Raw genomic sequence first — 108,312 nt, 5'->3', positions numbered from 1 at the left:
AATTGACTTAAAAGCGCGCCCGCGAAATCCTCCCGGCACAAAAGCGCCTCAAGGCGCCTGCCGGGAGAGACACGCCGATGCCTGCCACGCAAACCACCAAGCTCGGCGCCTGTCCGCACGACTGCCCCGACACCTGCTCGATGATCTACACGATCGAGGAGGGCCGGCTGATCCACGTTAAGGGCAATCCGGACCATCCGATGACCCGCGGCGCGCTGTGCGGCAAGATCAACGACTTCGAGCGGCATCACTACAATCCCGACCGGGTGCTCTACCCGATGCGCCGCTCCGGCCCGAAGGGCTCGGGCCAGTTCACCCGCATCAGCTGGACCGAGGCTCTGGACGAGATCCACGCCCGCTTCAGCGAGGTCCGCGATACCCACGGCCGCGAGGCGATCCTCCCTTACAACTACCTCGGCAACGAGGGCGTGGTGCAGGGCCTCACCGTCGGCGACGCGTTCTTCAACAAGCTCGGCGCGAGCGTCGCGGAGAAGACCTTCTGCGGCTCCGGCTCGTGCACGGCCTGGCTGCTCACCGTCGGGCCGACCAACGGCCTCGATCCGATGAGCTTCACCCAGTCGAAGTACATCATCATTTGGGGCTGCAACTCGATTTCCACCAACATCCACCACTGGCACGTGGTGAAGGAAGCGCAGCGCGCCGGTGCCAAGGTGGTGGTGATCGACCCCTACCGCTCGCGCACGGCAAAGGAAGCCGACTGGCACATCATGCCGAAGCCCGGCACAGACGGCGCGCTGGCGATGTCGCTGATCCACTGCATCATCAACGGCAACCTGATCGATTCCGAATATGTCGAGCAATACACGGTCGGGTTCGACCAGCTGAAGGAGCGGGCAGAGCCCTTTACGCCCGAATACGCGGAAAAAATCTGCGGTGTGCCGGCGGCGGACATCCGCATGCTGGCGCACGAATACGCGACGACTCGCAACGCTGCGATCCGGCCGGGCGTGGCCGTCGAACGCAGTGCCGGCGGTGCGCAGGCCTTGCGCGCGATCTTCTCGCTGCCGGCTCTCACCGGGGCCTGGAAGGACCCCGGCGGCGGCGTCTACCAGATGCCGCTCTGGGAATTCCCGGTGCACTGGGACCGCGTCTGCCGGCCGGACTGGATCCCGCAGGGCACCCGCGCCGTGAACGTGCTGAAGCTCGGCGCGGTGCTGAACGGCGAGGCCGGACTCAGCCCCGGTATCCACGCGTTGATGGTCTACAACGCCAACCCGGTCTCGAACTCGACCGAGACCGCCGCCATCAAGAAGGGCCTCGCCCGCGAAGACCTGTTCACGGTCGTGAGCGAGCATTTCGTCACCGACACGGCCCGCTATGCCGACATCCTGCTGCCGGCCACGATGGCGGCCGAGCACGACGACATGATGTTCTCGTGGGGGCACTTCTTTTTCACGCTGAACCAGAAGGCGATCGAGCCGCCCGGCGAAACCGTCTCCAACGCCGAGCTGTTTCGGCGTCTCGCCAAGCGCTTCGGCTTCGACGACCCGCAATTCTCCATGAGCGAGACCGAGCTGATGGAGTGGTATCTCGACTGGGACAGCCCCAAGATGGCCGGCGCCAGCATGGAGCACTTCCGCGAGCAGGGCTGGTACCGCCTGAACATCGGCGATGCCGAAACTCGCACGCCGCATGCCGAGGGTAACTTCCCGACGCCGTCCGGCAAGTGCGAGTTTTTCTCGCAAGGAGCGCTCGATAACGGCAACTTCGTCGCCCCGCCCTTCCGGCAGATGTACGAGGCCGAACAGGGCGGCGAGGCCCTCGACCCCCTGCCCGGCTATGTGCCGGCCAACGAGCGGCCCGAGACGAACGGGGCGCTCGCCGCACGCTTCCCGCTCAACATCGTCTCGCCGAAGAGCCACGGCTTCCTCAACTCGCAATACGCGAACGAGGCCCACAAGATCGCCCGCCAGGGCGAGCAGGCAATCCTGATCAATCCATCCGACGCTTCGGGCCGGCAGATCACCGAGGGCGCGCTGGTGCGCGTCTTCAACGAACGCGGCACCTTCCATGGGCAGGCCCAGGTGACCGAGGACGTACCGCCGGGCCTCGTCGTGGCCTCGCTGGGGTACTGGCACTCGCTGAACCGGGACGGCGCGGTGAACGTGGTCTCGTCCTCGAAGTACGGTGGCATGGGCCACTCGCCGACCTTCAGCGACAACCTCGTGGAGGTCGGACTCGCGGTTTAGCGAATTGACGCCTCCCGCTCGGGATGGGACATCGCTGGGGCCATGCAGAAGCCCGCGATGAACCTCCCCCTCCCGAGCGAGAGCGACCTCGTCGCCATCAAGGCCGACGCGCAGACGTGGTTCGCCACGCTGCGCGACCGGATCGTGACGGCGCTGGAGACTTTGGAGGATCAAGCCGCGGGGCCGTTCCATCCCGATGCGCCGTCGGAGCCGGGAGTCTTCGAAAAAACGCCGTGGCAGCGGACCGACCATAGCGGCGCGCCGGGTGGTGGTGGCGTCATGTCCATGCTGAAGGGCCGCGTCTTCGAGAAGGCCGGCGTCCACATCTCCACGGTGCACGGTGAATTCGCGCCGGAGTTCCGGGCGCAGATGCCGGGCGCCTCGGAGGACCCGCGCTTCTTCGCCACCGGCATCTCGCTGATCGCCCATCCGTGGAACCCGAACGTGCCGACGGTCCACATGAACACGCGCTTCGTGGTGACCACGAAGGCGTGGTTCGGCGGCGGGGCAGACCTGACCCCGGTTCTGGAGCGCCGCCGCAATCAGGAAGACCCGGACACGAAGCTTTTCCACGCCTCCCTCAGGCAAGCCTGCGACGCTCACGCGCCGGCGGCTGACTACGAAAAATACAAGGCATGGTGCGAGGAGTATTTTTATCTCCCGCACCGGAAGGAGCCGCGTGGTATCGGTGGAATCTTCTACGATTATCACTGGACCGGCGATCCCAAGGCCGACCTCGCCTTCACACGCGACGTCGGTCAGGCCTTCCTCAAGGCCTATCCCGAGATCGTCTTCTCGAATCTCGCCAAGGACTGGACCGAGGAAGACCGGATCGAGCAGCAGGTCCGGCGCGGGCGCTACGTCGAGTTCAACCTGCTGCACGATCGCGGCACCATCTTCGGGCTGAAGACCGGCGGCAACGTCGCCTCGATCCTGTCCTCGCTGCCGCCGACCGTGCGCTGGCCGTGACGGCCGATCTCCCGAAGGCCTACGCGCCCCAGCAGGAGGCGGCGCTCAAGGCGATTTCCCAATGGATGAAGGGCGGCGGCGATCAGGTGTTTCGCCTGTTCGGCTATGCCGGCACCGGCAAGACCACGCTGGCGCGGCGCATCGCCGACGACGTCGACGGTACCGTGCTGTTCGGCGCCTTCACCGGCAAGGCGGCGTCCGTGATGCGCCAGAAAGGCTGCCACGATGCCGCGACGATTCACAGCCTGATCTACCGCACCAAGGAGGGCGACGAGGGCGGCCCGACCTTTACGCTGAACCGCTCGGGTCCGGCGGCCAAGGCCGACCTCATTGTCATCGACGAATGCTCGATGGTCGATTCCGACCTCGGCAACGATCTGCTGGCCTTCGACAAGCCGGTGCTGGTGCTCGGCGATCCGGCCCAGCTACCGCCGGTACGCGGCGGCGGCTTCTTCACCGAGGCCGAGCCCGACGTGATGCTCACCGAGGTCCACCGGCAGGCGGCGGACGACCCGATCGTGCGCATGGCGATGACGGTTCGCGAAGGCGGCCGGCTGGAACTGGGCACCTTCGGCGACAGCCGCGTCGTCTCGCGGCGGACGCTCGATCCGACCGAGGTGCTCGACTGCGATCAGGTGCTGGTCGGCATGAACAAGACCCGCCGGCTCTACAACAACCGCCTGCGTGAACTCGCCGGCCACAAGGACCCGATGCCGTCCATCGGCGAGAAACTGGTCTGTCTGAGGAACGACCGCACCAAGGGCCTGCTCAACGGCTCTACCTGGACGGTGCAGGCCCTGCGCGCCCCGCCGCGCCCAGACACCATCCGCCTCGATGTCGTCTCCGAAGACGACCCGGCCGCCCGGAAGCGCGCCGTCGACATCAAGGTGCTGCGCCAGATCATCGAGGGCAGCGAGGAGGAAATCCCGTTCTCCATGCGCCGCGAGACCGACGAGTTTACCTACGGCTACGCCCTCACCGTCCACAAGGCGCAGGGCTCGCAATGGGACAAGGTGGTCCTGTTCGACGAATCCTTCGCGTTTCGCGAGCACCGGGCGCGCTGGCTCTATACCGGCCTGACGCGGGCGGCGCGGGCCATCACGGTGGTGGTGTGACGGAGACGGCGGGCGAGTGACGGAAGGCAAGCTTATGAAGATGTACGGCAATTGGCGCTCGGCGGCGTCGTTCCGGGTGCGGGCCGCGCTGAACCTCAAGGGCATCGCCTACGACGAGGTGTTTCTCGATCTCGATGCCGGCGATCACCGGAAGCCCGAATTCCTGGCGATCAACCCGCAGGGCGCGGTGCCGGCGCTCTTTGTCGACGACGGTCCGCCGCTGACGCAGTCGCTGGCGATCCTCGACTATCTGGAGGAGACGCATCCGGAGTCGCCGCTGCTGCCGGCCGATCCGCGGAAGCGTGCCCGCGCCCGCTCCCTGGCGCAGCTCATCGCCTGCGACACGCATCCGCTCTACACGCCGCGGGTGCGCAAGCAACTGATGACGGCCTACGGCCTCTCGAAGGAGCAGGGCCTGGAGTTCCTGCAGTTCGCCTTCGCCTCAGGGCTGGACACGCTGGAGAAACGGCTTTCGACCGAGGCCGGCACCGGCCGGTTCATGCAAGGCGATGCCGTCAGCCACGCCGATCTCTGCCTCGCCAGCCTCTGGGCCGGCACCGGCATCTTCGGGGTCGACACGGCACCCTACCCGACCGTGAAGCGGGTCGCGGAGGAATGTCTGGCGCTCGATGCTGTCGCCCGGGCGCATCCGCTCCGGCAGCCCGGCGCGCCGGCACGCTGACCTCGCGACTGCGACCCCCTCGCGCACGGGCGAGATAGGCCGATCGCGCGGGCGTGATGTATAGACGTTCCAACGTAGGCCTTCGTCGCCATGGGGCATGGCGGCGGCAGGGCCGACGGCTCAAGCACGGGGTGCGGAATGGTTCCGGGTGAAGCGGTCACGGACCGGCACAAGATCGTCGTGGTCGGCGGCGGAGCGGCCGGCCTCGAACTCGTGACCAAGCTCGGGCACAAGCTCGGCAAGGGCAAGGCGCACGTCACCCTGGTCGACCGGGCGCGGACCCACATCTGGAAGCCGCTGCTGCACGAGGTCGCCGCCGGCAGCCTCGACGTCGGCCACCATGCGGTCGACTATCTCCATCACGCCCACGCGCATCATTTCCGCTACCGCATCGGCGAGATGACCGGCCTCGACCGCGAGCGCCGGGTGATCCACCTCGCCGCCAGCCATGACAGCGAGGGCCGCGAGATCACGCCGGTGCGCGAGATCCCCTACGACACGCTGGTGATGGCGGTGGGCTCGACCACCAACGATTTCGGCACGCCGGGGGTGAAGGAACACGCCATCGCCCTCGACACCCAGGACCAGGCGGTGCGGTTCCACCAGCGTCTCGTCAACGGCATGTTGCGGGCCCACACCCAGGTCGGCCCGGTCCGCGCCGGCCAGCTCCATGTCACCGTGATCGGTGCCGGCGCCACCGGCACCGAGCTTGCGGCCGAGCTCCATCGTACCACCCGTGAGGTCGCCAAGACCGGCCTCGACAAGATCGACCCGTCGAAAGACCTCAAGATCACCCTGGTGGAGGCGGCGGACCGCATCCTGCCGGCCGTGCCCGCGCGGCTGTCGGGCGAGGTGATGACGCTGCTCTCGAAGATCGGCGTCGAGGTCCGCGTGAAATCGCGGGTCACGGAAGTGAACGCCGAGGGTGTGCAGCTCGCCGACGGGGGCTTCATCCCCTCCGAGCTCGTCGTCTGGGCGGCCGGCGTGAAGGCGCCGCCCTTCCTGCAGGGTGTCGGCGGCCTTGAGACCACGCGCAGCAATCAGCTTGTCGTCACCCCGATGCTGCAGACCACGCGCGATCCGAGCATCTACGCCATGGGCGACTGCGCCTACCTCGTCGAGCAGGGCTCGGACACGCCGATCCCGCCCCGCGCCCAGGCTGCGCACCAGCAGGCCGCGTATCTCTACAAGCAGATCGTCGCCCGGCTCGCCGGCAAGACCGCGACGCCGTTTAAGTATCGCGACTTCGGCTCGCTGGTCTCGCTCGGCCACTACACCACGGTCGGCAACCTGATGGGCTTCATCCAGGGGAAGAACATGTTCATCGCCGGGCTGTTCGCCCGCGTGATGTACCGCTCGCTCTACAAGATGCACGAGATGGCGGTGAACGGCATGATCAAGACCGGCCTGGATGCCCTCGCCCGCGCGCTCACCCGCCGGGGCGTGGCGCGGGTGAAGCTGCACTGAGGCGCGGTGTCCGGGCCGGGCAACGAAGCGGCGTGGGGTCGCTTCGGCACGGGCTTTGCCGCGACCGCCGTCCTGCTCGGCCTCGCCGCGATCGGCTTCGTCGCCGCGCTCGACCCCTACGGGCTGCGCGCGGTACCCGGCCGTCCGCCGGGGCCGCTGATGGATTCGAACCAGCGCTTCCTCTATCCGCAGGTCGCGCGCTCCGGGGGCTACGACGCCGCCGTGATCGGCACCTCGACGGCCCGGCTCCTCGACCCGCGCGATCTCGATCGAGCCTTCGGTGCCCGCTTCGCCAACCTCGCGATGAACGCCGCGACGCCCTACGAGCAGAGCGAACTCGCCGGGCTGTTCCTGCGCCACGTCGAGGCCAAGGCGATGATCTTCGCCCTCGACGTGACCTGGTGCGAGGCCGATGCGGACCGACGGCGCCTGACCTTCCGGCCCTTCCCGTCCTGGCTCTACGAGGAGGCGGCGAACGGTGCGGTCCTGCGGCAGGTGAATTGGCGCAGCCTCACCATCGCGGGCGGCGTGCTGCTGCACCGCCTCGGCCTCGCGCCGGAACGGATCCGCGGCGACGGCTTCGCGGTGTTCACCCCGCCCGAGTGGAGCTACGACGCGCCGAGAGCAGCAGCGCATATCCATTCCGGTGCGACGGCGCTCGACGACACGGATGCCTCCGAGACCGAGGCGTCGGCGTCGGACGGCCCGATGCCCGCGCTCGCCTGGCTCGACGGATTACTGGAAAAAACGCCTGCGAGCGCTCTCAAGCTCGTCGCCTTCATGCCGGTGAACCTCGCGGCTCAGGCGCGGCCTGACACGGCCCAGGGCGCGCGCGAAAGCGCCTGCAAGGGGTTGGTGGCGCGGATCGGAGCGGAGCGCGGCGCCACCGTGATCGATTTCCGGATCCCCTCGCCTGTCACGCGTGACGACACGAACTACTGGGACGCCCTGCACTACCGCTTGCCGATCGCGAAAAGAATCGTCGAGGGGCTGAAGGCGGCCGAGAGCGACGGTCGGGACGATGCGGCGGGCTTCTACAAAGTCCTGACGCCTCATTGACGGGGCGCCATCATGTGTTCGTCGCACTCTCGTCCAACTCGCTTGGTCTACGCCGCCTGCCCGGCCAGACCGGGACGCTAGAGAGCCTGATAGATGTTGGTCCGCGTTTCCTTCGCCCTGCTCGCAACGGCCACGGCCGCCCTAGCGGCGCCGGCCGCCACGCCCGCCCCGGACCGCGAAGCCCTGCGGCAGTACTGCACCGGCGATTACCTGAGCTATTGCAGCGATTACGCCGCCGATACACCCGAGGTGAAGGCCTGCTTCAAACAGAACAAGGCCAAGCTTTCCCCCGATTGCCGGGCCGCCATCGCCAGCTACACGAAGGCGCAGAAGCGGGGCTGAGGCCTCACGCGGCGCGTTCGGCCTCGGCCCGCGCCCATTCGGCCTTCGTCTCACCGATGAAATCCGCCAGCCGGCCGGCCGAGATCGCAGCGCGCATCCCGGCCATGAGCTCCTGATAGTAGGCGAGATTGTTCCAAGTCAGGAGCATCATGCCCAGGATCTCATCCGAGCGGACGAGGTGGTGGAGATAGGCGCGGGAGTAGTCACGGGTCGCCGCGCAGGCCGATTGCTCGTCGAGCGGCCGCGTGTCCTCGGCGTGGCGGGCGTTGCGGAGGTTGATCCGCCCGTGGCGGGTATAGGCGAGTCCGTGGCGGCCGGCACGGGTCGGCATCACGCAATCGAACATGTCGATGCCGCGCGAGACCGCCTGCATCAGGTCGTCCGGTGTGCCGACGCCCATCAGGTAACGGGGTTTGGCCGCCGGCAGGTGCGGCTCCACCGTCTCGATCATCGCGAGCATCACTGCCTGCGGCTCGCCCACCGCGAGGCCGCCGATGGCGTAGCCCTTGAGGTCGAGATCGGCGAGCGCCCTGGCGCTCTCGATGCGCAAGTCCGGGATGTCGCCGCCCTGCACGATCCCGAACAGGGCCTTGCCCGGCTGCTCTCCGAACGTGACGCGGCAGCGCTCGGCCCAGCGCAGCGATAGCCGCATTGCCTTCTCGATCGCCTCGCGCTCGGCCGGCAGGCGCACGCATTCGTCGAGCTGCATCTGGATGTCGGAGCCGAGCAGGCCCTGGATCTCGATGGAGCGCTCCGGGCTCATGTGATGCGCGGTGCCGTCGATATGCGAGCGGAAGGTCACGCCCTTCTCGTCGAGCTTTCTGAGCGCCGACAGCGACATCACCTGAAAGCCGCCGGAATCGGTGAGGATCGGCCCGTCCCAGCGCATGAACCGATGCAGCCCGCCGAGCCGCTCCATCCGCTCCGCGCCCGGCCGCAGCATCAGGTGATAGGTGTTGCCGAGCACCACGTTGGCCCCGAGGTCGCGCACCTGCTCTGGATACATCGCCTTGACTGTCGCCGCCGTGCCGACCGGCATGAAGGCGGGCGTGCGGATTTTTCCACGCGGCATCGAGATGGCACCGGTTCGGGCGGCGCCGTCGGTGGCGTGGACGGAGAAGCTGAAATCGGTCGGCTGGGGCATGCGTTCGAGCGTCTACCAATGGGTCGCAAGCGGTGCCGGATACCCCTCCCCCCTCTGCGGGGGAGGGTGGCCCGCGAAGCGGGTCGGGAGAGGGGAGCGCCCTCTCCTGAAGCGTCGCTCCCCTCTCCCGACCCTCGCTGACGCGAGGGCCACCCTCTCCCGCAGAGGGGAGAGGGCTTTTCGCGTGGTGTGATCGGTAAGGGAGCCCTATCAGACCGAGGCCGGAAACAGCAGGCTCGAATCGCCGTACGAGTAGAAGCGGTACCCCTCGCCGATCGCATGGGCATAGGCCGCCCGCATCGTGTCGAGCCCCGAAAACGCCGAGACCAGCATGAACAGGGTCGAGCGCGGCAGGTGGAAATTCGTCATCAGCGCGTCGACCGCGCGGAAGCGGTAGCCTGGCGTGATGAAGATCTCGGTGGGCCCGGCGAAGGGGCGGATGGTGCCGTCCGCATCCGCCGCGCTCTCTAGGAGCCGCAGCGCGGTGGTGCCCACGGCGACGATGCGGCCACCCTCCGCACGCGTGCGGTTCAGCGCCTCGGCCGTCCCGGCATCGAGTATGCCGATCTCGGCATGCATCCGGTGCGCGTCGGTGTCCTCGGCCTTGACCGGGAGAAACGTGCCGGCGCCGACATGCAGCGTGACGGCGTGCCGCCGGATGCCCGCTGCGTCGAGTTCGGTCAGCATCGCTTGCGAAAAATGCAGGCCGGCGGTGGGGGCCGCCACCGCGCCGGGCTCGCGGGCGTAGATCGTCTGGTAGTCGGTGGCGTCGCGGTCGTCCGTAGGGCGCTTTCCCGCGATGTAGGGGGGCAGCGGCAGGGCGCCTTGCGCCATGATGGCCTCGTCGAGCGCCGGGCCGGAGAGGTCGAAGCGGAGCGTGATCTCGCCGCCCTCCCCCTTGCTCTCGATGGTGGCGTCGAGCCGGCCGAGTTCGCAGGTACCGCTGGCGCCCGCGTCGTCGCCGAACCGCAAGAGATCGCCTGGGGCGAGGCGCTTGCCCGGCCGGGCGAAGGCGCGCCAGCGGTCGGGGGCCTCGCGCAGGTGCAGCATCGCCTCGACGCGTTGACCCGGTGCGCCCGGCCGGTGCCGGATTCCGGTGAGGCGGGCCGGGATCACGCGGGTGTCGTTGAAGACGAGGGCGTCGCCCGCCCGCAGCAGGCCGGCGAGGTCGCGCACGCCGCGATCCGAGAACGGTTCGCCCGGCCGCACCACGAGCAGCCGCCCGGCATCGCGCGGGCTGGCCGGTCGCAGGGCTATCGAGGCCTCCGGCAGGTCGAAATCGAACAGGTCCACACGCATCGCGCGCCAACAGCACGGAACGCCGGGATGAATCAAATGTCGGCCGCGGCGGCGCGCGGAACCGCGGCCTTGCGGCCCCGTTCGCTATCCGGTCCCGGTCGATCTTGCCCGGACCGCGGACAAGGATCGCGGCATGAGCGATGTTACCGGCCTCAACCGTGTCACCCTCGACGGCCAGCTCGTCGTCTACTGGGAGCGCGAGGCCGCCCGGTTCGACGATCTGGCGAAGCGCGCGTCGTTCAAGTGGATGGCCCGCAGCTACGCCCGCAGGGCCGAGCGTGCCCGCTCGCTCGCCGATACGAGCCGCACGCGGGAGGCCGCACGGGGGCGCGGCGTGGGTTCAGCCTGAGGTGGCACGATGACGCCTCCGAAGAAGCGACGCGGCGGAGTCCGTAAGGATGCGGCGAGCGAGAGCCGGCTGATCGGCACGTGGCGGATCTATGAATCCGACCTTTGGAACACGGATTATCTCGACATGGTCGACCCGGCCACGATGACGATTCCGGCGAACGGCCTCGGCGAATCCTGCTTCGGCGTCGTGACCTACGCTACCGATATCCGCTTCGCCGGCCCCGACGACATCGCCTTCACCTTTGCAGGCTCGGACGAGGGCGACGAGGTCGGCGTGCTGGAAATCGAATTGTCGTTTCACCCCGGCGACGACGCGGTGCTCAAGGCACGGAGGATGTGAGCGGGTTCTCGACGCGGGATGCGTCCTCTGCATCCCCTCGACCGAGATCCTCGCCCCTCACTAACTGTGCAGGATCAGGGTGATTAGCACGGCGGCCGTGCAGACGAACATCGTCACGCCGAGCGCCAGGCTCGCGAGGGTCGTCGACGAGATGTAGGTCCCCGCGACCGAACCGAGGACACGCAACGCGCCCTGACGGTCGTGTCCGGACGGATGTCCACAGGACGGGCAGGCGACGGCCTTGTCGGAGATGCGATGGTCGCAAGCGGTGCATTGGATCAGAGCCATGACGCTTTCCTCTCCTCGAACCGTAGTGCCGGACGACCGTCGGGGCGTCCCGACCGAGGATATCGGCACGCGCGAGCGCGGCGGCAAGCGGGAGGCCCATAGCCCCGGCTAAAACCTGTGCCGTGGCCTTCGGGCGAGGTCGCGGCTATGGCCGCGCTTCTTGCCGTCCCATCCGCGAGCGTCCGGTCGCCCCATGAATCGCACCGAGAAAGCCGCCTTGCTCAGCGCCGCCATCGGCGCCCTCGTGATGGCGCTGAAATTCGGTGCGTTCTCGCTGACCGGAAGCATCGCGCTCTATTCCGACGCGCTGGAGAGCATCATCAACGTCGTCGCCGCGATCTGCGCCTTCGTGGCGTTGCGCGTGGCATCCCGCCCGGCGGACGACGATCATCCCTACGGCCACCACAAGGCCGAGTATTTCTCGGCGGTGATCGAGGGCGTGCTCATCATCGTGGCCGCCCTGCTGATCCTGCGCGAGGCCTACCAGGGCATCGTCACGCCCAAGCCCCTCGACACGCCGGTGATCGGCCTCGCCGTCAACGGGCTGGCGACGGCGATCAACGCGGCCTGGGGTTGGGTGCTGCTGCGCCGCGGCCGCGCCTGGCGCTCGCCGGCCCTCGTCGCAGACGCCCGTCACGTGATCGCCGACGTGGTGACGTCATGCGGCGTGGTCGTCGGCCTCGCTCTGGTGCTCGTCACCGGCGTTCTGGTGATCGATCCGCTCGTGGCGGGCCTCGTCGCCCTGCAGATCCTGTGGTCGGGTTGGACGATGATGCGCGATTCGCTCAACGGCCTCATGGATCAGGCCGCCTCGCCCGAACTGGTCCTGAAGCTGCGCCGCCTGATCTCGCATCACAGCGAGGGTGCGCTGGAGGCCCATGACGTGCGCACGCGCCACGCCGGCAGCGCCACCTTCATCGATTTCCACCTCGTGGTGCCGGGCGAGATGACGGTGGCCGATTCCCACGCCATCTGCGATCGGCTGGAAGAGACCATCGAGGGCGAGATCCAGGGCGCCGTGGTGACGATCCACGTCGAACCGGGCGACCATGCCAAGCAGCGCGGCGTGCCGGTGATCTGACCAGAACGGCGCAGCCATGCGGCGTCAGCGCCGAATTCGCCCCATCGCCGCTTCGCATCCCGCTACGCCTGGGCTAGAAGCCCGGCCGCGAGAGCCCTCAGCCACGGAGCCGACAGGACCGCGATGACCGATCCGCTGCCGAACGTCCATGTGCGCGCCGAGGTCCTGACCCAGGCCCTCCCCCACATGCAGCGCTACGATCAGGAGATCGTAGTCATCAAGTATGGCGGGCATGCCATGGGGGATCCCGCAGCCGCCGAGGATTTCGCCGAGGACATCGTGCTGCTGGAGCAGTCCGGCCTCAAGCCGATCGTCGTGCACGGCGGCGGCCCGCAGATCGGCCGGATGCTGAACCGGCTCGGCATCCAGTCCGAGTTCAAGGGCGGGCTCCGCGTCACCGACGAGGCCACCGTCGAGGTGGTCGAGATGGTTCTCGCCGGCTCGATCAACAAGCAGATCGTCGGCTGGATTTCGGCCGAGGGCGGCCGGGCCATCGGCCTGTGCGGCAAGGACGGCAACATGGTCCGCGCCAAGCGGGCCACGCGCACCATGCGCGATCCCGAGACCGACACGGAGACCGAGATCGATCTCGGCCTCGTCGGCGAGCCCGACCATGTCGAGCGCGGCGTGCTCGACGCGGTCCTGAAGGCCGAGCTGATCCCGGTCCTCGCTCCCGTCGCCTACGGTCCCGACGGCAAGACCTACAACGTCAACGCGGACACCTTCGCGGGCGCCATCGCCGGGGCGCTGCGGGCCAAGCGCCTGCTGCTGCTCACCGACGTTCCGGGCGTGCTCGACAAGGACAAGAACCTGATCCCCGAGCTCTCGGTGGAGGATTGCCGCCGGCTCATCGCCGACGGCACCATCACCGCAGGCATGATCCCCAAGGTCGAGACCTGCATCTACGCCCTGGAGCAGGGCGTCGAGGCGGTGGTCATCCTCGACGGAAAGGTGCCGCATGCGGCGCTGCTGGAGCTGTTCACGGATTACGGCGCCGGCACGCTGATCCGGCGGGGCTAAGCCGCCGCGTTTCCCTTGGCGCCTCCGCGCGCCTATCCTACGGGGCGGCCATCCGGCCGCCCTTCCCTCGGCAGCGCATGACGAGTTTCTTGGCCGTCCAGGGCAAAACCAGCTTCGGCACCAGCGACAGCCGCGGCTTCGGCCGGGTCGACACCTGGGTGTTCGACCTCGACAACACGCTCTATCCGAGCGACGCGATGGTCTGGCCGCAGGTGGACGAGCGGATCACGCTCTACGTCATGCAGCTCTACGGGCTCGACGGGATCTCGGCTCGCGCCCTGCAGAAGCATTTCTACCACCGCTACGGCACGACGCTGAAGGCGCTGATGGTCGAGGACGGGATCGACCCGCACCACTTCCTCGACTTCGCCCACGACATCGACCACTCGACGATCCGTCTCGACGTGGCATTGGGTGCGGCCATCGAGCGCCTGCCCGGGCGAAAGCTCATCCTCACCAACGGTTCGCGGCGGCACGCCGAGAACGTGGCGGCCAAGCTCGGCATCCTCGATCATTTCGAGGACGTCTTCGACATCGCGGCCGCCGGCTTCGTGCCGAAGCCCGAGCGCTCGACCTACGAGCGCTTCCTCGGCCTGCACACCGTCGACCCGATGCGCTCCGCCCTGTTCGAGGACATCGCCCGCAACCTCGTGGTGCCGCACGATCTCGGCATGGCGACGGTGCTCGTGGTGCCGCCCGTGCCTGATCCGTTCCGCGAGCGCTTCGAGCAGGAGGCGGTGCAGGAGCCGCATATCGACCACATCACCAGCGACCTCGCCGGCTTCCTCGAGGCTTGCGTCCTGCCGGAGGCCCTGGGCCAGTGACCGACCGCTCCCAAGATCGTTTTCAAGACCGCGCCCCGACCCTCGCGGAGATCGAGGCCATCGCGTTCGACGCCTTCGCGCAGCTGCCGCACGCCTTCCGGCGGCTCTGCGCGGGCGTGCGCATCCATGTCGACGACTTTCCCGACGACGCGACCCTCGACGAGATGGAGTGCGAGTCCGAATACGACCTGCTCGGCCTGTTTCGCGGTACAGGCCTCGCGCAGGCTGGCGAAACCACGACTGGCCAGATGCCCAACGCCGTCTGGCTCTACCGTCGGCCGCTCCTCGACTACTGGGCCGAGCACGACGAAAGCATCGGTCACCTCGTCACCCACGTCCTCGTCCACGAGATCGGCCACCATTTCGGGCTGTCGGACGAGGACATGGCGCGGATCGAGGCGCAGGCGGAGGCGTGATCAGCGCACGACTTCGATCCGAACGCCGATCTGAATCTTTGCCGAAGCGCGATCGGCAGTAATCGCAACAGCGTTGGTGCTTGCTGCGAGTGCCAGACAAGCCCTGTCGCCGAGCGAAAGACCTGCCGTTCCCGTTGCTGCACGCAGCGCGCCGCAAGTTCCGGCCTGCAAGCCGTCGAACGGTTCGACGACGATGCAGAGCTCACGCAGATCGGCGATGGCGTCCTCGGCCATCTGTCCGCGATCAACCATCTTGGCGACCACTTCGGCGTAGTTGACGGCGCTTATGCAAGCTCGATCGAGAACCGCCTCCACGCTGGCGGCACCGGGTTCTTCGAAAAGGATGCAGAGGAGAGCGGAGGCGTCGAGGACGAAGTCAGCCTTACTCACGTTCCGCCTCGGCACGACGCTCGAAGATCAGCTCCTCCGAAACGAGACCGGATTTGGGTGCAAAAGCACGTAGTTTGGCTTGGATACGCCGAAGGGTGGAGCGGGCCGGCCTGATGCGCAGCTCATCGCCATGCAGCTCCATGAACACGGCATCGCCCTCGGTAAGGCCCATTCTCTTCCGAACGGTGGCTGGGACGATGATGCGGCCGCCTTTGACCATCTTGCCCTTGAGCGCTGCCATGCCGGCCACCGTGTGAGACCACCGCGAGCGGAGATCTGTACCACTTTGCTGGAAAGCCAGAAAGACAGTCTCATGAGGCTCTTGAGGTAGCCGCGCCGGGCCGGCGCTCACACCTGCGTCTTCACTAACAGGCTCGCCTTCGGCCGGCTCGACCGGAACTGCCCGCGCTCGATCGCCACGAAGGCCAGCACCGCGATGGCGATCGACGTCAGCCACCAGATCGCGGTGAGGCCGACGCCGATGCAGCCGATGGTAAACACGGTGGCGAAGGCGGCGATGGACCCGGGGACCAGGAGCGAGCTGTCGCGGCCGGCCCGGCGGATCGAGGCGTAGAGGGCGAAGGCGGCGGCGAAGGCGCCGACGATGCCGAGCTCGTACCAGAATTCGAACAGCATCGTGGTCGGTGCGTTGGCAGGCAGCAGGCCGACGAAGCGGCCGCGCAGAGCCGTCTCGAGGCCATGCCCGGTGATGAAGCGCACCGGCTCGGTTGTCACCAGCTTCTGCCAGACCTTGAGCGAGAGCGCGCTCGGCGCGGTCGCCCCGAACAGGGCGGCGCCGAGCGGACGGATCAGGAAGGGCAGCAGGGGAGCGGCGGCGAGCAGCAGCGCGGCGGTCAGGGCCGTCACCCGCACACCGAGGGCCTGCCGGACGTTGGTCAGGGCGAAGGCGAGCGCGCCGACGCCCAGCGCCAGCAGCGGCGTCAGTCCGGGTGCCAGCAGCAGCGCCCCGGCGACGAGCAGCACGGTGGCGAGCGCTCCGGTGTCGCGCCGGCGCGAGCGCAGCCAGGCCACGGCCGGCCAGGCGAGCAGCGCGAGCAGCACCGAGCCGCGTTCCAGCGCGCCGTCGCCGTCGCCGTTGTCGCTCATCATGGCGTCGCCGAACAGGCCGATCAGGATGGCGACGATGGCCGCCGCGCCGACGCCGAGCGGCAGAAGGTAGAGGTTGGCCGAGCGCATCCGGTCCGGCAGGGCGAGGTAGCCGGCGAGCGTCAGCACGATCGTGGCGACGAGGTTGGCCAGGCGTTCGGTCGCCGGCCCGGGGAACGGCGTCCAGGCGAGCGAGAGCGCCGACCAGAAGATCACCAGCGTGCCGGCGAGGAAGGCCGGTGCGCGGAGCAGCCGGAAGATGCCGCCGCCGGGCGGCCGCTGCTTGCCGTCGATGGCGCTGGCGATGATGAGGAGCGCCACCGTGATCGGCGCGAGCACCACGGTGGCGCGGCGCGAGACCTGGGCGGCCACCGGCACGATCACGAACAGTGTGAAGAACCCGATGCGGCGCAGGAGCGCTGCGGCGTCGAGAGCGGGGTCGGCGGTGGTGGTGGGCGCGCGCGCCATGTTCGAACCGGGACCGGCGCGGCGCGCAGGTACAGGCGCCGTCATGCTTCTCCTAGTTCAGCCGTCGCGGCAGCGCTGTAGGGCTCCTGCAACACCTGTGCCTCGATGGACACGCGCCGACGGACCGTCACACTGCGCGCGTCACGGGCACCGGACGTCTTCTCCGCCGGCTCAAGCTGCGCCCGAAATCGGTGATCACCCGCCAGCCGCCCCAGGCTGCGAGGAAGCCGACGAGGCCGGCGATCAGCCCATCCGTCGTCGTCGGCACGGCCGGCTGATAATCGCGATACGCGGCCCGCGCCACGGCGACGTCGGGATTGCGGGCGACGGCCACGGTCTTGCCCAGCGGCGAGGCGGCGGCGTCGATCGCCTGCTTCTGCGCGTCGAGGGCCTGGAAGCGCTCAACGTCGCCCCGCACGGCCTCGCCGCGGCGGGCGACCAGGGCGTCGGCGTTCCTGCGCAGGTTTTCGATGGCGCTTTCGCGGGTGTTGCCGGTGGCCAGCGCGTCCGAGTCGAGCGTCGCGATCTGGCGCCGCAATTCCTCGATCGCGCCGCCGAGGCGCTGGGCGTATTGCTGCGCGAATTCCGGCGCCTGCGCCGCGATGATCGCGCCGATGATGCCGAGCGCGAGGCCGAACGTGCGGATCACACGAAACACGGGTCGTCTCCTGAAGGGTTCGATAAAAAGAGCACGAGCGCGCCGCCTGTTCCAGCCGCCATCGTCAGCCGTCGGCGCGGATCGCACGCGCGACGTCGTCCTGCGTGACATCGGCCAGCGGCTTTACGATCTTGAGCGCGACGCTGCGCTGGCCCGGCGCCATCACCAGGATCACCGTCTCGAAACCCGGACAGGCCGGATCGGCGCAGACGATTTCGTTGACCTTTAGCACGACGCCCTCGCCGTAGCCGCCGGCCTCGCGCGCCCAGGCCGCGACGCGCTCACGCCCGGCCTGTCGTTCGGCGTCTCCCGGACGCGGCCGGCCGAATCCGAACAGCGCCATCCCGGCCTCAGCGCGGCAGCGTCAGGATGCCGGCCTGCCCGTCGGCGCAGCCGAAGGCGAGGCGGCCGCCGCTGGCGTCCCAGGCGAGCGCCGTGATCGCGCTGTCCTTCACGGCCGGGCGTACCAGCAGTTCGGCGGCGTCGACGAAGCGCACGAGCAGGATGCCGCCATCCTCGTAGCCGATCGCCAGCACGAGGGCCTTGGGATGGAAGGCGACGCGGGCGACGCGGGCCGGGCGCACGCCGCATTCGCGCGGCGCCTTGCCGGTCGGTCCCTCCTTCGTGTCGAAGGGCCAGACGATGGCCGCCTCGGCGCCGCTCGTCGCCAGCCAGTCGCCGTCATGCGACCAGGCGGTAGAGCGGATCTTGGCCGGATAGCCGGACATCCGCATGTGGCCGCGGTCGGGCTGGAGGCGCCAGCCGTGCAGGGCGTTTTCCTGCATCGTGGTGATGACGAAGCGCCCGTCCGGCGACCAGGTCACGTCGAGATGCGAGCCCTTCCATTCGACGAGTTCCGCCGGCGTCTCGAGATTCGGGTACCAGAGGCTGACGCCGTTGTAGTGAGCCACCGCCAGCCGGTAGCCCTTCGGGGCGAAAGCGAGCCCCCGGGCGCTCGTCGGCGCGGCAAACGTCCGTTCACGGCCCTTGGCGTCGCGCGATACGACGTTCTTCCCGACCGAGTAGGCGATGCCTCCGTCGGGGTGCAACGCCAGCGCGTCGATCCAGGCACCGCCCTTGGCCGCCGCAACCTCGGCGACCGAACCATCGGCGGAGACGGACATCACGCGGCCGTCGTCGCCGCCGGTGACGAGCCTGCGTGCGTCGCCGGTGGCCACGAGGATGCCGGCCTCGCCATGTGGCGTCACGGTCCGCTGCTCGCCCTCTCGTGCCAGCACGACGCCGCCCTCGGCCATCGCCAGGGCCAGCGTATCCTTGAGCCAGTGCGCGAGGGCGACGTGCGAGCCGGCGGCGAGCGGCACGACGTGGTCGGTGAGGGAGGGAACGCTGGAACTCATCCGCGCGGGCCTTTTCGAGACGGCGAGAGGGTCAGGGAGAGGGTCTGGCGGCGATGGCTTCGGGCGGCTTGCCGGTCCTGAGCGCGTGGAGCCCGGCCCACAGGGCCAACACTCCGGTGATGCCGGCCGGGACCGCGAGGGCTTCGATGCCGAGTCGCATATGCGCGAGGGTGCCGGCAACCGCCCCGACGAGCAGCGACAGCCAGACGAGGCCGTCGCCGACCCAGCCGAAGCGGGGACCGCGCCCGGCCAGCGCCAGCGCGACCTTCTGGCCGAAGGCGAACAGTGCCCCGGTGACGAAGGTGGTGCCGGCGCGAAAACCCTGGACCTGCGCCAGAACGGCGTTCTGTGCGCCCATGGCGAGCGACAGGAACAGGGAGGCGGTGCCGAGCTGCAGATTCTCGCGCGCCGTGACGAATGCGGTGGCGACCGCGACTGCCTCGAAGGCGAGGATGGCCGGCGTCGCCCAGCGCTCCGGCGCCAAGGCGGCGATGGCGCCGCCCGTCACTGACCCGACCAGGAAGGCGAGGATCAGCAGGAGGGGCAGCAGCGCCGTGTGTCCCTCGCCATGGCCGACCGCGACGGCGAGCTGGGTCGTGTTGCCGCTCATGAGCGAGGTGTAGAGGCCGCCGAGCCGGATGAATCCGATCGCGTCGACGAACCCGGCGAGTGCCGTCAGCATCAGGCCGAAGCCGAGGAGAACGGGCCGGCTCACGGCGTGTCACGCAGTGGAATGCAGTTCTTAACGTCCGGCCCCGAAAGGTTAACGATTCGGTTACCAGTTCGGCGCAAATCGAGGGAATCACGGTGAACGACGGCGCAAGCGGAGCCGTTGGTCCGGCGATCTGAAAGCTTTGCCGTTGCAGGCTTTCGGGTGAGTTGGAGTACCCTCATGCTGCCTTTCGCCTGTTTCCCCGCCGCCCCCGCCTTCCGTCTCGACGGGCTGGCGGATCGCGTCGTCCTCGTCGTCGAGGATGAATTCATGGTCTGCGAACTCACCGCCGAAGCCCTGCACGACGAGGGCTACCGCGTGCTCACCGCCGCCGACGCGATGGAGGCGGAGGAGATCCTCGCGCACGAGCGGGTCGACCTGCTCTTCACCGATATCGATCTGGCCCGCAACACGAACGGCCTCGTGCTCGCCCACCGCGCGCGCTGCCAGCACCCCGACTTGCCCGTGGTCTATACGTCGGGTGGCTGCGGCGGCCTGTCGCCGAGCGAAGCGGTGTGCGACTCGGTCTTCGTGCCGAAGCCTTATCTCCCGAGCGACATCGTCGCGCTCACCAACGACATCCTGCGCCGGTTCCCCAGCCCCCACCACGCGTGAGCGCGCCGCGCTCGCGCCGAAACCCAGGACACTTTCCGATGCGCTCAGCGCTTTCGACCGCCCTCGCGATCCTGCTGGCAAGCGGCGTTGCCGCCTCCGCCGCCTGCGACGTGAAGGGGCTGAAGCTCGAAGACGAGATCGCGGACAAGAAGGAACTGCAGAAATCGGCCAACGAGCAGACCGTGCGCGACCTGCGCACGCTGCGGGACGCCGCGATCGTGCTCGACGCCTTCAAGTTCGAACCGGAATGCGAGCGCCTCGTGGTCATCCTGAAGCAACTCACCGCGCACCCGGTGAAGACGATCGAGCGCGGCGGCGACACCGACGAGGAAAAGGCCGAAGAGATCGAAGAGGCCCGCGAGCCGAAGGCGCCCGCGAAGGCGAAGTAGCAACGCTCATCTCGATGTAAACCGCTTTCCCGGACGCATGAAACGCAGCGGACTGCGATCCGGGATCGGGTCGGAAAGTCTTCGCGAAGCGTCCGTGTATCTTTTCCCGGCAGCAGAAAGCGGCGCCGCTACGCGGCGACTGCTTGCGCTGGATCCTGGATCACATTCCGCTGATGGTCCAGGCGTCCGGGAAAGGGCGGAGGACCTGGCTCAAACCTTCAAGGTTCAGTCGCCGGACCTTAGGGCAGGCGTCTCCGCCCCCTGATCCCCGCTCCGCTTCGCCGAACGCGAAATCCTGGCGACGATGCGGGCGCGCAGTGTCTCCGACAGCTCCACCTCGATCAGCCGCCACGACCAGTTGCGCAGCCGCATCCTGATCTTGAACTGGTCGGGGCCCGGCCGGTCGGGTGGTACGGCGATCACCACCGTGCGGAAGCCTCGCAGCTCCGAGGCCGTGTAGAACGCGCCGAGCCGGCCGAGTTTCTCGACGCGCAGGCCTTGCGAGGCGAGAAGAGCCGGCGGGTTCGGCAGGTCGAGGCCCTGCGGCCAGCCGTCGTCGAGGAGGTCGACGGTGGTCTGCGGCGTGACGAGCGCTTCGGCGAGCGGCAGCGCCAGTGCCGTGGCCGCATCGACGATGCGCTGGCGGTCGCGCGCCTCGAACTCGCTGCTGCCGGACTTCACCGCTGCGGCGAGCTGCCGGGTCAGCGAGACCCGCAGCGTGCGGAAATTGACGTGGTTCTCGACATAGGCCGTGTCGCCCGCCTGGACCGCGCGGGCGAGCTCGTAGAGGGCCCAGAGCGGGGTCAGCGTGTACGCGAACCAGCCGAGCGCCAACACGATCGGGATCAACCAACAGCGCATGTGTCGGCCCGTGTCAGGTGGCAGGCGGGCGGGTCGGGCATGGGCTCACGCCGGCCCCCGCCATGCCGCATGGCCGGCGAAGGCCGCGACCACGCTCTCGTAGACCGGCCGCTTGAAGGGAACGATCAACTCGGGCGTCGCGGCGAGTGCCTCCCAGCGCCAGCGATCGAATTCCGGCTTCTGCGTGCCGCCGGCCGGCCGCTCGATGTTGATCTCCTCGTCGGCTCCGGTGAAGCCGAAGGCGAACCATTTCTGGGTCTGGCCGCGGTAGCGACCCTTCCACGCGCGCTTCAGGAGATCGGGCGGAAGATCGTAGGTGAGCCAGCCCTCGGTCCGGCCGAGCAGCGTCACCGAGCCGGCCGACACGTTCGTCTCCTCGTGCAGCTCGCGCAGGGCCGCATCGAGGGGCGCCTCGCCGGCGTCGATCCCGCCCTGCGGCATCTGCCAAGAATGGGCCGGCGCGATCGCCCCGCCGCCGCCCCGCCGCCGGCCGAGGAAGACGAGCCCGTCGCGGTTGAACAAGGCGATCCCGACGCAGGGACGATACGCAGGCTCGTGCCGGTCGCGGGTATCGGGTGAGGACAGGGTCATGACGTCACGACCATAGGACGTGCACTTGCCCGGCCGCAATCTTGAGGACCGGCGAATGTTCCGATGTGCGGACGATGCCCCGCGCTTGCGGCGTCCGCCCGGCGACACCCTCGCCCGCGAGCGGCTTCCTCGAACCGGTCAATGGTCGGCGACCGAGACCTTGGCCGCGCGCGGCTGTCCGCGCAGGGCCGCGCTCACCGGGACGAGGCGGATGCCGCGCGCTTCGAGGTCGCGGGCCCAGCGGGCGATGCGATCGATGGAGAGCTGCTGCGCGCTGGCCGAGGCCAGGGCGAAGCCGTTCTTCTTTGCCTGCGCCTCGAGCCGCGCCAGCTCCCGGTCGATCGCCTCGGGACGCGCCATGGCGTCGAGCACGATCTCGGCGCGGGCGGCGGGGACCTTGAGCTTGAGGGCGCTCGCCGCCGCCTTCGAGCCCTGCGAGGCGCCGTCGTCGACGAAGCCGAGGCCGCGGCCGCCGATCTCCTTCAGGATCGGCTCCAGGGAGGCCTGATCGCTGAGCAATTTGCCGCCCATGAAGTTCACGAGGCCGACGAAGCCGGGGAACCGGCTCATCGCCCAGGCGAGGCGATCGAAGTTCTCGGCCGGCCGTGAGGAGGTCAGCAGCGTCTGCGGGCCGGGGTCGCTGTCGGGATAGTCGAAGGGCTCCATCGGGGCCTGGAGCAGGATCTCGTGACCGGCGTCGCGGGCTCGGGCGGCGGTCTTTTCCAGGTCCGCGGCATAGGGCGACAGGGCGAGGCTGATCGCGGGCGGCAGGCGCGCGATGGCGGCGGCCGTCGCAGCCTGGCCCGTGCCGATGCCCGAGACGAGGATGGCGATGCGGGCGCTGCCGGAGCCGTCGTCGGGGCGGGCATAGGCGTCCAGGGCGCGCAGACGCCCCTCCCCGAGTCGCGGCATGACGCCGTGCCGGCCGCGCTCGGTCAGGCGCGGATCGGGAGCCGCGGCAAGTCGGGTGGAATCCGGCGCCGGCACGCGGATGATCACCGCTTCCTCGGGCGCAGCCGTGCCGGCGGGGCGGGTGACCGTGACACCGGAGGCCCTTTCGACGTCGCCTGCCGAACTCTGCAGTGAGGGCGGCGCGGCCGGTGCATCCGGCTGCGCCTCCGCCGCCGCGGCAGGGGCGCCGGCCCGCGCCTGCGGTGCGGATTCGCGGACGGCGATCATCGCGACGGCGCGCGGCTCGCCGCCATGCGGGTCGCCGGTCAGGGTGAGGAGTCCGATGCCGAGCACGGCGACGCCGCCCAGTCCCGGCGCGACGTAGCGCACGTAGGGACGCAGCACCGCGAGGCGGCTCGGCTTCGGCGCGTCGATGCCGAGCGGACGGGTCAGGATATCGTCGGAGGGCTCGCTCACCGGGGTCCCAATGCCAAGGGCAGCGACGGGACGCCTCGGACGCGAGACGGCCCGCAGCATCGGTCTTAACCGACATTGCGGGCCGTCATGGTTAACGCTTCGCTAATCCGCGGCCCGAAAGCCGCAGGAATCGGCTTAGTTCGGGGTCGAGGGCTTCGTCACGTTGGCGGCGCCCTTCTGGATGCCGTGCAGGAAGTCGACGGCGGCGATGAGCTGCTTGTCCTTGGCCGGATCCGGCGGGATGTAGGCCGACGAACCGCCGCGCTCCTCGACGTCCTTCTGCTTGAGGTGGCCCTTCAGGCCGGCCTCGCCCTTGGTCTCGTCCTTGCCCTTCAGGTCGTCCGGCACCTCCTGCAGGATCTCCTGATCCGGCTCGATGCCCTTCGCCTGAATCGAGCGGCCCGACGGCGTGTAGTAGCGCGCCGTGGTCAGGCGGAGCGCGCCCTGGCCACCGAGCGGGATGATCGACTGCACCGAGCCCTTGCCGAAGGAGCGCGTGCCCATGATGGTCGCGCGCTTGTGATCCTGCAGGGCGCCGGCGACGATCTCGGAGGCCGAGGCCGCGCCGCCGTTGACCAGCACCACGATCGGCTTGCCCTTGGCGAGGTCGCCGACCTTGGCCGAGAAGCGCTGGGTCTCGTCCGGGTTGCGGCCGCGGGTCGAGACGATCTCGCCGCGGTCGAGGAAGGCGTCCGACACCATCACCGCCTGGTCGAGCAGGCCGCCCGGGTTGTTGCGCAGGTCGAGCACGTAGCCCTTGAGCTTGTCGTTGCCGATATCGGTCTGGAGCTTGTCGATCGCAGTCTTGAGGCCGTCGAAGGTCTGCTCGTTGAACTGGGTCAGGCGGACGTAGCCGACATCGTTCGACTCGACCTTCGAGCGCACGGGCCGGATCTTGATGATGTCGCGGTTCAGCGTGACGTCGAGCGGCTCCTTGGCCTCCTTGCGGGAGATCTTGAGCTTCACCGGCGAGTTCACGGGGCCGCGCATCTTGTCGACGGCCTGGTTCAGGGTGAGGCCCTGGACCTGATCCTCGTCGATCTGCGTGATGATGTCGTTGGCGAGCAGGCCGGCCTTCGAGGCGGGCGTGTCGTCGATCGGCGAGACCACCTTGATCAGGCCGTCCTCCATCGTGACCTCGATGCCGAGACCGCCGAACTCACCGCGCGTGGTGGTCTGCATGTCGCGGAACGCCTTCGCGTCCATGTAGCTCGAATGCGGATCGAGGGAGGTCAGCATGCCGTTGACCGCCGTCTCGATCAGCTTCGATTCCTCGGGCTTCTCGACGTAGTCGGTCCGCACCTTCTCGAAGACGTCGCCGAACAGGCTGAGCTGCCGGTAGGTCTCGGCCGAAGCCGCCACCGCGCTCGTTCCGGAGAGCAGATGGGTCTGCGTCGACACCGCGGACACGCCGGCGCCGAGAAACGCGCCGACCAGGACGAGGGACACCTTGCGCATTATCCGCGAACCTTCTCGCTGGGGCTTCTGGCCCACCAAGGCTCCGGATCGATGGAGCCGCCGTCTTTTCTGAACTCGACGTATAAGACTGGGTCGCCCCGATCATCGTCCTTCGATGACGCAGTTTGCGACGTATTTACGACCGGAGTGCCTGCGCCGCCCTCGCCCATGGAAGCGACCGGCTCTCCTGCGAGCACGAACTGACCCACCTCGACGTCGATCCGATCCATGCCTGCCAGCAAGAGATAGTAGCCGTCGCCCGCGTTGATGATCAAGAGTCGCCCGTAGGAGCGGAACGGGCCTGCATACGACACCCAGCCGTCCGCGGGCGAGGAGACGTTCGCTTTCGGCCGCGTCATATACGACACCCCACGCATGGTGCCGCCATTGCCGTCGGGCTGGTTGAAGCCGCGCATCAGGTTTCCGCTGACGGGCCTCGGCAGCTCGCCGCGCGTATCCGCGAATTTCACCTTCGGCGCGAGCCGGGCGGGATCGCGAAAACCCGCCGCCGCGAAGCGCTCCTGCGTCGCCTTGGCCTCCCGCTCCTCGGCGGCCTTGGCTTCCGCGGCGGCGCGCCGGGCGGAGGCGACCTCGCCTTCCATGCGGTCGACGAGTTCCTTGAGGGTCTTGGCCTGGCTGCCGAGTTCGGCGGTGCGCTGGCGCTCGGTAGCGAGGTTGCCCTCGATCTCGGCCATGCGCTTGCGGCGGGCGTCCACCAGCGCGTCGAGACGCTGCTTCTCCTTGGCCCAGCCCGCGATGTCGGTCTTCAAGCTTTCGCGATCGGCCGCGATCAATCCGCGCACACGCACCAATTCGGTGAGGTCTGCGGCGAGCGTCTCGGCCTCGCCGCGCAGTTCCGGCACCACCGCGCCGAGCATCATCGAGGTCCGGATCACGGCGAGCACGTCCTCCGGCCGCACCAGCACCGCCGGCGGCGGGCGCCGGCCCATGCGCTGGAGGGCGGCCAGGATCTCGGCGATGACGCCCCGGCGCGCGTCGAGCGATCGGCGGATCGCACCTTCGCTGTCGCCGAGCGTCTTGAGGCGCTCCTCGAGCCGGGTCAGCCGGTCCTCGGTCGCCTGGGCCTGTCGGGCGGCGTCGAGGAGCGCGAGGTTCAGCTTCGCCCGGTCGTTGCCGATCGCCGCGACCTCGGTTTCGAGGCTCGCGCGGTTCGCCGTGCTGGCGGTGAGCGCGTCCTGGATCTGCTTGAGGCTCTCGGCGCGCCGGTTCTTCTCCTCGGTCGCGCGTTGGATCGCCTCGGCGTCCTTCGGCTCTTCGGCATGCGACGGCACGGCCAACCCGAGGAAGGCGGCCATCCACAAGCCCGCGGTCCTGCGCGCCCGTCGCTGCATCGTCGTCGTCAGCCGTCTTCGGATTTCGGTGTCCCTCACAGAACTCCCGCTGCGCTGTCGTGGCCAGAGGGAAAACGACCTGCTCATCGGGAGTTCGGCCAGGTGCATTCAGGCTTCGCCGCGATGATACGGGTGGCCCGCCAGGATGGTCAGGGTCCGGTAGACCTGCTCCCAAACGAGCACACGCACCAGACCATGCGGCAGTGTCGCGGCTCCGAAGGCGAGAATAAGGTCGGCCCGTGCCCGCACGCTCGCGTCGAGACCATCCGCACCGCCGATCGCGATGACGAGGGCCGGCCGTGCGGCATCCCGCCACAGGCCGATCCGCTCGGCGATCTTCTCGCTGGCGAGGTCCGAGCGCCCGCGTTCGTCGTAGGCGAGCAGCGCAGCATTGGCCGGGAGCTGCGCGAGGATCGCCTGCGCCTCTTCGGCCTGACGGTCGGGGGCACGGCGGGCGCGGCTCTCGGCGACTTCGAAGAGGTCGCAGGCGGTGAAGCCGAGGCTACGGCCGAGGGCGATGGCACGCTCCTGGTAGCGGGCGGCGAGATCGCGTTCTGGACCGTTCTTCATGCGTCCGACGGCAACGATCAGGAGGCGCATGCGATGGGTCTGGTCCAAGACTCGTCGGGCGTTTTCGCTTCCAGCCCGACGATGCCAATTCCCGTTCGGTGTCGGCGCGTCAAGGATGGAATGCGGCCGGCCCCGGTGCCGATGTCACCGCATCGCGCCCGGCCGGTTGCCCGCCGCCCAGTCGAGCGCCTGCTCCAGCCGGTCGTTCCCCCAGAACAGCTCGCCATCCTCGGTCAGGAAGCTCGGCGCGCCGTAGATGCCGCGGGAGCGGGCCTCCTCGCCGGCCAGCTTGAGACGGCCCTTGCTCGCCTCGGAGGAGGCCGCCCTGAGGATTGCCGTGCCATCGAGGCCGAGCTTGTCGAGGATCGCGACGACCGCATGCGGCTCGGCGATGGAGCCGCCCTTGGCGAATTCGGTCTCGAACACCGCTTTCGTAAACGGCACCAGCCAGTCCTGGTCGGCCCCATGGATCGCGGCGCGGGTGGCGCTGAGCGAATTCTGCGGGAACGGGTTCGGGCGCGTGACCGGCGGCAGCCGGTAGCGCGCGGCCTCGCGGTCGAGGTCGCGCCACATGTTGCGGCCTTTGACGGGAAAGATGTTGAACGGCGAGTTGGTCCAGCCCTGAGCCGCAAAGATCGGTCCGAGCAGGAACGGGCGCCAGCGGATTTCGACCTCAGCGGCCTCGGCAAGGCCCTCGATCCGCATGGCGGCGAGATAGGAATAGGTGGAGGCGAACTCGTACCAGAATTCGAGGGTCGGCCGTCGCGCCATTCGTCGAATCTCCGGGGAGCTGAGTATCTACGTAGTGTCCTGCGCGAGCATGGCCGCGGCAAGGCCGATTTGCGTCGTGGACGGAGCAACGAACAGACCATCGAGCACGGCCAGCAACGCCGCACGGCAGGCATGGTTGCGCCGCTCGCGGCTCCGCTGTTAAGCCGCCTGCTTCCGGTTGCCCGATGCGATGACGACGCCCATGACCGACGCTTCCCCCGCCTCCTCTCCCGTGAAGAAGGTCGTGCTCGCCTATTCCGGCGGCCTCGACACCTCGATCATCCTGAAGTGGCTCCAGACCACCTATGGCTGCGAGGTCGTGACCTTCACCGCCGATCTCGGCCAGGGCGAGGAGCTGGAGCCGGCGCGCAAGAAGGCCGAACTCCTCGGCATCAAGCCGGAAAACATCTTCATCGAGGACCTGCGCGAGGAATTCGTGCGGGACTACGTGTTTCCGATGTTCCGCGCCAACGCGGTCTACGAGGGCGTCTACCTGCTCGGCACCTCGATCGCGCGGCCGCTCATCGCGAAGAAGCAGATCGAGATCGCCGAGCGCGTCGGGGCCGACGCCGTCTGTCACGGCGCCACCGGCAAGGGCAACGACCAGGTTCGGTTCGAGCTCGGCTACTACGCGCTCAAGCCCGACGTCACTGTCATCGCCCCCTGGCGCGAATGGGACCTGAAGAGCCGCGAACAGCTGATCGCCTTCGCCGAGCAGCACCAGATCCCGATCGCCAAGGACAAGCGCGGCGAGAGCCCGTTCTCGGTCGACGCCAACCTCCTGCACGCCTCCTCCGAGGGCAAGGTGCTGGAGGACCCGGCCGACGAGGTGCCGGAATACGTCTTTTCCCGCACGATCTCGCCGGAAGAGGCACCCGACACCCCCACCATCGTCACCATCGGTTTCGAGAAGGGCGACGCGGTCTCGATCGACGGCGAGGCGCTGTCGCCGGCAAGCCTGCTGGCCAAGCTCAACCAGCTCGGCCACGACAACGGCATCGGCCGGCTCGATCTGGTGGAGAACCGTTTCGTCGGCATGAAGAGCCGCGGCATGTACGAGACGCCGGGCGGCACCATTCTACTGCCGGCTCACCGCGCCATCGAGTCGATCACGCTGGACCGGGGTGCGGCGCACCTCAAGGACCAGATCATGCCGCAATACGCCGAGCTGATCTACAACGGCTTCTGGTTCTCGCCGGAGCGCGAGATGCTGCAGGCGCTGATCGACAAGAGCCAGGAGAAGGTCGCCGGCGAGGTCCGGCTCAAGCTCTACAAGGGCGGCGTCCACGTCATCGGCCGCACCAGCCCGCACTCGCTCTACGACCAGGACCTCGTCACCTTCGAAGAGGGCGCCGTCGCCTACGACCACCGCGACGCGGCGGGCTTCATCAAGCTGAACGCCCTGCGGCTGCGCACGCTGGCCCAGCGGAAGAAGCGCGACGGCGAGTGAGGGTTGCGGGGCTTGCGGTCGATTGACCGGACGCTTCGCGACTTTCTGTGCTGGGTCCCGGGTCGCATTCCGCTTCGCTTCATGCGCCCGGGAAAGGTGGTGAGTATACTTCGGAGCAATGCGCTCCGAATCGCACTGCTATATCCTGGCAAGCCAGCGTAACGGGACGCTTTATACAGGCTCCACGACCGACCTTGCGCGGCGTGTCTGGGAGCACAAGAACGGTATCGTGCCGGGCTTCACGCGCGAATATGGCGTGGCGTGGCTCGTCTGGTACGAAGGTTATTCTCACATCGCACTCGCCCGGCAGCGCGAGTACAGCATCAAGCGTTGGCGGCGGGCTTGGAAACTCGAACTGATCGAGACGTTCAATCCCGATTGGCGGGATCTCTACAATAACCTCAACGGCTGACGCAAAACCTCCGCCCCCTTTCCCGGACGCCTGCAGCGCAGCGGAAGGCGATCCGGGACCCAGCGTATCGACAGTCGCGAAGCGACACCAAATTTCTCCTATCCGACGGCCGTCCAACGCCCCTCGGACTCCTCGAAAAACCCCGGCCCCAGATCCGCATATCGCAGGAAGATCTGCAGGGCCGGCTGCATCTCGTGGTGCTGCGGAGGGATCTCGAGATCCGCCCCGTAGGGCTGCGCCACATCGATCCCCGGCACGTCGCGGGCCGTGTCCCACAGGACCGCGAGCCGCTGCGCCAGCACGATGTGCTCGGCCGTGATGTCGAAGGTGACGTGCTCGGGCGTCTCGCCGGTGGCCTCGTCGCGGAAGACGTCGCCGACATCGCTGGAATCGAGCTTGGCCAGAGTGTTGTGGTACTGGTAGCGGCCTGGCTTGAGCACGGCGTTCTGCAGGAACACGGCGAGCGCATCGCCCAATGCGCGATGCTCCTCGTCGGCGCCGTCGTCGTCGCCGGTGACGTTGAAGATGTCGCCGTCGCGGTCGGTGCTGCCGTAGGGCGCGTCGGGGTGGACGATCGGTGCGCCGGATCCGGCGCCGTTCCAGGCGACGACCATCCGGCGGATCAGGGCGATCCGCTCCAGGGTGAGCTCAAAGGGTGTGTCGTCGGCCATCCGGTTCCGCTCGGGTTTTTGGGTGTTCCGGAGCCACTACAGGATGACGGCGGCCGCCGCTATCGCGGGCCGAGGCAGCCGATGTAGTCGTCCATGGCGCCGTAGGCGGCCTGGATGCGGGAGGCCTTGGCACGGGTCTCGGGCGACGGCTTGCGCGGGTTGCGCGCGATCGGGTTCGGCAGGGTTGCGGCCAGCAGGATCGCCTCGGAGGGCTTCAGGTCGCGGGCGCTCTTGTTGAACCAGTGCCGGGCCGCGGCCTCGGCGCCGAAGACGCCCTCGCCCCATTCGGCGACGTTGAGATAGATCTCCATGGTCCGGCGTTTGCCCCAGAGCAGGTCGGCCAGCATGGCGATCGGGATCTCGATGGCCTTGCGGATGTAGGAGCGGCCGCGCCAGAGGAAGACGTTCTTGACCGTCTGCATGGTGATGGTGGAGGCGCCGCGGCTCGGGCCGCCCTCGTCGTCCACGACGTCGGTCAGCGCCGTCCAGTCGATGCCGTGGTGCATGCAGAACTTCTGGTCCTCGGCGGTGAAGACGGCGCGCACCAGTGCCGGCGCGATCCGGTCGAACGGCACAGCCTCCCGTGATACCGGCTGGCCCGTCAACCATCGCCCCAGCATCGGGGTTGAGACGGGCATCACCACGCGATAGACGAGCGTCAGCACAAGCGTGAGGGCGACGAGGGCGAGGGCGAGGCGCATGGCCAGCGAGGCGATGCGCCGGGCTCCCGCCATTCGCCGCGCAGGCTGGATCCGCCGCAGGCTGCGCTCCTGCGGATCCGGCCGGCGGGTCTCCTCGCGTTCCACCCTAAGCACGCCGCACGCGCCCACCCCCAAGTCAGGCCCTTTCGATGACCTCAACGCAGGGTTCCGACGCCCCGGTCAAGGCGAACGCGTCGGCCGAGCCGTTTTCCCACAGGCTCGCCACCGTGGCCGACGACGTCGAGCGCTTCCTGGTAGCGCTCCTCGACGAGACTTTGCGCGCCGGCGAGATCGCCCGGCCGCCGCGCCTGATGGAGGCGATGCGCCATGCCGTGCTCGGCGGCGGCAAGCGCCTGCGCCCGTTCCTGGCCATCGAGACCGCGCGCATGCTCGGCGGGTCCGAGGAGGGCGCGATGGCGGCCGGCGCCGGCGTCGAGCTGGTGCACTGCTACTCGCTGGTCCACGACGATCTGCCGGCCATGGACGACGACGACCTGCGCCGCGGCAAGCCCACCGTCCACAAGGCCTATGACGAGGCCACCGCGATCCTCGTCGGCGATGCCCTGCAGACGCTGGCCTTCGAGATCACCGCCGACGCGCAGTGGCAGCCCGATCCCGCGATCCGCGCCGACCTCGTGCTCGGCCTCGCCAAATCCTCGGGGCTCGGCGGCATGGTCGGCGGACAGCTCCTCGACCTCTCGGCCGAGGGCCGTTTCGGCAAGGTCGTCCTCGACATCGACGATACGCTGCGCATGCAGGCGATGAAGACCGGTGCGATCCTCGCCTTCTCGGTCGAGGCCGGCGCCATCGTTGGCCACGCCGACCGCGGGCAGCGCGCCGCGCTCCTGCGCTACGGCCAGGCGTTGGGCCAGGCCTTCCAGGTCGCCGACGACATCCTCGACCGCGAGGCGTCTCCGGAAGCGATGGGCAAGGCCACCGGCAAGGACAAGGACGCCGGCAAGGCGACCCTGGTCGATCGCCTGGGCCTCGACGGCGCCCGCGCCGAATGCGACCGCCTCGTCGGCATCTGCGAGGAGGCGGTGGCCCCCTGGGGCGAGCGCGCGGCCATCCTGCGCGAGGCGGCGCGGTTCACGGTGGCGCGCAAGGCATAGTCCGCCGCCGGCTCTCGCCGAACTGCCTCCGAATGCGGGACCGGTCTGGTTCCCAGTCGTTCGCCCGTGACCGGTGCGCCGAAGGCCAATTAAACCTTTACGCTTTGCACCTCACTGTCTGATATCCCTCGATCCGCGCGGGCGTTCGGTTCGGCGGGGTGGGGACGAGTGTCGTTCGTGTGATGTGCCTCGACAGCCCTGATCCGATCGCATTGTTGCTGGAGCGCGTTCGCCGCAGCTTCTGCGTCCGTGCGGCGATGATCCGCCTGACGGACGAAGAGGGCCGTCCGGCCGAATTCCATTCCGGCGCGCCGATCCCCTGGTCCGCCAATCCCGCCGCCTGCCGCCTCCAGGTGATGGCCGCTTCCGGCACGGTCGTCGTGCCGGACATCGATCTGGAGGCCGACTCGGTTCAAGCTGCATCCGGCCGGCCGCGCATCCGCTTCTATGCTGGCATCCCTCTGATGTCGGAGACGGGCCGGCCGTTCGGCGTGCTCAGTCTGGTCCATTCGCAGCCGCGCTGGCTCTCGGCGGTGCATGTTCGGGCCTTCGAGGATCTGGCGGCCGAACTCGCGCCGGTGGCCGCGCGCCGATGCGACGACATCACCATCGAGCGTCTCCGGGATCGCCTCGAGAAGCAGGCCCTCACCATCCGCGCGCAGGCCGAGGAGATGGCCCAGGGCCGCGGCACCTTCGAGCGGGCGGCGGCCGGGGCGCGCGTCGGCATCTGGGAATGCGCGTTGCACGACGACGGCCTGACTTGGACCGATCAGGTCTTCGACCTGTTCGAGATCCCGCGGGGTGCGCGCCTCGCGCGCCACACGACGCTGGATTGCTACACGCAGGCGTCGCGCGAGGTGCTCGAGCGGACCCGCAGCGCGGCCATCGCCGGCCGTCGCGGCTTCCGGCTCGATACCGAGATCGTCACGCTGAAGGGGCGCCGCCGCTGGATCCGGCTCACCGCCGCGACCGATTGCCGGGACGGGGTCCCCGTGCGCCTGTTCGGCATGAAGCAGGACATCACCGAGCAGACGCTGCTGCTCGAACGGACCCGCTATCTCGCCGAGTTCGACGTGATGACGGGGCTCGCCAACCGCGCCAGCTTCGAGGCTCGGCTGGCGGATCTCGGCGCGGATCGCCGCGACCGCGCACCCGTCGCCGCGCTGTTGCTGGTCGATCTCGATGGCTTCAAGCGGATCAACGACGGCTTCGGCCACGCCCTGGGCGATGCCTGCCTGCAGGAGGCCGCCCGCCGGCTCGGCACGGTCTGCACGGGGGCGGATCTCGTCGCGCGGATCGGCGGCGACGAGTTCGCCGTGCTGCTTGGCCGCGGTGCCGGGGACAGCGCGACGGAGGTGCTCGCCGACGCGATCGTCGCCGCCCTGAGCCAGCCCATGCAATGCGGTGCGCACGCCTTCCGCATCGGCGCCTCCGTCGGCATCGCCCCCGTCGTCGGGCCGTGCACGCCCTCCGACCTGTTCACGCAGGCCGACACCGCCCTCTACGCCGCCAAGGCCGCCGGGCGCGGCACCTTCCGGATATTCGATGCCGGCATGACGAACGGCGAGCGAGGAGGCATGCCGCAACCGCCCATGCCCGACGGCGAGCGCCGCGCGCTCCGGCAGGCGCACTGAGCCGAACCGGCGTCTCCGGACTTGCCAGCACCGGGACCGGCTCATTACAGCCCCCTGACAATCGCCCGGCCGACCAAGCCCGGGCATCTCGATCGTGCCGCTGCCTTACGGGAGCGGTGGCATGATCGAGTTCCTCGTTCGCGCGTGATGTCGTCGGAAAACCGGATCGACTGTTCCGCATCATGCTTCAAAGGCCAGGGCGACCATGACGACCTACAAGCTCCTTCTCCTCCCCGGCGACGGCATCGGCCCCGAGGTGATGGCCGAGGTCGAAAAAGTGGTCGGCTGGCTGGGTCGAGCCGGCCTCGCGACGTTCGAGACCGAGACCGACCTCGTCGGCGGCTCGGCCATCGACGCGCACGGCACGCCGCTCTCCGACGCGACGCTCGCCAAGGCCGATGCGGCCGATGCCATCCTGCTCGGCGCCGTCGGCGGCCCGAAATGGGCCGGCGTCGCCTACGAGATCCGCCCCGAGGCCGGCCTGCTGCGCCTGCGCAAGGATCTCGGCCTGTTCGCAAATCTGCGCCCGGCGATCTGCTACCCGGCGCTGGCCGAGGCCTCCGCGCTCAAGCCCGAGCTCGTCGAGGGCCTCGACATCATGATCGTGCGCGAGCTCACCGGCGGCGTCTATTTCGGTGAGCCGAAGGAGATCACGACGCTGGAGGACGGCTCCAAGCGCGCCGTCGACACCCAGGTCTACACCACCGCCGAGATCGAGCGGATCGCCCACGTCGCCTTCGATCTCGCCCGCAAGCGCTCCGGCCGCGTCGCCTCGGCCGAGAAGAACAACGTCATGAAGACCGGCGTCCTCTGGAAGGAGGTGGTCACGCGGGTCCACCAGGAGCACCATTCCGACATCGCGTTGGAGCACGTGCTCGCCGACAACTGCGCCATGCAGCTCGTCCGGCGTCCGAAGCAGTTCGACGTGCTCGTCATGGACAACCTGTTCGGCGACGTGCTTTCGGACATCGCGGCGATGCTCACCGGCTCCCTCGGGATGCTGCCTTCGGCGTCGCTGGGAGCGGTCGATGCCAAGGGCACCCGCAAGGCGCTCTACGAGCCCGTCCACGGCTCGGCTCCCGATATCGCCGGCAAGGGCTTCGCCAACCCGATCGCGATGATCGGCTCGCTGGCCATGTGCCTGCGCTACTCCTTCGGCCTCGGCGACGCCGCCGACCAAGTCGAGGCCGCGATCACCCGCGTGCTCGCCTCCGGCGCCCGCACCCGCGACATCGCCAAGGAGGGTGCCGCGGTGATCAGCACGTCCGAGATGGGCGATGCGATCCTGCGCGAGCTCGGCTCCGCCTGAGCGCAGTGGGTGAGCTCGAATCGGTCGGGCACCACCCCAAACGAAAACGGACCCCGAAAAGGGGCCCGTCTCGAAATCCGAAAAGTCGCTTGGTTCTAGTAGGGCGACCGGCCCGTGCGCGAGACGTAGGACGTCGGGTCGATCGCGTCGATCGCCGAGAAGTCGACGTTGCGGATCGCGCCGCCGCGGGCGCCGATGAACGGGCCGTTGGTGATGGCGTCGGGCATGTTGCTGCCGCCGTACATGTCGTTGCGGCCGTAGACCGGCGAATTCAGGTTGCTGGCCTGGATCAGGTAGGGGTTGGTCGCCGGGTTCGCGACGGAACCGTTATAGGCCTCGGTGACGTTGCCGGCGTCGAGCCAGCTGCGCGGCTTGATGCGGATCGGCAGCGGACGGCTGACGCGGACGTAACCCGGAGCGCCGTAAGGGCCCTGCGCCTCTGCAGCCGAGCCGAACCCGATCGCGGTGACGGAGAGGGCGCCCAGGAGGGCGAGCTTGATAAAGCGCATGGCGGGACCCTGATTTGCGTGGGCAGAAGCTAAGGTGGGCACGTTAACAATTAGCCCGTTGTGGAGTAGACGCCTGAGCTGAGCCGTTGTTCCGCCCTTATAGCCGCGCTTGCGTATTTCGCCGCAGTTCCGCCTCATTTTTTCTGGGCCGGCGCGAATTCCTCTCCCCTGTTGCAGTTTTGCGACCGGCGATGGACCCGGTCTCGTCGCTGCCGCGGGTGTTTCCGGCGACGCCCCCCTCAGGACCGCATCCGGCGCTTCGGCGCAGCTCGGCCTCCCCGAACGCGACCTCGATCGTCGGGGTCGCGGCGATGGCGAGCCGCACCGCGCCGATGGCGCAGGCTACCGCGCGAGGCTCGGGAGCCTGCCCGAGCACGCCGCAGAGCCATCCGTCGATCCGCATCGCCTTGGCGCCGATGCCGGCAAACCCCGTGCAGAGGCGGGAGCCCTGCCCGCTCAGCGTCGCCTCCACCGTCTCGAACGGACCGAACTTGGTTTCGACCGTGCCGCGTACGCCGGTGCGGAGCACCGACAGCCCCTGCATCTCCGCCGCACGACGGGCGAGCGTCACGAACAGGCTCGTCGCCGGTTCGGGGCTCTGCCCCGTCTCGGTCATTGTCAGCCGCAGAAACGGCGCCTCGATCGCATCGAAGCTGCCCTGCGTCAGGGCATCTTCGCGCAGGCCCGTGGCCGCGTTCCAGCGCGGAGGCTCGGCGCGGGCCGGCGGATCGCCGGAATCCATGGCCAGCAGCGGCCCGGCCGTACTCGCCGGGATCGCTGCGCGAACGGCAGGCGCCTGCACGAGGCGTTGCGGTTCTGTCCAGGCGCGCGGCGATGGCGCCGACCCGGTTCTGTCGCGGGCGAAAAGGCTGAGGCCGGCGATCACCGCCGCGGCAAGGGCAAGGCGGGCGGCGAGACGGGCGCGGCCGAACGGCCTCGGCGCACCGAGCGGCAGGACGCCGTCGTCCGGTTGGTCGAAATCCAGATCGTCGAAGGTCGGTTCGCGCCGCATCCTAACCGCCTCGTGCCGGGTCCGCTGCAGCCCGCGAGGCCGCGCCGTTCCCGTTGCTGTGGCGTGCGGACTCGCAGGATCGGGTTTCCGTCGATGCGGTCCGGACCGGGTTATCCCCCGCGGCCTGGACTCACGGTGAATCGAACCTTCACTGCGACCGGTCCGGCGCGCTTCTGCCGAGCGGTGACGGCGTCCGCTCTATCCCCTTGGTCGCGTGTGATATTTTGCTCCTGCCGGAGTCCCTTTTTCTACGGCATGCGCTAGGTTCATGATCGGTTCGAGCCGGATTCGGGGCTCCGGTCCGCCGCGGAACCGGGCGCCCCCTGCCCCGCTCACCGGAAGAGTCCCGAAGCGGACGGCCCAGGGAGACGCGTATCATGAGCGAGACGATCGAGATCCGGGCCGCCGACGGGACCAGCGCCCGCATCGCGCTGCAGGGTGCCGAGCCGGTGTCGTGGCAGGTCGCCGGCCGGGAATACCTCTGGAACGGCGACCCCGAGCACTGGAACCGGCACGCGCCCTGGCTCTTCCCGGTGGTCGGCGCCTCGGCCGGCGGCGTGGTTCGGGTCGACGGCCAGACCTATCCGATGGGCCAGCACGGCTTCGCCCGCGACCTGCCCTTCAGCGTGGTGACGCAGTCCGAGGATGCGGTGACGTTGCGGCTCGAGGACGGCGACGCCACCCGGACGCATTACCCCTTCGCCTTCCGCCTCGACATCGACGTGCGGGTCGATACGTGCCGCCTGCTCTTCGTCTGCAAGGTCGAGAACACCGGCGAGACCCCCCTGCCCTATGGGCTCGGCTTCCACCCCGCCTTTCCCTGGCCCTTCGCGGACGGCGAGCGCCGGGCCGGCGGCGGCTACCACGTCGTCTTCGACGCGACGGAATCGCCGGACGTGCCGGAGATCGCCGAGGGCGGCCTGATCGCCGCCGAAACGCGCGCCGTGCCGCTCATCGACACGACGCTGCCGCTCGATCCCGAGATGTTCAAGGAAGCGCTGGTCTTCCTCGATGCCAAGAGCCGCTCGATGCGTTTCGTCGGCCCCGGCGACAAGGCGATCGCTATGGCGGTCGAGGACTTTCCGCATTTCGCGATCTGGACGAAGCCGACCGCGCCGTTCCTGTCGCTGGAATGCTGGACTGGTCATGCCGACCGGGCCGGTTTCGAGGGCGAGCTGGCGGAGCGGGATTCGCAACGCATTCTGGCGCCGGGCGCGCAGGCGTTGCACGGGGTCGGGTTGAGCCTGCAGGGGTGACCAGGTGGGCTTCGGACCAGCCCTGAGATCCAAGCCGCGCCACCCTCTCCCCGCATGCGGGGAGAGGGCATTCGCGCCACCGAAGTGGATCAGTCGACCGGCGTCACCGCGATACGCAGCGTCTGGGCGGCGGCGTTGCTGACAATGACCACCAACGGCTTCGTCCCGACCGCAAATCGCACGCTCTTGCGCAGGCTCACGCATCCCCTGCGGCCGCTATGAGCGCCGGGCTTGAGGGGCGCGCCGCCCTCCTCCGCCACGTCGATCCAGCCCTCGCCCGAGAGCGTCACCTGGACCTGACCCGGCGCAGGGGGCGCGGCGACGAGAACATATCCTGAAAAGCTGCCGGGCTTCGGCGCACGGCTCGGTACCTGGGGCAGGTCGGCCTCGGCCGAGGGCTTCAGGGTGAGAGTAGCCGCGGGCCGCTCCACGGGGAGGTTCGCGCCGGAGACCAGCACCGGCAGGTCGGGCGCTGAAAACCAAGCTTGCTCGCGCGCCAGCGGCCAATCGAAGCTCGCGCAGACATCCGCCTCGGGCTTGGCCGCGTCCTGCGCCTGGGCGGTGCTGCCGGCGAGCGCCAGAACGGCGAGAAGAACCGAGGCGGAGATGCGCATGGTGCTCAGTCCACCGCGATCATGACGTCGGAGCTCTTGATCACCGCGTAGGCCTCGCCGCCGACGGCGAGACCCAGGCTGTCCACGGCCTCGTTGGTGATCGCCGAGGTGACGACCTGGCCGGAGGCGACCTCGATCTTCACGTGGGCGGTGGTGGCGCCCTTCTCGACGGAGACGATCTTGCCCTTGAGTACGTTGCGCGCACTGATCTTCATGACGGGTCCTCGGCGACTCGGCCCTGAAACTGGGCCGTTGCGACGCTCTTCTGGGCCGTCGCGAGGACCTGATCAACCCGCCATGGGCATCGTTGCCAGAGTACCGTCAGCGGGCAGGACAACCAGTCAAGACGACACGTTCCTGCGTCGCGGAGCTACCAAGCGCCGCCGATCATCGCCACGACGAAGGCATGGGCAGCCGGCCAATCGGTCGTGTAGACCCTCCCGGCCACGAAGAGCAGCGCCAGGGTCCAGAACACGGCCAAGGCAGCCCGGTTGGCGCGTCGATCGAGGACGGACGTGATGGCGGGACGGTCCGTCGCGAGCGGCTCGCCGAACGGGTCGTAGCCCTGGTGCCCGGTCTTTGCATCATCGCTCATCCTAGCAGATATCGCCCGTGTCCTTGAGCCGGGCAATGGATGGATCTTTCGAAGGCCCGCCGCTCAAAAGACCTTCGTTCTCTCCGATTGGCCGTAGTTGGAAGTTTCTTCTCGATGGCGTGCGAAGGATCGGTGTGAACTCTCGACATCCCCGGAACCCGGCCCTCCGGCCCGCTCGAGGCGCGCGCGCCCTGTGGCCCGGGCTCGCCCTGTGCCTTGCCATCACCGCCCTGGCCGCGGGCGTGCAGGCCGTCGAGGAGGAAGCCTTCGGCCATCCCTATGTCGAGGCGCTGGTGGTCGCGATCCTCGGGGGCATGGCCCTGCGTACGGCATGGCAGCCGAGCGAGCGGTTCGCTGCCGGCATCGCCTTCGGCGCCAAGCAGCTGCTGGAAGTCGCCGTGACCCTGCTCGGCGCGTCCGTCAGCCTCGGTGCGCTCGTCGCCTCCGGTCCTGCCCTGCTCACGGGCATCGTCGGCACCGTGCTGCTCTCGATCCTGGCGAGCCTCCTGCTCGGACGCCTGCTCGGCCTGCCCGCACGCATGTCGATCCTGATCGCCTGCGGCAACGCGATCTGCGGCAATTCTGCGATCGCGGCCGTCGCCCCGGTGATCGGCGCCGACGGCCGCGACGTCGCCGCCTCGATCGCCTTCACCGCCGTGGTCGGCGTGCTCGTCGTGCTGGGCCTGCCGCTGTTCGTGCCCCTGGCCGGCCTGTCGGAGCACCAATACGGCGTGCTGGCGGGGCTCTGCGTCTACGCGGTGCCGCAAGTGCTCGCCGCGACCGTGCCGATCGGCCTCGCCGCGACGCAGATCGGCACGCTGGTGAAGCTCGTACGGGTGCTGATGCTCGGGCCCGTGGTGGTGGCGCTCTCGTTCGTCGCGCCGCGGCTGTCGCCGGAGGGTGGGGCGACGGATCAGCGCTCGGCGCGTCCCGGCCTCGGCAAGCTCGTCCCCTGGTTCATCCTCGGCTTCCTGGCGCTCGCGAGCCTGCGCTCCCTCGGGCTCGTCCCCGATGCAGCCCTTCCGCCGCTGGCGCGGATCGCGACAATGCTCACCATCGTCTCGATGGCGGCGCTCGGTCTCGGCGTCGACGTGCGCGGGCTGGCCCAGGTCGGCGGCCGGGTGACGCTCGTCGTGACGGGATCCCTCGCGGTCCTGATCGCGGTAAGCCTTGTGCTGATCCGCGTGCTGCACCTGAGCTAGCCCTCGTCGCTCTCCTCCACGTCCTCGGACACCTGCCGGCGGCAGCCCCATTCCCCCAACGTGGCGTTGAGATCGTCGAGGACGAAATGCCGGGCGCTGTCCCGGTCGTAGCCCTCGGCGAGAAGGTCGTCGTAATCCGTGAAGACGTGACGGGCATAGGCGACGAGGGCGAGCCATGCGGCCGTCTCGGGCGCGGCCCCGCGCAGGCCCGAACTCGACAGGGCGCGATCCAGGGTGGCGTCGGCCTCGAAAGCCGGCAGGCGCGGCGCAATCCGCTCCAGGGCGTCGGCGACGGCCTCGCGCCGGTTGCCTGGCACGCTGGCCGTGTTCTGCGCGCGACTCATCGCAGCATTCGTCCTCTTCGGCGCCGTCGATACGGCCCGCCCAGCTTGCGACCGAAGGGCGCCAATGTCACTCTCGACGCGACCTGACGCCGATGCCGCCGACCCTGCGGCTGCCGCGCGTCGCCTCTCGGAAACGATGTCATGCGCCGCCGCCTCGGAGCATCCCCGCTGATCCTCGCCGCCGCCGTCTTCGCGCTGCCGGCACTGGCGCAGACGACGAGCCCCGTCGTGCCGCCGTCGCCGAGCCCCGGCCGCAACGTCGCGGCCACCGGCAGGGTCATGCCGCCGGCCAACCCCGGCGCGATAAAGCCCTCCGTCGCCGACGAGATGGCGAAGGCGCAGAAGGCGGCCGACACACGCAACAAGGCCTGGGATTCGAAGATGCGCAAGACCATGGGTTCGATCTGCTCGGGTTGCTGATCGTGCCTCGCGCGTGATCCGCTTCGAGGGCGTCTCGAAGCGCTTTGCCGACGCTGCGCGCCCCGCCGTCGATCATCTCGACCTGACCGTCCCCGAGGGCACCACCTGCGTGCTGCTCGGCCCCTCGGGCTGCGGCAAGTCGACGACGCTGCGCATGGTCAACCGGCTGATCGAGCCCGATACCGGACGGGTGCTCGTCGACGGCCGCGACGTAGCGGGCGTCGATCCGGTGAAGCTGCGCCGCGGCATCGGCTACGTGCTGCAGGGGATCGGCCTGTTTCCGCACCGGAGCGTGGCGCAGAACGTGGCGACGGTGCCCGGACTGCTCGGCTGGCCGCGCCAGCGGATCGCCGAGCGGGTCGACGCCATGCTCGACCTCGTCGGCCTCGATCCGGCTCAGTACCGCGACAGGCGGCCGGATGCGCTGTCCGGCGGACAGCGCCAGCGCGTCGGCGTCGCCCGTGCGCTGGCGGCCGATCCGCCGGTGCTGCTGATGGACGAGCCGTTCGGGGCCGTCGATCCGGTGGCGCGCGGCCGGCTTCAGAGCGAGATCGGCGCGATCCTGGCGCGCCTCGGCAAGACGGTGATGATCGTGACGCACGATCTCTCCGAAGGCCTGCTGATGGGCGACCGCATCGTCCTGATGCGCGACGGCGCCATCGTCCAGGCCGACACGCCGGAGCGCTTCCTGGCCAAGCCCGCCGACGCCTTCGTGGCGGACTTCATCGGTAACGATCGCATCCTGCGCCGTCTCGCCCTCGTCGCCGTGAGCGCAGTCGCGTTGCCGGGGACGATCGACGGCGCGGCCCGGGTAAGTCCCGATCTCTCGTTGAGGGATGCCCTCGGGCTGATGCTGGCCTCGGGGGCGACGCGGCTCGCGCTCGACGGCGACGGCTCGCTGCGGTTCGTCACCCTCGACGCGATCCGGGCGGCGGCGCGGGAAGGCGCAGACGCCCCTGGCGCTCCGGTATCCGACGAACCCTGAGCAGTCGCTCAGCCGGCGATGCTGGGATCCTTCTTGCACGCGGCGCGGATGATGCCGGATAAGCCGGCTTCGGCAACGAGTTCGGCCGCTTCCGAGGGCGAGAACCAGTGGCCCTCGCGCTGGTGCTTCTCCGGCCAGGCCTTGAGCTGCTTGCGGACTTCCAGCGGAAAGACCTTGACCTGACAGAGCACCGAATCGCGGCTCTTGAGGCGCTTGTCGTAGAGGTAGAAGCCGAGCGGCCGCTTACCGATATGGCCGACGAGCCCGGCCTCCTCGTAGGCTTCGCGGGCGGCGGCCTCGTAGGGCTTGCGGCCCTTCATCGGCCAACCCTTGGGAATGACCCAGCGCCGGCTCTCGCGCGACGTGATCAGGAAGATCAGGAAGCTGCCCTCCGGCGTGCGCCGGAACGGCAGCGCACCCACCTGGCGCCTCGGTTCGAGGACCGTCTCCATCGGGCTCGACGTCATGCGGAAACGCCGCCGGACCGGGGTAGCGGTTCGGTATCCGTCAGGGCGGGTGGGGTCATCGCGAGCGTCACGGCGGGTTCACTATCCGATGCCGGAGCACGCGCTCAAGGCGAAAGTTATCTGGCAAAGCATTTGCGACCCCGACGGACCCGACGGATCGGCCATGATGGCCACCAACGCGACGCGCCGGTGACGGTTCGCCCTTCGGTCTGCATATTCGCGACGGATCGATCGCGACCGCGCAACACGCGCCGTTCAGGGAGCGGTGCTGAGATTCTCGATCAGCGCGTTGAGGTCGGCGCGCATCGCCTGGATCTCCGGCTCCGACATGTGGAGCTGGCACATCACCGATTGGCGGACCGACACGGCTTCGGCACGGAGGTCGCGGCCGTTCGGCGTCAGGGCGATCTCGACCTCGCGCTCGTCGGTGCGGCGGCGGTTGCGGCCGACGAGGCCCGCCGTCTCCAGGCGCTTCAGAACCGGCGTCAGGGTGCCCGAATCGAGCCGCAGCCTCCGCCCGATCTCGGATACGGTGACGCCATCCGTCTCCCACAGGACGAGCAGGACGAGATATTGCGGATAGGTCAGACCCATCCGCTCCAGCATCGGGCGATAGGACTTCGTCATGCGGTGCGCGGCCGCATAGAGGGCGTAGCAGAGCTGGTTGTCGAGCAAGAGGGGGTCTCGAAGGGCCCCGGCCTGCTCGGTCGGCGCGTTCACCATACTCACCATGCCGTTGGACCCCCTACCGTCGGTCGACCGTGCAACCGAGGCGAGCGCCGAGCTTTCACGAACCGTGCCGCATCGCAGCCGTAGTACGATAGCGGAAGTGAGACCGGGAGATCCATGCACAAATCTCTCGGGAAAATTTTCATATTCACGAAGGGGTGATCTGTCGATGCGTCGCACTGTCCCGCTACTCCGGGAGAGCTGCGTCTCCGATCATTCGATGTGGCGGAAGCCATGCAGATCGGTAGCGCCGCCCGAAAGGATCGCCGTGGCGCATCGCTGCGATCCCGCCACCGTCCGACGACGTCATCGAATGTTCGATCCTGAGTCGTACCCGTCCCTGTCGTCGGACGAAGATCATCGTCCGGGCATTCTTATCCGCTTGCCGGCTTCAAGTGGCGACGATCTTGGCCGTGAGCTGCGGCTGGGGTGCCATGATCTTGTGGAGTTGAACCTTGGACGCTTCGCCGCCCGCCGGTGATCCTGCCGGCTGCCGCAGACTCGGCTTCGTTTCGTGGCCGTGGCATTCCTCGAGGACCGGCACGAGAGTTTCGGCGATCGCCGTTGCGACCCCGGTGGAGGCGGTACCCTCCGATTGCTGGCTGTGGATGCGCTGAAGCGTCTCTTCGATCTGCCTCTCGATCCGCTCGAACAGGGTCTGCGCCACCTCCGGATCGAGCGTGACGAGCACCGAAGCGATCGCACCGTAGGCTTCCTTCAGCATGAAGAAGCTCAAGCGCTCGACGGCACGCTCGTCGCTCTCAGTCAGATCAAGCACGCGTTTCACCTCACGACTGGATGAGGCAGTTTCATGCCATCTGCGATTGCGACGTCAAGCCCGGGATCGCAACAACGTCGAAATCAGAGGCCGTGCGACTTCGATGTCGTGTGGCTGCAAGTCCTCGATCGAAACTGTTTTCTTTCGATCCGCCAACTTTGATTGGTTGGGCAGCGCTTTTGTCCGCGCGTTCCTGGAGCTGTATTGCGATCAACGAATATTTTAACGAGAAGCTTGCGGATTAGCGCAAAGCTACGACGCAGCGCGTCCGCAATGGAGGCTGGACGCCCAGATGTTTGCGGAGCAAAATATTGAGCTCGCAAGCCGGCATTTTCGAAGGAGTTAAAGCAAGAAGGTCGCAAGCGCGGCCCCGTAAAGCAGGTCGCACGTTCCGGGTTAGTTCACCCGAAGCAACCGCTGAGTATTTTAATGATTGGTGGGCGCACTAGGGTTCGAACCTAGGACCCGCTGATTAAGAGTCAGCTGCTCTACCAACTGAGCTATGCGCCCGTCGCCTAGGCGGCGGCGCGGGGTCCACCAAGTCCCCCGCGAGTGAGGGGCTGATAGCAACGCCGCCGGGGGCTGTCCACCCCCGACGGCCTAGTTTTTGGGGCAATCGCCGGAAAGCGTTCGCCCCCCGTTTTCTCGGCCTCGTTTGCCGGCGCCCGCCTTCGCGGGCTCCGGCCTTCGCGCTGCGGAGCGCTCTTCGCGCCCCGGCGCCGTTGGAGCGGCTTCCCGTTATCGCTCGCGACGGTCCTTCACACCGTCGCGGCGTGCTGCGCATGCAGGCGCACGGATGTCGCCGAGAGCTTGTTCAGCGCCGAGAGATAGGCTTTCGCGGAGGCCACCAGCGTGTCTGGATCGGCCCCGCGGGCGGTCATGCTGCGCTCGGCGGCCTTGAGGCGCACCGAGACCTCCGCCTGGGCGTCGGTGCCCTCGGTGACTGCGTGGACCTGATAGAGCTCGAGCACGGCATCGTGCGGTACCATCGCCTTGATGCAGTTGAAGACCGCGTCGACGGGGCCGTTGCCGTCGGCCTCCTCGGTGAAGGTGCGGCCGTCCATCATGATCTTCATGGTGGCGCGCTGCGGCCCCCGCGTTCCGGCGATCACCGAGAGCGAGACGAGGCGGATGCGGTCGTGTGCGGTGGCGAGGTTTTCGTCGACCAACGCCTCGATGTCCTCGTCGTAGACGTGCTTCTTGCGGTCGGCGAGCGCCTTGAAGCGCTCGAACACGTCCTGCAGCTGGTTGTCGGAGAGCGACAAGCCCAACTCCGTGAGCTTGGAGCGGAAGGCGGCCCGGCCGGAATGCTTGCCCATCACCAGCGAGGTCTTGCTGAGGCCGACGGAGGCCGGCGTCATGATCTCGTAGGTCTCGGAATGCTTGAGCATGCCGTCCTGGTGGATGCCGCTCTCATGCGCGAAGGCGTTCCGGCCGACGATGGCCTTGTTGTACTGCACCGGAAAGTTCGTAGCGTGAGACACGAGCTTCGAGGCGCGGGTGAGCATCGTCGTGTCGATGCCGGTCTCGAACGGCATCACGTCGGAGCGCGTGCGGATCGCCATCACGACCTCTTCGAGGGCCGCGTTGCCCGCCCGCTCGCCGATGCCGTTGACGGTGCACTCGACCTGCCGTGCCCCGCCCTCGATTCCGGCCAGTGAGTTCGCGACCGCCAGACCGATGTCGTTGTGGCAATGCACCGAGAAGATCGCCTTGTCGGCATCCGGCACGCGCTCGCGCACCTGCCGGAACATGGCGCGATACTCCTCGGGCGTGGTGTAGCCGACGGTGTCGGGCAGGTTGATCGTGGTGGCGCCGGCACGGATCGCGGCTTCCACGCAGCGGCACAGGTAGTCGATGCCGGTGCGCGTCGCGTCCATCGCCGACCACTCGACGTCCTCGACGAGGTCGCGCGCCTGGGCGACCGTCTTGAGTATGATCTCGACCACCTCGTCCTCGGTCTTGCGCATCTGGTAGGCGAGATGGATCGGCGAGGTCGAGACGAAGGTGTGGATGCGGCCGCGCCGGGCGTGCTTCACGGCCTCGCCCGCGCGGGCGATGTCGGCGGGGATGGCGCGGGCGAGGCCGGCCACCGTCGCGCGCTTGGTGCGCCGGGCGATCTCGGTCACGGCCTCGAAATCGCCGTTCGAGGCGATCGGGAAGCCGGCCTCGATGATGTCGACGCCCATCGCGTCGAGCAGCTCCGCCACCGCGAGCTTCTCGTCGAGGGTCATGGTCGCGCCGGGGCATTGCTCGCCGTCGCGCAGCGTCGTGTCGAAGATGACGACGCGGTCCTTTTCGGAATGACTGGTCATGATCGTTGCTACCTTCTCAGGTGCTCAGTCCCCATCAGCGGGAGTGGCACCGAAACCCGGGATCGGTTGTCCGAAGCGCGTCCCCTGAAGGCCCAGGCGACCACGCCCGGACGGCCCTCAGGGGCGGGTAAGGAGAAGGCCGGCGAGAAGGTTTTTTGCGCGCGCGCTCGCCACCGCTCGAGCGGCAGGCAGCATCGTCAGCGCTGAGCCGGCGGAAGCCACGGCTCGATTCTCCTCGGACGGGGGCAAGCCGGCATGTCGCCGACCCCTGAATTCCGTATCTAGCTTTGGCGCCGGGGCCTGACAAGCGCGCGGTCGCAGCCGAGTGATGCGCGCCGGCCGCATCTTCCCGAAAACGCATGTCGCACGGAGCACCCGCGATTGACCCTGCGCCGGCTGCGGCTCAGCGTCCCGCCCTGTCGTTCCACGTCCTCGCAGTTCCGGAGACGTCGCCATGCCGATCCGCCATTCGGGTCTCGCCCTCGCCGCCTTCCTTGCCGCCGGCTCGCTTTGCGCCTGCAACAGCCTGTCCGGCGTGACCGGGCCGACCGCCGCCGCGGCGCTACCGCCTGCGCCGGCTGCGCCGGCCCTCGCCGAACTGCCCAAGGGCAGCGGCTGCGGCCCGACCATCGCCCACACCCAGGCCGTGGTCGACAGCGACGTCGCCACCGAGAACCTGAACGCAGCGGTGGGCAAGCGCTTCAGCGCCGACCTCGATGCCGCCGCAAGCGCCTGCGCGGCCGGGAAGAGTGCCGAGGGCATCCGGCTCCTCGCGGCGGCCAAGGCGCGCTACGGCTACCGCTGAGCCAAGGCGTCCTCGAGATAGGCCCGTACGAAGCCCGGCATCCGGGCCGGGTCGATGTCGGCCGCTCCACGCACGACGACCAGACGGCCGAGTTCCGGCTCCTGCTCCTGACGGCGATGCGCTTCGACGCGCGTCAAGAGCGCGTCGGCGCTCGCCGCGAACCGGACCGGCCGCAGGAAGGCGAGCTGCCCCTCCCCGCGCAGCAGCACCCAGGGTGCGGTCTCCGCGCCATCGGGCAAGGCGAGGCCGGTCTCCTCCAGAAGCTCGCGCGCGGCACTGCCGGCGAGATCGACGAGGCCGCCGGCGCGAACGTCGTCGCGGTCGGGCGTGCCGCAGGGGAAATAGACTTGACCGGCATTGGCCGTGTGCGCCGCCATCTCTCCGAGCAGGATCGCCCCATCGGCGGTGTGCGGCACGATGGCCGAGAAGGCGTTGAACACGCTCGCATCCGGCGATCCGAGATCGCGCGACGCAAGGAACCGCGAAAAGCGCGTCTCGAAGAACGTCACCGCGCAGGCGCCGTCGCGGATGGTGCAGCCTGGGCTCAGCAGCACGGTGCCGTCGAACATCGCCGGCTTCTCGGAGACCCGCCGCCGCCAGTTGCGGTCGATCGCCTCCGCGTTCTCGCGCGCCCAGGCCCAGTCGTGCGCGACGAGCCGGGCCGAGACGATGGCGAGACGGCTGAGCGTGAAGCCGTGCCGCGCGCCCTCAGACAAGCAGCGCGCCCTCGCTGACCACCACCGCCGCGCCGCCGATCTCGACGGAGCGCAGGGCGCCGGCCTCGACCACTGCCTGCAGGGCAATCTCGCTGGGGCGCCCCATGGCGTAGCCCTGGCGCAGCACAACGTCGTGCGTGCCGTCGCCGAGCTTTTCGAACTGCATCAGCACGCCCGCGAAGGCGGCGGCGGCCGAGCCCGTCGCCGGGTCCTCGACGATGCCGAGATTCGGCGCGAACAGCCGCGCCTGATAGCGCCGGCCGTTCGGGGCGGGATCCGGCGTGTAGAGGTAGAGCGCGCCGGTCTTGCCCGCGGCCACCGCGCGGTCGAAGGCGGCGGTGTCGAGCCGCGCCCGGTCGAGGGCGTCGCGGGTGGCGACCGGCACGAAGGTGAAGGGCACGCCCGCCCCGTGCCGGCTCGCCTTGTGCCGGGAGAAACCGACCTCCCCCGGCTGCAGGCCGAGCATCCCCTCCAGGATGCTCGCCTCGAGTCCGTCGCCGGCGAAGACCGGCAGGCCCGGCACCTTGAAGCGGGCGCGGCCCCGGCCCTTGCCGGTCTCGACCAGGCAGGGGACGATGCCGATCCCCTCCTCCAGTCCGAAGGCGGTGGCGTCGGCCTGGGTCTCACTCTTGTGGGCGGCCCGGTCCTTCAGCGCGAGGAGCACCGCCGTCCCGATGGTGGGGTGGCCGGCGAAGGGCAACTCGGCGAGCGGTGTGAAGATGCGCAGCCGCGCCCGGTGGCGCGCCTCCTGCGGCGGCAGCACGAACACCGTCTCGGACAGGTTGAACTCCCGCGCGATCGCCTGCATCGCCGCGTCGTCCAGCCCCTCCGCATCGAGCACCACCGCGAGCGGGTTCCCGGCGAAGGCGGTCTCGGTGAAGACGTCGAGGGTGACGAAGCGGCGGCGGGTCATGCTGTCTCCTGTACCAGGGACCATCTCATACGGCTTCGACCGGAAACACCACGCTCGGGCTCACGAACTCGTCCTGCGCCTCGACGGTGAGGAGTTCGGTCGAGCCGGCCTCGGCCGTCTGGCGCAGCAGCCCGTGGATCGAGGCGCCGGCCATGCCGAGCGCGGTCGCCGCCGAGCCGGTGCGCAAGTAGTGCACGAGAAACAGCGCCGCGACGGCATCGCCCGCGCCGCTCACGGCCTTGAGGTCGAGGCGCGGGGTGCGCAGGCGCCAGAAGGCACCGCCCTCCCCGGCCAGCATGTCGATCGCGTCCGGCGGCGTGGCGTCGGTGGCGAGGGAGGTCACCAGCACCACGCGCGGCCCGAGCGCCTGGACGGCCTGCGCCGCCGCCTTGGCCTCGCGCAACGTGGCCGTCGGCAGGCCCGAGAGCAGGTTCAGCTCGAACTGGTTCGGCGTGACGATGTCGGCGGCCGGCACCGCCCGCTCGCACATGAGCTCGCTGATGCCCGGCCGCACATAGATGCCGGAATGGGTGTCGCCGATGACGGGATCGCAGCAATACAGCGCGTCCGGGTTGGCGGCCCGCACCTGGGCGACCGCGTCGAGGATCGCCGTGCCGATATCGGGCGAGCCCATATAGCCCGAGAGCACCGCGTCGCATCGGCCGAGCACGCCGCGCTCCGCCACGCCCTGTACGACCTCCTCGATGGCCGGACCGTCGAAGACGCGGCCCCTCCAGGCGCCGTAGCCGGTGTGGTTGGAGAACTGCACCGTGTGGATCGGCCAGACATCCACGCCCATGCGCTGCATCGGAAACACCGCGGAGGCGTTGCCGACATGCCCGTAGGCGACGTGGGACTGGATCGACAGGACTTGCATGGGTCTCCCCTCCAGGGGGCGTCGAGGGTCTGCCTGATAGCCGAGTTTGCGGCCGGCCGCACCGGATCGCATGACGAGTGCGATGGCGACGCTTGCTGGCGACGCCCCGACCGGTCACAGGGAACCTGCCGCCGCAGCCCGAGACGCCGAAGACATGGATTTCGACGCCATCCGCCAATCCGTCCTCGGCTTCGTCGAGGTGCACAAGGCCTGGACGCCGCTGATCGCGGGCTTGCTCGCCTTCGGCGAGTCCGTCGCCTTCCTGTCGCTGCTGGTGCCGGCCACCGTGATCCTCGTCGCGATCGGCGCGCTGATCGGCGTGAGCGACATCTCCTTCTGGCCGGTGATGATCGCCGCCGCGGTCGGCGCGGCGCTGGGCGACTGGCTGTCCTACGAGTTCGGCCGCTACTACAAGGAGGGCGCCAAGTCCTTCTGGCCGATGAGCCGCTACCCCGAGCCGACCCGCCGCGCCGAGGACTTTCTGCGGCGCTGGGGCGCCGGTGCGGTGGCGATCGGGCGGTTCTTCGGGCCGGTGCGCGCGGTGATCCCGCTCATCGCCGGCATCTTCGGGGTGAACCGGATTCCGTTCCAGATCGCCAACGTGCTGTCGGCGGCCGTCTGGGCCTTCGTGCTGCTGGCACCTGGCGCCGGGCTGATCGCCTGGTTCCACGGTTAGGCGTCCGCCATGTCGAGCGAAGTGGGTCCGGTTCGCGCGAAGACATTGCGGAAACCGGATTGATGCGGCGGTTTCCCCCGGAGCGCATCGTCTGCCTGACGGAAGAGACCGTCGAGACGCTGTATCTGCTGGGCGAAGAGGACCGCATCGTCGGCGTCTCGGGCTATTGCGTGCGCCCGGCCCGCGTCCGCCGGGAGAAGCCGCGCGTCTCTGCCTTCACCAGCGCGGATCTCCCAAAAATTCTGGCGCTCGACCCGGATCTCGTCCTGGCCTTCTCGGACCTTCAGGCCGACATCGTCGCCGACCTCGCCCGGGCCGGCATCGCGGTCCACCTGTTCAACCAGCGCGACGTGGCCGGCTGCCTCGCGATGATCCGCACGCTCGGCGCCCTGGTCTGCGCCTCCGACAGGGCCGAGGCGTTGGCGCAGGGCTACGAGCGGGACCTCGCCGCCGCCGTCGAGGCGTGCCGCGGGCGGGTGCGGCCAAAGGTATACTTCGAGGAATGGGACGAGCCGATGATCTCCGGCATCGGCTGGGTCGCCGACCTGATCCGCGCCGCCGGGGGCGACGACGTGTTCCCGGAGCTCGGCCGGGCACAGGCTGCCAGGGACCGCATCGTCACCTCGGAGCAGGTCGTAGCCGCCGCCCCCGACGTGATCCTCGCCTCGTGGTGCGGGAAGAAGGTCAACGTCGCGCGCATCCGCGAACGGCCGGGCTGGGACGCGATCCCGGCCGTGGCGTCGGGGCGCATCCACGAGATCAAATCGCCGCTGATCCTGCAGCCGGGGCCGGCAGCGCTGACCGATGGGTTCGCGGCGATCCGGGCGGCGCTCGGCACCGTCTCGGTCGGACCGAGTTCACGCGCGGTCTGAGCCTCGCGCCGTAACCTGCGCGGCTGAATGGCGACAGGCCGGGTGCCGTGGTCGCACCCGACCGCGATGCCTGCGTGCCCGTTGGCAGGGCACCTCCTCGGTCCGCTCAAGCGTGCATCGGAGATGGGCCGAGGATGAGGTCGTGACCCGAGATCAGGGTCTGCAGGGAGACGTCGGCGCCGACCCCGTGCAAAGTCGCCAGCTCACGGCCCGGCCCGGCGGAGTTGCCGGCGGGATTGAAGGACAGCTTGGCGTCGGCGCCCGAGTTGGTGAGGCTCAGGTGGTTGCCGATGTAGTCGGGTGACCCCTGGATCAGGCTTGCGCTCAGGTGCGATTCGGACAGGATCCGGCTGAGATCCAGGACGTCCTCCTTCAGGCGGAAGCCGACGATCTGCTCGTCGCCGCCCTGCAGCAGGACCGTGTCCTGTATCCCGTCCTGCAGGACGGTCGGGGCGCTCCCTGCACCGGACCCGGCAGTGCCGGCGAGGGTGCCGTGCGCCGCCTCGGCCGACAGTGTCTCCCCACCCGACAGGCTCGCGACGGTCTGTGCCGAACCGGTCCCTCGGATCAGCCGGAGGGCCGAGCCCGACGCCCCGTCGTTATAGACCTGGAACGTCCGCCCGGCGTAGTTCCCGCTCAGTGCGAAGCTTTCGCTGACACTGCCGCTGGTGACGGTGAGGGTGTTGCCGTCGAGCGCGGCCTTGGCGCCGGGGGCATAGCGCAAGCCCCGGAGGTCGAGCGTGTCGCCATAGTCGAAGTTTGCGATGACGTTGCCGAAGGTTCCGCCGGGCGCGCCGAGGGCGGCGGCATCGAGCTGCAGGGTCTGTGCACCGTTCGCAAAGGTGATCGCACCGGTGCCCGCCGCCTGCGCCGAGGCCAGTGCGAGCCGGCCGGCATTGACGATGGTGCCTCCGCTATAGGTGTTGGCTCCTGTCAGCGTGAGGGTTGCCAAACCTGCCTTCACCAGAGAGCCGCCCGTTCCACCGCCTAGGCCGCCATCCAGAATGGAGCCCGAAACCGTCGTATTTCTGTTCAGGCTGCCGACCGTGAGCTGATTGGAACCGAGGTAGTAACTGCCGGCTCCTGCAATCGAGCCGGCGCTGATCCTATGATTGTCCTGCAGCCCGGCCGTGGACGAAAAATCGACGACTCCAACGGTCCCGTCCTCCGGCGACGCGTTGTTGGTGATCTTGGCAGATCCGGCGGTGCTTTGATCGTCGAACGTCAAGTAGGCTCTCGAGCCGACCGTGATGTCGGCCGTTCCCGCCGTGCTTCGACCATAGAAGGCCGCCGCTCCGGTTTCCATGGGGCCACCATCGATCTTAATCTTACTGTTTGCCGCGGTACTCTGATCGCGGAACTGCAAAAAGCCGAGAAAACTGACATCGATCGTTGCGCGGCCAGCAGAACTGCTGTCGTCAAAACCGACGACCCCACTGCTGACGATCCTCGAAAGTGCCGCGTTGCTGTGATTCCGGAATACGACAGATTCGTTGATGCCCAAAAAGGTTGCTCGTCCCGCGTTGGAATTGTCGTAAAAAACCGTATTTCCATAATTATTGATCGTAAAAGAATAGCCCGCAGTGCTGTTGTTGTGAAAACTTATATTTCCATATGTGCTGAAGATTTTTGCCTTGGCAGCTGTGCTTGCGTTGAAAAACCTGAGCTGATCTTCGCTCGAAAGATCATATTCTTTCGAGCCTGCAGAATGCGCGCCAACGAAATCGATCGTAGCCATCGCGTTTCCTCCCTTCAAAGATCAAGACCGCGTATTCTGCATACAAAACAGAATTACGCTTTCGAAATCGAGGTTATGCTCATAGGTTAAAATTATATATTTATATAGCCAAGTTTCGGCGCATCGAGCGCTGATTCGATATCAGTTAAATCAATTCTGCAGGGCAATCCATACCTATCTTCAAGCTATCGCACGAAAGCTTCGGCGGTAAAACGATTCGAGGAAATCATAGAATTAAAATTTAATTCTTGGACAAATATTTGAATCGTTACGTCGAACCGTAAAATGGCACGCATGTGGCGGTCATGATGTATTTATTGCGCAGCCGAAATATAATCTGTATTTTATAATGTAGATTTATAAATTATTACTGCAAAGTGTTTTGCGATCGAATTCGAGCAAGAATGAATTCTATCGCCCGTCAATTGGAAAGGCGGTGTTATGTTGCAAAAGATCATAAGGCAGTCCGAACGGTTTCGGATAGCTGGGCCACACGGAAAGCCAAGCCAGAGTTTCGACCGCCTGCGCCGTGGCGTTTCGGACATCACCCACGACGCAAGGCCAAGCCACCGCAAATCGGCGTCGCAAGGATATTAAAGACATTATAGGATATGTTTCACGTGAAACATCGCGTGAAATCGGGGGGGATGACAAGCCGGGCGCCAGCTGATTCAGTCGTACGGTCCCGAAGCTGCCGGCCCGCCAATGTCCGCTGCCCTCGCATATGCCATCCTGCCCCCCGACCGCCGCCAGTCGGCCACGGCGCTTCATGTTCAGCGTGGGGTGCGCCGGCTGTTTTCGGAGATGGGCTGCGTCTCGCTGCCCGAATTCTCGCTCGCGAACGGCCGGCGCGCCGACGTGATCGCGCTGTGCCCGGCCGGGCGCCTGACCATCGTCGAGATCAAGTCGAGCGTCGCCGATTTCCGCGCCGACCGGAAATGGCCCGACTACCGCGATTTCTGCGACCGCTTCTTCTTCGCGATTCCCGAAACGGTCCCTGAGAGCCTGATTCCGGAGGAATGCGGGCTCATCGTCGCAGACGCCTTCGGCGCCGCGATCCTGCGCGCACCGGCCGACCATCCGCTCAGCGGGGCGCGCCGCAAGGCGGTGACGCTACGCTTCGCCCACGCGGCGGCGGGGCTGCTGCATGCGCTGGCCGATCCGGGGCGGGTGAAGGATGGGGCGCTCTGAGGAGCATCTTTCGCCGACCGAGTGCGTATGTGCGCCTCCGTCATTCCCCGGCTCGCCGCAGGCGAGAACCCGGAACCCGCCCGTGATGCCCGAGGCTGGGTCAGGGCGAGGCGCCCGAGTTCCGCTGCGCGGCCCCGGGATGACGGGCTGAACTGCGAGACGAGCCCGCTCACCCCTGCCAGCTCTGCCCGTGATAGATGAACCGGTCGCCCTCGCTCGCCAGCGCGGCGAGGCCGTTCACGGCCGGGTCGTGCACCGTGATGACGCTGGTCGGGATGTCGCGCATCATCGCCGCGAAGGGCGGCTTGTGCTCGAAGGCCTTTCGGAAGCCGCCGTCGTTCAGCACCTTCAGGATGCGCGGGGCGATGCCGCCGCCGATATAGACGCCGCCCGTGGCCAGGAAGGTCAGTGCGAGGTCGCCGCAGACCCGGCCGAGATACTTTGAAAACAACCGGATGGCCGCGTCCGCGTGCGAATCGTCGCCCGAAAGGCCTGTCTCGGTCACCGTCGCCGGGTCGATGCAGGTGCCGTCGCCGCCCGCGCGGATGCGCCTCACGGCGGCATGCAGGCGCGCCAGCCCCGGACCCGACAGCAGCGCTTCCACGGTGACCCGGCCTTCGAGCCGCGCGATGCCCGGCCAGATTTCGAAGTCCTCGTCGTCGACGGGGCCGAAATCGGTGTGGCCGGCTTCCGTCGAGACGATGGCGAGACGGTCCTCGTAGGGCACGAGGGCGGCTGCGCCGAATCCGGTGCCGGGGCCGAGCACGACACGGGCGCCGCGGCCGGCATCGGTGGCTGCGCCGATCGGCGAGAGGTCGCCCGGCGCAATGCCGGCGGCGCCCGCCGCCACCGGCACGTAGTCGTTCACCACCACCACGCGCGACAGGTCGAAGTCGTCGCCGATGCGGGCAGCCTCGATTGTCCAGTCCGCGTTGGTGAGCTGGACGGAGGGCGCGTCGACCCGGCCGGCGATGGCGAGGACGGCCGAGCGCGGCTGCGGGTCTCCGCCCTTTCGGAGGGAAGCGCGGATCGCGGCGCTGATGTCGGGATGGCCCCTGGTCGGCTCGTGGGAGAGCGTGCGCGGCGTCGCGCCTCGCTCATCGAGCACCCAGAAGCGGGCGTTCGTGCCGCCGACATCGCCGAGGAGGACGGGGAATTCGAACATGGCGTGGGGCCGTCTTTGGATCGCTGCCGCCGGCCGGACCGGCATCGGGCAGCGTATCAGAGGGGGCGTATAACGTCAGGCTGCCGGCAGCGCATCGGGGTCGATCGGCGCGCCGTCGGCCCAGGCGGCGATGAGCGCGCGGACGTCGGCCGGCGCGGCGAGGCGGCGAGCGGCGATGGTGTCCTCGTCGCCGATGCGGACGCTGACGCCGCCGTCGGCGTTGACGGCCTCGAAGGCGAATTCGTCGGTCTTGTCGTCGCCGAAGAAGATCGCACGACGCCCGGCATAGGGCGGTTTTTCCATGAGCGCGCGGATGGCATGGCCCTTGGTGGCCGAGGCCGGCACGATCTCGCCCACCGCCTTGCCGAGCTGCAGCCGGTAGCCCGCGCCGAGTTCGCTCGCCAGCGCCTTCACCACGGCCTCGGCGGTCTCGGTGTCGCGTTCGTTGGCGAGGCGCCAATGAACGGCGACCGAGGCGCCCTTGTCCTCGATCAGCACCTTGTCGAGGGCGGCGGTCTCCGCCCTCAGCCGCGCGACGCCGGCGCGCAGGTCGGGGTGGTCCTCCGGGCGTCCGCCGCTGAGCTGTCCGTCGACCCGGAGCTCGACGCCGTGCAGCCCGGCGCAATCGAAGCGCGAGGGCGCCAGGAAGCCGTCGATGACGCTCACCGGCCGCCCGGTCACGATCGCCAGGGCGCCCCCGAGGCGGGCCTTCAGGCTCTCGAGATTGGGCACCAGAATCGGGTCGACCTGGACCGCGTCGGGGGTCGGCGCGAGCTCGGCCAGCGTGCCGTCGAAGTCGAGGAAGACTGCAAATCCGTCTGCGTCGCTCACCCTGCGTCCTTTCCTCGGCTGGTCGTCCGACTAGCTTGGGCGCAGGTTACGAAAGACAATCCCTGAGGGCCATCGCGATGTTCAGACCGAGCCCGACACCGCCGGCTCCCGGACAGGAGAGCGTCTGGGACTATCCCCGCCCGCCCCGCCTGGAGCGTGTCGGCCTGCGCCTGCGGGTCGTCCTCGGCCGGGAGACCATCGCCGACACGGTGGACGGCTGGCGCGTGCTCGAGACAAGCCACCCGCCGACCTATTATTTTCCGCGCGATGCCGTGGCCGAGGGCGTGCTCGGTCCGCAGCAGCGCGCCGGCATCTGCGAGTGGAAGGGCCGCGCGGTGCTGTTCGCCGTCACGGCCGGTGGCCACACCCTGCCTGGCGCGGCCTGGGCCTATCCCGATCCGACGCCGCCGTTTCGCGAGATCGCGGGCGCGGTGGCGTTCTATGCCGGGCCGATGGATGGCTGCTTCGTCGGCGATATCCGCGCTGAGCCGCAGCCCGGCGGCTTCTATGGCGGCTGGATCACGCCCGACGTCGCCGGCCCGTTCAAGGGCGGGCCGGGGACGATGGGCTGGTAGGCGTTACTTCACGCCGAGGAGTTCGACGTCGAAGATCAGCGTGGCGTTCGGAGGGATGGCGCCGCCGGCGCCGCGGGCGCCGTAGCCGAGGGCGGCGGGGATGGTCAGGGTGCGCTTGCCGCCGACCTTCATGCCGGCGACGCCCTCGTCCCAGCCCTTGATGACCTGGCCGCCGCCGAGGGGGAACGAGAAGGGCTGGTTACGGTCGCGCGACGAGTCGAACTTCTTGCCCTTCTTGCCGCTCTCGTCGAGCCAGCCCGTGTATTGCACGCTGACCTGCTGGCCGGGCTTGGCCTCCGCGCCGGTGCCGACGACTTCGTCGGTGTAGGCGAGGCCCGAGGGAAGCGTGATGGGGGCGGCTGAGGCGGATGCGGTCATGGCGATTGCGAAGGCTCCGGCGAAAAGGGTCGAGCGCATGGATCTGTGATGTCCTGGCTGCTGCTGAACGGCCGGGGGCCTAGCACGGACCCGAGCCCGGACCCAACCGCCGGTCAGAGATAGTGACGGAAGACGACGTCGGAGGAGGCTTCCTGCCGCGCCGGCGCTTCCTCGGGCTTGCCGGCCGCCCGGCACGGTCCGAGGGCGGCGGGAGCGATCAGGGCTAAGAGCGTGAGCAGCCAGCGGAATGAGACCTTCGACGTCATCGGCAATTCCTCGCTGGCCTCGTCTCGCAGGGACTGCTTTCGCCGCCGCTGCGGATCTCCGAGCATTGTCTGGACCGGTGCGACGATTCAGGCTGTGTCGCCGCGCACATCGGCTATCCGGACGAAGCGTGGCCCGCTCATCCCTTGCGGAGCAGGGCGACGGCCGAAGCCTCGCCGCCGACCTGCTCGACGCGCCGGGGCAGTTCGCGCCTCAGCGCGGTCTTGCGATAGGGCGTCAGCTTGCGCCATGCGCGGATCTCGGGGAGCGTCCGGCCGCAGCCCAGGCACCAGCCGGTCCGGCCGTCGAACTGGCAGAGGCTGATGCAGGGGTCGTCGTTCTTCATGGTAGCAGGGCCCTCCCGGTCCGATCCGCGATCCGTGTGAAGGAATCGATCCCGTGTTCTCCACCGACGCCTGGGCGCGCAACGCCCCGCTTTACGAGGCCGCCCGCACCCTGCCGTTCAACCGCGAACTCGCGGCCGGCACGCTGCCGCTGCCGGCCTTTCGCCACTACATGATTCAGGACGCGCATTACCTCGTGGCCTTCGCCCAAGCCCTGGCGCTCGCGGCGGCGAAGTCCGACGGACCCGACGACGTGGTGCAGTTCACCACCGCGGCGACAGCCGCCATAGAAGTCGAGCGCGGCCTGCATACGGACTTCTTCCGGCGCTTCGGCGTCTCGGCCGAGGAGGTCCGGGCGACGCCGCCGACGCCGGTGGCGCATCACTACATCTCGTTCCTGCTCGCCAGCGGCTTCCGCGAGCCGCTGGCGGTCCATCTCGCCGCCATGCTGCCCTGCTTCTGGATGTACCGCGAGATCGGCCTCGACATCCATGCCGGCGCTGCGGCCGACAACCCCTACCGGGCCTGGATCGACACCTATGCCGGGCCGGAGTTCTCCGAGGCGGTCGACGCCATGATCGCCGTCACCGACCGGGTCGCGGCCGAGGCCGGCGCCGCGGAACGCGCCGCGATGCATGCGGCCTTCACCCGCGCCGCCCAGCTCGAATGGATGTTCTGGGACTCGGCCTACCGCGAGGCCGGCTGGCCGGTGTGAGGATGTCTCAGTATCGCGACCGCAGGGTGTCGCCGAACACCGCCGGGCAGAGCCCGTCGAGTCGCGTCCCGATCACCACGTCGCCCTGGCGCGGCACGTTCACCGTCAGCGGGGCCGTGTCCTTGGTGCCGATGGAGGAGCCGGGGCCGAGCTGGTCTTCGAAGAAACCGTTGCCGATCTCGTAATAGCAGCGGTCGATGATCGCCGAGTAGCCGATCGAGTCGCGGTAGACCGCGCCCTGGTCGGGCGAGCCATAGCCGGGACGGCCGCAGACGAGGGCGAATTCGACGCTGCCGGGCTCGGTGAAGCGGATCGCCTGCGAGCGGTGCGGCGGCACCGTCACCCACGGGCCGCCGTCCCGGCGGACCAGCGCCGTCAGCGACGACTTGTTGACGATGCTGCGCACGCATTCGGCCCGGGCCGGCGCGGCCGCGAGGCCGGCGAGCAGGCCGGCTGCGATGAATCCGATCGTCGTCGCTCTCACGCTCGTCATCCCTGCAGCGCCATTGTCCCGGTTCCGACAGGGGGATAGCACGAACCCGGCACCGCAGAAATGATCCGAACGCCACGGTCGCGCGGCGATGCGGCCGGCGGCTCCGGCTTGATCGCCGGCGGGCAATCGCGCGACAGGGTCGTGCCGAGACCGCCCGACCACCATCGAGGAATACCGCGATGAGCGCGCCCGATCCCGCACCGACCGACGAGCTCCTGTTCGCCACCGACGCATCCGGCATCGCCCGGATCACGCTAAACCGGCCGCAGGCCCGCAACGCGCTGACCTTCGCCATGTACGAGGGCCTGATCACGCTGTGCCGGCGGATCGAGGAGGACCGTTCGGTCAAGGCGCTGATCATCACCGGGGCCGGCGACAAGGCCTTCGCAGCGGGTACCGACATCGCGCAGTTCCGCGGTTTCGAGACCGCCGAGGACGCGCTGGGCTACGAGCGCTTCATGGACCGCGTGCTCGGCACGCTGGAGCGCCTGCGCGTGCCGAGCATCGCGGCGATCGCCGGAGCTTGCACGGGCGGGGGCGCCGCCATCGCCGCCGCCTGCGACATGCGCATCGCCACCCGCGACGCGCGCTTCGGCTTCCCGATCGCGCGCACCCTCGGCAACTGCCTGTCGATGAGCAACCTCAAGCGGCTCTCGGGTCTGATCGGGCCGGCGCGCGTGAAGGACATCCTGTTCACCGCTCGCCTCGTCGGCGCCGAGGAGGCGCTCGCCATCGGCCTCGCCAGCGAGATCGTGGAGGATGCCGAAGCCCTCGCGGAGCGCGCGACGAGCCTCGCGAGCCTGCTCGCCGGCCACGCCCCCCTGACGCTACAGGCCACCAAGGAGGGCCTGCGCCGCCTCGCAGAGGACGCCGCCGCTACTGAGGGCGAGGCCCGGCCCGGCGACGACCTCATCCTGATGGCCTATATGAGCCGCGATTTTCGCGAGGGCATGGAGGCGTTCCTAGCCAAGCGGAAGCCGGACTGGGAGGGACGCTGAGCCGGAGGCGCTGTGCAGCGCCGCACGATCCCCGCGCACCAGGGTGGATCGCGACTCGTTCCGATCCATGCCGCGAAAAGCGGATGCCGACGGCCATGGAGACGCAGAAACCGTCTCGGGACTGCGTATCATACCGTTTCCGGTAGATCCGTTCGATGCCACGGCCCTTTCCCGGACGCCTGCAGCGAAGCGAAAGGTGATCCGAAACCTGTAGTATTTTCGAGCGAACTGGTTTCCGGTTCGCGTGAAGAAAATGTGACCGCACAAAGAGATAGAGCAGTTTTCGCGAGTCCAAGATCACGGAAACTGCTCTAGATCACGCTGCGTTTTGATCGAATCGATCAAAACGCAGCGTGATCGATTCAAAAGCTTAAAGCAGGCTTCGCGCGAAAAACCGTTGCCGCTTTTTCGCAGCCTGCTCTCGGGTTACGGCATAGGTGAGAGTCAGGCGACCTCGGCGGCTCCGGCCGCAGGCTCGCCGTAGGTGGCCGCGATGACGGGCTTCTTGGCCCGGATGTGCTCGCGCATCAGCTTGGCGAGCCTCTCGCCGTCGCGCGCCTGGAGGAGCGGGATCATGCCCTCGTGCTCCTCGACCGCGCGGGCCCATTGCTCGTCCGTCTGGTGCGCGAGATAGCGCGAGCGCTGGGTGCGGCCGGACAGGCCGGCATAGATGCCCTGCAACGTCGAGTTGCGGCTTGCATTCATGATCGCTTCGTGGATCTCGCGGTTGAGCCGGAAATAGACGGCCTCGTCCCGTTCCTTCCACGCCGCGACCATACCGGCGTGCTTCTGCTCGATCGCGGCGATCTCGTCGTCGGTGATCGTCCGGCAGGCGAGATCGCAGGCGGTCGCCTCCAGTCCGGCGATGACCTCGATCATCTCTTCGATCTCGGATTGCGAGATGCTGGCGACGCGGGCGCCGCGGTTCGGCAGCAGCTCGAGCAGGCCCTCGGTGGCGAGGATCTTGATCGCCTCGCGCAGGGGCGTCCGCGAGATGCCGAAGCGCTCGGTCAGCTCGCTCTCGTTGACGCGCGCCTTCGGCTCGAGCTCACCGACATGGATGAGCTCGCGCATACGGTCGGCCACCTCGTCGTGCAGGTAGCGCCGGTTGATCCCGATGCCGGGCTCGATCTTGTTCATAGACCCATGAAAGTTTGGCGGATTTCGCGAAATTCGCCTTCCTTGGACGATGCTAGGCTCGGCCGTGATGCGTGTCGAGGCAACTACCCGTGATTGCGCGCGGGAGCCACACGAAATGTCGCAGACCGGGTCGCCCCAGAGGTCCGGCCGGACGTATGTCAGCGTGACCGATCGATGCCGCTGCCCGCGGCACCGAGCGCGTTGACACCGCCACCGATGCCGGCGCCACCCCCGCCGCCGCCGAACGTGCTCAGCGACTGCTCGATCTTCTCGACGCAGACCTGCTGGCAAATCGGCTCCACCATCGCCTGCGGCTGGCACACGGCGATCGCCTTTCCGCGGACGCAGGCACACACGCATTCCGCCGAGGCGAGGCTCGGCAGCAGGAGGAGAACGAGGCCGGCCAGGATGGGTCGCATGGGTTTAGCCCGTTCGTCTGTCGTGCATTGTGATAGCCCTGTTTGGCCTGAGCGCATGATGCTGGTGGGCAACAGGCGTGATCGAGATCGTCCGTGGTGCTGAACAGGGTGCGCGTCGGACATCATACGGGTGCAACATCGGGCAGCATGATGTCCGGCATCGGAATCGGACGTCCGAGGATCGTCCTCGACTGGGAGGAGCGAGATTTCGCCGGATTCTCGATCCTGGCCGACTGGGAGCCGCGCGGTGTCAGGCATCCCCGTCTGCGACGGAGGCGGCCCAGGCCTGGACCTGATCCATCCAGGCATCCGGCGACAGCACGGCTATTCCAGGCAATACCAGCAGCGGCGTGACCCGCTCGGTGCGGTCGCGTTCGCCGAGCCGCACAGCGCCTTTCCGAGCGAAAAGGCGAAGGATTTCAACGAGTCGCGTCTCCTCCGGCGGATCGCTGCGGGCGGCGGTGCGGATCGATTCCGCGATGTCGTCGGTGGTACATTCGACAACGCCGTCCGTGGTGACGCGGTGGTCCCGCAGCCCCTCCTCGTAGGCGAGCCTCAGCGCCAGCAGGACCAGTGTCTCGTCCTTCCGCAGCCGTTCCGCCGGCGCGTCGTGGCGCGCTCCCTCAGCGGGTACGCGCAAGAACACCATCTGGTCTCGGTGGGAAACCTCGAAGCTATACCCAAGACAGGCGAAGTAGTCGCGGAAGAACGGCGCGTAATGGCGCGCAATCTCATACGATCGTCCGATGCCGGGTGTGTCGGCATAGACGACCTGGACCTTGATGAGCACCTGGAGGGCCCGGATCAATTCGTCCTCGCTGGGGGCTCTTGCGCCGGATGGCGGCTCGTCTCCGTCGACGATGGCGCGGAACGGCTCAAACATGCTGCCGCTCGACCGTGAAATCCGGGCAATCGAGCCAGCCGTTGGCGATCCGGCCATCCACCCGCGACAGCCGGTAGCGACCGGCCAGGGCGCCGTCGAACAGCACGTCGATCTCGCGCAGCCGCTGAAACACCACGAAGGCGTCGATATCCGAAACCCTGATCCCGGAGCCGCGGACGGTACGGCCGCTGGCGAACTGGCGCTCCAGAAAAACCGTTATGGATTCAGGAGTTACCGTCGTGCGGCGGCGGAATTCGTCCTTCGCCTCGACGAAGGCATCGATGGCCGGATCGTTGACCGAATCCGGCAACGGCTCCGTGACGATCGCCCGCCGTTTCATACGCGGTGCGTAGAGATGCGGCGGCCCGACGGGCATCCGCGCCGACAGGATCGGCGGCACCGGTGCTCTCGCGACATCCCCGACTGCCCCGACGGCGCGCAGGGCCGCGGCGGTACGTTCGATGCGGGCGGAATCGCGGTTGCCCTCGTAGCGCATCGCCGCGGCGATGCGACGCTCCATGCGTGCGACGATGTCGGAGACCACGTCGAGATGCCGGTCGAGGCCCTCGAAAATCGCAAGGATTTCCGTGAGTTCGCCGCGCACCGTCCGTTCGGCCGCCTCGAGCCCGGCGGCCCTGCCCTCGCGCAGCGCCCCCTCTGCCAGCGCCCGCACGGTCAGCGGGTCGCGCAGTGCCCGTCCCGCCTCGCGCACGATACCGGACCGGAAGCGGAAGGGATTGAAGCGGGTGTGCAGCGTCCGGTAGTCGCTGACGAGGTGGCGTTCGACAAACTCCTCGAAATACAGGCGAAACGCCGCCCGCAGGTCGTCCTCGGCCAGGATGCGCTCCTCGATCTTGCGCATGGAGCCGGCAAGGCTGCGCAGATGCCCGAGGAAATCGCGCGCCGCCTTGGCCGCATTGCTCAACGCTTCCGAACGCTCTCCCGGGTTGGCCGTAGCACTCTCCAGCGCCCCCAGCACGTCGAGCACCGCGCCGCCATAAGAGCGGGTCTCGCCGCGATCGAGCCGGGCGAGATCGTCGAGCAGCAATCGCGCCTGCGGATCGAGATCGACCACCGGCACGTAGCGCTCGCGCCGCTCCACCAGCCAGCCCGAATCGAGGAAACGCCTGTACACCGCCGAGCGCCGCTCCACCGGATCGACGGGGGTGGTCTCGTCGTCCGCGATCTCGGCCTGGGTCCAGCCGCTGCAGAAATCGCCGATCGCTGCCAGCAATTCGCTCTTGCGCAGCGGCTCCATGGTGTCGCCGAACAGCTTTTCGCGGACGTGCAGGAGCAGGGCCGCGTTGAAGGCCCGGCTCGGCGAGGCGAGCGGCTTGAACAGGTCGTCGGAGAGGTGGTTGAACAGCATCGCTTCGACCGGGATGCGCGAGGACAAGCCCGGCCGTGCCCGCAGGTCAAGGGAGCGTAGCCGAACCGACTGCCCTTTCCGTCCAGGAGTGTATCACCGCCGGCCGTTATCCCCGGATAGACGCCGTCGGGTACGCTGGAACGGGCCGAGCGCGCGTCGCGGTGGCGCCGTAGAGACAAGCTGGAACATGATCGCCGTCGATCGCTACCGAGGTCTTCACGTCGGATCGCGATCGGTCGGCGACGGTACGGACAAGCTTGAATGCTTCCGCGCCGTTTGAGGCCATGCCGCCTTGTTCGATCGGTAGGTCATTCAGGGTGCGTCGGGAGGTCGCCGCTCGGGATTGAACCCATCGCGGTGCTCCTCGTTGACTTTCCATGTGACCCTTCGCGGGTCGATAAATTGGAGTTCGTTTTGAAGAGAATCGCAGTCATGACCGCCGTCGCCCTGATCGGTGCTGGAACCCTCGCGACGACGGGTGCCGAAGCTCGTGGGCGTAGTGGCGCTATCGCTGCTGGCGTCGTGGGTGGCCTTGCAGTCGGTGCACTCGCGGCCGGTGCGGCAAATTCCGGTTACGGCAATGGTTATGGCCGGCCGGCCTATGGTTACGACGATGGCTACCGCGGCGGTTATCGCGGCGCCGGGTACGGCGGCTACGAGGGCCAGCGTTATCGTCGTCCGGCCTATGGCTACGATGCTTATGACAACGGCTACTGAGGTTCTTCGAATCTGCTGAAAGTGAAACGGTCGTGCCCATGGGTACGGCCGTTTTGGTATGCGTTTTCAACCCCGCGATGCGGCATCCCGTTCGGCGATGGCCTCCGACCAGACGACGGCGCGGGTCGCCATGCCGATATGCTGGCGCTCGTACATGCGGCCCTCGACCTTGATGGCGGCGCGCTTGGCGTTCTCTTCCTTATCGAACGCCTCGATCACGAGGCGGGCGCGGCGGACCTCCTCTTCGGTCGGTGCGAAAGACGTATTTGCCGGCTCGACCTGGTTGGGGTGGATCAGGGTCTTCCCGTCGAAGCCGAGATCGCGTGCCTGGCGACACTCCTCGCGGCAGCCTTCGGGGTCGCCGATGTCGTTCCAGACGCCGTCGAGGATCGTAAGCCCCTCTGAGCGGGCGGCGGCGAGGGTGAACATCATCCAGGGCAGCATCGGCACGCGGCCTTTCACGAGTTGCGCCCAGGTGTCCTTGGCGAGATCGTTGGTGCCGAGCACGAAGCAGGTCAGCCGTGTGCGCCGGTCGCGGCGCGCCTTGGCGATGTCCTTGATGTTGAGGATCGCCGCCGGCGTCTCGATCATCGCCCAGATCGCGATCGACTCGGGCGCGTCGAGCGCTTCGAGATGGTCGGCGATGCTCTCCAGCACGGCGGGCGAGGACACCTTCGGCATCAGGATGGCGTCGGGCTTCGCCTCGATCGCCTTGCGCAGGTCCTTTTCGCCCCATGGCGTCTGGGGGGCATTGACGCGGATGATGAGCTCCCGGTGCCCGTAGCCGCCGCCCTTTACCGCGGCGCAGACCTGCTCGCGGGCGAGATCCTTCTCCTCCATCGAGACCGCGTCTTCGAGGTCGAGGATCAGCGCGTCGGCCGGTAACGTCTTGGCCTTTTCCAGCGCCCGCAGGTTCGAGCCGGGCATGTAGAGGACGCTGCGGCGGAGGCGGATATCGGTCATCGCGGAGTCCTTCTCGCGGTGCGCGAAATCGGGCACGGCACCGCCCCTGGTGGTCCTTATGAATACGAAATGCGAAAAATGCGACCGGGTGCGGGACACCTCTTTCGGCGCTCAGGCTAGCCGCAAAGCCTTGGCATGGGCTAGGCCGCACTCCGATCCATCCCGTGCCGAAAGTCCGACGATGCCGCTGCTTCGCTTCGATCTCATCGAGGGCCGCTCCAAGGCCGAACTCAAGACGCTCCTCGACGCCGCGCACGAGGCGATGCTGGAGGCCTTCCAGGTGCCGCCGGGCGACCGCTACCAGATCGTCACGGAGCACAAGCCCTCGCGCATGATCGTGGAGGATACCGGCCTCGGCATCCCGCGCACCAAGGACGTGGTCGTGGTGCAGATGACAACCCGGCCGCGCGGGCGCGAGAAAAAGGAGTTGTTCTACCGCCTCCTCACCGAGAAGCTGCAGGCCGCCTGCGGCATCTCCCCGGCAGACGTCATGGTCTCGACCGTCGAGAACACCGACGAGGACTGGAGCTTCGGCCACGGCCGCGCGCAGTTCCTCACGGGCGAGCTGTGATCGCCCTCCCCTCCTCGACCAGCCAGTCCACGAAGGCGGTGTGCGAGGGGGTCTTGTCGGCGTCGTAGGGTGTCAGCGCGACGTAGCCCGGCCGGCTGACGCCGATCTCCGGGAACGGTGCGACCAGCCGGCCGGCTGCGAGAGCGGCGTCGAGCACCGGGAACGGCCCGATGCCGATGCCGAGTCCGTCCTCGACGGCCTGGAGCGTCACGAAGAAGTGGTCGAAGACGTGCCGGCGCCTGCCGGTCATGCGCGGCGCTCGGGCGGCGGCGAGCCATTCCGACCAGTCGTTGGGGCGGGTTTCGGTGGCGAGCAGGACGTGCCGTGACAGGTCCGCGGGTGAGGCCAGCGGCGTTCTCGCCAGCAGTGCCGGGCTCGCCACCAGCGTGTCGGTCTCGGTCAGGAACGGCACCGCACGAAACTGCGGCCAGGGTTCCGCCCCACGCCGGATCGCGAGATCGAAGCCGCCGCGCAACGCATCGTTCAGCGTCGTCGTGGTCGCGACCGTCACCTCGGTTTCCGGACGCGCCGCCCGGAAGCGGTCGAGCCGCGGGATCAGCCAGCGCATCGCGAAGGTCGAGGGAGCGCTGACGCGGATCACGCGCCGCGCATCCGTCCGGCCGCAGGCTTCGGCCGCCTGGGTAAGCCGGTCGAAGGTCAGGCTGACCTCTTCCGCGAAGGCCCGCGCCGACGGGGTCGCCGCCATGCGCCGCCCGACCCGCACGAACAGCCGCTGCCCGAGCCAGTCTTCCAGCGCCGCGATCTGCCGGCTGACCGCCCCATGCGTCAGACCGAGCTCGGTGCCGGCGGCGGCATAGCTGCCGGTGCGTGCGGCGACTTCGAACACGCGTAGCGCATGGAGCGGCGGCAATCGGCGCATCGCTTGGCCTCGACCCGTGAGAATGGCTCACATGTATGGCGAGACGATAGCGCCTGATCGCCGGAAACTCACGGGTGTAGGCTGCGCGAACATGGAATTCGGGCGCGGAAAGGGATGCGAGCGTGAGCGGAACGCTATCGTTGGCCGGATCGGAGGCGACGTCGTCGCAGGATGACGCGAAGGCCGGCGCGTTGGGCCAGCGGCGCGGCCTCGCCGGCGCGTGTCTCGCCCACGCCCTGCACGACGGCTACACCGACCTGCTCTACGTGCTGCTGCCCGTCTGGCAGATCGAGTTCGGTCTGTCCTATGCCGGGGTCGCGGCGATGCGCAGCCTCTATTACGGGACGATGGGCGGCCTGCAGGTGCCGGCCGACCGCCTCGTGGCCCGCTGGCCGATCCGCACGGCGCTCGTCCTTTCGACGCTCGTGGCAGGTGCGGGATTCGGCGTGATGTCGCTGACGGGAAGCTTTTGGGGGCTTTGCGCCGGGTTGGCGCTCGCGGGCATCGGGTCGAGCATCCAGCACCCGCGCGGCTCGCTCCTCGTCACTCAGGCCTATGGCAGGGCCGCGCGTGGGCCGCTCGGGATCTACAATTTCTCCGGCGACCTCGGCAAAGCGGTGTTTCCCGTCCTCGTCGCGCTGCTGCTCGGGCTCCTCGCCTGGCGGACGGTCGGCGGCCTGATGGCGCTGACGGGCGTCGCCGTCGCCGTCGCCCTGCTGCCGGTCCTGCCGCGCCGGATCTTCGTGCAACAGGACAAAGCCGGTACGCGCGACGGCACCGGGGATCGCAGGGGCTTCCGGCTCCTGCTCGCCGTCGGCGCCCTCGATACCGCCACGCGCATGGGCTACCTGCTGTTCCTGCCGTTCCTGCTCCACGCCAAGGGTGGCGATCAGGCGATGGTGGGCGTCAGCCTCGCCTTGGTCTTCGCTGGCGGTGCGCTCGGCAAGGCGGCCTGCGGCTGGCTCGGCGGGCGGCTCGGCGTGGTGCGCAGCGTCGTCGCCACGGAACTCGCTACCGCCCTTCTCATCGCCGTGACGATCCCCCTGCCGCTGACCGCGACCCTCGTGGTGCTGCCGGTGATCGGGGTGTTCCTCAACGGCACCTCCTCCGTCCTCTATGGCACCGTGCCGGAACTCGCGCCGAGCGGCGATGTCGGCCGCGCCTTCGCGCTGTTCTACACGGCGGTGATCGGCTCCGGCGGCCTTGCACCGATCGCCTATGGGGCCCTCGCCGACCACACCGGCGAGACCGTCGGCATCCTGGCCGCGGCGCTGACGGCGCTGGCGATCGTCCCGCTGGTGCTCGCCCTCGGGCGGGCCCTGTCGGCGGATCACGGCGTCTCGGCTCGATAGGCTCGGTCGCCGCCACGTCCCTCCTCCCTCATTGGGGGAGGTGGCCGCGAAGCGGACGGACGGGGCGGCGGTGTCGTTACCGGGATAGGCACGGCGCCGCCCACTCCACCACGCTTCGCGCGGTTCCTCTCGCCCACGGGGCGAGGAGTGGCGCGGCGACCGCTCGCGAACATCGAAACGCGCACGAACGAGCGCGACCATTGAAGTTCGTGCTGTGCCTATTTCAGAACGGCTGAGCTTTTGTCTCCTCCGGCCAAGCATTGCCGGTCAATGTTTCGTCACGATCCCACGCGACACGACGGCCTCGATTTGGTCGGAGGGCGGTCGCCTTGAGAAGAACTTGCTTCGGTCTGGTCCTGCTGGTGGGATTGTCGGTTCCGGTCGCCGCGACGGCCGCCGACAATACGGTGGTCGGCGTCGGCACCGGCGCGGTGGCCGGCGCCCTCGTCGGCGGTCCGGTCGGAGCGGTGGTCGGGGCCGTGGCCGGCGGCTTCATCGGTTCGAACACGCCGAGCACCCGCGCGCGCCATGCCCGCCGCTCCCGTTCCGCCTATCGCCGGCGCGCCGAGCGCCCCGTGGTGCAGCGCGCGCATCTCGCCGACCGTAGCCCTGCGTCGGCACGAGCCCGGCCCGTCTCCGAAATCGATCTCCAGCCCCGCACCGAGACCACCGGCAGCACCCAGAGCCCGCGCGCCACCGGCTGGCAGGACCCGAAGTGAGCCGGGACCAGCGCCTGTCTCATAGAAATCACACCCGGCGAAATGACGAAGCATGACCACCGCGCTGCCATTTTCATGACGCGATGCCCGGCGCAGGATCGCTCAACGAAAGCGACAGCGAGCCACGATGCCATGATCGATCCCGCCGCCAGCTTCATCCATTCCAGCGCGCCCCGCACGGGCCAGTCTTTCGGGGGGATCCGCGATCATGGCGGTCTCTCCATCGCCCGGGTGACCAAGGGGGTCGCCATGGCGATCGGAAAATCTCTCGCGGTGGAGCGCGACGCCGCCCTCCCCGAGTCTCTCGCCTCCCTCGTCGAGCGCCTGCAGGCAGGTCCGCTCGGTCAGACGCAACGCAATCCCCGACGAGTCGCCTGATGTCCAAGCCCGATCGCATCCTCTCCGACGCCGCCGTGCTGCGGTTCCCGATCAGCGCCGCCGAGGCGGTCGTCGACGAAAACGTCGCCTCGGTGATCCAGGTCCTGCAGGACCAGCTTCAACTCGCCCGCGAAGGCAAGCTTCGCTCGGTCGCCGTGGTCTCCGTCTCGAACGACGGCGCCGCCATCGGCACGCAGTGGTCTTGCACCAACGGCGACGTCGCCAGCCTCATCGGCAAGCTCGCCGTGCTCTCCCACGACATGATGGCCGCCCGGAACTGATTTTCTGGCAGTTTTCGTTGCTGCTTGACGATGGCCGTCCGTTTTCGACGGGCGGCTTTTTCTTGTTGCATCGGTTTCATGCGTTTTCGGGAAACGTCCCGCGCCTGAGCCGCGGATAGACGACCGCCTGCCCGATGCCGCGGGCGGCGAGAAACAGCAGGAATGCGCCCCAGAGGCCGGCATTGCCCCAGCCGAGCGCCTGGAAGCCGACCAGCGCCAGCAGATAGGCGACCACCGCCACCAGCATCAGGTTCCGCATCGCCCGCGTCCAGGTCGCGCCGACGAAGATGCCGTCCATGGCGAAGGGCAAGGCCGCGAAGAACGGCGCGGCGGCCGCGAACGGCAGGTAGCCGTAGGCCGCGAGGCGCACCTCCGGGTTCGTCGTCACCGTATCGATGAAGGCGCTGCCGGCGGCGAGAGAGACCGCGCTCACGGCGACGCCGAAGCCGAGACTCCAGAGCAGGCTGAGCCGGGCCGCGACCGCGAAGGCGTGGCGGTCGCGGGCGCCCACGGCTTGGCCGCAGGCCGCCTCGGAGGCGACGGTGAAGCCGTCGAGGAAGAAGCCGCCGATCAAGAAGAGATTCCAGAGCACGGCATTCGCCGCGAGGGTCACGTCGCCGAAACGCGCGCCCACGGCCGAGAACAGCACGATCGCTGCCACGAGGGCGAGCGTCCGAATCAGCACGTCGGCGTTGATCTTCAGCGTCCGGGCCAGCGCAGCCGGATCGAGCACGTCCGCCCGCCCGACCGCGAAGGGGCGCGTGCCGAGGCGATGGACGACGGCGAGTCCGAACGCCGTCCCGGCCATGTCGGCGACCAGCGCCGCGATGGCGGCTCCGGTAATGCCGAGCCCGAAGACGATCACCAGTGCCAGCGTCAGGGCGATGTTCGTGAGGTTGATCGCCACCTGGATCAGCAACCCGAGATCCGTTCGGCCGCGCCCGAGGACGGAACCGAGGATCGCGTAGTTCGCCAGCGTGAACGGCGCCGCGAACATGCGGATGTGGAAGTAGATCGCGAGCCCGGCAAGCACCTCGGGGCTTGCGCCGCTGATGAGCGCGACGAGGGCCGCGATCGGCACCTGTGCCAGGACGAGAAGGAGTCCTATCAGCACGCCGGCTGCCAGCGACCGAGCCAGCGTGCGGGCGACCTCGACGTCGTCACGCGCGCCGACCGCCTGTGCGGTGAGACCGGCGGTGGCCATGCGCAGGCAGCCGAAGCTCCAGAAGATCGCGTCGAACACCACCCCGCCGAGCGCCACGGCGCCGAGCAGTGCCGCGTCGCCCAGCCGCCCGATCACCGTCGCCCCGACGAAACCGATGAGTGGGGTCGTCACGCTCGCCAGCGTGGCCGGCACCGCCAGGGCGAGGATACGCCGGTTCGTCAGGGGCGCGAGCGGAACGGCCGCAGTCGTCATGGTACGAGTCGTCATGGCGGCGCTTATGCGGAGCCGCGCCGCGGCGCCGCAAGCCCGTGATCGTCATCCCCGCGATGCGCGATCGCCCAAGAAATCCGAGAGCAGCGACAGCACTCCGACGCCGGCGCCGACGGCACAGACCAACGGCCAGCCGCCCTGCGCCCAGGCATAGCCGGCGGCGGCCGACCCGATCGAGCCGCCTAAGAAGAAGAGGCCGACGAAGAGCGCGTTAAGGCGTCCGCGCGCTTCCGGCGCCAGCAGGTTGATGGCGCGGCGCCCGAGGGTCTGGTCGGCAAACACGCCGATATCGAGCACGATCGCCGCGAGGCCGAGGAGCGCGAGCGGCCACCAGAACGTGCCGCCGAGGCGGTCGGCCCAGGCTGCGAGGCCGAAGCCGAGGATGGTGGCGGCATGGGCCGCGACGGAGAGCGGGCGGGTCCAGCCACGGTCTCCAGCCCGGCCGGCCAGGGGGGACACGATCGCGCCGCTGGCGCCGACGAGGGCGAAGACGGCGATGTGGCGCTGGTCGAGGCCGAAGGGCGCCTGGGACAGCCGCAGGGCGATGGCCGTCCAGAACACGGTGAAGGCGGCGAGCCCGAGCGCGGCCGTCAGCGAGCGGCGGCGCAGCACCGGCTGCGTTCGGAGCAGGTCCAAAAGCGATGCGACCAGAGCGGGATAGCTCTCCGTCGCCTCGGGCCGGCGCACCGGCAGGCGCGTCCGCATCAGCGGGATCAGCACCACCATGCTCACCCCGGAGAGGGCATAGAAGGCACGCCAGCCGAAGGCGTCGGCGACGAGGCTGGCGAGCGGGCGCGAGAGCAGGATGCCGACCATCAACCCGCTCATGACATCGCCAACCACTCGGCCGCGCTCGCTTTCCCGGGCCATGGCGGCGGCGATCGGCACGAGCACCTGGATGGCCGAGCAGGCGGCGCCGAGGACGAAGAGCAAGGCGAGGAACGGCAGGGCCGTCGGGGCCAAGGCGGCACCGAAGGCAGAGAGGACGGCGGCCGAGAGCATGGCGATGACGAGGCCGCGATTCTCGATCCGGTCGGAGAGCGGCACCAGGAAGAACAGGCCGGCCGCGTAGCCGAGCAGGCTCGCCGTGCCGACGAAACCGGCCCAGCCGCCGGCGATTCCCAGATCTGCGGCGATCACACCGATCAGCGTCTGCGGCGCCGTCAAGTCGACGATGATCACGCCGACCGATGCTGCCAGGAACCACACCGTCGTCCGCGGGATGCCCTCCCCGTTGGCCACGGCCGTGTTCGGTGCTGACCCGGCGTGCATGAGAAGGTGATCCGTCGCTGCCATGGCTAGCCATCCGTCGGCCGTGTGCAGCACGGGATGTGCGTCGGGGATGGTTATGATACCAATCAATAATCGTTGGCTTCAACATGCGGATTTCGCATGAACTCGAACGACCTCGAAGCCTTCCTCGCCGTGGTCGAGACCGGCTCGCTGATGGCGGCCGCCGCCCGGCTGAACCTGACCCAGCCCGGCGTGACGCGCCGCGTGCAGAACCTGGAGGCGCAGCTCGGCGTCCAGCTGTTCGAGCGGCCGGCGAAGCCGCTGCGGCCGACCCTCGCGGGTCGCGAGGCCTACGAGCATGGGCGACGGGTGCTGCAGTCGATCGAGGACCTGCGCAGCGGTGCCGCGCCGAACGGAGCGATTCGCGGTGAGCTGCGCATCGGCGTCACCATCGACCTGTCGGAGCCGGCGCTCGCCGCGCCGATCGACGCCTTGCGCGAATCCTTTCCCGACCTCACCATCAGGCTCACCGTAGGCTGGTCGCCGCTGCTGATGGAGCAGGTGGCGCGTAACCAGATCGACGCCGCCGCGATCACTCTGCCCGAATCGGCCCGGCCGCCGGAGGACCTCGTGGCGGAGGAGCTTCGGGTTCAGGACGTCGTCGTCGTCGCCGGCCGCGATCTCGCCCTGCCCGAGACGGCGGCGCTGGCCGACCTCGCCCGCCACCCCTGGGTCACCAGCCAGGACGGCTGCGGCTTTCGCACGACGCTCCGCCGACGGATGGAGGCGGAAGGCCTCAGCCTCACGGTCGCCGTCGAGGCGCCGAGCACCGATCTGCGGTTGTCGCTGGTGGCCCGCGGCATGGGCCTCGCCATCGTCACGCCGGGGAAACTCGCGCAGAGCCCGTGGCGCGACCGCATCCGGGTCGTCGCGGTCCGAGGCTTCGCCCCGCAGATCCGCTCCTGGCTGATCTACCGCCCGGCGACGGGCCGCCTGCGCCGGCCGATCGCGCTGTTTCGCGATGGCTTGCGGGCGGAAATAGGGGCGGATGCGGTCAGCGGCTCGTTCAACGCCGCGTGAAAAGCGGCGTCGCCGAACGCTGCGCCCTGTGTTTCCCCAGTCGTCAGTCCGGGGCGCCGGAGGCGAACCCGGAACCCATGACTGGGCTCGCCGCCCGCTACAGCGGCGCATCACGGGTGGGGTCCGGGTTCCGCTTCGCGGCTCCGGAATGACGGCTTTGGGATCAAAACCGCTCGGCGTCGATCGTCAAACCACCCCGGATTCCTGCCCCGTCCCCTCGAACACCGGCACGGCCAAACCCTGCTCCGCCAGATCCGCCCGCCCCTCGGCGAGCAGCGCGTTCGAGGCCGTCTCGATCCGCGCCTGCACCTCGGTGAGAAACTCGGGCCGGTCGAGGCCGTGCGGGATCGGGGGTAGGAACTCGATGACGCAAGTCCCCGGCAGCCGCCGAAAACTGTGGCGGCGCCAGTACAGGCCGGAATTCAGGGCCACCGGCACGCAGGGCACACCGAGCGCCACGTAGAGATGCGACAGCCCCTGCTTGTAGGCGGGCTCCGCCCCGGCGGCGCGGCGGGTGCCTTCTGGAAAGATGATGAGCTGGCGCCCGTCGCGAATCGCCTGCGCGGCGGCCGCGTTCAGCTTCGCCATGGTGCGCGCGCCCTTGGCGCGGTCGATCGGCACCATGCCGGAACGGCCGAGGTACCAGCCGAACAGCGGGATCCACATCAGCTCGCGCTTGAGCACGTAGGTGAATTGCTCGAACGGGATCGTCAGCGCCAGCGTCTCCAGCGTCGACTGGTGCTTGGCCGCGATCACCAGCGGCCCCTTTGGCAGGTCCGCGATGCCGCGAAACTCCACCCGCGTGCCGGCCACCACCCGCAGCAGCCAGATCGACACGTGCCCCCATCCCTGCGCGTAGCGCAAAGTCGCCCTCTGCGAGACGAGAACCGGCAGGCCGACCAGCGCGATCAGGGCCGTCGCGATGTAGAACAGGATGTTGAAGGCGAGCGAGCGGACGACGACCATCGGAACCTGAAGACCTGCACCCGCCCGCTTTAGCGCGGGCCGCGACGCATCGCCACTGCCGGGGCCCGGCGCTTTTCGCGCCGGTCCCGTTCCGAATTCGCCTGTCGCGTCGCCTTACCGATTCGCGCGGTCGACGGCGCGGCGCGGCCGCGGGGCGACGGAGCCCGTCGTGGGAACCTCGCGCTGGGTGACAGTGGGCGACGCGGTGAGGAAGTCCCAGGCCTTCTGGCCCTGCAGGCTCGACGCGGCGGCCTGTGAATTCGACGGCGCTGCCGAACCCTGGGCGTGGGCTGCGCCGGCGGCGATGAGGCTGGCGGCGACGATGGCGATCCGGATGGTCATGGGCACAATCTTTCGCGGAGCGCGGCTGCGGGGGAAGGGTGCAGCTGCGAGCGGGATGATTGTTAGCATGTTGTGCTTGGAGCGGGCGATTGGCGTGTGCAAGCGCACCGAAGAGTGCGTGATCGCAGCGAGGTTTGAAGGCTGCTTTCCGGGGCAACTCCCACTCGGCTTGGAATGTCTGTAGCGGCGCCTCGCATCTATTTTGAGGTTCGGTGGCATATGACCAACCACCAAGTCCGAGGGCGAAACTTCTGCGGACTAAATACCAACTAAAAATCGATAAAAACATCTAATATAATTTACTTTGTAGCCGGGTCGGTAGTCACGGCCAAACCTTAACCGCCACCGACCGCCTTACAAGATCCCGATCCGAAGTAACCTCACACCCCTTTGTCCCCAGCCTCGCGTAGAACAACGCCGCCCCCTCCCCCACATCATCGAAATTCCGCCCCCGCGCCGCTGGATCGAGCAACGCCGGATAAGCGATCAGCCCACCCGCCGCCCCACACGGATCATCGTAAAGCGTCGCCCCAGCCAGCAGCAGCCGCGGCACGTCCCAACTCAGAAGGTCGCGAGACGTCGTCCAGTAGAAGCCCGACTTTGAGAAACCGTCGCCGGTCTTGGCCATGAACACCGCGATGAAGGCGCCACTGGCGCGGTGGCGGACGACGGAGCCGACGGGGGCGGGAAACGGGGCGATCGGCTTGCAGGTGTCGGTGCGCTTCGGGCCGGGCCGGTACGGGTCGGGGAAGGCGGCGGTGAAGCCGGTGCCGGTCCAGGCGCGCCAGCTCGACGGGTCGGCCGGGGTCTCGGTGCGGAACAGGCAGACGCCGTGCGGCTGGTCGCTGCCGGTCTGCGCGGCTTGCCGGTCCCAGCCCGTGGTCGAGGCGAAGACATAGCGGTAGCGGCCGTCAGCAAAGATGTTGGAGGGGTTGAAGAAGCCCCGGTGCCGGCCCTGGTCGACCTCCTGGCGGAAGGGCGGGCCGGCCACCACCGCCGGCGGGGTCTTTCGGGTGAAGGTCAGGCCGCCATCCGTCGAACTCGCGCCGAGGACGGTGTTGTACCAGCACTCCATGTAGACCTTGGAGCGGCAGCGGCCCGGATGCTTGTCGGCCTGGTATTCGTGGTGCAGCAGCGCGGCGACGGTCTTGCCGTCCTCGGTCCAGGTGGCGGTGATCCAGGAGCGGTCGTCGTAGGCGGCGGGATCGGGGTTTTCGCCGGATTCGAGGACGACGCGGCAGTCGATCTTCAGGTGGTCCAGGTCGGGGCCGCGCAGGGCCCGGTTGCGGTAATGCAGGCCGAACAGGGCCACAGCGCCGGTCGCGTCGCGAAAGGCGCGGGCGGGGGCGTCCGGCACGTCGGCGCCGTCGCAGGCATCGCGCGCGGCGACGAAGACCGGAATCGGCGGCCCGACCAGCGTCAGCGCCGAGAGCGGCGGCTCGCCGGCCGCGCGAGCGGTGTCGGCGAGTGCCAGGAGGGCGAGCAGGATGCGTGGGATCATCGGAGCGGCCTGGACATCGCCTGAAAAAACCAGTCTTGAATCGTTATAGAGTGTTCGCGTCCGGTCCCTACGGCGACCGGTCCTCGCGGATTCGACGACTTTTCCGGGAAGACCATGGCGATCCTGATCCTCGGCCTCGTGCTGTTTCTCGGCACGCATGCCTTCACGATGATCCGCAGCCGGCGCGCGGAGATGATCGGCCGTGTCGGCGAGAACCGCTACAAGCTCGGCTACACGATTCTGTCGCTGCTCGGCTTCGCGCTGATGATCTACGGGTTCGGCCGCTACCGGGCCGAGGGCATGATCCCGGTCTGGAATCCGCCGGTCTGGACGCGCCATCTCGCGCTCACGCTGACGCTGTTCGCCTTCATCAGCCTCGCGGCGATGGGGCCGCGGCCGAGCCACATCCAGGCGGCGGTGAAGCACCCGATGCTGCTCGCCATCAAGATCTGGGCGACGGCGCATCTGCTGGCGAACGGCGATCTCGGCTCGATCCTGCTGTTCGGCGGCTTCCTCGCCTGGGCGGTGGCGGCCCGGATCAGCCTCAAGCGCCGCGCCGACGAGCCGGCGCGCAAACTCCCAAAACCCGCGCCTGCCGGCTGGACCCGGGACATCGTCGCCGTGGTGGCGGGAACGGCCGTGTGGTTCCTTTTCGCGCGCTTCCTGCATCCGATCCTGATCGGCGTCGCGGCCTGGCCGGGACAGGCCTGACCGATTCCGCATTCGCCAAAGCCGGGCCGCCGTGCTAGGCGCGCCCCCTTGAGACGGGTTGAGGCGGGCATCGCCCGAAAGGGGCGTCCGGAACGGAATGGCCGAGAACAACGAGTTCTTTCGCGAGGTCGCCGAAGACTATCGCCGGGACCAGATCGCCGCGATCTGGAGGCGCTATAGCGCGCTGATCATCGCCGCCGCGGTGCTGATCGCGGCCGGCGTCGGCGGCTGGCGCTACTGGCAGCACGACCAGTTGGTGCGGGCCGAGACCGCCTCCGCGCAATTCGACACGGCGACCAAGCTCGCCACCGGCGGCAGCGGCCCCGAGGCCGACAAGGCCTTCGAGGCCCTGAGCAAGGACGGCCCCGGCGGCTACAGGATCCTGGCCCGCTTCCGCGCTGCCGCCGACCTCTCCAAGCGCGACGCCCCCGCCGCGGCCGCCGACTACGAAAAGCTCGCGGCCGACACGAGCCTCGGCGACGGCCTGCGCGATCTCGCGCGGCTGCGCGCCGGCCTGATTCGCCTCGACGCGGCCGATCCCGCCCCGGCGCTGACGAGTCTCCAGGGTCTGGCCGCGCCGACCGGCGCCTTCCGCCACACCGCCCGCGAGATGCTCGGTCTCGCCGCGCTGCGACGGGGCGAATACGAGGCCGCCGGCCGCTGGTTCGACCAGATCGCGGGCGACGCCGAGACCCCGCAGGGCCTGCGCCAGCGGGTCGAGGTCTACGAGGCGCTGGTCTCCGGCGGCCCGGTCACCGTGATCGAGGCCAAGCCCGACGCCGCAGCGCCCCCGCCGATGACCCGCTGACCACGCCATGGCTCAATCCGTCGCTTTCTGACATAGCAGCGGCAGCGATACGATCCTTTGCCGTCATTCCGGGGCTCGCCACAGGCGAGAACCCGGAACCCACGCGAGATGCCGCGCACTGCGCAGTTCTCGATCGCGGGTTCCGGGTTCCGCTGCGCGGCCCCGGACTGACGGTTTCGCACGTTCAACACCAGAAGACTGAAACCACCATGGAATTGCCGACAGTCGCGATCGTCGGCCGCCCGAACGTCGGCAAGTCGACCCTGTTCAACCGGCTGGTCGGCCGCAAGCTCGCCCTCGTCGACGATCGCCCCGGCGTCACCCGCGACCGCCGCGAGGGCGACGTCGCCTTCGGCGGCCTCAAGTTCCGCGTGATCGACACCGCCGGGCTGGAGGACGCGGCCGCCGACTCGCTCACCGGCCGCATGCGCCTGCAGACGGAAGCCGCGATCGTCGAATCCGACGTCGTGCTGTTCGTGATCGATGCCCGCGCCGGCATCCTCCCGGCCGACCGGCCCTTCGCCGAGATGGTGCGCCGCTCAGGCTGCCCTGTGATCCTCGTCGCCAACAAGGCCGAGGGCCGGGATGGGCTGACCGGCGCCTACGACGCCTTCTCCCTCGGTCTCGGCGATCCGATCCCGTTCTCCGCCGAGCATGGCGAGGGCGTCGGCGAGCTCCACAGCGCCCTGCAGGAGGTGCTGCCGGAGCCGGACGAGGACGACGAGGATGACGGCGATCCCCGCGGCAAGGCGCTCCGCGTCGCCATCGTCGGCCGCCCGAATGCCGGCAAGTCCACGCTGATCAACCGCATGCTCGGTGAGGAGCGCCTGCTCGTCGGCCCCGAAGCCGGCATCACCCGCGATTCGATCTCGCTCGACTGGGAGTGGCGCGGCCAGCGGATCAAGCTGCACGACACCGCCGGCATGCGCCGCCGCGCCCGCATCGAGGACAAGCTCGAGAAGCTCGCGGTCTCGGACGGCATCCGCGCCGTGCGCTTTGCCGAGGTGGTCGTGATCCTGCTCGACGCGACGATCCCGTTCGAGAAGCAGGACCTCACCATCGTCGACCTTATCGAGAGCGAGGGCCGCGCCCTGGTGATCGGCCTGAACAAGTGGGACCTCGTCGCCGACCAGCCGGGTCTGCTGAAGGAACTCAGAGCCGATTGCACCCGCCTGCTGCCGCAGGTGCGCGGCGTCGCCGTGGTGCCGCTGTCCGGCCTCGCGGGCGAAGGCCTCGACAAGCTGATGCAGGCGGTGACGGAGGCGGCCGAAGTCTGGAGCCGCCGCGTCTCGACCTCGAAGATCAACGATTGGCTGAGCAGCGCCACCGGGCGCAATCCGCCGCCCGCGGTCTCGGGCCGGCGCATCAAGATCCGCTACGCCACCCAGGTGAAGGCCCGGCCGCCGCATTTCGCGCTGTTCGGCAACCAGCTCGACGCGCTGCCGAAATCCTACACGCGCTATCTCGTCAACGAGATCCGCGTGGCGTTCGAGCTGCCCGGCACGCCGATCCGGCTCTCGTTGCGGACGACGAAGAACCCGTTCGACAAGGGCTGAACGCCCGATCCCGGGCCGGGGAGAAGCCGCATCTCCGATCCAGGGACGGAAGGGAACGGGCTTCTCCGGCGCGGGGGAATCATTGGGAAAGCAAGTTCTTGTTCTGATTGGGAAAATCCGTAGCATCGAGCCTGCTACCAAGGTGATTTTTCCATGGCCGTACAGACTTCCGCCGCGTCGCCGCAGGTGACCGGGCGTATCGACCCCCGCACGCTCGCGCTTCTGGTCGGCGGATCGCTCGCCGCGCTGGTCGGCCTCGGCGCCGCGGTGTTTCTGGTTCAGCTCTACGCCGACGGCGACTGGGGCGCCGTGCTCGCGGCGGCCCGCGAGGGCCTGTCCACGCGTGGTTTCTGGACCGCTGCGGGCGTCGGCCTCGTCGCGCAGGTTGTCGACGGTGCACTCGGCATGGCCTACGGCATCACCTCGACCACGTTCCTGCTCTCGACGGGCGTGCCCCCCGCTGCAGCCTCCGCCTCGGTGCATATCGCTGAGGTGTTCACCACGGCCTTCTCCGGCGCCTCGCACTGGCGGCTCGGCAACGTCAACAACGACCTCTTCAAGCGCCTCGTGATCCCCGGCGTGATCGGCGGCGTGCTCGGCGCCTACATCCTCACGTCGATCGACGGGGGCACGATCAAGCCGTTCATCACGGCCTATCTCCTGCTGATGGGCGTCTACATCCTGATCAAGGCGTTCCGGACGATCCGCATCCGCACCGAGCCGCCGACCCTGGTGGCGCCGCTGGCCCTCACCGGCGGCTTCGTCGACGCCGTGGGCGGCGGGGGATGGGGGCCGGTCGTCACCACCTCGCTCGTCGGCAGCGGGCAGGACCCGCGCACGACCATCGGCTCGGTCAACGCGGCCGAGTTCTTCATCGCGGTGTCGACGGGATTGTCGTTCGCCCTGCTCGGCGGGCTCACGCATTGGACGACGATCGCCGGGTTGGTGATCGGCGGCCTGTTCGCAGCACCGATCGCAGCGTTCATCTGCAGCAAGCTGCCGACCCGCGCCCTGATGATCATTGTCGGCGTGCTGATCTCCGCGCTGAGCATCTACAACCTGGTGAAGTTGCTCGCGTGACCGCAGCCATCGTTCGATCGGCCGGAACAACTCCGGCCGATCGGTCGTCTCGATCAGGCGGCCGAGTAGGTGATCGGCGTGGCGACGCCGGCATTCGGGACCGGGTCGGGGCCGAACTGGTTCGGGCCGATGGTGCCGCGCAGGAAGCCGGTCTCGATGAAGTACCAGATCCCGCCGATGAACGGCACGAACATGATCAGCAGCCAGACGCCCGGCTTGTTGCGGTCATGGTAGCGCTTTATGCCGAGGCAGATGCCGGCCCAGGCCGGAACGACGAACAAGACTAGGTTGACGAGGATGAACGGAACCGCGGCGGCGCCGTTCACCGAGTAGTTGCCGGCCTCGTCCGTCTGATTGGGAATCAACTGGGCGATGGCTAGATTCACCGCGAGCCCGATGGCCAGGATCGCCAGCATCAGCAGGATGTTCGCCTTCCAGAACTGGCCGCGGCCAATCCGGCCTTTAGCGGAAAACAGAAGTTTCTTCATGGTAGCCCCAAGGCACGTGTGACCGGCCTCTGATTTGAACGAAGTTCGGGCCGTTCGTTGGTGCTAGGAGCCTGTGGGCGCGGTCTCAATGGCCAAGCTGAAGATTGGAACGCCGGGGCAAGAATTCGACCTGCCTCGGCGCTCGTGGGTGTGGATAGCGCGGATCAGATTCCCTGCGTCGTCTCCGCGAGCCAGTCCACCACCGCATCGAGGGCCTGGCGATTACTGGTCTCGCCGCCGCGGGCCGATTCGAAGGTCGCAATCTGGCGGTCTGCGCTGGTGCCTTCGCGCAGGATGCGGTGGGCACCCTCGACCTCGGCGCGGCAGCCCAGCGCCTCGGCATCCTCGGCGATGAGCGAGAGGACCGTATCGAGCGTGTCGGCGAAGGCGAAGGCCTGCTCCGAGGCCTCGTCGATCAGCTCGGCCTCGATGCCGCTGCGCTGCGCCCGCCACAGGTTCTCCTGCGCCAGCGCCCGCGAGACGCCGGTGAGCCCGGCATTGAGGTCGGGCCGCCGTTCCACGAGGCGCACGAGGCAGCGGAACAGTGCGGCGATGGTGAGCGCGTCGTCGAGCCGGGTGCAGCTGTCGGCGATGCGCAGCTCCAGGGTCGGAAACTTGATCGATGGCCGCAGGGAATACCAGAGGAAACTCGCATCCTGGATCGAGCCGGCATTGACCATGATCCGTACGTAGCGGGCGTGATCTTCTTCGGTGGCGATCAGCTCCGGCAGGCCTGTGCGCGGCAATTCCCCGAAAGCGCTGAGGCGGTAGGCGGAGAGGCCCGTCGGCTTGCCCTGCCAGAACGGCGAGGAGGCCGAGAGCGCGAACAGCAGCGGCTGGAACGGCAGCAGCCGGTTCATCAGGCCGACGCGTTCGCCCGGGTTCTCGACCTCCACATGCACGTGCATGCCGCAGATGAGGCTGCGCCGCCCGGCCAGGCCGACATCGCGCAGGATGCCGCGATAGCGGTCGCCCTTGGTCGGCAGCTGCCGCGCCCAATCCGCCACGGGATGCGTGCCGGCGGCGAAGACCATCAAGCCATGCTCGCGTCCGATCTCGCCGAGCTGCCGCCTCTGCCGGTGCAGGACGTCGCGCGCGGCCGCGAACTCGGTGGAGGGCGGCGTGCAGACCTCGACCTGGCACTGCAGCAGTTCGCGGCCGATCTCTGGCAGCCGCTCGGCCGCCTCGACATGGAACGGCTTGACCGAGCGCCGCGGTGTGCCGCGGGTCTCGGCGTCGGCGATAAAGTACTCTTCCTCGATGCCGAAACGGTAGCTGTGGCCGGTCATCGCGCGCCCTCCCCTGGACGGCCGGCTTTTGCCGGGCTCTGTGAACGTGTGCGGAGAGGGTTCGGTTCAGCTTTGCCGCAGCGCGCCACCCACCATCCAGGCCGGATCGAACCAGCGGTCCGCCTCGCCGTCGTAGGGGAGACGGGTGACGTCCCAGTGCTGGATGTACTTCGCGTATACGTTCCACACCGAGATGCCGCCGCCGACGAAGATGCGCCGGCCGGGATAGCGCGCCAGCACCTGCTCGGGATCCTCGTGCGAGCGGATCACGTCGATGGTCCGGTCCTTGAACGCGAATTCGGGTACCGCGCCGATGGTCTTGGGGCCGGCGATGAGAACGTGGCCCATGGTCAGCGCGAAGAAGCGCGTCACGTCTTCGACGAAGAGCGGATCGGTGTTGCCCTCCCAGGGAAGCTGGCCGTTCAGGCCGAGCTGGCCCCGCTGGCCGATGGCGCAGATGCAGCGGACGTCGATCATGGTGGGTCCTCGGGTGGGGTTATCGACCTGGTGCCCCAACACATTCCCTCATCCTGAGGTGCCGCAGCGAAGCGGAGGCCTCGAAGGAGGGCTCCAGGGATCGCGGTGGTGTCTGGAGCCCTCCTTCGAGGCCGCTGCGCGGCACCTCAGGATGATGGGGATCGGTCGGGGCTGCGCCGAAGGCGTCAGCCTTGCCCGTCAGATCACTCGGGCGGCCGAAATGCCAAGACCTGTCCGGTCGGAAAATCGAAGATCTTGCCGGACTCCGTCCAGTCCGGCGAGGCCAGCCTGACGAAATGCGGCGCCAGATCCTCGGGCGTCTTCAGCGTCTCGGGATCCTCGCCCGGCATGGCCGAGCGGCGCATGGCGGTGCGGAGCGGTCCGGGGCTGAGCAGCATGGCGCGGATCGGCGTCGTCTCGGTCTCGGCTGCATAGGTGCGCACCATGGCGTCGAGCGCCGCCTTGGAGATCGAGTACGGGCCCCAATAGGCCTTGCACTTGTGGGCCGCGCCGGAGGTCACGAAGATCGCGCGGCCGGCATCCGAGCGGCGCAGCAGCGGGTCGAGGGAGCGGATCAGGCGCCAGTTGGCGGTGACGTTGATGTCGATGGTCTGCTGCCAGACCTTCGGCGTGATGTGCCCGAGCGGCATCAGCGCGCCGAGGATACCGGCATTGCCGACGACGATGTCGAGTTTGCCCCAGCGCGCGTCGATGGCGCCCCCGAGGCGGTCGATGGCGTCGTAGTCGGTGAGGTCCAGCGGCACCAGCGTGGCGCTCGACCCGACGCCCTGGATGGCGTCGTCGAGCTCTTCGAGGGCGCCCTGCGTGCGCGCCACCGCGACGACGTGCGCGCCGGCCCCGGCCAGTGCCAGCGCGGCGGCACGGCCGATGCCGCGCGAGGCCCCGGTGACGACGGCGACGCGGCCGGCAAGCGGTTTTTCGATCGTCATCGTCATCGGACGCTCAGTCGGCTTCAGCCAGCATCGCGAACCGCTTCGGCCCGGCGATCTGCAGGTCGGTCAGGCCGGTCGGGTAGTCGCCGGTGAAGCAATGGTCGGTGTATTGTGGGCAGGTCGCGTCACGGCCCTCCTCGCCCATGGCGCGGTAGAGGCCGGGGATCGAGAGGAAGGCGAGGGAATCCGCGCCGATATAGTCGCGCATGCCTTCGAGATCGTAGGTCGCGGCGAGCAGCTTTTCGCGTTCCGGCGTGTCGATGCCGTAGAAGTCCGGGTGCGTGATCGGTGGCGAGGCGATGCGGAAATGCACCTCGCGGGCGCCGGCCTCGCGCATCATGCGCACGATCTTGATCGAGGTGGTGCCGCGCACGAGGCTGTCGTCGACGAGCACGATGCGCTTACCCTCGACGGCGGCGCGGTTGGCCGAGTGCTTCATGCGCACGCCGAGCTCGCGCACGGTCTGCGTCGGCTGGATGAAGGTGCGCCCGACATAGTGGTTGCGGATGATGCCGATCTCGAACGGCAGCCCAGCCTCGTGCGCAAAGCCCAGTGCCGCCGGCACGCCGGAATCCGGCACCGGAATCACGATGTCGGCGTCGGCTGGGGCCTCGCGGGCTAGCTCGTGGCCGATGTTCTTGCGGATGCCGTAGACGCTCTTGCCGTTCACCACCGAATCCGGTCGGGCGAAGTAGATGTACTCGAAGATGCACGGCCGCATCGGCTGCTTCTCGGCGAAGCGGATCGACTCGACGCCCTCCTCGGAGATCACCACGACTTCGCCGTTCTCGACATCGCGCACGAAGCGCGCGCCGATGATGTCCAGCGCACAGGATTCGGAGGCGAGGATGTAGCGGCCGTCGAGCTCGCCGAGCACCAGCGGACGGATGCCGAGCGGGTCGCGGGCGCCGATCAGCTTCTTGTTGGTGAGCGCCACGATGGCGTAGGCGCCCTCGATCTGCTGCAGCGCCTCGACGAAGCGCTCGACGATGCGCGGCTTCCGGCTGCGGGCGGCCAGATGCAGGATCACCTCGGTGTCGGAGGTCGACTGGGTGATGGCGCCGTCGCGCACGAGGTCGCGCCGGATCGAGAGGGCGTTGGTGAGGTTTCCGTTATGCGCGACCGCGAGCCCCCCGCTCGCCAATTCCGCGAAAAGCGGCTGGACGTTGCGCAGGATGGTGCCGCCGGTGGTCGAATAGCGCACGTGGCCGATGGCGGCCCGGCCGCGCAGGCGCTCGATGGTGCCGCGGTCGGAGAAGTTGTCGCCGACGAGGCCCTGGCGGCGCTCGGAATGGAACACCGCACCGTCGAAGGAGACGATGCCGGCCGCCTCCTGGCCGCGATGCTGCAGGGCGTGGAGTCCCAGCGCGGTGACGGCGGAGGCGTCGTCGTGGCCGAAGATGCCGAAGACGCCGCATTCCTCGCGCAACGTGTCGCCGTATTCGCCCAGCGGATCGCGGTCGATCTCGGAATCGGGGACGCTCGCGCCGGGTGCAGGCATGCCGATACGAAATCCTCGTTGCCGGAACCTGGCTCCGGACTGCGCTCAAGAAGCGCTACTTAGTCGGCCTCGCACCCGCAACCAAGAATGGTTCCACGCAGATCAGCGTCCCGGTGCCGGCGTGGCAGGGGCGACGTCGCTGCGGCGCTGGCCGCCGGTCTCGGTCTCGGCCGGCGGTTCGCCGGGCTCGCCGGTGCCGTCGCCCTTGGGCTTGCGCAGGTTCTTCAGGAAGCCTTCGGGGTTGGCCGGAAGCTGCGCCACCAGGGTGTCGCCGGCTTTTTCCAGCATCGGCCGGCTCTTCGCCTGGGCAGCCCATTCCGGCATCTTGCCCTGGACGAGCCAGGCCAGAAACACCCAGCCGATCACGCAGATCAGGAAGCCGCGCCCGGCGCCGAACAGGAAGCCGAGGGAGCGGTCTACCGCGCCGATGCGAGAATCGAGCACGATGTCGGAGATCTTCACCGTGATGATCGACACGACGATGAGGGTGCCGAGGAAGATCGCGGCGATCGAGGCGACGAGCGCCACGGTGTCGCTGGTGACGTGCTCCTTCACCGTCGGCAGCAGCATCGGGTGCAGCGTCCAGGCGACGGCGCCGGCCACCACCCAGGCGACGATGGCGAGGACTTCGCGCGTGACGCCACGCACCGCGGCGAGCAGGGCGGAGATCACCACGATGCCGAGCACCACGAGATCGAGGATCGAGAACGGCATCGCTGTCGGCAATCGTGGGGGCGGAGAAACGCATGAAGGGAACGACCGCACCGGCTCCCCCCGAACCGCGCGCCCTCGTCTCTTGGTTACCGAACATACCCCGCCGAACCTCGGCCGTCACCCGCCGCCCGGCCGAGCCCGCCGATTCACGGTTCGTGACGACCGGCAGGCCACACCCTGCACGGGAAAAGGCACCATCGCCTGGGCCGGCGGCGGACCTGTTTCGTGCCAATCTCGAGGCAGGATCCCAAACGAAAAAAGCCGCCCTGCGACGGGGCGGCTTCTTCGAACGGCTTGGAAGCCGAAAATTACTTGATCTTGGTCTCTTTGAAATCGACATGCTTACGCACGACCGGGTCGTACTTGCGCATCGTCAGCTTCTCGGTCTGCGTGCGGGAGTTCTTCTTGGTGACGTAGAAGAAGCCCGTGTCGGCGGTCGAGATGAGCTTGATCTTGACGGTGACGGCCTTGGCCATGGCGCTATGCCCCTGAAGCGGTGGGTGAACGCATTCCGCTCGGGCGAAACGCAAAAGGCCGGGTTGAAACCCGGCCGGAATTCGAGCGCGTGAATGCCCGATCGGCCCTCGCCCGTCAAGGCAGCGAAGATTTCAGCCGCGTGGCGGGTAGGTATGCTCCAGGGCCGGGAAGCGGCCCTCGCGCACGTCGTCCGCGTAGCCCTTCACGGCGTCCTCGATGTGCCCGCGGAGCGCGCCGTAGCTCTTCACGAACTTCGGGGCGCGGTCGGAGAGGCCGAGCATGTCCTCGAGTACGAGGATCTGGCCGTCGCACTGGGCGCTGGCGCCGATGCCGATGGTGAGGGCCGTCACCTCGGGCGAGGCGGCGACGGCGCGCGCCACCGGCTCGACGATGCCCTCCATCACCATGGCGAAGGCCCCTGCCCGGCTGATCGCCACGGCATCCGCCATCACGGCCTCCGCGCTCTCGGGCGTATGGCCCTGCACCTTGAAGCCGCCCATGGTGTTCACCGACTGAGGGGTGAGGCCGATATGGCCCATCACCGGTACGCCGCGCTCGACCAGGAACGCCACCGTCTCGGCGAATTTGGCGCCGCCTTCCATCTTGATCGCGCCGGCGCCGGTCTCCTTGAGGACCCGGGCGGCGGTGTGGAAGGCCTGCTCCTTGCTCGCCTCGTAGGAGCCGAAGGGCAGGTCGACCACGATCAGAGCCCGGCTGGTGCCGCGCATGACGGCCTGGGCCTGCACGATCATCATCTCCACGGTGACCGGCAGGGTCGATTCCATGCCGTGCATCACCATGCCGAGGGAATCGCCGACGAGGATGAAGTCGCAATAGGCGTCGAGGATGCCCGCCGTGTGGGCGTGGTAGGCGGTCAGCGCGATGATCTTGCGGCCTTCGGCCTTGCGCCGGGCGAGATCGCCGGCCCGCACGCGCCGGGACTGACTGAACTGCGACATGGGCTCCTGCCTCGCCTGCCTCGCGGACCCGTCGGGCCGGGTCACGCCGCGAGGGCGTTGCTTACGGCGCGGCACTCTACACGAGTTCGGCCGCGATGGCGGCACCGCGCGAACCGGGACTGTTGAGATCGGAAGCGGCCCGGAGAGGCCTGCATCGCATGCGTGGTACGGCTAACCGTCCCGCTTGCCCGTTTTTACGAGCGTTTCCTCCCTGGACTTCGGTCCGTCTCCGGGCAGCCTTTTTTCTGCCACAAGTGGACGAGTGTCAACAAGGATATCTGTAGCGATGGTTTTGAAATCGCTGAATTTTTAGGCTTACGGTAAGGATTGCCCGTGGGCCGGGCACGTGCTCCCCACCGCCGGTCTCAGAGGGTCTTTTCCCGGAACGATTCGAGCCATTCCACTCGGCCGTCAGCGTTACGGCTGGGCCGGTGGCGTCGCCTTCTCGCTGGCGATGGCGGTCCAGGCCTTGTCGGCCTTCACCACGGTGGTGTCGTGCGTGTCCTGCCAGCCCTCGACGCCGAGCGGCCACCAATGCACGCGGCTGTAGCCAGCCTCGACCAGACGCTTGCCGGCGTTCCAGCTGCCCCAGCATTCCGGCCGGCAGAAGGTGACGATGGGCTTCGCCTTGTCGCCGCCGGTGAGCGCGGCGATGCGCTTGAGGAATTCCGCCTCCTGCTCGGCCGTCAGCGGCACGACGCCGGCGCCGGGCAGCCAGACCGCGCCGGGGATGGAGCGGTGCGAGGGCAGCCAGGGCGTCCCCGGGGGCAGGCCCTGCGGCTTGCGGTCGGCGAGCACCACGTCGAGCAGCACAGGCTCGTCGGCAGCGATCAGCCTGTCGAGGGCGGCGAGGTCGACGACCGTCGCGCCGTTGAGGGTCGGCGGCGTGTAGCCGTGCTGGGGGCCTTCATAGAGCCCGGCCGGCTCCGTCACGTTCACCGGCGAATCCGCCGGGCCCGCCGCCCCGAGCAAGGCGGCGAGAGCGACGAGCGCGAGCGGCCGGACGAGACGCGAGCGATGCATCGAAAGCCTCAGTTGCTCGCCGACGGCACTTCGAAGGTCTTCTCCCACCGGCCGTCCTGGTTGTCGGAGGCGACGACCTTGATCGGGCCCTTGCCCTCGGGCTTGAAGCCGAAATTGATCACCGGGTTCGAGGCGATCGAGATGTCGCCGTCCATGTGGAAGATCAGCGTGTCGCCGTACGACACATCGAGCTTCTGGATGAACCGGGCCGGGGTGTAGTCGCGGCTGACCTGATTCATCTGCATTCCCGAAAAGTTCGGGTGGCGGATCATCAGGGTCGCCTCGGCCGGCTTGCCGGGGGTCGCCTCGCCGAACTTCAGGCGCATGTCCCCCATGCCCTTCATGGCTTCCTCGTCGCTCATGCCCATTGGGGCCGAGCAACCACCGGACGCCTTCACGAACTGCTTCGATTCGAAGAATCTACCGTCCTTGGTCTCGGTCACGGCGTGGACGTCGGTGTAGTTGTTGACGCGCACGCGCAGCTTGATCTCGCCGGGGTCGGCTGCCGGCCCGAAGATGAAATGGGCGGCATAGGGCGTCGGGTTGTCGTCGATGATCAGCGACACGCCCTTGACCTTGTCCTTGTCGGACATGGCCAGTGTGATCGGCACCAGCGCGGCGTCCTCGGCGCGCTTCGGGGCATCGATCCGGACCATCGTCTCGCTCGGCTCGATCGTCTTGCCGGCGAAGATTTCCTTCTTGAGATCGTTCCAGCGCGCGACGCGCTCCTGATCGGTGTCCGAAGCTCCGGCTGCATGCGCCATCCCCGTCACCGAGAGCGAGAGGCCGAGGGCTAGGATCAAGGCTTTCATGGCGTCCTCCTGATTGCTGACGAATCTAGCGCAAGTGTCGACGATGGGGATGCGGGCTCGCGCGGGTCACTCCCACTCGAGTTCCTGGTAGGCCTGGGTGACGTTTCGAGTGTTGTAGTTGTCGAAGAGCTGCCACTTGTCCCGCTGGTCCATGGCCACGGTCTTCACGGCCTTCTCGATCGGGACGTCCGCGGCGATGGCCTTGCGGGTCTGGTCGCGTAGCGCTGCGAGGTAGCCGGTGATGGCCGCGAAGGCCGGCTCCAGCTCGACCCGCGTCGGGCCGTGGCCCGGGATGCCGCCCGTGGCGCCGAAGCTCTTGAGCTTTTCGATCTCCTTGAACCAGCCGAGCAGGCTGCCGTCGAGCGAGGGAATCCGGTCGACTGAGAGCAGGTCGGCCGGAAACAGCAGACCGCTCTGCGAATCCAGCATCGAGAGGTCGCTGTTGGTGTGCGCCTTGCCGTGGGCGTGGAAGCTGAGCTTGCGGTCGCCGAGATCGATCTCGGCGGCGTCCTTCACCTCGAGGGTCGGATAGACCACGCTGCCGGCCTTGTCGGCGCCGAGCATGTCCACGAGGCGCTTCCGATAATACTCGCCGCGTGAGTCGAGGGCTTCGCGGAGCGAGGCGTGACCGATGAAGACCGGCTTGTCCTCAGTGAAGGCGGCGGCGCCGAAGACGTGGTCGGGGTGGACGTGCGTGAGAACGACGTGGCTGATCGGCTTGGTCGTCCGTTTCCGGATCTCGCCGCGCAGCCACTGCCCGTCGACGAGGCTTCCGCCCGACTCGGTGACGAGCACGGACTCCTTGCCGACGACGAAGCCGATATTGGCGATGGCGTCGTTGTTCTCGGCACTCGCGTCGGCGATCACGCCGTGCCGGATGAAGATGCCGGGGCCGACCTCGTCCATCGCGAAGCCTTCGGCCGAGCGCCCCAGCGTCGGCAGGCAGCAGAGACAGAAGCCGCCGAACAAGGCCTCGCGCCGGTTCGCAGCCCCTCTCATCGGGCGAGCCCCGAGGCAACTTGGGCACGGAACGCCGTTCCGCCGAATGCGGGCGCGACCATCTGCCGTTTCCTCCGTCTTGTCTTTCTACCATTTAGTAGGTAGCCAGAGTTCCGGTCAAGTGCCCGGCGACCGTGGTCGGCAAGATCTACAATCAAGCGCGCTTGATGAACACGGACGGCAGACGATGAGGGACACACGCAGCGAATTGCTGATGCAGGCCGAGACCCTGGTGCGGGGCCGCGGCTATTCCGGTTTCAGCTATGCCGATCTCGCGGACGCCGTCGGCATCCGCAAGGCGAGCATCCACCATCATTTCCGCACGAAGGAAGACCTCGCCGTCGCCCTCGTCGCCGCCTACGACGCGCGCTACGACGAGGCGCTGGCCGCGATCCTCGACGAGACCGCGGATGGCCTCTCGCGGATCGAGGCCTATGGCCGGCTCTACCTCAGCGGCGTCGAGACGGGCCTCGGCTGCCTCTGCGCGGCGCTGGCCGTCGAACTCGACACGCTGCCCGAGGCGGTGCGGACGGATGTCGCCCGCTTCTTCGACAAGCACATCGCCTGGCTGGAGCATGTCTTGGCCGAGGGCGTCGCCGACGGCAGCATCCGCGCGAGCGTCGACCCGGCCGCGTCCGCGCGGATGGTCGTCGCCACGCTGGAGGGGGCGCTGCTGCTGGAACGGTTGCTGGCGGGCGCGAAGGGTTTCGGGAATACGTTGACGGCGCTGGGTGAGAGCTTGCGGCCCGCGCGAGGCTAGAGCCGTATCCGATCCGATTGCATCGGCTCGGCGTCTCTAAGGTTTTGTTTTGCCGCGCTTTCTTTCGACCAACCGGTATCCACTTGGTCGGAAAGCGCTCTAATTCCCGCTCAGCGGTAGAACAGTACGCGCCCGCGCGGTCGTAACTGCAGCAAGACATCGAAATCGCGGACGCTGCGGGTGAGGACGGTCAGGCCGAGCCTCATGGCTTGTACGAACAGCGTGCAGTCGTGAAGCGCCCGCATCCGGTCGTCCTTGGCGTAGCCCTGTGTCCGGCAGAGAATTCCAGCGTAGATCGCTGCCACGGCCAGGGTGTCGAGATCGGGCGTGAAGAGACGATGCGGTGGCATCGCGTCCACGGCCGTCTTGATCGCAGCGATGGCCGTTTTGCTGCGCGGGTCGCCCGGATCGAGTACACCGACGGTCTGGAGCAACTCTTGCACGGCGACGGCGCTGTGGTTCACGACCCTGATGGCGATCAAGTGGTCGAGCACCTGAGGCGTCCTGCCCTGCATCTGGTCGATGTAGACGCAGGTATCGAGCAGCAGCCCATTCCCTGCCTCGACCCGCGCCCCGACGAAGGGCAGCGCTTCGTCGGGGCGCCGGCTGAGCGTGGACTTCGGATCGTGCCGACGTACGCGTGCGGACGTCTCGAAGCGGAAGGCCATGCCCCTAGACGTCGAGGTCCAGGTCGGCGGGCACCGTGCCGCGCAACTCGCGAAATACGCGCGCAAAATCGTCTTCGACTGCCACGTTCGCCAGTGCGAATTCCACGAGTTCGGTGTCGGATTGTAGCCCGGTCCGCATCTTCGCGCGTTCGATGAGCGCGGGCGAGACGCGCCCCGATATGCGACCGCCCTTGCCGGCGGTCAGGCCACTCTCGCTGGCGCGCGTCAGGACCGCCGCGATGCGATCTCGGTTGCCGCCGGGCGAGGCGCCGTCATTGGATGCCGCCTGATCGATGGTCGCCGTCTTCGATTTTCCTGCCATGGTCGAATGCCTACCCATCACGCTATGCGCGAGGAGTGTTCAACAAAATCTATTTTCTGGCAACGCCGAAAGAGGGTTTACCCTCTGATCCTTCATAGGAATGGCGCCGGATCGTTGTCCTTACGCGGCGGCTTCACATCCACCCGGTTCCACCAGCCGCCGCCAAGCGCCTGGAACAGCGCGACCGTATCCGAATACTGGTTGGCGCGGGCCGTGGCCGAGGTCACTAGGGCGGAGAGATAGGCCTGCTGGCCGATCAGGAGCTGGGCGCTGTTGATGGCACCGGCCTCGAACTGCTTGCGAATGAGGGCCGTGCTGTCGCCGGTGGCCTTCTCGGCGGCCGTGGCGGCGGCGACGGCGTCCGCGTCGGATTGCAGGGCGCGCAGCACGTCGGCGACGTTCTGGAAGGCGGTGAGCACGACCTGGCGGTACTGGGCCTGGGCGAGGTTCAGCCCCTCTTCGGCGGCCTGCTGGCGACGGAACAGCGTGCCGGCGTCGAAGAGTGGCTGCGCTACGGACCCAACCACGCTGTAGAAGAACGCGGTGGAGCTCGCGAGCTGGGCGATCCGCACCGCGCTCGATCCGCCGGCGGCGGTGATGTTAAACTGCGGCAGCCGGTTGGCGACCGCCACGCCCACGCCGGCGCTCGCCTGCTGGACCTGCGCCTCGGCCGCCTTCACGTCCGGCCGCTGCTGCACCAGCATGGAGGGCAGGCTGACGGGTAGCTTCGTCGGCAGGTGAAGCGCGTTCAGAGCGAACGTCTCCGAGACCTCGTCGCTCGGTAGGCGGCCGACCAGGGCGGTGAGGAGGTTGCGCTGCTGCGCCAGCGCCTTCTCCAGCGGCGGCAGAAGCTGTTGCGAGACCGAGAGCTGGGCCTGCTGCTGGAGCACGTCGGCCCCGGCGATCTGCCCGAGGGACAGCTGCTTGTTGTAGAGGTTGAGCACCTCGGTCTGGGCCGCGATGACCTTCTTGGTGGCGTCGATCTGGGCGCGCAGCGACGCTTCCTGGATCGCGGCGAGCACGACGTTGGTGGTCAGCGTCAGGTAGGCGGCTTCCAGCTGGAAGCGCTGGTTCTCGGCCTGGGCCTCGAGGGCCTCGACCTGCCGTCGGTTGCCGCCGAACACGTCCGGCACGAAGGCGACCTGCACCTGCGGCGTGAACAGGCTGTAGGTCAGCTGGCGCTGGTCGTTCAGTGGGCTCTGCAACTCGCCGCCCGGCGCCCGCTGCTGCGAGGCGAGGCCGTTGAAGCCGACCTGCGGGAACAGCGTGCCGCGCTGCGCCTCGGTGTTCAGGCGCGCCATGCGGAGCGCGGCCTGGGCCGCGTCGAGGGACGGGTTGTTGGCGAGCGCTTCGGTGACGAGGCGGTTCAGCGCCTTTGAGCGAAACAGCGTCCACCACTGGCCCGAGACGTCGGCGCCCTTGACGAAGTCCTGGTCGGCCGAGCCGCCCTGGCGCGTGGTCAGGCCGCTTGCGGCGCGGGGATCGCGCAGGGGTTCCTTGGTGTAGCCGGCGACTGCGGGGTCGGCCGGCGCCATGAAATCCGGGCCGACGGCGCAGCCGCCGAGGCCCGCGGCCAGCGCCAGGACGGCCACGGTCGAGCGCAGGCGCTTCGAGATCTGTGTGGCTGCCGTCATGCCCCCGTCCGGCGATCCGCACCGTGTATTCGCACTGCACAGGCGCTCGCCGGGAGGTGGAGTCAACGCGAAGCTTCGCGCACGCACGACCCTTTCGTCAGGCTGTTGCCGGTGCATCACGGGGCGTGTCCGATCAGGCCGCGACTGCATGCCGGTGAGCGCCCTGCCCCGCGGCCATCGGCTGGGGGCGCCGGCGCGAAAACAGGGAGATCAGGACCGGCACGACGACGAGGATCAGGTTCGGCGCCAGCGTGATTCCGCCGACGACGACGAGGGCGAGCGGCTTCTGCACCTGCGAGCCGATCCCGGTCGAGACCGCCGCCGGCAGCAGCCCGACGCAGGCTGCGACGCAGGTCATCATGACGGGCCGCATGCGGATGTTGGCCGCGTTCCAGACCGCGTCCTTGCGCGTCTGCCCCTCCTCGATCAGCTGGTTGTAGTAGGCGAGCAGGATCACGCCCTCCATCGTCGAGATGCCGAAGAGCGCGATGAAGCCGATCGCCGCCGAGATCGAGAACGGCGTGCCCGTGAACACCAGGGCGAAGATGCCGCCGATCATCGCCATCGGGATCACGCTGAGGGTGAGCAGCATGTCCACGACGGAGGCGAAGTTGACGTAGAGCAGCAGGGCGATCAGCGCGAGGGTGATCGGCACCACCACGGACAGGCGGGCCACGGCGTCCTGCAGGTTGGTGAACTGCCCGACCCATTCCAGGTGGTAGCCGGCCGGAAGCTCGACCTCGCGGGCGACGCGTTCCTGCGCCTCGATCACGGCGCTGCCGAGGTCGCGCCCGCGCACCGAGAATTTCACCGGGATGTAGCGCTCCTGATCCTCGCGGTAGATGAAGGCCGCGCCCGAGACGAGGTCGACGCTCGCGATCTCCGAGAGCGGCACCTGCACCACGGTGTCGTTCGGGGCGTTGGCGCCGATGGTGATGTTGCGGATGGTCTCCAGCGAGCGGCGGTACTCGGGCGCGAGGCGCACGCGCATCGGAAAATGCCGGTCCGAGCCGTACTCGTAGAGGTCGCCCGCCGCCTGTCCGCCGATCGCGGCCTGGACGGTGGTGTTCACGTCGCCGGGCGAGAGCCCGAACCGCGCCGCCTTGCGACGGTCGACGTCGATGCGCACCGTCGGCTGTCCGAGCGAGGTGAAGACCGCGAGGTCTTCGACGCCCGGAACGGTGGCGAGCACCGCCTTGACCTTGTTGGCGGCCTTGGTGATCTCCTCGAGGTCGCTGCCGTAGATCTTGACCGAGTTCTCGCCCTTCACGCCCGAGGCCGCCTCCTGGACGTTGTCCTCGATGTATTGGGAGAAGTTGAACTCGATCCCGGGGAAATCGGCTGCGAACTTGGCCTGCAGGTGGGCGATGATCTCTTCCTTGCTGACGCCCTTGCGCCAGTCGTCGATGGGCTTCAGCGGCGCCAGGATCTCGACGTTGAAGAAGCCGGTGGCGTCGGTGCCGTCGCTCGGGCGGCCCTGGTGCGAGAGCACGGTGACGACCTCGGGCACCTCGCGCACGATGCCGCGGATCTTCTCAACATAGGCGTTGCCGGCCTCCAGCGAGATTGAACCGGGCATGGTGCCGCGGATGTAGAGGTTGCCCTCCTCAAGCTTCGGCAGAAATTCGAGGCCCAGCGTCTTGCCGGCGATGCCGGCCGCCGCCAGCACCGCGATCATGATGCCGAGCGCCATCACCTTGTGGGTCAGGGCGAGGCGCAGGATGATGACGTGGCCGAAGCGCATGGCCCGGACGATCAGCGTGTCGCGCTCCTCGACGTGCTTCGGCAGGATCAGCGCGGCCAGCGCCGGCGACACCGTGAATGTCGCGAGCAGGCCGCCGATCAGGGCGTAGGCGTAGGTCTTGGCCATTGGCCCGAAGATGTGGCCCTCGACGCCGGTCAGCGTGAAGAGCGGCAGGAAGCCGACGATGATGATCGTCGCCGAGAAGAAGATCGCCCGGTTCACCTCGGCTCCGGCGATGCCGATGATGCCGAGACGCCCGGTGAGCCCCCCCGGCGCCGTCTGGCCCTCGCTGTGCTCGGGTTCGGCCACGTGCCGGAAGACGTTCTCGACCATGATCACGGTCGCGTCGACGATCAGCCCGAAATCGATGGCCCCGAGGGAGAGCAGGTTCGCGGAATCGCCGCGGATGACGAGGATGGCGATGGCGAAGCCCAGCGCGAAGGGGATCGTCGCCGCGACGATGATCGCGCTGCGGAGCGAGCCGAGAAACAGCCACTGCACCACGAAGACGAGCACCACGCCGAAGACGAGGTTGTGCATCACCGTGTGGGTCGTGGTCTCGATCAGCCCGCTGCGGTCGTAGATCCGCTCGATCTTCACCCCCGGCGGCAGGATCGTCGAGGAATTGATCCGCTCGATCTCGGCCTCGACCCGGCGCAGCGTCGGCAGGCTCTCGCCGCCGCGGCTCATCAGGACGATGCCCTCGACGATGTCGCTCTGGCCGTCATGGCCGACGATGCCGAGGCGCGGCGCGCTGGACACGCGCACGTCCGCCACGTGGCGCACCAGCACCGGCACGCCCTTGACCTGCGTGAGCATGGTCTCGCGGATGTCGTCCATGTCGCGGATCAGGCCGACGCCGCGCACCACGGCCGATTGCTCGCCGACGTTCAGCGTCTGACCGCCGACGTTGATGCTCGAATTGTTGAGCGCGGTGATCACCTGGACCAGCGTCAGGCCGTAGGCCTGTAGCCGGTTGAGGTCGACCGCGATCTCGTATTCCTTGGCCTTGCCGCCGAAGGCGGTGACGTCGACGACGCCGGGGATCGCCTTGAAGCGGCGCTGCAGCACCCAGTCCTGCAGCGTCTTGAGGTCGGTCGGGGTGAAACCCTTCGGGCCGGTCACCTTGTAGCGCATGATCTCGCCGACCGGGCTGGTCGGTGAGATCTGCGGCTGTGCGTTGTTCGGTAGCGCCGGCAATTGCGACAGGCGGTTCAGCACCCGCTGCAGCGCCTCCTGGTAGGTGAATTCGTAGTTGAACTGCACCTTCACGTCGGAGAGGCCGAACAGCGAGATCGTCCGCACCACCGTTGCGTTGGGGATGCCGGCGAGCTGCACCTCCAGCGGAATCGTGATGTAGCGCTCGATCTCGTCGGCCGATTGCCCAGGCACCTGCGTGATGACGTCGACGAGCGGCGGCACCGGGTCGGGATAGGCCTCGATGTTGAGCTGCAGATAGCTCGCGTAGCCGATCCCGAGGGTCATCAGGAACAGCAGGAAGACGAGGACGCGCTGCTTGAGGGAGAAGACGATCAGACTGTTCATGGTGCGCCCTCGGTCCGATCGTCAGGACGCGTTGCTGCCGGTCGCTGCGCGGTCGATGAAGATGGCGCCTCGTGTGACGACCTCCTCCCCGGTCTTGAGGCCCTCGACCACCTGCACGTTGTCGCCGTTGGTCAGGCCGAGCCGGACGTCCCGCGCCTCGATCGCGCCGTCCGCCCGGGACACCCAGACATGCGCCTTGTCGCCCTCGTAGACGACGGCCGCGCTCGGCACGCTCGGCGAGAACCGCTCGCCGCCGGTGACGATGGTGAAGTTCGCGAACATCTCGGGCTTGAGCGAGCGGTCGGGGTTGTCGAGCTCGCTGCGCACGCTGAGGCGCCGCGTCGCCGCGTCGAGGCTGGTGGCGATGTAGCTGATCTTGGCCCGGAAGATCGTGCGCGGGAAGCCGACGACGCGGGCGTCGATCTCCTGGCCGATGCGGATCTTCGGCACCTCGCTCTCGCGGACGTTGGCGATGAGCCAGACGGTGGAGAGGTCGCCGATCACGAAAAGCGGGTCGCCGGAGGACGAGATGTACTGGCCGACGCCGACCTTGCGCTGGACGATGGTGCCGGCGATCGGCGCGCGCACCTCGGTCTCGGCGGTCATGCGGCCGGCCTTCTCGAAGGCCGCGATCTCCTCGTCGGTCTTGCCGAGCAGGCGCAGCCTGTTGCGCCCGGCCTGCAGCGTCGCCTCGGCGGTCTTGAGGTCGCTCTGCGCGGCGATGACGTCGTTCTGCGCGGATTCGTAGTCCTTCAGCGCGGTGGCGCGGGCCTTGAACAGTTCTTCCTGGCGCCCGGCGATGTTCTGCTCGAGCTTGAACAGGGCCTGAGCCTTGTTCAAGCCGTTGAGGGCACCCTGGTAGTCGTTCTGGGCCTGGACCATGTCGCTTGCCTCGATGGTCAGGAGGACCTGGCCGGCCTTCACGTCGTCGCCGGCCCGCGCCAGCACCTTGGTCACGCGGCCCGAATAGGGCGAGGTGACGGGCACGTTGTCGTCCTCGTTGACCGCGATGCGGCCCTCCGCCGAGTATTCCGGCCGGAAGGTGATGGCCGCGACCGGCTTGATCTCCAGCGCGGTGCGCTGCTCCTTGGTCGGACGGAAGACGCGCTCGCCCGCGGCGGCGTCCTTCTTGACCTTCGCCGTCTCGGCGGTGTCGTCCTTGGGCTCGCTCTTGCCGGGCATTATGCCCTGCGCGAAGGCGACGGCCTTCTCGGCCAGGTCTCGCACCGGCTGCGGCCAGATCGCCACGGCGGCGACGAGCACGACGACGACCGACAGCAGAAGTACGAGGCTCAGCATCGTGCGGCGGGTCCGCTCGCGCGTCTCCTCGAACATGTCCCGGGCGGAATCCGCTTCGGGCTCAATGGGTGTGCGCGCGTCCATTCGGTCTCAGGCTCAAGCTCACGGTGCCGCGGGTGTCGTCGATCGTGCGCGAATCAGCGAAGCGAACCACACCGAGCGATGCACAGAACCACTTGTTCCGGCTTCTATAAGGCAAGGTCCGCGGCATCTTTCGAAGGCCCGGCGAAAGCCGTTCCATAGGGGTGGCACTGCCAAGCTTGAGCTGCGCTGGCAAGGGCAGGCCGAGCAAGGGCAGGCGGGACATGGCGAGACGCTGCGGCGAGCGCTCCATGCGTTCGATGCGGGATGCCTTCTATCCGGCGTCCGATGACACAATATGACGGTCCGCTAAGTGTCCTCATGAAACTCCCGCCGCGCCGTCACGGCCGGCGGAGAGACTCCCTTCGATCGGGAGTTTCGTGAGGTGCACCCGGTCATCCACCGTCCGCCCGCCAACAGCCCGACGAGCCACCATGTCCGACACCGCGCGCCCCGCCTCCGACAAGATCCCCGTCACCGTGCTCACCGGCTATCTCGGCGCCGGCAAGACCACGCTGCTGAACCGGATCCTCACCGAGAACCACGGCAAGCGCTATGCCGTGATCGTCAACGAGTTCGGTGAGATCGGCATCGACAACGACCTCGTCATCGGCGCCGACGAGGAGGTGTTCGAGATGAACAACGGCTGCGTCTGCTGCACCGTGCGCGGCGACCTGATCCGGATCATGGACGGGCTGGTGAAGCGGCGCGGCAAGTTCGACGCGATCATCGTCGAGACCACGGGGCTGGCCGACCCGGCCCCCGTCGCCCAGACCTTCTTCATCGACGAGGATGTCGGCGGGGCCGCACGCCTCGACGCCGTTGTGACCGTGGCCGACGCCAAGTGGCTCGCCGACCGGCTCAAGGACGCGCCGGAGGCCAAAAACCAGATCGCCTTCGCGGACGTGATCCTGTTGAACAAGGCCGACCTCGTGGAGCCCGCCGATCTCGACCGCGTCGAGGGCCTGATCCGCGCGATCAACCCCTATGCCAAGGTCCACCGCACCAGCCGCTGCGACGTGCCCCTCGACCAGGTGCTCGACCGCAACGCCTTCGACCTGTCGCGCATCCTCGACATCGAGCCCGACTTCCTCGAGGAGGGCCACCACCATCACCACGATGACGACATGCAGTCGGTCTCGGCAAAGATCGACGGGCCGGTGGATCCGGAAAAATTCATGCCGTGGATTTCGACCCTGACCCAGGTCCAGGGGCCGGATATCCTGCGCTGCAAGGGCATCGTGGCCTTCCCCGACGAGCCGCAGCGCTTCGTGTTCCAGGGTGTCCATCAGATCCTCGACGGGGATCTCCAGGGACCGTGGAAGGACGGCGAGGCGCGCGTGTCGCGCGTCGTCTTCATCGGGCGCAAGCTCGACCCGGAGGCGATCCGCGAAGGGTTTCTGTCCTGCAAGGCCTGAGATGAGGCCGGCGGCCGGGCGCCGGCGCGGTCGGCGGCTTAGCTCGGCAAGGGGTAAACCGCGCATGGCGGCTGCGGCGTCGCCGTCGTCGGAAACCGCCAATCCGACGGTTGACCGAACCATCGGCCTCATGGCGTGTTCTTCTTTCGTTCTCATTCGAGTCGAAGGACAGGTTCATGCCGACGAACGCGCCAACCGGACGGGAGGCACAGCCTTCCTGTCCGATCGAGACCATCGTCTGCGCCTATCTCGAGACTGCCCAGGGCGATGCCGGGTTGGCCCTGCGTTGCGCCGTCACCGACGCGCTCTCCGACCTGATGGAGGGCGAACGCCGTGCACGGGAACGCAGCCGGCTCATCTCGCGCGGCTTCGTGCGCGGGCGGCTGGACGATGGCGATCCGGTCTGACGTCCTCGCCCTGCAACCGATCTCCCGACCCTGAGGCCGATGCCGTCCCTATTTGCGAAAAAGCCGCCGTCTGCCCCTGCGAGGCGGTACGGCGGCTTGGACTCGATCGTTCGGCAAGGTTCAGCGCGGCGCGAACGGGCTCGGGTCGGAGCTCCGGGGCGCTTCGTCCTCCTCAGAGGTCTTGTCGGTCTTCGGCGGCGGCTTCTGGCTGTCGACCGGCTTGCTGGACGGGTCGCCCTGGCCGGGCCGGTCCCGATCCGGCGTGTCGCGGCCGACCTTCTCGTCGTGCTCCTCGATCAGGCTCGTTGCTGCGTCGCGGTCGCGTTCGCGGTCCATCGATGATCTCCCTCTGCGTGTCACGAACGGCGAACGCGGCCATTTGTTTCGCTGCGCGGCACATCGCCCGCGAAGCGCCGGCCCGTCGATGCCGTCGTCCGCCCGATCAGAGCTTCTGCAGGATCAGCACGTCCTGCATGTTTCCGTAGCTTCGCTCCTTGAATCCGAGCACCGCGCAGTCGGCCCGCCGTTCGATCCGCCGCAGCAGCCAGGACGGCGACGAGAACGATCCGCCGTAGCTCTGCTTGTAGAGGGACGAATGGATCGGCGTCGCAAAGTATCCGAAGCCGTCCTTCCGGAATTGCTCGACGATCGCCTTTTCGGGATCGAAGTTCGTTTTGATCTTCGCCTTCGTATCCTCGATGTGCCGAATGAACTCGAATTGCTTCGCCTTGAATTCCGGGAACGACGGCGAACGGACGACCTCGGCGGCATTGTTGCGGCCATGCGTGGTCAGCACGGCGATACCGCCCCGGGACAGGGCCTTGATGAAGAAGTCGAGGGCGCGCTCGAATAGCTTCCGATCGAAATGCGTCAGCAGCGAACCGACGAAGACGAGATCGAAGCTTCGGTTCGGGCTACCCCGGAAATCATGCGGGAAGGCGAAGGGTGTCGCGGCGAACTGCTTGACCACGGCTTCCTGCTTCGCCGCATCGATGTCGGCGACGTGGATGTCCGCATCGGGGAAGAATTGCGCGAGATGGCGCGTCACTCGTCCGCCGCCGCAGGGCAGGTCGAGGATCGTGTCGAACTGCGTGCGGCCGGACAGGATCATCGCCTCGGCGATGACGCGCAGGGCCGATTCCCCGATTTGCCGGTATGCGGCGTCGCCGCCGGGCTGCTCGGCCAGCATGTCGTCGTGCTCCGTCACGGCCGGGTCGACCGTGGCGCTGCGATACCGGCGCCAGCGCTCGGCCACCCGTTCGAGGGTCGCTAGCGGATCGCCCCAGACGCCGGCTTCGGCCCGGTCCCAGACGTGAACGGTGTGGCCGTCGGCCAACCTCCGCAACTTGGACAGCATCCGTTTTTCCCGCTTCCTGCTTTTCCGGGCCGGAGGGAGACAGCCCGGCGTTGAAATGTCCAGGGCTCCGCGTGCAGCCGGGTGTGCCGGCCGTACTTGCATTGGGATCGAAGCCGGCGGGCCGTTTCGCCGTGGGTGACCTATGCGCGGGCCGGCCCTGCGCGGTACACGGATCCATGCGCGCCGCCCTCGCCTCGCTCGTCCTGCTCGCCGCCGCCAGCGCGGCCGCCGCCGGGGTGACGCGCGACACGTTGTGGGTGGTGACGCGGACCTGCGTCGCGGCGCAATCCACCTTCGGAAAGCCCTTCCCCTGCCTCCGGGTCGACCCCGGCAGCTCCGAGAAACCCGGTTTCGCGGTACTGAAGGCGCCGCTCCTGAAGACCGAGGTCGTGGTGATGCCGACCGCCAAGGTCGTCGGCCTCGAAGAGGCGTCCCTGCGCGGCCCGGCGGGCGCCGCCTATTGGGGCGCGGCGATGGAGGCCCGCTTCCATGTCACTGACGCCCTGAAGGGTCGTCTCGACCTGCGTGACGTGGCGATGGCGGTGAATTCGCGGGGCGGCCGGTCGCAGGACCAGCTGCACATCCACCTCGACTGCGTTCGGCCGGCGGTGCGCGCGGCGCTCCACGCCAATGCCGGGACCTTCACCGGCGAGTGGCGGCCGCTGCCCTTCCCGCTCGAAGACGAGCGCTATTATGGCAGGCTGGTCCCTGCGGCATCCCTCGACGGCCTCAACCCGTTCGCGGAACTCGCGCGGCTGCCGGGGCCGCACGACCTGCGGCGCACGAGCTTCGCCATGGTCGTCACGGCGGCGGACGATCCGGTCCAAGGCGCCTTTCTCCTCGCCTATCGGGCAGGCGACAGCCACACCGAGTGGCTGCTCGATCATCACTGCACGATGGCCGACGAGACGGCGGTACGGTAGGCCGACGTCCCGCGACGGGCGGGGGGGCCGGCTTAGCGGCGGACCGACGCCGTCTTCCGCTTCACGCGCCGCCTGCGCTTCGGCTTGGCGCCGGCGACGGCCTTCGTCATCTCACTGACCGCCGCGCGCTGCTGCGCCCGGACGGCATTGGCGGCGTGGCCCATCCACCAGCCGGCGGCCTGGTTGGCGGAAGAGAGCCAGAAGCTCATCACGGGATTCTTCATGCGGCCTCCTAAAGAGGGGCAACGCCCGAGATGTTCGGACGTCCCAAGGATTCTCGGGAAACGCCCTTGGGTTCAGCTCTCCGCAAAGTATCGCACTGCCGGCCTGTTGCCGCCCTGTCGATCACGAAGTGATACAAATTCTTGACGGATATGTCTCACTCAGTGATACTGCGCATGTTCGGGTCATTGCGTGCGCGACGTTGCCGATCCAGGGCTTTATCGATCCGGTGACGGAAGCGGTATTTCGTGGCCGGCATCCGAAAGGCTTCCCAGCCAATCTTCTCAAGACGGCTCGGCGCAAGCTGAGGATGGTCCATGCAGCTGGCGAACTGGCCGATCTCAAGGAACCGCCGGGTAACAGGCTCCATCCGTTGAAGGATGATCGCGCCGGACAGCATGCCATCTGGATCAACGACCAGTTCCGGGTTTGCTTCCGCTGGACCGCACTCGGACCGGCCGACGTGGAGATCGTCGATTATCACTAGCGGGTAACGTCCAGCTCAAGAGGAGTCCCGTGATGGGCATCGCGTACGAGACTGACAAAATCCTGCCGCCGCTGCACCCTGGCGAAGTGCTGCGTGAGGAATTTCTGATCCCTCTCGGTCTGTCGGCCGGCGTGGTCGCGCGCGCCTGCGGCGTGCCCCGCACACGGATCGAGCGCGTTGCCGCGGAAGGCATCGGCATCACCACCGATACGGCGCTTCGGCTTGGACGGTACTTCGGCACCACGCCGCAATTCTGGCTCAACCTCCAACAAAGCTTCGAGATGGATACCCTGGCCCGCGAGATCGGCCCTGAGATCGACCGCATCCAGCCCTTGCGCCGGGCGGCTGCCTGACGCCGGTTCCTCGGCGTCTTTCATGAATCTCAACCATTCGATGATTGTATCGGAGCCTGTACGGGACCGCGCGTGAGCGGGACGGCGTTCCGGGTGTTGCGTCGGGCGGATAAGCGGAGTGCGTCGAGCCATGCCGTCCACGGCCGCCGCCCTGCCCTCGCGCGACAGCGCGGGCGCCTGGGCCGAGATCCCGGTCGTCGCGGCCCTCACGGGGTTCGCGAAGGTCTTGCTCGCGGCGTTCATCTTCTTCGCCTGCTTCGCTTTCTCCGACGTCGCGCCCTACGACGTCGTCGCCTTCCCGACGATGGCGCTGTGGTTCGCGCTCGGCATCCGGCTGCATCGTGGCGTGATGCCCCTGTTCGGTCTGCTGCTGCTCTACCTCGTGGCGATCGGCACCAGCCTGATGCCGTATCTGGCCGAGCCGTTCCCGGTCACCTGGACGATCCAGCTCGTCTATCTCGTGCTCACCGGCATCTTCTTCGCCATGCTGTTCTCCGACGACACCGAGAACCGCATGGATCTCGCGCTCAAGGCCTACACGGCGAGCTGCGTCTTCTCGGCCTTCCTCGGCATCGTCGGCTACCTGCAGGTGCTCGGCATCGAGGACCTCTTCTACAAGTACGGCCGCGCGTCGGGCACCTTCCAGGATCCGAACGTGTTCGGCTCGTTCCTGACGCTCGGCGCGCTCTACCTGATGCATGCCCTCCTCACCGGCACGACCCGGCGGCCGCTGCTGTCGTTCGTGGGGCTGCTGATCATCCTCACGGGCATCTTCCTGTCCTTCTCCCGCGGCTCCTGGGGCGGGACGGTGGTGGCGACCGGGCTGATGGTCCTCACGGTGTACCGCACCAGCGATTCGGCCCGGCTGCGCCGACGCATCGTGACCCTGACCCTCGTCACCGTCGCGCTCGGGATCGTCGCGGTGATCGGGCTGCTCTCGGTCGACCACGTCGCCAAGATGTTCGAGAGCCGCGCCTCGGTGACGCAGGACTACGACGAGGGCGAGACCGGGCGCTTCGGCAACCAGCTGCGCGGCATCGCCATGCTGCTCGAACGACCCTTCGGCATGGGCCCGATGCATTGGCGGCTGATCTTCCAGCTGGAGCCGCACAATTCCTATATCGGAAGCTTCGCCAACGGCGGCTGGTTCGGCGGCGCAGTCTTCATCGTACTCGTCCTGGCGACGGCGCATGTCGGCTTCAGGCTGACGACCTGCCGGACGCCGCTGCGTGCCCACGCGCAGGTGGTCTGGCCGGCGCTGCTGATGTTCTTCCTGCAGGCGATGCAGATCGACATCGAGAAATGGCGCCACGTCTACATGATGCTGGGCATGGTCTGGGGTATGGAGGCCGCCCGATTGCTTTGGCTCGCCCGCAACGCGCGCGCTCCACAGACCGAATCTGGGCCATTAACGACGCGTTAATCATCGTTAATTACCGATCCCGTTAACGGCTGCGCGCGCAGACACGGAACGTGCGTCGGGTGCGCGATGCCGGGAGCCCTCATCAGGTGACTATGTCTGCGTTCGGAGAAGCGGATCGTCTCGCCGCACTCCGCGGCCTGCATATCCTCGACACGCCGCCGGAAGAGCATTTCGAGGCCGTCTGCCGCACGGCCAAGCGCCTGTTCTCCGTGCCGGCGGCCTTCGTGTCGCTGGTCGAATCCGACCGGCAATGGCTCAAGACCGCCTGCCCGCTGATGCCGCAGAATCTGCCGCGCTCGGAGGCCTTCTGCGACCACACGATCCGCAGCGACGCCGTCTTCGTCGTCTCCGACGCCAGCCGGGATCCACGCTTCGCGGCAAGCGATCTGGTGGCCGGCGCGGCCAATCTCCGCTTCTATGCCGGCGCTCCGTTGATCCTGCGCTCGGGCATCCGGGTGGGCGCCCTCTGCCTCGTCGACACGACGCCGCGTGCCTTCTCCGATGACGACGCGGCGGCCCTGCGCGACCTCGCCGAAATCGTCGTCGCCCACCTGCACCTGCAGGAGGCCAACGCCCTGCGCGAGCACGAAGCCGCGGCCCGCACGGCCCGCGAACAGGTGATCGAGGCCCAGGCGTCCCAGCTCCGCATCCGGGAGGCCGCCCTCGGCGATGCCAACCGGCTGCTGACGCTGGCCGAGAGCATGGCGCATGTCGGCCATTGGCGGGTCGCCCTCTCCGACGGCAGGCCGGTCTGGTCCGACGGGACCTACGGCATCCTCGGCCTCGAGCCGGGCTCGCCGGTGCCCTTGCTCGGCAGCGCGCTGACCGAGGTCTACCATCCGGACGACCGCGCGCATGTCTCCGCCATCGTTCAGAATGCCATGCAGGCCGGTACCGGCTACGCCTACGAGGCGCGGGTCCTGCGTCCCGACGGAGAGATCCGCGACGTCACGGTGAGCGGGATCTGCGAGACCGGGCCGGAGGGGAACGTCACCGGACTGTTCGGCACCGTCCTCGACATCACCGAGCGCAAGGCCGCGGAAGCGGCGCTGGCCCGCAGCGAGGCGCGCTATCGGATTCTCGCCGAGGCGTTGCCGCTCCTGGTCTGGGCCGCGCGCACCGTGGACGGTACGGCGACCTACGCCAATACCTGGTTCAACGAGTATTACGGCCCAATCGGCCGCGAGCGGTCCGACCGCCGCGACCGTGCCCATCCCGACGACGCCGAGCGCCTCGATGCGGCCTGGCGGCAGGCACGGACCGACGGCACGCCGTTCAACGTCGAGGTGCGGCTGCGCCGGCACGACGGCGTCTACCGCTGGCACCGGATCGTGATGATCCCGATCGCGCCGTCGGATGACGGGGCGGCGGCGGAATGGCTCGGCACGGCGCTCGACGTCGACGACATCATCACGACGCAGAGGCGTCTCCAGGAGACCGGCGACCTCCTGCGCCTCGCCCAGGAAGCCGCCGACGCGGGGGCGTGGGACTACGACATGCTGACGGGGGTCGTCGCCCTCGACCGCGAGCACCAGCGGCTCTACGGCCTGCCCGACGACGGCCCGGTCGCGATGCCGGCCGCGGCCTGGACGGGCATGGTCCATCCCGACGACCGCAGCATCGTCTGGGACTCGGTTCGCCGGGCCGTCGATCTGCGCGAGGATTACGTTGCCGAGTACCGGATCGTCGCCGGCGTGTCCGAGCGCTGGATGCATGTCTGCGGCCGCGCGCTCTACGACGCCGCCGGCCGGCCGACCCGCATGGTCGGCCTGAGTTTCGATGTGACCGAACGCAAGCGCGCGGAAGCCGCGCTCCAGGCGGCGACGGCGGCGGCGGAGGCGGCCCGTGCCGAGGCCGAGCGCGCCAGCGAGGCCAAGAGCGATTTTCTCGCGGCCATGAGCCACGAGATCCGTACGCCGTTGAACGGCATCCTCGGCTACGCGGACCTGCTCCTCGAAGCCCAGCGACACACGCCGGAGGATCGCCGCCGGCTGGAACTGATTCAGGGCTCGGGCGCGGCGCTGCTGACGGTCGTCAACGACATCCTCGACTTCTCGAAGATCGAGGCGGGCCAGCTCGAACTCGATCCGATCGCCTTTCCGCTGCACGGGCTCGTCGACAACACGGTCTCGATCGTGCGCGGCAGCGCCCTCAAGAGCCCGCTCGCGATCGAATGCCGGATCGATCCGGCCCTGCCGGATTTCGTGTTCGGCGATGCCAACCGCCTGCGGCAGGTACTGCTCAACCTCCTGAACAACGCGATGAAGTTCACGCCGACCGGCTCGGTGACGCTCGCGGTCACGCACGAGGGCCAACGCATCCTGCCGACGGGCGAGACGGCGGAGGCGATGCGCTTCACGGTCACCGATACCGGCATCGGCATCGCCCCGGAGCAGTTGGAGCGGCTGTTCAAGCGCTTCAGCCAGGTCGACGGTTCGATCAGCCGACGCTTCGGCGGCTCCGGCCTCGGGCTCGCCATCTGCCGGCATCTGCTGACGATGATGGGCGGCGAGATCGGCGTCGAGAGCGAGGCCGGCATCGGCTCGACCTTCTGGTTCACCCTGGCTTTGCCGCGGCGCGAGGGCGTGCCGGATCTCGCCGACGCCGCCGTGTGCCCCGTCGCCACTGCGGCCGTACCCGAGAGCGAGGACGGCGAGCCCCGGGTACACCTACTCCTCGTCGAGGACGTGCGGATCAACCAGGAGCTCGCTCGCGCGGTTCTGGAGGTCAAGGGTTACCGGGTCGACGTCGTGGACGACGGTGCCGACGCGGTCGCCCGGGTCCGGGCCGCGGCGAACGGATCGGATCCCTACGACCTCGTCCTGATGGACGTGCAGATGCCCGGCATGGACGGCCTGACGGCGACACGCCTGATCCGCACCATGCCCGGCCATGCCGGCCAGGTGCCGATCGTCGCGATGACGGCGAACGTGCTGCCACGGCAGATCGACGATCTGCAGGATGCCGGCATGAACGACCATGTCGGGAAGCCGTTCAAGCGGCCGGAGCTCTACGCGGCCATCGATCTCTGGGTCGGCCGCGAGCGCGCCCGGCGCCGCGACCAGGCGGCTCCGGCCACGCTGCATCCGGAGGAGACCGAGCGCGGCGAGACGATCCTCGATGCGGACGCCTTCGCCAGCATCCGGGACCGCATGGGGCCGGAGCGGACGCAATCGCTGCTGATGCTGCTCGAGGCCGAATTGCGCGCCCGCTTCGCGGCGATGGACCTGCGCAGGCAGGCGGAGGTCGACAGGGACCAGCTCGCACACGATGCGCATGCCATGATCTCGGCGGCCGGCATCCTCGGCTTCGCCGGCCTCTCGGCGCTCTGCCGCGAGGTCGAGACCGCCTGCCATGCCGGCGACGATCTCGGTCCCCTGATCCGCCGCCTCACAGCTTTGCGCGGCGGCACGATCCGGACGATCCAGGCGCTTCGCGCGGCCTAGAACGCTCTCCGACCGGGGGGATGCCGTCGGTCGAAAGAAAGCGCGGCAGAACGAGAGCTGAGAGGCCCCGAGCCGATGCAATCGGATCGGGGCCTCTCAGGCTCAGTCCTCGCCTTCGGGGATCGGGTCCGCCGTCCAGGCGGTCGCGAAGGCCGCGAGGTGGCGGGCGTCGGTGAAAGCCAGAACCGTGACCTTGCGTTCGGTCGGCATCGCGCCGGGATACGGTGCGAGCAGCACCGATTCCCGCGAGAGCCGGGCGCCCGGCGTCTTCTCGTCGATCCAGGCCTGGGCCTCCGGCATCAGGGTTTCGGGGTCGGCGAGTGCGCGGGAATCCGAACGCAGCACGATGATGGTCGTGGGGAGCGACGGATTGCTCCCCCGGACCTGCTGTATGACGTCGATCATCGGGGGAAGGCCTGCCCTACTCGGCGAAGTCGTTGATCTGGACGGCGGCCTGGGTGTCGGTGAAGTTCGGAATGTCGCCGAAGATCTCCGGGCCGTTCGCCGCGGCGGCCGCCTTGAAGGCCTCGGCCGATTCGAAGCGCAGCAGCGCGATCACCTGGAAAGGCGGCGTCGTGCCGTCCGGCGTGGCGACGCCCTTGATCACCTCGTAGCCGTGCAGGCCCTGGGCGGACCAGCGCTCGCTCACCAGGGGCATGTGCTTCTTGAGATAGTAGTCCATGTCGAAGCGCGTGCCGGCTCCGGCGGGATACATCACGCTGATCAGGACCATGGCGTTCTCTCCAGTTTTTTGTTGGTGTCGCGGGGAGATAGAGCATTCGTCGTCCGTTGCCTCCCGGACGACG

At 68.3% G+C, this 108,312-nt stretch carries 121 protein-coding genes and 1 tRNA gene; 50 read left to right on the top strand and 72 right to left on the bottom strand.

Features of this window, described 5'->3' with window-relative positions:
* The first annotated feature begins 77 nt into the window (after positions 1-77).
* From MFF07_RS14155 to MFF07_RS14125, 7 genes are all read left to right on the top strand, one after another.
* On the top strand, positions 78-2,210 hold the full coding sequence (locus tag MFF07_RS14155) for a molybdopterin-containing oxidoreductase family protein (RefSeq protein ID WP_147814564.1): 2,133 nt from the start codon (positions 78-80) through the stop codon (positions 2,208-2,210).
* A gap of 57 nt (positions 2,211-2,267) precedes the next feature.
* Complete coding sequence (gene hemF, locus MFF07_RS14150) at positions 2,268-3,179, top strand: oxygen-dependent coproporphyrinogen oxidase (RefSeq protein WP_238232233.1); 912 nt, start codon at positions 2,268-2,270, stop codon at positions 3,177-3,179.
* Complete coding sequence (locus MFF07_RS14145) at positions 3,176-4,294, top strand: ATP-dependent DNA helicase (RefSeq protein WP_147814568.1); 1,119 nt, start codon at positions 3,176-3,178, stop codon at positions 4,292-4,294. The genes hemF and MFF07_RS14145 overlap by 4 nt, the downstream gene beginning before the upstream one ends.
* Positions 4,295-4,328: 34 nt before the next feature.
* Complete coding sequence (gene maiA / locus MFF07_RS14140) at positions 4,329-4,976, top strand: maleylacetoacetate isomerase (protein ID WP_147814691.1); 648 nt, start codon at positions 4,329-4,331, stop codon at positions 4,974-4,976.
* Positions 4,977-5,114: 138 nt separating this feature from the next.
* Positions 5,115-6,443: an NAD(P)/FAD-dependent oxidoreductase gene (locus MFF07_RS14135; protein ID WP_147814570.1), complete on the top strand. Its 1,329-nt coding sequence runs from the start codon at positions 5,115-5,117 to the stop codon at positions 6,441-6,443.
* Between the two features lie 6 nt (positions 6,444-6,449).
* Positions 6,450-7,502: a hypothetical protein gene (locus tag MFF07_RS14130; protein WP_238232232.1), complete on the top strand. Its 1,053-nt coding sequence runs from the start codon at positions 6,450-6,452 to the stop codon at positions 7,500-7,502.
* 93 nt (positions 7,503-7,595) lie between these two features.
* Entirely contained in the window at positions 7,596-7,844 is a 249-nt protein-coding gene (locus MFF07_RS14125; protein WP_147814584.1) for a hypothetical protein, read from the top strand.
* Positions 7,845-7,848: 4 nt separating this feature from the next.
* Here the strand turns inward: MFF07_RS14125 and tgt are convergent, their stop codons facing one another.
* Both tgt and queA read right to left on the bottom strand, forming a co-directional pair.
* Positions 7,849-8,988, bottom strand: coding sequence for a tRNA guanosine(34) transglycosylase Tgt (tgt, locus tag MFF07_RS14120; protein WP_147814596.1), 1,140 nt, complete (start codon positions 8,986-8,988; stop codon positions 7,849-7,851).
* Between the two features lie 210 nt (positions 8,989-9,198).
* Positions 9,199-10,287 carry a tRNA preQ1(34) S-adenosylmethionine ribosyltransferase-isomerase QueA gene (gene queA, locus MFF07_RS14115; RefSeq protein WP_147814597.1) on the bottom strand — a complete coding sequence of 363 codons (1,089 nt, stop codon included), beginning with the start codon at positions 10,285-10,287 and terminating at the stop codon, positions 9,199-9,201.
* 133 nt (positions 10,288-10,420) lie between these two features.
* Between queA and MFF07_RS14110 the strand changes: the two genes are divergently transcribed.
* The gene (locus MFF07_RS14110; RefSeq protein ID WP_147814598.1) at positions 10,421-10,636 is read left to right on the top strand and encodes a hypothetical protein; all 216 of its coding nucleotides are present in this window, start codon (positions 10,421-10,423) and stop codon (positions 10,634-10,636) included.
* A gap of 9 nt (positions 10,637-10,645) precedes the next feature.
* Positions 10,646-10,978 carry a hypothetical protein gene (locus MFF07_RS14105; protein WP_147814599.1) on the top strand — a complete coding sequence of 111 codons (333 nt, stop codon included), beginning with the start codon at positions 10,646-10,648 and terminating at the stop codon, positions 10,976-10,978.
* A gap of 60 nt (positions 10,979-11,038) precedes the next feature.
* Here MFF07_RS14105 and MFF07_RS14100 read toward each other — a convergent pair whose 3' ends face one another.
* The gene (locus MFF07_RS14100; protein WP_147814600.1) at positions 11,039-11,266 is read right to left on the bottom strand and encodes an FmdB family zinc ribbon protein; all 228 of its coding nucleotides are present in this window, start codon (positions 11,264-11,266) and stop codon (positions 11,039-11,041) included.
* Between the two features lie 193 nt (positions 11,267-11,459).
* On the opposite strand from MFF07_RS14100, the gene MFF07_RS14095 reads away from it, so the two are divergent.
* The 4 genes from MFF07_RS14095 to MFF07_RS14080 all read left to right on the top strand — a co-directional run bounded on the left by MFF07_RS14095 (position 11,460) and on the right by MFF07_RS14080 (position 14,607).
* On the top strand, positions 11,460-12,347 hold the full coding sequence (locus tag MFF07_RS14095; RefSeq protein WP_238232231.1) for a cation diffusion facilitator family transporter: 888 nt from the start codon (positions 11,460-11,462) through the stop codon (positions 12,345-12,347).
* 123 nt (positions 12,348-12,470) lie between these two features.
* Complete coding sequence (gene argB / locus MFF07_RS14090; RefSeq protein WP_147814602.1) at positions 12,471-13,367, top strand: acetylglutamate kinase; 897 nt, start codon at positions 12,471-12,473, stop codon at positions 13,365-13,367.
* Between the two features lie 77 nt (positions 13,368-13,444).
* On the top strand, positions 13,445-14,191 hold the full coding sequence (locus tag MFF07_RS14085; RefSeq protein ID WP_373322351.1) for a pyrimidine 5'-nucleotidase: 747 nt from the start codon (positions 13,445-13,447) through the stop codon (positions 14,189-14,191).
* Positions 14,188-14,607 carry a metallopeptidase family protein gene (locus tag MFF07_RS14080; RefSeq protein ID WP_147814603.1) on the top strand — a complete coding sequence of 140 codons (420 nt, stop codon included), beginning with the start codon at positions 14,188-14,190 and terminating at the stop codon, positions 14,605-14,607. Before MFF07_RS14085 ends, MFF07_RS14080 begins: the two co-directional genes overlap by 4 nt.
* On the opposite strand, the gene MFF07_RS14075 is transcribed toward MFF07_RS14080, so the two are convergent.
* From MFF07_RS14075 to MFF07_RS14045, 7 genes are all read right to left on the bottom strand, one after another.
* Entirely contained in the window at positions 14,608-14,997 is a 390-nt protein-coding gene (locus MFF07_RS14075) for a type II toxin-antitoxin system VapC family toxin (RefSeq protein WP_147814604.1), read from the bottom strand.
* The gene (locus MFF07_RS14070; RefSeq protein WP_238232230.1) at positions 14,990-15,238 is read right to left on the bottom strand and encodes an AbrB/MazE/SpoVT family DNA-binding domain-containing protein; all 249 of its coding nucleotides are present in this window, start codon (positions 15,236-15,238) and stop codon (positions 14,990-14,992) included. Before MFF07_RS14070 ends, MFF07_RS14075 begins: the two co-directional genes overlap by 8 nt.
* A gap of 107 nt (positions 15,239-15,345) precedes the next feature.
* Complete coding sequence (locus tag MFF07_RS14065; RefSeq protein ID WP_147814695.1) at positions 15,346-16,572, bottom strand: peptide ABC transporter permease; 1,227 nt, start codon at positions 16,570-16,572, stop codon at positions 15,346-15,348.
* Positions 16,573-16,699: 127 nt separating this feature from the next.
* Positions 16,700-17,230, bottom strand: coding sequence for a DUF2937 family protein (locus MFF07_RS14060; protein ID WP_147814606.1), 531 nt, complete (start codon positions 17,228-17,230; stop codon positions 16,700-16,702).
* Positions 17,231-17,294: 64 nt separating this feature from the next.
* A complete protein-coding gene (locus MFF07_RS14055) occupies positions 17,295-17,573 on the bottom strand; it encodes a hypothetical protein (protein ID WP_147814607.1) in 279 nt (92 codons plus the stop codon).
* Between the two features lie 7 nt (positions 17,574-17,580).
* Complete coding sequence (locus MFF07_RS14050) at positions 17,581-18,588, bottom strand: WD40 repeat domain-containing protein (RefSeq protein WP_147814608.1); 1,008 nt, start codon at positions 18,586-18,588, stop codon at positions 17,581-17,583.
* A 31-nt stretch (positions 18,589-18,619) separates the two neighbouring features.
* Positions 18,620-19,303, bottom strand: coding sequence for a YoaK family protein (locus MFF07_RS14045; RefSeq protein WP_147814609.1), 684 nt, complete (start codon positions 19,301-19,303; stop codon positions 18,620-18,622).
* 177 nt (positions 19,304-19,480) lie between these two features.
* Here MFF07_RS14045 and MFF07_RS14040 point away from each other — a divergent pair, with 177 nt between their 5' ends.
* Both MFF07_RS14040 and MFF07_RS14035 read left to right on the top strand, forming a co-directional pair.
* Entirely contained in the window at positions 19,481-19,915 is a 435-nt protein-coding gene (locus MFF07_RS14040; protein WP_147814610.1) for a response regulator, read from the top strand.
* A 38-nt stretch (positions 19,916-19,953) separates the two neighbouring features.
* Positions 19,954-20,304: a photosystem reaction center subunit H gene (locus MFF07_RS14035; protein WP_147814611.1), complete on the top strand. Its 351-nt coding sequence runs from the start codon at positions 19,954-19,956 to the stop codon at positions 20,302-20,304.
* A gap of 225 nt (positions 20,305-20,529) precedes the next feature.
* Here the strand turns inward: MFF07_RS14035 and MFF07_RS14030 are convergent, their stop codons facing one another.
* The 7 genes from MFF07_RS14030 to MFF07_RS14000 form a co-directional block, all read right to left on the bottom strand.
* Positions 20,530-21,165, bottom strand: coding sequence for a DUF2939 domain-containing protein (locus MFF07_RS14030; protein WP_147814612.1), 636 nt, complete (start codon positions 21,163-21,165; stop codon positions 20,530-20,532).
* A gap of 45 nt (positions 21,166-21,210) precedes the next feature.
* Positions 21,211-21,756 (bottom strand): RNA pyrophosphohydrolase, encoded by a 546-nt coding sequence (locus MFF07_RS14025; RefSeq protein WP_147814614.1) that lies wholly within the window; start codon positions 21,754-21,756, stop codon positions 21,211-21,213.
* Between the two features lie 138 nt (positions 21,757-21,894).
* On the bottom strand, positions 21,895-23,124 hold the full coding sequence (locus tag MFF07_RS14020) for a divergent polysaccharide deacetylase family protein (RefSeq protein WP_147814616.1): 1,230 nt from the start codon (positions 23,122-23,124) through the stop codon (positions 21,895-21,897).
* Between the two features lie 135 nt (positions 23,125-23,259).
* Positions 23,260-24,582, bottom strand: a complete 1,323-nt coding sequence (locus MFF07_RS14015; RefSeq protein ID WP_147814618.1) for a S41 family peptidase — start codon at positions 24,580-24,582, stop codon at positions 23,260-23,262.
* A complete protein-coding gene (locus MFF07_RS14010) occupies positions 24,582-25,898 on the bottom strand; it encodes a murein hydrolase activator EnvC family protein (protein ID WP_238232229.1) in 1,317 nt (438 codons plus the stop codon). The genes MFF07_RS14015 and MFF07_RS14010 overlap by 1 nt, the downstream gene beginning before the upstream one ends.
* A gap of 144 nt (positions 25,899-26,042) precedes the next feature.
* On the bottom strand, positions 26,043-26,534 hold the full coding sequence (gene rlmH, locus MFF07_RS14005) for a 23S rRNA (pseudouridine(1915)-N(3))-methyltransferase RlmH (protein WP_147814619.1): 492 nt from the start codon (positions 26,532-26,534) through the stop codon (positions 26,043-26,045).
* A gap of 114 nt (positions 26,535-26,648) precedes the next feature.
* Positions 26,649-27,275 (bottom strand): 2-hydroxychromene-2-carboxylate isomerase, encoded by a 627-nt coding sequence (locus MFF07_RS14000; protein ID WP_238232228.1) that lies wholly within the window; start codon positions 27,273-27,275, stop codon positions 26,649-26,651.
* 202 nt (positions 27,276-27,477) lie between these two features.
* On the opposite strand from MFF07_RS14000, the gene MFF07_RS13995 reads away from it, so the two are divergent.
* A complete protein-coding gene (locus MFF07_RS13995) occupies positions 27,478-28,725 on the top strand; it encodes an argininosuccinate synthase (protein ID WP_147814623.1) in 1,248 nt (415 codons plus the stop codon).
* Positions 28,726-28,843: 118 nt separating this feature from the next.
* Entirely contained in the window at positions 28,844-29,137 is a 294-nt protein-coding gene (locus MFF07_RS13990) for a GIY-YIG nuclease family protein (protein WP_147814625.1), read from the top strand.
* A gap of 98 nt (positions 29,138-29,235) precedes the next feature.
* On the opposite strand, the gene MFF07_RS13985 is transcribed toward MFF07_RS13990, so the two are convergent.
* Positions 29,236-29,808 carry a hypothetical protein gene (locus tag MFF07_RS13985; protein WP_147814627.1) on the bottom strand — a complete coding sequence of 191 codons (573 nt, stop codon included), beginning with the start codon at positions 29,806-29,808 and terminating at the stop codon, positions 29,236-29,238.
* Positions 29,809-29,867: 59 nt separating this feature from the next.
* Positions 29,868-30,542, bottom strand: a complete 675-nt coding sequence (gene mtgA, locus MFF07_RS13980) for a monofunctional biosynthetic peptidoglycan transglycosylase (RefSeq protein WP_147814699.1) — start codon at positions 30,540-30,542, stop codon at positions 29,868-29,870.
* A 116-nt stretch (positions 30,543-30,658) separates the two neighbouring features.
* On the opposite strand from mtgA, the gene MFF07_RS13975 reads away from it, so the two are divergent.
* The 3 genes from MFF07_RS13975 to leuB all read left to right on the top strand — a co-directional run bounded on the left by MFF07_RS13975 (position 30,659) and on the right by leuB (position 34,564).
* The gene (locus MFF07_RS13975; RefSeq protein WP_147814629.1) at positions 30,659-31,621 is read left to right on the top strand and encodes a polyprenyl synthetase family protein; all 963 of its coding nucleotides are present in this window, start codon (positions 30,659-30,661) and stop codon (positions 31,619-31,621) included.
* 215 nt (positions 31,622-31,836) lie between these two features.
* Positions 31,837-33,255: a diguanylate cyclase domain-containing protein gene (locus tag MFF07_RS13970; protein ID WP_238232227.1), complete on the top strand. Its 1,419-nt coding sequence runs from the start codon at positions 31,837-31,839 to the stop codon at positions 33,253-33,255.
* Positions 33,256-33,460: 205 nt separating this feature from the next.
* Positions 33,461-34,564, top strand: coding sequence for a 3-isopropylmalate dehydrogenase (gene leuB / locus MFF07_RS13965; RefSeq protein ID WP_147814633.1), 1,104 nt, complete (start codon positions 33,461-33,463; stop codon positions 34,562-34,564).
* Between the two features lie 95 nt (positions 34,565-34,659).
* Here leuB and MFF07_RS13960 read toward each other — a convergent pair whose 3' ends face one another.
* Positions 34,660-35,073, bottom strand: coding sequence for a hypothetical protein (locus tag MFF07_RS13960; protein WP_147814635.1), 414 nt, complete (start codon positions 35,071-35,073; stop codon positions 34,660-34,662).
* Positions 35,074-35,170: 97 nt separating this feature from the next.
* On the bottom strand, positions 35,171-36,085 hold the full coding sequence (locus MFF07_RS13955) for a hypothetical protein (RefSeq protein WP_238232224.1): 915 nt from the start codon (positions 36,083-36,085) through the stop codon (positions 35,171-35,173).
* Between the two features lie 377 nt (positions 36,086-36,462).
* Here MFF07_RS13955 and MFF07_RS13950 point away from each other — a divergent pair, with 377 nt between their 5' ends.
* Positions 36,463-37,341: an aldose 1-epimerase family protein gene (locus tag MFF07_RS13950; protein WP_147814639.1), complete on the top strand. Its 879-nt coding sequence runs from the start codon at positions 36,463-36,465 to the stop codon at positions 37,339-37,341.
* Positions 37,342-37,430: 89 nt separating this feature from the next.
* On the opposite strand, the gene MFF07_RS13945 is transcribed toward MFF07_RS13950, so the two are convergent.
* The 3 genes from MFF07_RS13945 to MFF07_RS13935 form a co-directional block, all read right to left on the bottom strand.
* Positions 37,431-37,955: a hypothetical protein gene (locus MFF07_RS13945; protein WP_147814642.1), complete on the bottom strand. Its 525-nt coding sequence runs from the start codon at positions 37,953-37,955 to the stop codon at positions 37,431-37,433.
* A 5-nt stretch (positions 37,956-37,960) separates the two neighbouring features.
* A complete protein-coding gene (locus MFF07_RS13940) occupies positions 37,961-38,170 on the bottom strand; it encodes a TOBE domain-containing protein (RefSeq protein WP_147814644.1) in 210 nt (69 codons plus the stop codon).
* Between the two features lie 155 nt (positions 38,171-38,325).
* Positions 38,326-38,550: a hypothetical protein gene (locus MFF07_RS13935; protein WP_147814646.1), complete on the bottom strand. Its 225-nt coding sequence runs from the start codon at positions 38,548-38,550 to the stop codon at positions 38,326-38,328.
* Between the two features lie 134 nt (positions 38,551-38,684).
* Here MFF07_RS13935 and MFF07_RS13930 point away from each other — a divergent pair, with 134 nt between their 5' ends.
* The gene (locus MFF07_RS13930; RefSeq protein WP_238232222.1) at positions 38,685-39,752 is read left to right on the top strand and encodes a YeiH family protein; all 1,068 of its coding nucleotides are present in this window, start codon (positions 38,685-38,687) and stop codon (positions 39,750-39,752) included.
* On the opposite strand, the gene MFF07_RS13925 is transcribed toward MFF07_RS13930, so the two are convergent.
* Positions 39,749-40,096: a DUF2293 domain-containing protein gene (locus MFF07_RS13925; protein WP_147814650.1), complete on the bottom strand. Its 348-nt coding sequence runs from the start codon at positions 40,094-40,096 to the stop codon at positions 39,749-39,751. The genes MFF07_RS13930 and MFF07_RS13925 overlap by 4 nt on opposite strands.
* Before the next feature lie 141 nt (positions 40,097-40,237).
* On the opposite strand from MFF07_RS13925, the gene MFF07_RS13920 reads away from it, so the two are divergent.
* Positions 40,238-40,516, top strand: a complete 279-nt coding sequence (locus MFF07_RS13920) for a hypothetical protein (RefSeq protein WP_147814653.1) — start codon at positions 40,238-40,240, stop codon at positions 40,514-40,516.
* A 13-nt stretch (positions 40,517-40,529) separates the two neighbouring features.
* The gene (locus tag MFF07_RS13915) at positions 40,530-41,501 is read left to right on the top strand and encodes an ABC transporter ATP-binding protein (protein ID WP_147814655.1); all 972 of its coding nucleotides are present in this window, start codon (positions 40,530-40,532) and stop codon (positions 41,499-41,501) included.
* 8 nt (positions 41,502-41,509) lie between these two features.
* On the opposite strand, the gene MFF07_RS13910 is transcribed toward MFF07_RS13915, so the two are convergent.
* The 5 genes from MFF07_RS13910 to MFF07_RS13890 form a co-directional block, all read right to left on the bottom strand.
* Positions 41,510-41,968: an NUDIX hydrolase gene (locus tag MFF07_RS13910; RefSeq protein ID WP_147814657.1), complete on the bottom strand. Its 459-nt coding sequence runs from the start codon at positions 41,966-41,968 to the stop codon at positions 41,510-41,512.
* A gap of 255 nt (positions 41,969-42,223) precedes the next feature.
* Positions 42,224-42,691: a MarR family winged helix-turn-helix transcriptional regulator gene (locus tag MFF07_RS13905; protein WP_147814701.1), complete on the bottom strand. Its 468-nt coding sequence runs from the start codon at positions 42,689-42,691 to the stop codon at positions 42,224-42,226.
* A gap of 397 nt (positions 42,692-43,088) precedes the next feature.
* Complete coding sequence (locus MFF07_RS13900; RefSeq protein WP_147814659.1) at positions 43,089-43,475, bottom strand: hypothetical protein; 387 nt, start codon at positions 43,473-43,475, stop codon at positions 43,089-43,091.
* 434 nt (positions 43,476-43,909) lie between these two features.
* Positions 43,910-43,985: transfer RNA gene (locus MFF07_RS13895), tRNA-Lys, on the bottom strand.
* A 248-nt stretch (positions 43,986-44,233) separates the two neighbouring features.
* Entirely contained in the window at positions 44,234-45,790 is a 1,557-nt protein-coding gene (locus tag MFF07_RS13890) for a 2-isopropylmalate synthase (RefSeq protein WP_147814661.1), read from the bottom strand.
* Positions 45,791-46,244: 454 nt separating this feature from the next.
* Here MFF07_RS13890 and MFF07_RS13885 point away from each other — a divergent pair, with 454 nt between their 5' ends.
* Positions 46,245-46,595, top strand: a complete 351-nt coding sequence (locus MFF07_RS13885) for a hypothetical protein (RefSeq protein WP_147814663.1) — start codon at positions 46,245-46,247, stop codon at positions 46,593-46,595.
* Here the strand turns inward: MFF07_RS13885 and MFF07_RS13880 are convergent.
* Genes MFF07_RS13880 through pdxY form a run of 3 tightly spaced genes read right to left on the bottom strand, consistent with a single transcriptional unit; the run spans position 46,586 to position 49,101 of the window.
* Positions 46,586-47,311 carry an NUDIX hydrolase gene (locus MFF07_RS13880; protein WP_147814665.1) on the bottom strand — a complete coding sequence of 242 codons (726 nt, stop codon included), beginning with the start codon at positions 47,309-47,311 and terminating at the stop codon, positions 46,586-46,588. The genes MFF07_RS13885 and MFF07_RS13880 overlap by 10 nt on opposite strands.
* On the bottom strand, positions 47,304-48,224 hold the full coding sequence (locus tag MFF07_RS13875; protein WP_147814667.1) for a PhzF family phenazine biosynthesis protein: 921 nt from the start codon (positions 48,222-48,224) through the stop codon (positions 47,304-47,306). Before MFF07_RS13875 ends, MFF07_RS13880 begins: the two co-directional genes overlap by 8 nt.
* 25 nt (positions 48,225-48,249) lie before the next feature.
* Positions 48,250-49,101 carry a pyridoxal kinase PdxY gene (gene pdxY / locus MFF07_RS13870; RefSeq protein WP_147814669.1) on the bottom strand — a complete coding sequence of 284 codons (852 nt, stop codon included), beginning with the start codon at positions 49,099-49,101 and terminating at the stop codon, positions 48,250-48,252.
* A 154-nt stretch (positions 49,102-49,255) separates the two neighbouring features.
* Between pdxY and MFF07_RS13865 the strand changes: the two genes are divergently transcribed.
* Positions 49,256-49,777, top strand: a complete 522-nt coding sequence (locus tag MFF07_RS13865) for a DedA family protein (protein ID WP_147814671.1) — start codon at positions 49,256-49,258, stop codon at positions 49,775-49,777.
* Between the two features lie 62 nt (positions 49,778-49,839).
* Positions 49,840-50,649 (top strand): cobalamin-binding protein, encoded by an 810-nt coding sequence (locus MFF07_RS13860; RefSeq protein ID WP_147814673.1) that lies wholly within the window; start codon positions 49,840-49,842, stop codon positions 50,647-50,649.
* Positions 50,650-50,755: 106 nt separating this feature from the next.
* On the opposite strand, the gene MFF07_RS13855 is transcribed toward MFF07_RS13860, so the two are convergent.
* Positions 50,756-52,387, bottom strand: coding sequence for an autotransporter-associated beta strand repeat-containing protein (locus tag MFF07_RS13855; RefSeq protein ID WP_238232219.1), 1,632 nt, complete (start codon positions 52,385-52,387; stop codon positions 50,756-50,758).
* Between the two features lie 705 nt (positions 52,388-53,092).
* Between MFF07_RS13855 and MFF07_RS13850 the strand changes: the two genes are divergently transcribed.
* Complete coding sequence (locus MFF07_RS13850) at positions 53,093-53,578, top strand: MmcB family DNA repair protein (protein WP_147814677.1); 486 nt, start codon at positions 53,093-53,095, stop codon at positions 53,576-53,578.
* 169 nt (positions 53,579-53,747) lie between these two features.
* Here MFF07_RS13850 and MFF07_RS13845 read toward each other — a convergent pair whose 3' ends face one another.
* Entirely contained in the window at positions 53,748-54,743 is a 996-nt protein-coding gene (locus MFF07_RS13845) for a glucokinase (RefSeq protein WP_147814679.1), read from the bottom strand.
* A 75-nt stretch (positions 54,744-54,818) separates the two neighbouring features.
* Positions 54,819-55,574: a trehalose-phosphatase gene (gene otsB / locus MFF07_RS13840; protein ID WP_238232216.1), complete on the bottom strand. Its 756-nt coding sequence runs from the start codon at positions 55,572-55,574 to the stop codon at positions 54,819-54,821.
* A 77-nt stretch (positions 55,575-55,651) separates the two neighbouring features.
* Here otsB and MFF07_RS13835 point away from each other — a divergent pair, with 77 nt between their 5' ends.
* Positions 55,652-56,149 carry a DUF427 domain-containing protein gene (locus tag MFF07_RS13835; protein WP_147818582.1) on the top strand — a complete coding sequence of 166 codons (498 nt, stop codon included), beginning with the start codon at positions 55,652-55,654 and terminating at the stop codon, positions 56,147-56,149.
* A 3-nt stretch (positions 56,150-56,152) separates the two neighbouring features.
* On the opposite strand, the gene MFF07_RS13830 is transcribed toward MFF07_RS13835, so the two are convergent.
* The 3 genes from MFF07_RS13830 to MFF07_RS13820 all read right to left on the bottom strand — a co-directional run bounded on the left by MFF07_RS13830 (position 56,153) and on the right by MFF07_RS13820 (position 57,137).
* Positions 56,153-56,566: an FKBP-type peptidyl-prolyl cis-trans isomerase gene (locus MFF07_RS13830; protein WP_147818583.1), complete on the bottom strand. Its 414-nt coding sequence runs from the start codon at positions 56,564-56,566 to the stop codon at positions 56,153-56,155.
* A 74-nt stretch (positions 56,567-56,640) separates the two neighbouring features.
* Positions 56,641-56,793, bottom strand: a complete 153-nt coding sequence (locus MFF07_RS13825) for a hypothetical protein (protein WP_187272622.1) — start codon at positions 56,791-56,793, stop codon at positions 56,641-56,643.
* Between the two features lie 137 nt (positions 56,794-56,930).
* Entirely contained in the window at positions 56,931-57,137 is a 207-nt protein-coding gene (locus MFF07_RS13820; RefSeq protein ID WP_147818584.1) for a DUF1289 domain-containing protein, read from the bottom strand.
* 53 nt (positions 57,138-57,190) lie between these two features.
* On the opposite strand from MFF07_RS13820, the gene tenA reads away from it, so the two are divergent.
* Positions 57,191-57,850, top strand: a complete 660-nt coding sequence (gene tenA / locus MFF07_RS13815) for a thiaminase II (protein ID WP_147818585.1) — start codon at positions 57,191-57,193, stop codon at positions 57,848-57,850.
* Between the two features lie 7 nt (positions 57,851-57,857).
* On the opposite strand, the gene MFF07_RS13810 is transcribed toward tenA, so the two are convergent.
* On the bottom strand, positions 57,858-58,343 hold the full coding sequence (locus MFF07_RS13810) for a hypothetical protein (protein WP_373322350.1): 486 nt from the start codon (positions 58,341-58,343) through the stop codon (positions 57,858-57,860).
* 179 nt (positions 58,344-58,522) lie between these two features.
* Between MFF07_RS13810 and MFF07_RS13805 the strand changes: the two genes are divergently transcribed.
* Positions 58,523-59,341, top strand: coding sequence for an enoyl-CoA hydratase/isomerase family protein (locus MFF07_RS13805; RefSeq protein WP_147818587.1), 819 nt, complete (start codon positions 58,523-58,525; stop codon positions 59,339-59,341).
* Between the two features lie 444 nt (positions 59,342-59,785).
* Here MFF07_RS13805 and MFF07_RS13800 read toward each other — a convergent pair whose 3' ends face one another.
* From MFF07_RS13800 to MFF07_RS13785, 4 genes are all read right to left on the bottom strand, one after another.
* Positions 59,786-60,481: a GntR family transcriptional regulator gene (locus tag MFF07_RS13800; RefSeq protein ID WP_147818588.1), complete on the bottom strand. Its 696-nt coding sequence runs from the start codon at positions 60,479-60,481 to the stop codon at positions 59,786-59,788.
* Between the two features lie 158 nt (positions 60,482-60,639).
* Complete coding sequence (locus MFF07_RS13795; RefSeq protein ID WP_147818589.1) at positions 60,640-60,900, bottom strand: hypothetical protein; 261 nt, start codon at positions 60,898-60,900, stop codon at positions 60,640-60,642.
* Positions 60,901-61,150: 250 nt separating this feature from the next.
* Positions 61,151-61,783: a DUF4194 domain-containing protein gene (locus MFF07_RS13790; protein ID WP_147818590.1), complete on the bottom strand. Its 633-nt coding sequence runs from the start codon at positions 61,781-61,783 to the stop codon at positions 61,151-61,153.
* Positions 61,776-63,152: a Wadjet anti-phage system protein JetA family protein gene (locus MFF07_RS13785; protein WP_147818602.1), complete on the bottom strand. Its 1,377-nt coding sequence runs from the start codon at positions 63,150-63,152 to the stop codon at positions 61,776-61,778. Before MFF07_RS13785 ends, MFF07_RS13790 begins: the two co-directional genes overlap by 8 nt.
* Positions 63,153-63,584: 432 nt before the next feature.
* Here MFF07_RS13785 and MFF07_RS13780 point away from each other — a divergent pair, with 432 nt between their 5' ends.
* The gene (locus MFF07_RS13780) at positions 63,585-63,869 is read left to right on the top strand and encodes a hypothetical protein (protein WP_147818591.1); all 285 of its coding nucleotides are present in this window, start codon (positions 63,585-63,587) and stop codon (positions 63,867-63,869) included.
* 66 nt (positions 63,870-63,935) lie between these two features.
* Here MFF07_RS13780 and MFF07_RS13775 read toward each other — a convergent pair whose 3' ends face one another.
* Complete coding sequence (locus MFF07_RS13775; RefSeq protein WP_238232213.1) at positions 63,936-64,832, bottom strand: HpcH/HpaI aldolase/citrate lyase family protein; 897 nt, start codon at positions 64,830-64,832, stop codon at positions 63,936-63,938.
* Between the two features lie 181 nt (positions 64,833-65,013).
* Between MFF07_RS13775 and MFF07_RS13770 the strand changes: the two genes are divergently transcribed.
* Positions 65,014-65,403, top strand: coding sequence for a tautomerase family protein (locus tag MFF07_RS13770; RefSeq protein WP_147818593.1), 390 nt, complete (start codon positions 65,014-65,016; stop codon positions 65,401-65,403).
* Here MFF07_RS13770 and MFF07_RS13765 read toward each other — a convergent pair.
* Entirely contained in the window at positions 65,387-66,283 is an 897-nt protein-coding gene (locus tag MFF07_RS13765; protein WP_238232211.1) for a LysR substrate-binding domain-containing protein, read from the bottom strand. The two genes, MFF07_RS13770 and MFF07_RS13765, sit on opposite strands and share 17 nt — an antisense overlap.
* A 140-nt stretch (positions 66,284-66,423) precedes the next feature.
* Here MFF07_RS13765 and MFF07_RS13760 point away from each other — a divergent pair, with 140 nt between their 5' ends.
* From MFF07_RS13760 to MFF07_RS13745, 4 genes are all read left to right on the top strand, one after another.
* Positions 66,424-67,635, top strand: a complete 1,212-nt coding sequence (locus MFF07_RS13760) for an MFS transporter (protein WP_238232254.1) — start codon at positions 66,424-66,426, stop codon at positions 67,633-67,635.
* A gap of 329 nt (positions 67,636-67,964) precedes the next feature.
* Positions 67,965-68,354: a hypothetical protein gene (locus MFF07_RS13755; protein ID WP_147818595.1), complete on the top strand. Its 390-nt coding sequence runs from the start codon at positions 67,965-67,967 to the stop codon at positions 68,352-68,354.
* 132 nt (positions 68,355-68,486) lie between these two features.
* Positions 68,487-68,732 carry a hypothetical protein gene (locus MFF07_RS13750; RefSeq protein ID WP_147818596.1) on the top strand — a complete coding sequence of 82 codons (246 nt, stop codon included), beginning with the start codon at positions 68,487-68,489 and terminating at the stop codon, positions 68,730-68,732.
* On the top strand, positions 68,732-69,013 hold the full coding sequence (locus MFF07_RS13745; RefSeq protein ID WP_147818597.1) for a hypothetical protein: 282 nt from the start codon (positions 68,732-68,734) through the stop codon (positions 69,011-69,013). The genes MFF07_RS13750 and MFF07_RS13745 overlap by 1 nt, the downstream gene beginning before the upstream one ends.
* A 76-nt stretch (positions 69,014-69,089) precedes the next feature.
* On the opposite strand, the gene MFF07_RS13740 is transcribed toward MFF07_RS13745, so the two are convergent.
* The gene (locus MFF07_RS13740; RefSeq protein WP_238232209.1) at positions 69,090-70,430 is read right to left on the bottom strand and encodes an MATE family efflux transporter; all 1,341 of its coding nucleotides are present in this window, start codon (positions 70,428-70,430) and stop codon (positions 69,090-69,092) included.
* Between the two features lie 63 nt (positions 70,431-70,493).
* Positions 70,494-71,744, bottom strand: coding sequence for an MFS transporter (locus MFF07_RS13735; protein ID WP_238232207.1), 1,251 nt, complete (start codon positions 71,742-71,744; stop codon positions 70,494-70,496).
* Between the two features lie 96 nt (positions 71,745-71,840).
* Here MFF07_RS13735 and MFF07_RS13730 point away from each other — a divergent pair, with 96 nt between their 5' ends.
* Positions 71,841-72,761, top strand: coding sequence for a LysR family transcriptional regulator (locus MFF07_RS13730; RefSeq protein ID WP_147818599.1), 921 nt, complete (start codon positions 71,841-71,843; stop codon positions 72,759-72,761).
* Positions 72,762-72,947: 186 nt separating this feature from the next.
* Here MFF07_RS13730 and MFF07_RS13725 read toward each other — a convergent pair whose 3' ends face one another.
* The 3 genes from MFF07_RS13725 to MFF07_RS13715 form a co-directional block, all read right to left on the bottom strand.
* The gene (locus tag MFF07_RS13725; RefSeq protein ID WP_147818600.1) at positions 72,948-73,727 is read right to left on the bottom strand and encodes a lysophospholipid acyltransferase family protein; all 780 of its coding nucleotides are present in this window, start codon (positions 73,725-73,727) and stop codon (positions 72,948-72,950) included.
* A 114-nt stretch (positions 73,728-73,841) separates the two neighbouring features.
* Positions 73,842-74,069, bottom strand: a complete 228-nt coding sequence (locus MFF07_RS13720) for a hypothetical protein (protein WP_147818601.1) — start codon at positions 74,067-74,069, stop codon at positions 73,842-73,844.
* Between the two features lie 322 nt (positions 74,070-74,391).
* On the bottom strand, positions 74,392-75,570 hold the full coding sequence (locus MFF07_RS13715) for a hypothetical protein (RefSeq protein WP_238232205.1): 1,179 nt from the start codon (positions 75,568-75,570) through the stop codon (positions 74,392-74,394).
* Positions 75,571-75,684: 114 nt separating this feature from the next.
* Between MFF07_RS13715 and MFF07_RS13710 the strand changes: the two genes are divergently transcribed.
* The 4 genes from MFF07_RS13710 to MFF07_RS13695 all read left to right on the top strand — a co-directional run bounded on the left by MFF07_RS13710 (position 75,685) and on the right by MFF07_RS13695 (position 79,725).
* On the top strand, positions 75,685-76,281 hold the full coding sequence (locus tag MFF07_RS13710) for an NnrU family protein (protein ID WP_147817105.1): 597 nt from the start codon (positions 75,685-75,687) through the stop codon (positions 76,279-76,281).
* A 97-nt stretch (positions 76,282-76,378) separates the two neighbouring features.
* Positions 76,379-77,089, top strand: a complete 711-nt coding sequence (locus MFF07_RS13705; RefSeq protein ID WP_147817106.1) for a tetratricopeptide repeat protein — start codon at positions 76,379-76,381, stop codon at positions 77,087-77,089.
* Between the two features lie 209 nt (positions 77,090-77,298).
* Positions 77,299-78,645, top strand: coding sequence for a ribosome biogenesis GTPase Der (der, locus tag MFF07_RS13700; protein WP_147817107.1), 1,347 nt, complete (start codon positions 77,299-77,301; stop codon positions 78,643-78,645).
* Positions 78,646-78,798: 153 nt separating this feature from the next.
* Complete coding sequence (locus tag MFF07_RS13695) at positions 78,799-79,725, top strand: sulfite exporter TauE/SafE family protein (RefSeq protein ID WP_147817108.1); 927 nt, start codon at positions 78,799-78,801, stop codon at positions 79,723-79,725.
* Between the two features lie 53 nt (positions 79,726-79,778).
* Here the strand turns inward: MFF07_RS13695 and MFF07_RS13690 are convergent, their stop codons facing one another.
* The 11 genes from MFF07_RS13690 to MFF07_RS13640 form a co-directional block, all read right to left on the bottom strand.
* On the bottom strand, positions 79,779-80,213 hold the full coding sequence (locus tag MFF07_RS13690; RefSeq protein WP_147817109.1) for a DUF805 domain-containing protein: 435 nt from the start codon (positions 80,211-80,213) through the stop codon (positions 79,779-79,781).
* 164 nt (positions 80,214-80,377) lie between these two features.
* A complete protein-coding gene (locus MFF07_RS13685) occupies positions 80,378-81,502 on the bottom strand; it encodes a carboxylate-amine ligase (RefSeq protein ID WP_147817110.1) in 1,125 nt (374 codons plus the stop codon).
* Positions 81,503-81,568: 66 nt separating this feature from the next.
* The gene (locus MFF07_RS13680) at positions 81,569-81,979 is read right to left on the bottom strand and encodes a dihydrofolate reductase (protein WP_147817111.1); all 411 of its coding nucleotides are present in this window, start codon (positions 81,977-81,979) and stop codon (positions 81,569-81,571) included.
* A gap of 203 nt (positions 81,980-82,182) precedes the next feature.
* Entirely contained in the window at positions 82,183-82,935 is a 753-nt protein-coding gene (locus MFF07_RS13675) for an SDR family NAD(P)-dependent oxidoreductase (RefSeq protein WP_373322349.1), read from the bottom strand.
* A 7-nt stretch (positions 82,936-82,942) separates the two neighbouring features.
* Positions 82,943-84,433 (bottom strand): amidophosphoribosyltransferase, encoded by a 1,491-nt coding sequence (purF, locus tag MFF07_RS13670; protein WP_238232203.1) that lies wholly within the window; start codon positions 84,431-84,433, stop codon positions 82,943-82,945.
* A 102-nt stretch (positions 84,434-84,535) separates the two neighbouring features.
* Positions 84,536-85,147: a CvpA family protein gene (locus MFF07_RS13665; RefSeq protein ID WP_147817112.1), complete on the bottom strand. Its 612-nt coding sequence runs from the start codon at positions 85,145-85,147 to the stop codon at positions 84,536-84,538.
* 308 nt (positions 85,148-85,455) lie between these two features.
* Positions 85,456-85,623 (bottom strand): 50S ribosomal protein L33, encoded by a 168-nt coding sequence (gene rpmG / locus MFF07_RS13660; RefSeq protein WP_147075972.1) that lies wholly within the window; start codon positions 85,621-85,623, stop codon positions 85,456-85,458.
* Positions 85,624-85,755: 132 nt separating this feature from the next.
* A complete protein-coding gene (gene panB / locus MFF07_RS13655; protein WP_147817113.1) occupies positions 85,756-86,583 on the bottom strand; it encodes a 3-methyl-2-oxobutanoate hydroxymethyltransferase in 828 nt (275 codons plus the stop codon).
* Between the two features lie 417 nt (positions 86,584-87,000).
* On the bottom strand, positions 87,001-87,606 hold the full coding sequence (locus MFF07_RS13650) for a rhodanese-like domain-containing protein (protein ID WP_147817114.1): 606 nt from the start codon (positions 87,604-87,606) through the stop codon (positions 87,001-87,003).
* Positions 87,607-87,614: 8 nt separating this feature from the next.
* A complete protein-coding gene (locus MFF07_RS13645; protein ID WP_147817115.1) occupies positions 87,615-88,418 on the bottom strand; it encodes a quinoprotein dehydrogenase-associated SoxYZ-like carrier in 804 nt (267 codons plus the stop codon).
* 66 nt (positions 88,419-88,484) lie between these two features.
* Entirely contained in the window at positions 88,485-89,417 is a 933-nt protein-coding gene (locus MFF07_RS13640; RefSeq protein ID WP_147817116.1) for a quinoprotein relay system zinc metallohydrolase 2, read from the bottom strand.
* 187 nt (positions 89,418-89,604) lie between these two features.
* Here MFF07_RS13640 and MFF07_RS13635 point away from each other — a divergent pair, with 187 nt between their 5' ends.
* Positions 89,605-90,177: a TetR/AcrR family transcriptional regulator gene (locus MFF07_RS13635; protein ID WP_147817117.1), complete on the top strand. Its 573-nt coding sequence runs from the start codon at positions 89,605-89,607 to the stop codon at positions 90,175-90,177.
* A 110-nt stretch (positions 90,178-90,287) separates the two neighbouring features.
* Here the strand turns inward: MFF07_RS13635 and MFF07_RS13630 are convergent, their stop codons facing one another.
* From MFF07_RS13630 to MFF07_RS13610, 5 genes are all read right to left on the bottom strand, one after another.
* Entirely contained in the window at positions 90,288-90,845 is a 558-nt protein-coding gene (locus tag MFF07_RS13630) for a type II toxin-antitoxin system VapC family toxin (protein WP_147817118.1), read from the bottom strand.
* Between the two features lie 4 nt (positions 90,846-90,849).
* Positions 90,850-91,167 carry a hypothetical protein gene (locus MFF07_RS13625; protein ID WP_238232201.1) on the bottom strand — a complete coding sequence of 106 codons (318 nt, stop codon included), beginning with the start codon at positions 91,165-91,167 and terminating at the stop codon, positions 90,850-90,852.
* Positions 91,168-91,259: 92 nt separating this feature from the next.
* The gene (locus tag MFF07_RS13620) at positions 91,260-92,801 is read right to left on the bottom strand and encodes an efflux transporter outer membrane subunit (RefSeq protein WP_147817119.1); all 1,542 of its coding nucleotides are present in this window, start codon (positions 92,799-92,801) and stop codon (positions 91,260-91,262) included.
* 133 nt (positions 92,802-92,934) lie between these two features.
* Positions 92,935-96,090, bottom strand: a complete 3,156-nt coding sequence (locus MFF07_RS13615) for an efflux RND transporter permease subunit (protein ID WP_238232199.1) — start codon at positions 96,088-96,090, stop codon at positions 92,935-92,937.
* Positions 96,091-96,111: 21 nt separating this feature from the next.
* Complete coding sequence (locus MFF07_RS13610; RefSeq protein ID WP_238232197.1) at positions 96,112-97,473, bottom strand: efflux RND transporter periplasmic adaptor subunit; 1,362 nt, start codon at positions 97,471-97,473, stop codon at positions 96,112-96,114.
* Positions 97,474-97,904: 431 nt separating this feature from the next.
* On the opposite strand from MFF07_RS13610, the gene MFF07_RS13605 reads away from it, so the two are divergent.
* On the top strand, positions 97,905-98,888 hold the full coding sequence (locus MFF07_RS13605; RefSeq protein ID WP_147817121.1) for a CobW family GTP-binding protein: 984 nt from the start codon (positions 97,905-97,907) through the stop codon (positions 98,886-98,888).
* A gap of 176 nt (positions 98,889-99,064) precedes the next feature.
* Positions 99,065-99,295 carry a hypothetical protein gene (locus tag MFF07_RS13600; RefSeq protein ID WP_147817122.1) on the top strand — a complete coding sequence of 77 codons (231 nt, stop codon included), beginning with the start codon at positions 99,065-99,067 and terminating at the stop codon, positions 99,293-99,295.
* A 120-nt stretch (positions 99,296-99,415) separates the two neighbouring features.
* Here the strand turns inward: MFF07_RS13600 and MFF07_RS13595 are convergent, their stop codons facing one another.
* Both MFF07_RS13595 and MFF07_RS13590 read right to left on the bottom strand, forming a co-directional pair.
* Positions 99,416-99,631 (bottom strand): hypothetical protein, encoded by a 216-nt coding sequence (locus MFF07_RS13595; RefSeq protein ID WP_147817123.1) that lies wholly within the window; start codon positions 99,629-99,631, stop codon positions 99,416-99,418.
* Positions 99,632-99,737: 106 nt separating this feature from the next.
* Positions 99,738-100,652: a class I SAM-dependent methyltransferase gene (locus MFF07_RS13590; RefSeq protein ID WP_187272516.1), complete on the bottom strand. Its 915-nt coding sequence runs from the start codon at positions 100,650-100,652 to the stop codon at positions 99,738-99,740.
* A 176-nt stretch (positions 100,653-100,828) separates the two neighbouring features.
* Here MFF07_RS13590 and MFF07_RS13585 point away from each other — a divergent pair, with 176 nt between their 5' ends.
* Positions 100,829-101,575, top strand: a complete 747-nt coding sequence (locus tag MFF07_RS13585) for a CDP-diacylglycerol diphosphatase (protein ID WP_147817125.1) — start codon at positions 100,829-100,831, stop codon at positions 101,573-101,575.
* 32 nt (positions 101,576-101,607) lie between these two features.
* On the opposite strand, the gene MFF07_RS13580 is transcribed toward MFF07_RS13585, so the two are convergent.
* Positions 101,608-101,799 carry a hypothetical protein gene (locus MFF07_RS13580; protein ID WP_147817126.1) on the bottom strand — a complete coding sequence of 64 codons (192 nt, stop codon included), beginning with the start codon at positions 101,797-101,799 and terminating at the stop codon, positions 101,608-101,610.
* Between the two features lie 200 nt (positions 101,800-101,999).
* On the opposite strand from MFF07_RS13580, the gene MFF07_RS13575 reads away from it, so the two are divergent.
* From MFF07_RS13575 to MFF07_RS13560, 4 genes are all read left to right on the top strand, one after another.
* Entirely contained in the window at positions 102,000-102,284 is a 285-nt protein-coding gene (locus MFF07_RS13575; RefSeq protein WP_147817127.1) for a type II toxin-antitoxin system RelE/ParE family toxin, read from the top strand.
* A gap of 32 nt (positions 102,285-102,316) precedes the next feature.
* Positions 102,317-102,637, top strand: coding sequence for a HigA family addiction module antitoxin (locus tag MFF07_RS13570; protein WP_147817128.1), 321 nt, complete (start codon positions 102,317-102,319; stop codon positions 102,635-102,637).
* Between the two features lie 130 nt (positions 102,638-102,767).
* A complete protein-coding gene (locus tag MFF07_RS13565; RefSeq protein WP_147817129.1) occupies positions 102,768-104,060 on the top strand; it encodes an O-antigen ligase family protein in 1,293 nt (430 codons plus the stop codon).
* 86 nt (positions 104,061-104,146) lie between these two features.
* Complete coding sequence (locus MFF07_RS13560) at positions 104,147-107,506, top strand: PAS domain-containing protein (protein ID WP_373322348.1); 3,360 nt, start codon at positions 104,147-104,149, stop codon at positions 107,504-107,506.
* 102 nt (positions 107,507-107,608) lie between these two features.
* Here the strand turns inward: MFF07_RS13560 and MFF07_RS13555 are convergent, their stop codons facing one another.
* A complete protein-coding gene (locus MFF07_RS13555; protein WP_147817130.1) occupies positions 107,609-107,911 on the bottom strand; it encodes a hypothetical protein in 303 nt (100 codons plus the stop codon).
* Between the two features lie 16 nt (positions 107,912-107,927).
* Positions 107,928-108,239, bottom strand: a complete 312-nt coding sequence (locus MFF07_RS13550; protein WP_147817131.1) for an EthD family reductase — start codon at positions 108,237-108,239, stop codon at positions 107,928-107,930.
* Between the last annotated feature and the right edge of the window lie 73 nt (positions 108,240-108,312).

Source organism: Methylobacterium thuringiense, assembly GCF_022179645.1.
Lineage (GTDB): Bacteria > Pseudomonadota > Alphaproteobacteria > Rhizobiales > Beijerinckiaceae > Methylobacterium > Methylobacterium thuringiense.
Note: the sequence above shows the minus strand (reverse complement) of the source record. Positions and strands in the feature narration are given on the sequence as shown.

Coding starts and splice junctions, on each gene's coding strand:
- pdxY (WP_147814669.1), bottom strand. CDS start 49,101: ATGCAAGTCCTGTCGATCCAGTCCCACGTCGCCTACGGGCATGTCGGC.
- MFF07_RS13590 (WP_187272516.1), bottom strand. CDS start 100,652: ATGCTGTCCAAGTTGCGGAGGTTGGCCGACGGCCACACCGTTCACGTC.
- MFF07_RS13820 (WP_147818584.1), bottom strand. CDS start 57,137: ATGAAGAACGACGACCCCTGCATCAGCCTCTGCCAGTTCGACGGCCGG.
- MFF07_RS13765 (WP_238232211.1), bottom strand. CDS start 66,283: ATGCGCCGATTGCCGCCGCTCCATGCGCTACGCGTGTTCGAAGTCGCC.
- MFF07_RS13865 (WP_147814671.1), top strand. CDS start 49,256: ATGGATTTCGACGCCATCCGCCAATCCGTCCTCGGCTTCGTCGAGGTG.
- MFF07_RS13990 (WP_147814625.1), top strand. CDS start 28,844: ATGCGCTCCGAATCGCACTGCTATATCCTGGCAAGCCAGCGTAACGGG.
- queA (WP_147814597.1), bottom strand. CDS start 10,287: ATGCGTGTGGACCTGTTCGATTTCGACCTGCCGGAGGCCTCGATAGCC.
- MFF07_RS13645 (WP_147817115.1), bottom strand. CDS start 88,418: ATGAAAGCCTTGATCCTAGCCCTCGGCCTCTCGCTCTCGGTGACGGGG.
- MFF07_RS13620 (WP_147817119.1), bottom strand. CDS start 92,801: ATGACGGCAGCCACACAGATCTCGAAGCGCCTGCGCTCGACCGTGGCC.
- der (WP_147817107.1), top strand. CDS start 77,299: ATGGAATTGCCGACAGTCGCGATCGTCGGCCGCCCGAACGTCGGCAAG.
- MFF07_RS13940 (WP_147814644.1), bottom strand. CDS start 38,170: ATGAAGATCAGTGCGCGCAACGTACTCAAGGGCAAGATCGTCTCCGTC.
- MFF07_RS14025 (WP_147814614.1), bottom strand. CDS start 21,756: ATGACCCTGTCCTCACCCGATACCCGCGACCGGCACGAGCCTGCGTAT.
- MFF07_RS13615 (WP_238232199.1), bottom strand. CDS start 96,090: ATGAACAGTCTGATCGTCTTCTCCCTCAAGCAGCGCGTCCTCGTCTTC.
- argB (WP_147814602.1), top strand. CDS start 12,471: ATGACCGATCCGCTGCCGAACGTCCATGTGCGCGCCGAGGTCCTGACC.
- leuB (WP_147814633.1), top strand. CDS start 33,461: ATGACGACCTACAAGCTCCTTCTCCTCCCCGGCGACGGCATCGGCCCC.
- MFF07_RS14000 (WP_238232228.1), bottom strand. CDS start 27,275: ATGGCGCGACGGCCGACCCTCGAATTCTGGTACGAGTTCGCCTCCACC.
- MFF07_RS13730 (WP_147818599.1), top strand. CDS start 71,841: ATGAACTCGAACGACCTCGAAGCCTTCCTCGCCGTGGTCGAGACCGGC.
- MFF07_RS13775 (WP_238232213.1), bottom strand. CDS start 64,832: ATGACCGATATCCGCCTCCGCCGCAGCGTCCTCTACATGCCCGGCTCG.
- MFF07_RS14105 (WP_147814599.1), top strand. CDS start 10,646: ATGACGCCTCCGAAGAAGCGACGCGGCGGAGTCCGTAAGGATGCGGCG.
- MFF07_RS13835 (WP_147818582.1), top strand. CDS start 55,652: ATGTTCAGACCGAGCCCGACACCGCCGGCTCCCGGACAGGAGAGCGTC.
- MFF07_RS13905 (WP_147814701.1), bottom strand. CDS start 42,691: ATGGTGAACGCGCCGACCGAGCAGGCCGGGGCCCTTCGAGACCCCCTC.
- MFF07_RS13680 (WP_147817111.1), bottom strand. CDS start 81,979: ATGATCGACGTCCGCTGCATCTGCGCCATCGGCCAGCGGGGCCAGCTC.
- MFF07_RS14030 (WP_147814612.1), bottom strand. CDS start 21,165: ATGCGCTGTTGGTTGATCCCGATCGTGTTGGCGCTCGGCTGGTTCGCG.
- MFF07_RS13875 (WP_147814667.1), bottom strand. CDS start 48,224: ATGACCCGCCGCCGCTTCGTCACCCTCGACGTCTTCACCGAGACCGCC.
- MFF07_RS13950 (WP_147814639.1), top strand. CDS start 36,463: ATGAGCGAGACGATCGAGATCCGGGCCGCCGACGGGACCAGCGCCCGC.
- MFF07_RS13955 (WP_238232224.1), bottom strand. CDS start 36,085: ATGCGGCGCGAACCGACCTTCGACGATCTGGATTTCGACCAACCGGAC.
- MFF07_RS13780 (WP_147818591.1), top strand. CDS start 63,585: ATGACCGCCGTCGCCCTGATCGGTGCTGGAACCCTCGCGACGACGGGT.
- MFF07_RS13630 (WP_147817118.1), bottom strand. CDS start 90,845: ATGGCCTTCCGCTTCGAGACGTCCGCACGCGTACGTCGGCACGATCCG.
- tgt (WP_147814596.1), bottom strand. CDS start 8,988: ATGCCCCAGCCGACCGATTTCAGCTTCTCCGTCCACGCCACCGACGGC.
- MFF07_RS13830 (WP_147818583.1), bottom strand. CDS start 56,566: ATGCGCTCGACCCTTTTCGCCGGAGCCTTCGCAATCGCCATGACCGCA.
- MFF07_RS13625 (WP_238232201.1), bottom strand. CDS start 91,167: ATGGCAGGAAAATCGAAGACGGCGACCATCGATCAGGCGGCATCCAAT.
- MFF07_RS14010 (WP_238232229.1), bottom strand. CDS start 25,898: ATGGCCGCCTTCCTCGGGTTGGCCGTGCCGTCGCATGCCGAAGAGCCG.
- rpmG (WP_147075972.1), bottom strand. CDS start 85,623: ATGGCCAAGGCCGTCACCGTCAAGATCAAGCTCATCTCGACCGCCGAC.
- MFF07_RS13605 (WP_147817121.1), top strand. CDS start 97,905: ATGTCCGACACCGCGCGCCCCGCCTCCGACAAGATCCCCGTCACCGTG.
- MFF07_RS13935 (WP_147814646.1), bottom strand. CDS start 38,550: ATGAGCGATGATGCAAAGACCGGGCACCAGGGCTACGACCCGTTCGGC.
- MFF07_RS13725 (WP_147818600.1), bottom strand. CDS start 73,727: ATGGTCGTCGTCCGCTCGCTCGCCTTCAACATCCTGTTCTACATCGCG.
- MFF07_RS13790 (WP_147818590.1), bottom strand. CDS start 61,783: ATGTTTGAGCCGTTCCGCGCCATCGTCGACGGAGACGAGCCGCCATCC.
- MFF07_RS13690 (WP_147817109.1), bottom strand. CDS start 80,213: ATGAAGAAACTTCTGTTTTCCGCTAAAGGCCGGATTGGCCGCGGCCAG.
- MFF07_RS14035 (WP_147814611.1), top strand. CDS start 19,954: ATGCGCTCAGCGCTTTCGACCGCCCTCGCGATCCTGCTGGCAAGCGGC.
- MFF07_RS14095 (WP_238232231.1), top strand. CDS start 11,460: ATGAATCGCACCGAGAAAGCCGCCTTGCTCAGCGCCGCCATCGGCGCC.
- MFF07_RS13750 (WP_147818596.1), top strand. CDS start 68,487: ATGATCGATCCCGCCGCCAGCTTCATCCATTCCAGCGCGCCCCGCACG.
- panB (WP_147817113.1), bottom strand. CDS start 86,583: ATGTCGCAGTTCAGTCAGTCCCGGCGCGTGCGGGCCGGCGATCTCGCC.
- MFF07_RS13960 (WP_147814635.1), bottom strand. CDS start 35,073: ATGCGCTTTATCAAGCTCGCCCTCCTGGGCGCCCTCTCCGTCACCGCG.
- MFF07_RS13565 (WP_147817129.1), top strand. CDS start 102,768: ATGCCGTCCACGGCCGCCGCCCTGCCCTCGCGCGACAGCGCGGGCGCC.
- mtgA (WP_147814699.1), bottom strand. CDS start 30,542: ATGGCGGGAGCCCGGCGCATCGCCTCGCTGGCCATGCGCCTCGCCCTC.
- MFF07_RS14085 (WP_373322351.1), top strand. CDS start 13,445: ATGACGAGTTTCTTGGCCGTCCAGGGCAAAACCAGCTTCGGCACCAGC.
- maiA (WP_147814691.1), top strand. CDS start 4,329: ATGAAGATGTACGGCAATTGGCGCTCGGCGGCGTCGTTCCGGGTGCGG.
- MFF07_RS13800 (WP_147818588.1), bottom strand. CDS start 60,481: ATGAACAAGATCGAGCCCGGCATCGGGATCAACCGGCGCTACCTGCAC.
- MFF07_RS13850 (WP_147814677.1), top strand. CDS start 53,093: ATGTCCGCTGCCCTCGCATATGCCATCCTGCCCCCCGACCGCCGCCAG.
- MFF07_RS13710 (WP_147817105.1), top strand. CDS start 75,685: ATGGCGATCCTGATCCTCGGCCTCGTGCTGTTTCTCGGCACGCATGCC.
- MFF07_RS13945 (WP_147814642.1), bottom strand. CDS start 37,955: ATGCGCATCTCCGCCTCGGTTCTTCTCGCCGTTCTGGCGCTCGCCGGC.
- MFF07_RS13910 (WP_147814657.1), bottom strand. CDS start 41,968: ATGACGTCGAGCCCGATGGAGACGGTCCTCGAACCGAGGCGCCAGGTG.
- MFF07_RS13855 (WP_238232219.1), bottom strand. CDS start 52,387: ATGGCTACGATCGATTTCGTTGGCGCGCATTCTGCAGGCTCGAAAGAA.
- MFF07_RS14125 (WP_147814584.1), top strand. CDS start 7,596: ATGTTGGTCCGCGTTTCCTTCGCCCTGCTCGCAACGGCCACGGCCGCC.
- MFF07_RS14015 (WP_147814618.1), bottom strand. CDS start 24,582: ATGCGCAAGGTGTCCCTCGTCCTGGTCGGCGCGTTTCTCGGCGCCGGC.
- MFF07_RS13550 (WP_147817131.1), bottom strand. CDS start 108,239: ATGGTCCTGATCAGCGTGATGTATCCCGCCGGAGCCGGCACGCGCTTC.
- purF (WP_238232203.1), bottom strand. CDS start 84,433: ATGCCTGCACCCGGCGCGAGCGTCCCCGATTCCGAGATCGACCGCGAT.
- MFF07_RS13675 (WP_373322349.1), bottom strand. CDS start 82,935: ATGACGATGACGATCGAAAAACCGCTTGCCGGCCGCGTCGCCGTCGTC.
- MFF07_RS13805 (WP_147818587.1), top strand. CDS start 58,523: ATGAGCGCGCCCGATCCCGCACCGACCGACGAGCTCCTGTTCGCCACC.
- MFF07_RS13555 (WP_147817130.1), bottom strand. CDS start 107,911: ATGATCGACGTCATACAGCAGGTCCGGGGGAGCAATCCGTCGCTCCCC.
- MFF07_RS13975 (WP_147814629.1), top strand. CDS start 30,659: ATGACCTCAACGCAGGGTTCCGACGCCCCGGTCAAGGCGAACGCGTCG.
- MFF07_RS13795 (WP_147818589.1), bottom strand. CDS start 60,900: ATGCGACCCATCCTGGCCGGCCTCGTTCTCCTCCTGCTGCCGAGCCTC.
- MFF07_RS13635 (WP_147817117.1), top strand. CDS start 89,605: ATGAGGGACACACGCAGCGAATTGCTGATGCAGGCCGAGACCCTGGTG.
- MFF07_RS14155 (WP_147814564.1), top strand. CDS start 78: ATGCCTGCCACGCAAACCACCAAGCTCGGCGCCTGTCCGCACGACTGC.
- MFF07_RS13740 (WP_238232209.1), bottom strand. CDS start 70,430: ATGACGACTGCGGCCGTTCCGCTCGCGCCCCTGACGAACCGGCGTATC.
- MFF07_RS13720 (WP_147818601.1), bottom strand. CDS start 74,069: ATGACCATCCGGATCGCCATCGTCGCCGCCAGCCTCATCGCCGCCGGC.
- MFF07_RS13640 (WP_147817116.1), bottom strand. CDS start 89,417: ATGAGAGGGGCTGCGAACCGGCGCGAGGCCTTGTTCGGCGGCTTCTGT.
- MFF07_RS14070 (WP_238232230.1), bottom strand. CDS start 15,238: ATGGCAGCGCTCAAGGGCAAGATGGTCAAAGGCGGCCGCATCATCGTC.
- MFF07_RS13650 (WP_147817114.1), bottom strand. CDS start 87,606: ATGCATCGCTCGCGTCTCGTCCGGCCGCTCGCGCTCGTCGCTCTCGCC.
- MFF07_RS13705 (WP_147817106.1), top strand. CDS start 76,379: ATGGCCGAGAACAACGAGTTCTTTCGCGAGGTCGCCGAAGACTATCGC.
- MFF07_RS13985 (WP_147814627.1), bottom strand. CDS start 29,808: ATGGCCGACGACACACCCTTTGAGCTCACCCTGGAGCGGATCGCCCTG.
- rlmH (WP_147814619.1), bottom strand. CDS start 26,534: ATGCGCCTCCTGATCGTTGCCGTCGGACGCATGAAGAACGGTCCAGAA.
- MFF07_RS13770 (WP_147818593.1), top strand. CDS start 65,014: ATGCCGCTGCTTCGCTTCGATCTCATCGAGGGCCGCTCCAAGGCCGAA.
- MFF07_RS13810 (WP_373322350.1), bottom strand. CDS start 58,343: ATGACGAGCGTGAGAGCGACGACGATCGGATTCATCGCAGCCGGCCTG.
- MFF07_RS14065 (WP_147814695.1), bottom strand. CDS start 16,572: ATGGCGCGCGCGCCCACCACCACCGCCGACCCCGCTCTCGACGCCGCA.
- MFF07_RS13745 (WP_147818597.1), top strand. CDS start 68,732: ATGTCCAAGCCCGATCGCATCCTCTCCGACGCCGCCGTGCTGCGGTTC.
- MFF07_RS13595 (WP_147817123.1), bottom strand. CDS start 99,631: ATGGACCGCGAACGCGACCGCGACGCAGCAACGAGCCTGATCGAGGAG.
- MFF07_RS14100 (WP_147814600.1), bottom strand. CDS start 11,266: ATGGCTCTGATCCAATGCACCGCTTGCGACCATCGCATCTCCGACAAG.
- MFF07_RS13600 (WP_147817122.1), top strand. CDS start 99,065: ATGCCGACGAACGCGCCAACCGGACGGGAGGCACAGCCTTCCTGTCCG.
- MFF07_RS13825 (WP_187272622.1), bottom strand. CDS start 56,793: ATGACGTCGAAGGTCTCATTCCGCTGGCTGCTCACGCTCTTAGCCCTG.
- MFF07_RS13610 (WP_238232197.1), bottom strand. CDS start 97,473: ATGGACGCGCGCACACCCATTGAGCCCGAAGCGGATTCCGCCCGGGAC.
- MFF07_RS13845 (WP_147814679.1), bottom strand. CDS start 54,743: ATGTTCGAATTCCCCGTCCTCCTCGGCGATGTCGGCGGCACGAACGCC.
- MFF07_RS13715 (WP_238232205.1), bottom strand. CDS start 75,570: ATGATCCCACGCATCCTGCTCGCCCTCCTGGCACTCGCCGACACCGCT.
- MFF07_RS14050 (WP_147814608.1), bottom strand. CDS start 18,588: ATGAGTTCCAGCGTTCCCTCCCTCACCGACCACGTCGTGCCGCTCGCC.
- MFF07_RS14040 (WP_147814610.1), top strand. CDS start 19,481: ATGCTGCCTTTCGCCTGTTTCCCCGCCGCCCCCGCCTTCCGTCTCGAC.
- MFF07_RS13570 (WP_147817128.1), top strand. CDS start 102,317: ATGGGCATCGCGTACGAGACTGACAAAATCCTGCCGCCGCTGCACCCT.
- MFF07_RS13735 (WP_238232207.1), bottom strand. CDS start 71,744: ATGGCAGCGACGGATCACCTTCTCATGCACGCCGGGTCAGCACCGAAC.
- MFF07_RS14135 (WP_147814570.1), top strand. CDS start 5,115: ATGGTTCCGGGTGAAGCGGTCACGGACCGGCACAAGATCGTCGTGGTC.
- MFF07_RS13580 (WP_147817126.1), bottom strand. CDS start 101,799: ATGAAGAATCCCGTGATGAGCTTCTGGCTCTCTTCCGCCAACCAGGCC.
- MFF07_RS13920 (WP_147814653.1), top strand. CDS start 40,238: ATGCGCCGCCGCCTCGGAGCATCCCCGCTGATCCTCGCCGCCGCCGTC.
- MFF07_RS13885 (WP_147814663.1), top strand. CDS start 46,245: ATGCCGATCCGCCATTCGGGTCTCGCCCTCGCCGCCTTCCTTGCCGCC.
- MFF07_RS13665 (WP_147817112.1), bottom strand. CDS start 85,147: ATGCCGTTCTCGATCCTCGATCTCGTGGTGCTCGGCATCGTGGTGATC.
- MFF07_RS13890 (WP_147814661.1), bottom strand. CDS start 45,790: ATGACCAGTCATTCCGAAAAGGACCGCGTCGTCATCTTCGACACGACG.
- MFF07_RS13585 (WP_147817125.1), top strand. CDS start 100,829: ATGCGCGCCGCCCTCGCCTCGCTCGTCCTGCTCGCCGCCGCCAGCGCG.
- MFF07_RS13925 (WP_147814650.1), bottom strand. CDS start 40,096: ATGAGTCGCGCGCAGAACACGGCCAGCGTGCCAGGCAACCGGCGCGAG.
- MFF07_RS13995 (WP_147814623.1), top strand. CDS start 27,478: ATGACCGACGCTTCCCCCGCCTCCTCTCCCGTGAAGAAGGTCGTGCTC.
- MFF07_RS13685 (WP_147817110.1), bottom strand. CDS start 81,502: ATGACCGGCCACAGCTACCGTTTCGGCATCGAGGAAGAGTACTTTATC.
- MFF07_RS14055 (WP_147814607.1), bottom strand. CDS start 17,573: ATGGCGCTGTTCGGATTCGGCCGGCCGCGTCCGGGAGACGCCGAACGA.
- MFF07_RS13695 (WP_147817108.1), top strand. CDS start 78,799: ATGGCCGTACAGACTTCCGCCGCGTCGCCGCAGGTGACCGGGCGTATC.
- hemF (WP_238232233.1), top strand. CDS start 2,268: ATGAACCTCCCCCTCCCGAGCGAGAGCGACCTCGTCGCCATCAAGGCC.
- MFF07_RS14110 (WP_147814598.1), top strand. CDS start 10,421: ATGAGCGATGTTACCGGCCTCAACCGTGTCACCCTCGACGGCCAGCTC.
- MFF07_RS13785 (WP_147818602.1), bottom strand. CDS start 63,152: ATGCTGTTCAACCACCTCTCCGACGACCTGTTCAAGCCGCTCGCCTCG.
- MFF07_RS13860 (WP_147814673.1), top strand. CDS start 49,840: ATGCGGCGGTTTCCCCCGGAGCGCATCGTCTGCCTGACGGAAGAGACC.